Annotated in this window: 113 protein-coding genes (2 of these 113 running past the window's edge); 51 read left to right on the top strand and 62 right to left on the bottom strand. The window is 61.4% G+C overall.

From position 1 onward, the window contains the following. Nucleotides 1–43, bottom strand: the 5' end (the start) of a protein-coding gene (locus tag QEO92_RS12995) for a hypothetical protein (protein WP_037148169.1). Its footprint begins 173 nt before the window's first position; 43 of the gene's 216 nt are visible here — the first part of the coding sequence; it begins with the start codon at nt 41–43; its stop codon lies beyond the left edge, outside the window. 197 nt (nt 44–240) lie between these two features. On the opposite strand from QEO92_RS12995, the gene QEO92_RS12990 reads away from it, so the two are divergent. Further along, nucleotides 241–1,416 carry a YbfB/YjiJ family MFS transporter gene (locus tag QEO92_RS12990; RefSeq protein WP_052182734.1) on the top strand — a complete coding sequence of 392 codons (1,176 nt, stop codon included), beginning with the start codon at nt 241–243 and terminating at the stop codon, nt 1,414–1,416. Between the two features lie 170 nt (nt 1,417–1,586). Then, nucleotides 1,587–2,858 carry a peptide antibiotic transporter SbmA gene (sbmA, locus tag QEO92_RS12985; RefSeq protein ID WP_227703311.1) on the top strand — a complete coding sequence of 424 codons (1,272 nt, stop codon included), beginning with the start codon at nt 1,587–1,589 and terminating at the stop codon, nt 2,856–2,858. Nucleotides 2,859–3,249: 391 nt separating this feature from the next. Here the strand turns inward: sbmA and QEO92_RS12980 are convergent, their stop codons facing one another. Then, a complete protein-coding gene (locus QEO92_RS12980; RefSeq protein ID WP_227705158.1) occupies nt 3,250–4,230 on the bottom strand; it encodes a polysaccharide deacetylase family protein in 981 nt (326 codons plus the stop codon). A 200-nt stretch (nt 4,231–4,430) separates the two neighbouring features. Between QEO92_RS12980 and QEO92_RS12975 the strand changes: the two genes are divergently transcribed. From QEO92_RS12975 to QEO92_RS12965, 3 genes are all read left to right on the top strand, one after another. Then, nucleotides 4,431–5,105, top strand: coding sequence for a tetratricopeptide repeat protein (locus QEO92_RS12975; RefSeq protein ID WP_227703310.1), 675 nt, complete (start codon nt 4,431–4,433; stop codon nt 5,103–5,105). Between the two features lie 31 nt (nt 5,106–5,136). Continuing rightward, entirely contained in the window at nt 5,137–6,567 is a 1,431-nt protein-coding gene (gene der, locus QEO92_RS12970; RefSeq protein ID WP_227703309.1) for a ribosome biogenesis GTPase Der, read from the top strand. 106 nt (nt 6,568–6,673) lie between these two features. Then, nucleotides 6,674–6,991 carry a hypothetical protein gene (locus QEO92_RS12965; RefSeq protein ID WP_227703308.1) on the top strand — a complete coding sequence of 106 codons (318 nt, stop codon included), beginning with the start codon at nt 6,674–6,676 and terminating at the stop codon, nt 6,989–6,991. Nucleotides 6,992–7,257: 266 nt separating this feature from the next. Here the strand turns inward: QEO92_RS12965 and QEO92_RS12960 are convergent, their stop codons facing one another. Beyond that, complete coding sequence (locus tag QEO92_RS12960; RefSeq protein WP_227703307.1) at nt 7,258–8,322, bottom strand: glycosyltransferase family 4 protein; 1,065 nt, start codon at nt 8,320–8,322, stop codon at nt 7,258–7,260. 166 nt (nt 8,323–8,488) lie between these two features. Between QEO92_RS12960 and QEO92_RS12955 the strand changes: the two genes are divergently transcribed. Continuing rightward, a complete protein-coding gene (locus QEO92_RS12955) occupies nt 8,489–8,911 on the top strand; it encodes an OsmC family protein (RefSeq protein WP_227703306.1) in 423 nt (140 codons plus the stop codon). Here QEO92_RS12955 and QEO92_RS12950 read toward each other — a convergent pair. Then, on the bottom strand, nt 8,897–9,811 hold the full coding sequence (locus tag QEO92_RS12950) for a sugar kinase (RefSeq protein WP_227703305.1): 915 nt from the start codon (nt 9,809–9,811) through the stop codon (nt 8,897–8,899). The genes QEO92_RS12955 and QEO92_RS12950 overlap by 15 nt on opposite strands. Nucleotides 9,812–9,955: 144 nt before the next feature. On the opposite strand from QEO92_RS12950, the gene bglA reads away from it, so the two are divergent. Beyond that, on the top strand, nt 9,956–11,605 hold the full coding sequence (gene bglA / locus QEO92_RS12945; protein WP_227703304.1) for a beta-galactosidase BglA: 1,650 nt from the start codon (nt 9,956–9,958) through the stop codon (nt 11,603–11,605). A 58-nt stretch (nt 11,606–11,663) separates the two neighbouring features. Here bglA and QEO92_RS12940 read toward each other — a convergent pair whose 3' ends face one another. Further along, complete coding sequence (locus QEO92_RS12940; RefSeq protein ID WP_227703303.1) at nt 11,664–12,566, bottom strand: AraC family transcriptional regulator; 903 nt, start codon at nt 12,564–12,566, stop codon at nt 11,664–11,666. A gap of 210 nt (nt 12,567–12,776) precedes the next feature. Here QEO92_RS12940 and QEO92_RS12935 point away from each other — a divergent pair, with 210 nt between their 5' ends. Continuing rightward, nucleotides 12,777–12,914 carry a hypothetical protein gene (locus QEO92_RS12935; protein ID WP_161784744.1) on the top strand — a complete coding sequence of 46 codons (138 nt, stop codon included), beginning with the start codon at nt 12,777–12,779 and terminating at the stop codon, nt 12,912–12,914. Next, on the top strand, nt 12,907–13,266 hold the full coding sequence (locus tag QEO92_RS12930) for an Atu4866 domain-containing protein (RefSeq protein ID WP_227703302.1): 360 nt from the start codon (nt 12,907–12,909) through the stop codon (nt 13,264–13,266). Before QEO92_RS12935 ends, QEO92_RS12930 begins: the two co-directional genes overlap by 8 nt. 1 nt (nt 13,267) lies before the next feature. Here the strand turns inward: QEO92_RS12930 and QEO92_RS12925 are convergent, their stop codons facing one another. From QEO92_RS12925 to QEO92_RS12915, 3 genes are all read right to left on the bottom strand, one after another. Next, entirely contained in the window at nt 13,268–13,477 is a 210-nt protein-coding gene (locus tag QEO92_RS12925; RefSeq protein WP_227703301.1) for a hypothetical protein, read from the bottom strand. Nucleotides 13,478–13,534: 57 nt separating this feature from the next. Then, nucleotides 13,535–15,229: an adenine deaminase gene (gene ade, locus QEO92_RS12920; protein WP_227703300.1), complete on the bottom strand. Its 1,695-nt coding sequence runs from the start codon at nt 15,227–15,229 to the stop codon at nt 13,535–13,537. Nucleotides 15,230–15,321: 92 nt separating this feature from the next. Further along, the gene (locus tag QEO92_RS12915; RefSeq protein WP_320443020.1) at nt 15,322–16,281 is read right to left on the bottom strand and encodes a threonine ammonia-lyase; all 960 of its coding nucleotides are present in this window, start codon (nt 16,279–16,281) and stop codon (nt 15,322–15,324) included. A 99-nt stretch (nt 16,282–16,380) separates the two neighbouring features. Between QEO92_RS12915 and QEO92_RS12910 the strand changes: the two genes are divergently transcribed. Further along, nucleotides 16,381–16,842 (top strand): Lrp/AsnC family transcriptional regulator, encoded by a 462-nt coding sequence (locus QEO92_RS12910; RefSeq protein WP_227703299.1) that lies wholly within the window; start codon nt 16,381–16,383, stop codon nt 16,840–16,842. 77 nt (nt 16,843–16,919) lie between these two features. Here the strand turns inward: QEO92_RS12910 and QEO92_RS12905 are convergent, their stop codons facing one another. Continuing rightward, complete coding sequence (locus tag QEO92_RS12905) at nt 16,920–18,026, bottom strand: branched-chain amino acid ABC transporter substrate-binding protein (RefSeq protein ID WP_037148137.1); 1,107 nt, start codon at nt 18,024–18,026, stop codon at nt 16,920–16,922. Nucleotides 18,027–18,301: 275 nt separating this feature from the next. Then, a complete protein-coding gene (locus QEO92_RS12900; protein WP_037148135.1) occupies nt 18,302–18,742 on the bottom strand; it encodes a MarR family winged helix-turn-helix transcriptional regulator in 441 nt (146 codons plus the stop codon). Nucleotides 18,743–19,033: 291 nt separating this feature from the next. Here QEO92_RS12900 and QEO92_RS12895 point away from each other — a divergent pair, with 291 nt between their 5' ends. Next, complete coding sequence (locus tag QEO92_RS12895; protein WP_227703298.1) at nt 19,034–19,873, top strand: alpha/beta fold hydrolase; 840 nt, start codon at nt 19,034–19,036, stop codon at nt 19,871–19,873. A gap of 65 nt (nt 19,874–19,938) precedes the next feature. Here QEO92_RS12895 and aptA read toward each other — a convergent pair whose 3' ends face one another. The 7 genes from aptA to QEO92_RS12860 form a co-directional block, all read right to left on the bottom strand. Next, entirely contained in the window at nt 19,939–21,267 is a 1,329-nt protein-coding gene (aptA, locus tag QEO92_RS12890; RefSeq protein WP_037148697.1) for an omega-aminotransferase AptA, read from the bottom strand. Between the two features lie 281 nt (nt 21,268–21,548). Then, complete coding sequence (locus tag QEO92_RS12885; RefSeq protein WP_037148133.1) at nt 21,549–21,869, bottom strand: ArsR/SmtB family transcription factor; 321 nt, start codon at nt 21,867–21,869, stop codon at nt 21,549–21,551. A gap of 120 nt (nt 21,870–21,989) precedes the next feature. Further along, complete coding sequence (locus QEO92_RS12880) at nt 21,990–22,739, bottom strand: HugZ family pyridoxamine 5'-phosphate oxidase (protein WP_227703297.1); 750 nt, start codon at nt 22,737–22,739, stop codon at nt 21,990–21,992. Between the two features lie 100 nt (nt 22,740–22,839). Next, entirely contained in the window at nt 22,840–23,904 is a 1,065-nt protein-coding gene (gene choV / locus QEO92_RS12875; protein WP_037148128.1) for a choline ABC transporter ATP-binding protein, read from the bottom strand. Next, nucleotides 23,901–24,719, bottom strand: coding sequence for a choline ABC transporter permease subunit (choW, locus tag QEO92_RS12870; RefSeq protein WP_037148695.1), 819 nt, complete (start codon nt 24,717–24,719; stop codon nt 23,901–23,903). The genes choV and choW overlap by 4 nt, the downstream gene beginning before the upstream one ends. A gap of 114 nt (nt 24,720–24,833) precedes the next feature. Beyond that, a complete protein-coding gene (locus QEO92_RS12865; RefSeq protein WP_037148127.1) occupies nt 24,834–25,787 on the bottom strand; it encodes a choline ABC transporter substrate-binding protein in 954 nt (317 codons plus the stop codon). Between the two features lie 297 nt (nt 25,788–26,084). After that, nucleotides 26,085–26,543 (bottom strand): carboxymuconolactone decarboxylase family protein, encoded by a 459-nt coding sequence (locus tag QEO92_RS12860; RefSeq protein WP_227703296.1) that lies wholly within the window; start codon nt 26,541–26,543, stop codon nt 26,085–26,087. A 212-nt stretch (nt 26,544–26,755) separates the two neighbouring features. Here QEO92_RS12860 and QEO92_RS12855 point away from each other — a divergent pair, with 212 nt between their 5' ends. The 4 genes from QEO92_RS12855 (at nt 26,756) to QEO92_RS12840 (ending at nt 30,269) form a co-directional block, all read left to right on the top strand. Further along, complete coding sequence (locus QEO92_RS12855; RefSeq protein ID WP_227703295.1) at nt 26,756–27,337, top strand: thymidine kinase; 582 nt, start codon at nt 26,756–26,758, stop codon at nt 27,335–27,337. Nucleotides 27,338–27,476: 139 nt separating this feature from the next. Beyond that, the gene (locus QEO92_RS12850; RefSeq protein WP_227703294.1) at nt 27,477–27,926 is read left to right on the top strand and encodes a pseudoazurin; all 450 of its coding nucleotides are present in this window, start codon (nt 27,477–27,479) and stop codon (nt 27,924–27,926) included. Nucleotides 27,927–28,059: 133 nt separating this feature from the next. Continuing rightward, entirely contained in the window at nt 28,060–29,001 is a 942-nt protein-coding gene (locus tag QEO92_RS12845; protein ID WP_227703293.1) for a hypothetical protein, read from the top strand. A 119-nt stretch (nt 29,002–29,120) separates the two neighbouring features. Further along, nucleotides 29,121–30,269 (top strand): DUF2333 family protein, encoded by a 1,149-nt coding sequence (locus QEO92_RS12840; protein WP_227703292.1) that lies wholly within the window; start codon nt 29,121–29,123, stop codon nt 30,267–30,269. A 16-nt stretch (nt 30,270–30,285) separates the two neighbouring features. Here the strand turns inward: QEO92_RS12840 and QEO92_RS12835 are convergent, their stop codons facing one another. From QEO92_RS12835 to QEO92_RS12825, 3 genes are all read right to left on the bottom strand, one after another. Continuing rightward, complete coding sequence (locus QEO92_RS12835) at nt 30,286–30,747, bottom strand: PAS domain-containing protein (RefSeq protein WP_227703291.1); 462 nt, start codon at nt 30,745–30,747, stop codon at nt 30,286–30,288. 36 nt (nt 30,748–30,783) lie between these two features. After that, nucleotides 30,784–31,509, bottom strand: a complete 726-nt coding sequence (locus tag QEO92_RS12830) for a helix-turn-helix transcriptional regulator (RefSeq protein WP_227703290.1) — start codon at nt 31,507–31,509, stop codon at nt 30,784–30,786. A gap of 158 nt (nt 31,510–31,667) precedes the next feature. Further along, nucleotides 31,668–32,129 (bottom strand): Lrp/AsnC ligand binding domain-containing protein, encoded by a 462-nt coding sequence (locus tag QEO92_RS12825; RefSeq protein WP_037148112.1) that lies wholly within the window; start codon nt 32,127–32,129, stop codon nt 31,668–31,670. Between the two features lie 104 nt (nt 32,130–32,233). Here QEO92_RS12825 and putA point away from each other — a divergent pair, with 104 nt between their 5' ends. Beyond that, entirely contained in the window at nt 32,234–35,362 is a 3,129-nt protein-coding gene (putA, locus tag QEO92_RS12820; protein ID WP_407721259.1) for a bifunctional proline dehydrogenase/L-glutamate gamma-semialdehyde dehydrogenase PutA, read from the top strand. Between the two features lie 198 nt (nt 35,363–35,560). Here putA and QEO92_RS12815 read toward each other — a convergent pair whose 3' ends face one another. Next, nucleotides 35,561–37,840 carry a TonB-dependent hemoglobin/transferrin/lactoferrin family receptor gene (locus QEO92_RS12815; protein ID WP_227703288.1) on the bottom strand — a complete coding sequence of 760 codons (2,280 nt, stop codon included), beginning with the start codon at nt 37,838–37,840 and terminating at the stop codon, nt 35,561–35,563. A gap of 303 nt (nt 37,841–38,143) precedes the next feature. Here QEO92_RS12815 and QEO92_RS12810 point away from each other — a divergent pair, with 303 nt between their 5' ends. Further along, the gene (locus tag QEO92_RS12810) at nt 38,144–39,823 is read left to right on the top strand and encodes a formate--tetrahydrofolate ligase (RefSeq protein ID WP_227703287.1); all 1,680 of its coding nucleotides are present in this window, start codon (nt 38,144–38,146) and stop codon (nt 39,821–39,823) included. A 27-nt stretch (nt 39,824–39,850) separates the two neighbouring features. On the opposite strand, the gene QEO92_RS12805 is transcribed toward QEO92_RS12810, so the two are convergent. Then, nucleotides 39,851–40,750, bottom strand: coding sequence for an extensin-like domain-containing protein (locus QEO92_RS12805; RefSeq protein ID WP_227703286.1), 900 nt, complete (start codon nt 40,748–40,750; stop codon nt 39,851–39,853). Nucleotides 40,751–41,027: 277 nt separating this feature from the next. Here QEO92_RS12805 and QEO92_RS12800 point away from each other — a divergent pair, with 277 nt between their 5' ends. The 8 genes from QEO92_RS12800 to QEO92_RS12765 all read left to right on the top strand — a co-directional run bounded on the left by QEO92_RS12800 (nt 41,028) and on the right by QEO92_RS12765 (nt 46,863). Continuing rightward, a complete protein-coding gene (locus QEO92_RS12800; RefSeq protein WP_037148103.1) occupies nt 41,028–43,217 on the top strand; it encodes an anthranilate synthase in 2,190 nt (729 codons plus the stop codon). Nucleotides 43,218–43,219: 2 nt separating this feature from the next. Further along, nucleotides 43,220–43,723, top strand: coding sequence for a GNAT family N-acetyltransferase (locus QEO92_RS12795; protein ID WP_227703285.1), 504 nt, complete (start codon nt 43,220–43,222; stop codon nt 43,721–43,723). A 56-nt stretch (nt 43,724–43,779) separates the two neighbouring features. Further along, nucleotides 43,780–44,388 (top strand): LysE family translocator, encoded by a 609-nt coding sequence (locus QEO92_RS12790; RefSeq protein WP_227703284.1) that lies wholly within the window; start codon nt 43,780–43,782, stop codon nt 44,386–44,388. Nucleotides 44,389–44,469: 81 nt separating this feature from the next. After that, on the top strand, nt 44,470–44,751 hold the full coding sequence (locus QEO92_RS12785; RefSeq protein WP_227703283.1) for a type II toxin-antitoxin system RelE/ParE family toxin: 282 nt from the start codon (nt 44,470–44,472) through the stop codon (nt 44,749–44,751). A 27-nt stretch (nt 44,752–44,778) separates the two neighbouring features. Beyond that, nucleotides 44,779–45,081, top strand: coding sequence for a HigA family addiction module antitoxin (locus tag QEO92_RS12780; protein WP_037148097.1), 303 nt, complete (start codon nt 44,779–44,781; stop codon nt 45,079–45,081). A 181-nt stretch (nt 45,082–45,262) separates the two neighbouring features. After that, complete coding sequence (locus QEO92_RS12775; RefSeq protein WP_227703282.1) at nt 45,263–46,183, top strand: cation diffusion facilitator family transporter; 921 nt, start codon at nt 45,263–45,265, stop codon at nt 46,181–46,183. Then, entirely contained in the window at nt 46,180–46,644 is a 465-nt protein-coding gene (queF, locus tag QEO92_RS12770; protein ID WP_210054088.1) for a preQ(1) synthase, read from the top strand. The genes QEO92_RS12775 and queF overlap by 4 nt, the downstream gene beginning before the upstream one ends. 21 nt (nt 46,645–46,665) lie before the next feature. Then, on the top strand, nt 46,666–46,863 hold the full coding sequence (locus QEO92_RS12765; protein ID WP_227703281.1) for a hypothetical protein: 198 nt from the start codon (nt 46,666–46,668) through the stop codon (nt 46,861–46,863). Nucleotides 46,864–46,953: 90 nt separating this feature from the next. Here the strand turns inward: QEO92_RS12765 and QEO92_RS12760 are convergent, their stop codons facing one another. Both QEO92_RS12760 and QEO92_RS12755 read right to left on the bottom strand, forming a co-directional pair. Then, the gene (locus tag QEO92_RS12760; RefSeq protein WP_227703280.1) at nt 46,954–47,769 is read right to left on the bottom strand and encodes a DUF2076 domain-containing protein; all 816 of its coding nucleotides are present in this window, start codon (nt 47,767–47,769) and stop codon (nt 46,954–46,956) included. A gap of 96 nt (nt 47,770–47,865) precedes the next feature. Then, complete coding sequence (locus QEO92_RS12755; RefSeq protein WP_227703279.1) at nt 47,866–48,453, bottom strand: HupE/UreJ family protein; 588 nt, start codon at nt 48,451–48,453, stop codon at nt 47,866–47,868. Nucleotides 48,454–48,672: 219 nt separating this feature from the next. Here QEO92_RS12755 and QEO92_RS12750 point away from each other — a divergent pair, with 219 nt between their 5' ends. Then, nucleotides 48,673–49,260, top strand: a complete 588-nt coding sequence (locus QEO92_RS12750) for an ATP-dependent Clp protease proteolytic subunit (protein WP_227703278.1) — start codon at nt 48,673–48,675, stop codon at nt 49,258–49,260. 64 nt (nt 49,261–49,324) lie between these two features. On the opposite strand, the gene QEO92_RS12745 is transcribed toward QEO92_RS12750, so the two are convergent. Next, complete coding sequence (locus QEO92_RS12745) at nt 49,325–50,359, bottom strand: MerR family transcriptional regulator (RefSeq protein WP_227703277.1); 1,035 nt, start codon at nt 50,357–50,359, stop codon at nt 49,325–49,327. A gap of 218 nt (nt 50,360–50,577) precedes the next feature. Here QEO92_RS12745 and QEO92_RS12740 point away from each other — a divergent pair, with 218 nt between their 5' ends. Next, nucleotides 50,578–51,762, top strand: coding sequence for a benzoate/H(+) symporter BenE family transporter (locus QEO92_RS12740; protein ID WP_227703276.1), 1,185 nt, complete (start codon nt 50,578–50,580; stop codon nt 51,760–51,762). Between the two features lie 325 nt (nt 51,763–52,087). Further along, nucleotides 52,088–53,812 (top strand): 2-isopropylmalate synthase, encoded by a 1,725-nt coding sequence (gene leuA / locus QEO92_RS12735; RefSeq protein WP_227703275.1) that lies wholly within the window; start codon nt 52,088–52,090, stop codon nt 53,810–53,812. Between the two features lie 12 nt (nt 53,813–53,824). On the opposite strand, the gene QEO92_RS12730 is transcribed toward leuA, so the two are convergent. After that, nucleotides 53,825–54,214, bottom strand: a complete 390-nt coding sequence (locus tag QEO92_RS12730; protein WP_227703274.1) for a winged helix-turn-helix transcriptional regulator — start codon at nt 54,212–54,214, stop codon at nt 53,825–53,827. Between the two features lie 97 nt (nt 54,215–54,311). Here QEO92_RS12730 and QEO92_RS12725 point away from each other — a divergent pair, with 97 nt between their 5' ends. Then, a complete protein-coding gene (locus QEO92_RS12725) occupies nt 54,312–55,271 on the top strand; it encodes a quinone oxidoreductase family protein (RefSeq protein WP_227703273.1) in 960 nt (319 codons plus the stop codon). On the opposite strand, the gene QEO92_RS12720 is transcribed toward QEO92_RS12725, so the two are convergent. From QEO92_RS12720 to QEO92_RS12710, 3 genes are all read right to left on the bottom strand, one after another. Next, a complete protein-coding gene (locus QEO92_RS12720; protein WP_227703272.1) occupies nt 55,268–56,113 on the bottom strand; it encodes an anti-sigma factor family protein in 846 nt (281 codons plus the stop codon). The two genes, QEO92_RS12725 and QEO92_RS12720, sit on opposite strands and share 4 nt — an antisense overlap. 2 nt (nt 56,114–56,115) lie before the next feature. Next, nucleotides 56,116–56,595, bottom strand: coding sequence for an RNA polymerase sigma factor (locus QEO92_RS12715; RefSeq protein ID WP_037148077.1), 480 nt, complete (start codon nt 56,593–56,595; stop codon nt 56,116–56,118). Between the two features lie 96 nt (nt 56,596–56,691). Further along, nucleotides 56,692–57,645 (bottom strand): metallophosphoesterase family protein, encoded by a 954-nt coding sequence (locus QEO92_RS12710; protein ID WP_037148683.1) that lies wholly within the window; start codon nt 57,643–57,645, stop codon nt 56,692–56,694. A 66-nt stretch (nt 57,646–57,711) separates the two neighbouring features. On the opposite strand from QEO92_RS12710, the gene QEO92_RS12705 reads away from it, so the two are divergent. After that, nucleotides 57,712–58,200 carry an NUDIX domain-containing protein gene (locus QEO92_RS12705; RefSeq protein WP_227703271.1) on the top strand — a complete coding sequence of 163 codons (489 nt, stop codon included), beginning with the start codon at nt 57,712–57,714 and terminating at the stop codon, nt 58,198–58,200. A gap of 12 nt (nt 58,201–58,212) precedes the next feature. On the opposite strand, the gene QEO92_RS12700 is transcribed toward QEO92_RS12705, so the two are convergent. Beyond that, entirely contained in the window at nt 58,213–59,202 is a 990-nt protein-coding gene (locus QEO92_RS12700; protein WP_227703270.1) for a glutathione S-transferase family protein, read from the bottom strand. Between the two features lie 264 nt (nt 59,203–59,466). Here QEO92_RS12700 and QEO92_RS12695 point away from each other — a divergent pair, with 264 nt between their 5' ends. Together QEO92_RS12695 and QEO92_RS12690 are read left to right on the top strand one after the other, a co-directional pair. Beyond that, nucleotides 59,467–59,985, top strand: a complete 519-nt coding sequence (locus tag QEO92_RS12695; RefSeq protein WP_200883927.1) for a GNAT family N-acetyltransferase — start codon at nt 59,467–59,469, stop codon at nt 59,983–59,985. 122 nt (nt 59,986–60,107) lie between these two features. Continuing rightward, nucleotides 60,108–61,421, top strand: coding sequence for an MFS transporter (locus QEO92_RS12690; protein ID WP_227703269.1), 1,314 nt, complete (start codon nt 60,108–60,110; stop codon nt 61,419–61,421). Between the two features lie 17 nt (nt 61,422–61,438). Here QEO92_RS12690 and QEO92_RS12685 read toward each other — a convergent pair whose 3' ends face one another. The 6 genes from QEO92_RS12685 to QEO92_RS12660 are packed head-to-tail and all read right to left on the bottom strand — an operon-like array spanning nt 61,439 to nt 69,215. After that, a complete protein-coding gene (locus QEO92_RS12685) occupies nt 61,439–61,858 on the bottom strand; it encodes a GNAT family N-acetyltransferase (protein WP_227703268.1) in 420 nt (139 codons plus the stop codon). Between the two features lie 37 nt (nt 61,859–61,895). Then, nucleotides 61,896–62,312 carry a GNAT family N-acetyltransferase gene (locus QEO92_RS12680; protein WP_227703267.1) on the bottom strand — a complete coding sequence of 139 codons (417 nt, stop codon included), beginning with the start codon at nt 62,310–62,312 and terminating at the stop codon, nt 61,896–61,898. A 4-nt stretch (nt 62,313–62,316) separates the two neighbouring features. Next, complete coding sequence (locus QEO92_RS12675; protein WP_227703266.1) at nt 62,317–64,383, bottom strand: hypothetical protein; 2,067 nt, start codon at nt 64,381–64,383, stop codon at nt 62,317–62,319. Between the two features lie 12 nt (nt 64,384–64,395). Next, nucleotides 64,396–67,239: a DUF4159 domain-containing protein gene (locus tag QEO92_RS12670; RefSeq protein ID WP_227705156.1), complete on the bottom strand. Its 2,844-nt coding sequence runs from the start codon at nt 67,237–67,239 to the stop codon at nt 64,396–64,398. Then, on the bottom strand, nt 67,239–68,174 hold the full coding sequence (locus QEO92_RS12665) for a DUF58 domain-containing protein (RefSeq protein WP_037148065.1): 936 nt from the start codon (nt 68,172–68,174) through the stop codon (nt 67,239–67,241). Before QEO92_RS12665 ends, QEO92_RS12670 begins: the two co-directional genes overlap by 1 nt. Before the next feature lie 27 nt (nt 68,175–68,201). Next, entirely contained in the window at nt 68,202–69,215 is a 1,014-nt protein-coding gene (locus QEO92_RS12660; RefSeq protein ID WP_037148063.1) for an AAA family ATPase, read from the bottom strand. Between the two features lie 199 nt (nt 69,216–69,414). On the opposite strand from QEO92_RS12660, the gene QEO92_RS12655 reads away from it, so the two are divergent. The 3 genes from QEO92_RS12655 to QEO92_RS12645 are packed head-to-tail and all read left to right on the top strand — an operon-like array spanning nt 69,415 to nt 71,941. Further along, nucleotides 69,415–70,038, top strand: coding sequence for a DUF1285 domain-containing protein (locus tag QEO92_RS12655; protein WP_227703265.1), 624 nt, complete (start codon nt 69,415–69,417; stop codon nt 70,036–70,038). Next, nucleotides 70,035–70,670 (top strand): CoA pyrophosphatase, encoded by a 636-nt coding sequence (locus QEO92_RS12650; protein ID WP_037148058.1) that lies wholly within the window; start codon nt 70,035–70,037, stop codon nt 70,668–70,670. The genes QEO92_RS12655 and QEO92_RS12650 overlap by 4 nt, the downstream gene beginning before the upstream one ends. Nucleotides 70,671–70,678: 8 nt before the next feature. Beyond that, on the top strand, nt 70,679–71,941 hold the full coding sequence (locus tag QEO92_RS12645; RefSeq protein ID WP_227705155.1) for a CCA tRNA nucleotidyltransferase: 1,263 nt from the start codon (nt 70,679–70,681) through the stop codon (nt 71,939–71,941). A gap of 17 nt (nt 71,942–71,958) precedes the next feature. Here QEO92_RS12645 and QEO92_RS12640 read toward each other — a convergent pair whose 3' ends face one another. From QEO92_RS12640 to hemF, 3 genes are all read right to left on the bottom strand, one after another. Beyond that, a complete protein-coding gene (locus QEO92_RS12640; RefSeq protein WP_227703264.1) occupies nt 71,959–72,150 on the bottom strand; it encodes a DUF1059 domain-containing protein in 192 nt (63 codons plus the stop codon). A gap of 105 nt (nt 72,151–72,255) precedes the next feature. Next, nucleotides 72,256–72,525 (bottom strand): hypothetical protein, encoded by a 270-nt coding sequence (locus QEO92_RS12635; protein WP_227703263.1) that lies wholly within the window; start codon nt 72,523–72,525, stop codon nt 72,256–72,258. Between the two features lie 137 nt (nt 72,526–72,662). Then, nucleotides 72,663–73,577 (bottom strand): oxygen-dependent coproporphyrinogen oxidase, encoded by a 915-nt coding sequence (hemF, locus tag QEO92_RS12630; RefSeq protein WP_227703262.1) that lies wholly within the window; start codon nt 73,575–73,577, stop codon nt 72,663–72,665. A 176-nt stretch (nt 73,578–73,753) separates the two neighbouring features. Here hemF and QEO92_RS12625 point away from each other — a divergent pair, with 176 nt between their 5' ends. After that, nucleotides 73,754–74,011, top strand: coding sequence for a hypothetical protein (locus tag QEO92_RS12625; protein WP_037148052.1), 258 nt, complete (start codon nt 73,754–73,756; stop codon nt 74,009–74,011). An 80-nt stretch (nt 74,012–74,091) separates the two neighbouring features. Here QEO92_RS12625 and QEO92_RS12620 read toward each other — a convergent pair whose 3' ends face one another. Further along, nucleotides 74,092–75,285, bottom strand: coding sequence for a hypothetical protein (locus QEO92_RS12620; protein WP_280107515.1), 1,194 nt, complete (start codon nt 75,283–75,285; stop codon nt 74,092–74,094). Between the two features lie 78 nt (nt 75,286–75,363). Continuing rightward, a complete protein-coding gene (gene soxR, locus QEO92_RS12615) occupies nt 75,364–75,822 on the bottom strand; it encodes a redox-sensitive transcriptional activator SoxR (protein ID WP_265105689.1) in 459 nt (152 codons plus the stop codon). 78 nt (nt 75,823–75,900) lie between these two features. On the opposite strand from soxR, the gene QEO92_RS12610 reads away from it, so the two are divergent. After that, nucleotides 75,901–76,470 (top strand): NADPH-dependent FMN reductase, encoded by a 570-nt coding sequence (locus tag QEO92_RS12610; protein ID WP_227703259.1) that lies wholly within the window; start codon nt 75,901–75,903, stop codon nt 76,468–76,470. Then, a complete protein-coding gene (locus tag QEO92_RS12605; RefSeq protein WP_227703258.1) occupies nt 76,470–77,696 on the top strand; it encodes an MFS transporter in 1,227 nt (408 codons plus the stop codon). The genes QEO92_RS12610 and QEO92_RS12605 overlap by 1 nt, the downstream gene beginning before the upstream one ends. An 11-nt stretch (nt 77,697–77,707) precedes the next feature. Here the strand turns inward: QEO92_RS12605 and QEO92_RS12600 are convergent, their stop codons facing one another. Then, nucleotides 77,708–79,360, bottom strand: coding sequence for a Na/Pi cotransporter family protein (locus QEO92_RS12600; RefSeq protein ID WP_037148657.1), 1,653 nt, complete (start codon nt 79,358–79,360; stop codon nt 77,708–77,710). Between the two features lie 124 nt (nt 79,361–79,484). Continuing rightward, complete coding sequence (locus tag QEO92_RS12595; RefSeq protein ID WP_227703257.1) at nt 79,485–79,970, bottom strand: tRNA (cytidine(34)-2'-O)-methyltransferase; 486 nt, start codon at nt 79,968–79,970, stop codon at nt 79,485–79,487. Nucleotides 79,971–80,354: 384 nt separating this feature from the next. On the opposite strand from QEO92_RS12595, the gene QEO92_RS12590 reads away from it, so the two are divergent. Together QEO92_RS12590 and QEO92_RS12585 are read left to right on the top strand one after the other, a co-directional pair. Further along, on the top strand, nt 80,355–82,208 hold the full coding sequence (locus QEO92_RS12590; RefSeq protein ID WP_037148042.1) for an ABC transporter ATP-binding protein: 1,854 nt from the start codon (nt 80,355–80,357) through the stop codon (nt 82,206–82,208). A gap of 113 nt (nt 82,209–82,321) precedes the next feature. Continuing rightward, nucleotides 82,322–84,184, top strand: a complete 1,863-nt coding sequence (locus QEO92_RS12585; RefSeq protein ID WP_227703256.1) for an ABC transporter ATP-binding protein — start codon at nt 82,322–82,324, stop codon at nt 84,182–84,184. A gap of 2 nt (nt 84,185–84,186) precedes the next feature. On the opposite strand, the gene QEO92_RS12580 is transcribed toward QEO92_RS12585, so the two are convergent. Continuing rightward, nucleotides 84,187–85,137: an endonuclease/exonuclease/phosphatase family protein gene (locus QEO92_RS12580; RefSeq protein WP_227703255.1), complete on the bottom strand. Its 951-nt coding sequence runs from the start codon at nt 85,135–85,137 to the stop codon at nt 84,187–84,189. 387 nt (nt 85,138–85,524) lie between these two features. Between QEO92_RS12580 and petA the strand changes: the two genes are divergently transcribed. From petA to QEO92_RS12560, 4 genes are all read left to right on the top strand, one after another. Continuing rightward, nucleotides 85,525–86,103: a ubiquinol-cytochrome c reductase iron-sulfur subunit gene (petA, locus tag QEO92_RS12575; protein WP_227703254.1), complete on the top strand. Its 579-nt coding sequence runs from the start codon at nt 85,525–85,527 to the stop codon at nt 86,101–86,103. Nucleotides 86,104–86,117: 14 nt separating this feature from the next. Continuing rightward, the gene (locus tag QEO92_RS12570) at nt 86,118–87,398 is read left to right on the top strand and encodes a cytochrome b (protein WP_037148034.1); all 1,281 of its coding nucleotides are present in this window, start codon (nt 86,118–86,120) and stop codon (nt 87,396–87,398) included. Nucleotides 87,399–87,426: 28 nt separating this feature from the next. Then, nucleotides 87,427–88,305, top strand: coding sequence for a cytochrome c1 (locus tag QEO92_RS12565; protein WP_227703253.1), 879 nt, complete (start codon nt 87,427–87,429; stop codon nt 88,303–88,305). A 115-nt stretch (nt 88,306–88,420) separates the two neighbouring features. Further along, nucleotides 88,421–88,960 (top strand): adenine phosphoribosyltransferase, encoded by a 540-nt coding sequence (locus QEO92_RS12560; RefSeq protein WP_227703252.1) that lies wholly within the window; start codon nt 88,421–88,423, stop codon nt 88,958–88,960. Nucleotides 88,961–88,997: 37 nt separating this feature from the next. Here the strand turns inward: QEO92_RS12560 and QEO92_RS12555 are convergent, their stop codons facing one another. The 3 genes from QEO92_RS12555 to ychF are packed head-to-tail and all read right to left on the bottom strand — an operon-like array spanning nt 88,998 to nt 91,056. After that, complete coding sequence (locus QEO92_RS12555) at nt 88,998–89,465, bottom strand: MaoC family dehydratase (RefSeq protein ID WP_227703251.1); 468 nt, start codon at nt 89,463–89,465, stop codon at nt 88,998–89,000. Then, nucleotides 89,462–89,932 carry a MaoC family dehydratase gene (locus QEO92_RS12550; protein ID WP_227703250.1) on the bottom strand — a complete coding sequence of 157 codons (471 nt, stop codon included), beginning with the start codon at nt 89,930–89,932 and terminating at the stop codon, nt 89,462–89,464. The genes QEO92_RS12555 and QEO92_RS12550 overlap by 4 nt, the downstream gene beginning before the upstream one ends. Nucleotides 89,933–89,952: 20 nt before the next feature. Next, complete coding sequence (gene ychF, locus QEO92_RS12545) at nt 89,953–91,056, bottom strand: redox-regulated ATPase YchF (protein ID WP_037148025.1); 1,104 nt, start codon at nt 91,054–91,056, stop codon at nt 89,953–89,955. Nucleotides 91,057–91,236: 180 nt separating this feature from the next. Between ychF and clpS the strand changes: the two genes are divergently transcribed. Beyond that, nucleotides 91,237–91,545, top strand: a complete 309-nt coding sequence (clpS, locus tag QEO92_RS12540; RefSeq protein ID WP_037148023.1) for an ATP-dependent Clp protease adapter ClpS — start codon at nt 91,237–91,239, stop codon at nt 91,543–91,545. A 31-nt stretch (nt 91,546–91,576) separates the two neighbouring features. Here the strand turns inward: clpS and prmB are convergent, their stop codons facing one another. The 5 genes from prmB to QEO92_RS12515 all read right to left on the bottom strand — a co-directional run bounded on the left by prmB (nt 91,577) and on the right by QEO92_RS12515 (nt 97,378). After that, nucleotides 91,577–92,518, bottom strand: a complete 942-nt coding sequence (prmB, locus tag QEO92_RS12535; protein ID WP_227703249.1) for a 50S ribosomal protein L3 N(5)-glutamine methyltransferase — start codon at nt 92,516–92,518, stop codon at nt 91,577–91,579. 45 nt (nt 92,519–92,563) lie between these two features. Beyond that, nucleotides 92,564–93,292 carry an aminoacyl-tRNA hydrolase gene (gene pth, locus QEO92_RS12530; RefSeq protein WP_227703248.1) on the bottom strand — a complete coding sequence of 243 codons (729 nt, stop codon included), beginning with the start codon at nt 93,290–93,292 and terminating at the stop codon, nt 92,564–92,566. 80 nt (nt 93,293–93,372) lie between these two features. Beyond that, a complete protein-coding gene (locus QEO92_RS12525) occupies nt 93,373–94,098 on the bottom strand; it encodes a substrate-binding periplasmic protein (RefSeq protein ID WP_227703247.1) in 726 nt (241 codons plus the stop codon). Nucleotides 94,099–94,163: 65 nt separating this feature from the next. Further along, nucleotides 94,164–96,542 carry an EAL domain-containing protein gene (locus QEO92_RS12520; RefSeq protein WP_227703246.1) on the bottom strand — a complete coding sequence of 793 codons (2,379 nt, stop codon included), beginning with the start codon at nt 96,540–96,542 and terminating at the stop codon, nt 94,164–94,166. A gap of 221 nt (nt 96,543–96,763) precedes the next feature. Further along, nucleotides 96,764–97,378 carry a 50S ribosomal protein L25/general stress protein Ctc gene (locus QEO92_RS12515; protein WP_037148015.1) on the bottom strand — a complete coding sequence of 205 codons (615 nt, stop codon included), beginning with the start codon at nt 97,376–97,378 and terminating at the stop codon, nt 96,764–96,766. Between the two features lie 239 nt (nt 97,379–97,617). Between QEO92_RS12515 and QEO92_RS12510 the strand changes: the two genes are divergently transcribed. Then, nucleotides 97,618–99,063 (top strand): hypothetical protein, encoded by a 1,446-nt coding sequence (locus tag QEO92_RS12510; RefSeq protein WP_227703245.1) that lies wholly within the window; start codon nt 97,618–97,620, stop codon nt 99,061–99,063. Between the two features lie 31 nt (nt 99,064–99,094). On the opposite strand, the gene QEO92_RS12505 is transcribed toward QEO92_RS12510, so the two are convergent. From QEO92_RS12505 to lgt, 8 genes are all read right to left on the bottom strand, one after another. Continuing rightward, nucleotides 99,095–99,352: a hypothetical protein gene (locus QEO92_RS12505; protein WP_037148011.1), complete on the bottom strand. Its 258-nt coding sequence runs from the start codon at nt 99,350–99,352 to the stop codon at nt 99,095–99,097. A gap of 114 nt (nt 99,353–99,466) precedes the next feature. Next, nucleotides 99,467–99,970, bottom strand: a complete 504-nt coding sequence (locus QEO92_RS12500; RefSeq protein ID WP_407721243.1) for a Kazal-type serine protease inhibitor family protein — start codon at nt 99,968–99,970, stop codon at nt 99,467–99,469. A gap of 61 nt (nt 99,971–100,031) precedes the next feature. After that, nucleotides 100,032–100,964: a ribose-phosphate pyrophosphokinase gene (locus QEO92_RS12495; RefSeq protein ID WP_037148006.1), complete on the bottom strand. Its 933-nt coding sequence runs from the start codon at nt 100,962–100,964 to the stop codon at nt 100,032–100,034. Nucleotides 100,965–101,103: 139 nt separating this feature from the next. Then, entirely contained in the window at nt 101,104–101,865 is a 762-nt protein-coding gene (locus QEO92_RS12490; RefSeq protein ID WP_227703243.1) for a hypothetical protein, read from the bottom strand. 84 nt (nt 101,866–101,949) lie between these two features. Beyond that, on the bottom strand, nt 101,950–103,101 hold the full coding sequence (locus QEO92_RS12485) for a M24 family metallopeptidase (protein WP_227703242.1): 1,152 nt from the start codon (nt 103,099–103,101) through the stop codon (nt 101,950–101,952). 1 nt (nt 103,102) lies between these two features. Continuing rightward, nucleotides 103,103–103,897, bottom strand: a complete 795-nt coding sequence (gene pgeF, locus QEO92_RS12480) for a peptidoglycan editing factor PgeF (RefSeq protein WP_227703241.1) — start codon at nt 103,895–103,897, stop codon at nt 103,103–103,105. A 102-nt stretch (nt 103,898–103,999) separates the two neighbouring features. Further along, nucleotides 104,000–105,100 (bottom strand): class I SAM-dependent methyltransferase, encoded by a 1,101-nt coding sequence (locus tag QEO92_RS12475; RefSeq protein WP_227703240.1) that lies wholly within the window; start codon nt 105,098–105,100, stop codon nt 104,000–104,002. A 17-nt stretch (nt 105,101–105,117) separates the two neighbouring features. Next, nucleotides 105,118–105,945 (bottom strand): prolipoprotein diacylglyceryl transferase, encoded by an 828-nt coding sequence (gene lgt / locus QEO92_RS12470; protein WP_407722083.1) that lies wholly within the window; start codon nt 105,943–105,945, stop codon nt 105,118–105,120. Nucleotides 105,946–106,175: 230 nt separating this feature from the next. Here lgt and QEO92_RS12465 point away from each other — a divergent pair, with 230 nt between their 5' ends. The 5 genes from QEO92_RS12465 to QEO92_RS12445 all read left to right on the top strand — a co-directional run bounded on the left by QEO92_RS12465 (nt 106,176) and on the right by QEO92_RS12445 (nt 109,267). After that, entirely contained in the window at nt 106,176–106,430 is a 255-nt protein-coding gene (locus tag QEO92_RS12465) for an accessory factor UbiK family protein (protein WP_037148646.1), read from the top strand. 34 nt (nt 106,431–106,464) lie between these two features. Then, the gene (locus QEO92_RS12460; protein WP_227703238.1) at nt 106,465–107,265 is read left to right on the top strand and encodes a hypothetical protein; all 801 of its coding nucleotides are present in this window, start codon (nt 106,465–106,467) and stop codon (nt 107,263–107,265) included. A 330-nt stretch (nt 107,266–107,595) separates the two neighbouring features. Next, entirely contained in the window at nt 107,596–108,096 is a 501-nt protein-coding gene (locus tag QEO92_RS12455; RefSeq protein ID WP_227703237.1) for a type III secretion system chaperone family protein, read from the top strand. Next, a complete protein-coding gene (gene proC / locus QEO92_RS12450; RefSeq protein WP_227703236.1) occupies nt 108,096–108,914 on the top strand; it encodes a pyrroline-5-carboxylate reductase in 819 nt (272 codons plus the stop codon). Before QEO92_RS12455 ends, proC begins: the two co-directional genes overlap by 1 nt. An 11-nt stretch (nt 108,915–108,925) precedes the next feature. Then, on the top strand, nt 108,926–109,267 hold the full coding sequence (locus tag QEO92_RS12445) for a tRNA-binding protein (protein ID WP_227703235.1): 342 nt from the start codon (nt 108,926–108,928) through the stop codon (nt 109,265–109,267). A 23-nt stretch (nt 109,268–109,290) separates the two neighbouring features. On the opposite strand, the gene QEO92_RS12440 is transcribed toward QEO92_RS12445, so the two are convergent. Then, nucleotides 109,291–109,872: a DUF1349 domain-containing protein gene (locus QEO92_RS12440; RefSeq protein WP_227703234.1), complete on the bottom strand. Its 582-nt coding sequence runs from the start codon at nt 109,870–109,872 to the stop codon at nt 109,291–109,293. Nucleotides 109,873–109,885: 13 nt separating this feature from the next. After that, a protein-coding gene (locus tag QEO92_RS12435) for an ATP-binding protein (protein WP_227703233.1) crosses the window boundary here: on the bottom strand, nt 109,886–111,249 show its 3' portion. Its footprint extends 16 nt past the window's final position; 1,364 of the gene's 1,380 nt are visible here — the last part of the coding sequence; its start codon lies beyond the right edge, outside the window; the stop codon is at nt 109,886–109,888.

Below are 111,249 nucleotides of genomic sequence, written 5' to 3'. Positions count from 1 at the left end.
GCGGATCGACAAGCACTTCCGATAGGGTCAGATCCTGTTCCATGGCTCAACCTCCACGGCCCCGATGGTAACTATGGGCAGGAGAGTGTGCTTCATTCATGTCAGCAACAAGACAAAAGTCGCATTGCACCGCATCAAATCGTTGCGGCAACTGCGTGATAATTCGTTATCAGCGTTCTTCATCGCAGCGATGACAATTCCTCATTTGTCTGTTTATGCTGCGGCTGCGATAAGAGCACCATGCTGCAGATGAACACGAGCTATTCCGGCAGGCCTCTGCTGATCGGCTTTGCCGGCGCCCTTGCGATGGCCGCGGCCATGGGGTTCGGGCGCTTCTTCTACACGCCGATCCTGCCGGGCATGATGACGGGCATTCCGCTTTCGGCAGCCGATGCGGGTACTATCGCCGCCGGCAATTTCGCCGGTTATCTGGCGGGCGCGATCATGTCGGCCTACGGATGGGCGACCGGGCGCGAGCGGCAGGTCGCGCTTGGCGGCTTGCTCGCGACGGCGATCCTGCTGGCGGCCATGGCCGCGACGACATCGGTCTTCGCCTTCACCGTGATTCGGTTCCTGGCAGGCGTCGCGAGCGCGTTCTCGATGATTTTTTCCTCGTCGATCGTGCTGCCTTATGCCGCCGGTCGTGACAATGTGAATGTGCTGCATTTCGGAGGTGTCGGCCTGGGTATTGCGCTCTCGTCGGCATTGGTACTCGCCGTCAACACGATGGCCGGAGACGGCGCGCATGGCTGGCGTCTGAACTGGATTGCCGGTGCCGCCATCGTGCTCGTCGCGCTCGCCGTTGTCTTCTGGCTCCTGCCGCGGCCGACCTTCGGCAAAGCCCCGGTCGTCGAGCCGCCACTTGAATGGCGCATGCCGCTCACGCTGCTTACCGCCTCTTACGGGCTGTTCGGCTTTGGCTACGTGATCACCGCGACCTTTCTTGTCGCCATTGCGCGGATGGGGGCGGCGGGGCCGATCGTCGAATTCCTCGCCTGGTTCCTGACGGGCACGGCGGCAGCGGTTTCGCTCATTCTCTGGCGGCCGGTGGTCAAACGGCGCGGGCTCGGCAAGGCCTATGTCGCCGCGCTTGCGGTCCAGGCGGTCGGCGTGGCGGGCTCCGTCTTGCTGCCGCCCACGGCCGGCGCGCTTGTCGGCGGGCTGCTGCTCGGCGCGACCTTCATGGTCGTCACGGCTTACGGGCTGCAGATTGCCCGGACGTTGTCTCCTGAAAGCCCTCGGCGGGCGCTCGCCTTCATGACGGCCGCCTTCGGCACCGGTCAGATCATCGGCCCGCTGGTGGCGGGCTGGGTAGCGGAACGGACCGGCAGTTTTGCCGCTGCGACCATGCTTGCCGCAGCAGCCCTTGGCATCTGTATCCTGCTCGCCCTGCCGGTCGCGCGGCGGCCGGAATGAAAACCGGATTACGGTTTTCCGAGCGCGCAATTACCGTTGCCTGAACACGCGGTTACAATTGTGTAACGATGGGGTGCGGCCATTGCCGCTCCCTTGGAACTGCCTTAGTTTCGCGCTCTACAGTCGTTCCCGACCTTCAGAGATCTCGAACTCAGGAAAGCCAAAGCTCCGTGTTCCACTCCTTCTTCCCCCGACCGAAACTGTTTTTCATCTCGGCCTTGTTATGGGCCATCGTAGCCATAGGGTCCTGGTATGCAGGTGGAAGCGCAGTCGGGCCAGCCATCGGTTTCGCTCCGCGTGATGCCAATGCAGCCGTGGACGTCTCGCTTTTCTGGTCGGGGCCGTTCCTTTGGTTCTATTTATATTACGCCGTGGCCAGTGCGATCTTTGCTGCCTTCTGGTTTTTGTACGCGCCTCATCGGTGGCAGTATTGGTCGGTGCTGGGAAGCGCACTGATCGTATTCGTTACCTATTTTTCTGTGCAGGTGAGCGTGGCGTTCAATGCCTGGTATGGCCCTTACTACGACCTGGTTCAGCAGGCGCTTGCGAAAACCGCGCCGGTTACGGCAGAGCAGCTTTATACCGGGCTTCTAGGTATCACCGGTATTGCCTTTGTTTCCATCACCGTCAGTGTGCTGAACCTTTTCTTTGTCAGCCATTACATCTTTCGTTGGCGCACGGCGATGAACGACTTTTACATGGCGAACTGGTCCAAACTGCGCCACATCGAGGGCGCCTCGCAGCGCGTGCAGGAAGACACGATGCGCTTTTCCTTGACTGTCGAGGGGCTGGGCGTTGGTTTCGTCAGGGCGATTATGACGCTGATCGCCTTCATGCCGGTGCTGTTTTCCTTCTCAAATACGATCAATGAACTGCCGATTGTTGGCGAAATCCCACATGCGCTGGTCTGGGCGGCGATCCTGTGGTCGCTGTTTGGTACTCTTTTCCTGGCGTTGGTGGGAATCAAGCTGCCTGGCCTGGAGTTCCGCAATCAGCGCGTCGAGGCCGCGTACCGTAAGGAACTGGTGTACGGTGAAGATCATGAGGATCGCGCCCAACCGGCGACCGTGGCGGAGCTTTTCGCGAATGTGCGGAAAAACTATTTCCGTCTTTATTTTCACTATCTCTATTTCAATATTGCCCGCTTCTTCTACCTGCGTGCGGACGATCTCTACAGCCTGCTCGTGCTGATCCCGTCCATCGCGGCCGGGAAAGTTACGCTGGGCATCTTTACCCAGGTAGGCAATGTCTTCGATCAGGTGCGTACATCATTCCAATACCTCATCAATTCCTGGACGACGATCGTCGAGCTGATGTCGATCTACAAGCGTCTCAAGGCCTTCGAAGCGGCGATTTATGATGAGCCGCTGCCGGAGATCGACAAGCATTATCTGGAGCGCGAGGCCGAAGTCGGCGAGCTTGCGGCCGACCGGCCGTACTGACCCTTTCTCAACGCAGCACGTTTGGCCGCGCCGGATGTCATGTCCGGTGCGGTTTGGGTGGGAAAAGGGCAGGCGGGCATTTCAAAGGCATTGGGCATTCAGGCTTTCCGCCTGCCCCGATCGCGTTTTGCGGTTTTGAAAGAGGTGTCAGTTCTTCCGCTGCCGCCTGGCACGACCATCACCGGAAACCGGACCCTTCGAGCCAGATGAGGAGGCCGGTTCTAGAACCCGGTTTCCCATCCGATGACGGGAGTGATTATGGCGCAGGTCCGAAGCGCGGGGATAAGGCGGGGAAATGAAAGCCGCTAAGTGGTTGAGGGATTGAGGGAAGATCTTTCGCAGTGATGAAATCCATCCTCTTTCCCGGCAGGCAGGGAGGGGCGTCCTGAGATCAAAGCCCCGATGTCTCCTGTCGCTTGCCGCGTTCCTTGAGCATCCTGATTGCCTCCGAATAGCTGACGCAGGCGACGTCGTCCCTTCCGCAGACGTCCGTCACCAGCCGCTCCATGGCGCGCCAATAGGCACCGCCGTTCATCTCCACGAAATGCAGGCCGATCTGGAGCGGGATGCGATTGCCTTCATATTGCCGGTCGAAGGCGGCCCTGAAGGCCGAATAGGCGCGTTCCTCGAACTCCCCCGAACGGCTCGGGTTCTCGATGCCGGCCGAATGACGAATGAAGAGATTGTAGTCCATCGCAATGATCGGCCGGTTCGATGGTCCTTCGGGGATGAGCGGCAGGCCGAAACGGATGTGGCCATCCTTTTCCTCCGGCATGGCAGGGCCTTTGGTGGCGAGGCTCGCGTCATATCGGAAACCCGCCTTCCTCTCGGCCTCGACCAGGCCGGGGCTGACGGAGAAATAGGGCGCGCGGAAGCCGGGGACGTCGTTCTTGACGAAATCCTTCCAGCCGGCCGGTTCCTCGGCCTCCGCGCCGGCCATCTTCCAGGCATCGGTCAGAACATTGTGAAAGGTCGTGAACTCGGTCTCCCAATCGGCCGCCGTCCAATCCTTGCCATCGAAATGGCCGCAGGTATGGCTCGATATGTCATGGCCTTCGAGATGCGCTTGCCAGACGTGAGCAAGCCTGCCGCGTGCCTCCTCCGCGGTTTGAGCGAAACCGATATTGGACTTGCCGGGCCTCTGGTGCGGCCCCTGATAGCTCTTCGCATTGGCACGCTCGATCACCAGCGTACAGGAGAGAAAATAGGTGAAATGCGCGTTGGTGCGTTTGGCGAGATCGCGGCTCCTCTGCCAGAGATCGTTCGCCCCCGCTCCATCGAATGATATCATCACCAGTTGCTTCGGTTTTTCCGTCGCGTCGGCGCCCCAGGAGGGTAGCGAAAGGCAGAGGGCGAGGGGAAGGGCGGACAAACGCATCAATGAAACCTGAATCACACGGAGAGGAAGCTTGCTTCATGAAGACCGAATGAGGCGAAGCTTTGAACAGGCCATTCCGGGACATCACCGTTAACAAGCTTTCCGAGATTTGTGAGAAGGGCCTTACATCTTCGGGAAAATAGGCTAGAAGGCGCTTTCTTCTTGAGATTGAGGCCGCCGGGCCGGAGACTTTGATGACGCAGCACGACGACAGCTTTATCCGCGAGGTGAACGAGGAGCTTCGCTCCGATCAGGTGAAATATGCCTGGAAGCGCTTCCGGCCTCTGGTGATCGCGATTGTTGTGCTGATCGTCGGGGGCGCCATTGCCAAGGAGAGCTACGAGTGGTGGGATACGCACAGTTCCTCCCAGTCCGGCGACAAATTCCTGGCGGCGCTGAAACTCGCGTCGGAGAACAAGCAAGACGAGGCGCTTGCGGCTTTCGAGGCACTGGAGAAGGACGGTACCGGTGCCTATCCGGTGCTCGCCAAGATGCGCGCCGCCTCCGTTCAGCAGGCCAAGGGCGACACGGCGGCTGCCATCGCAGCTTTCTCCGAGGTCGGCAAGGACGGGCAGGCGCCGCCGGCGATGCGAGACCTTGCCAAGATGCGCGCCGCCTGGCTGCTCATCGATACCGGCACCTATGAACAGGTTGCGGCGGAAGTGGAATCCATGGCCGTCCCGGCCAACCCGCTCGCCAATTCCGCCCGCGAGGCGCTCGGGCTTTCCGCCTACAAGGCCGGCGACATGAAAAAAGCCAAGGAATGGTTCCAGCAGATCGCCAACGATGCTGCAGCGCCGCGCAATATTGCAAACCGCGCGCAGATCATGCTCGACAACATCACCGCCTCCGGCAAGGCATCGTCTTAATTCTTTGCCTGCAGGTCTTTAAGGAAACAGGATGAGCTTTACCGTCGCCATCGTCGGACGCCCGAATGTCGGCAAGTCCACGCTTTTCAACCGGCTGGTCGGAAAGAAGCTGGCGCTTGTCGACGATACGCCGGGCGTGACCCGCGATCGCCGGCCTGGCGACGCGAAGCTCGTGGACCTGCGCTTCTGCATCGTCGATACGGCCGGTCTCGAAGAGGCGGGCCCCGAGACACTCCAGGGCCGCATGCGGGCGCAGACCGAAGCGGCGATCGACGAGGCGGACCTTTCGCTTTTCGTGGTCGATGCCAAGATGGGGCTGACGCCGGTCGACCAGGCGCTTGCCGAGATGCTGAGAAAGCACGGCAAGCCGGTGGTGCTGGTCGCCAACAAGGCGGAAGCACGCGGGTCCGATGCTGGTTTCTACGACGCGTTCACGCTTGGCCTCGGCGAGCCAGTGCCGATCTCTGCCGAACATGGCGAAGGCATGCTCGATCTGCGCGACGCCATCGTGGAGGCGATCGGCGAGGACAAGGCCTTTCCGGAACCGGACGAGGAGGCCGAGACGAATGTCGATCTGCCCGTGGCGGGTGCGGAAGGCGGCTCCGACGAGGAGGAGGTCGAACCTGCCTATGACGAGACGAAGCCGCTCAGGGTGGCGATCGTCGGGCGGCCGAATGCCGGCAAGTCGACGCTGATCAACCGCTTTCTCGGCGAGGACCGGCTTTTGACGGGGCCGGAAGCCGGCATCACCCGCGACTCGATCTCGGTTGAATGGGACTGGCGCGGCCGCACCATCAAGATGTTCGATACGGCCGGCATGCGCCGCAAGGCGAGGGTGCAGGAGAAGCTCGAAAAGCTCTCCGTCGCCGATGCGCTGCGCGCCATCCGCTTCGCCGAGACGGTGGTGATCGTTTTCGACGCGACCATACCTTTTGAGAAACAGGACCTGCAGATCGTCGATCTCGTCATCCGCGAGGGCCGTGCGGCCGTGCTCGCCTTCAACAAATGGGACCTTGTCGAGGATGTGCAGGCGACGCTCGCCGACCTGCGGGAAAAGACCGAGCGGCTGCTGCCGCAGGCGCGGGGCATCCGCGCCGTGCCGATCTCCGGTCAGACGGGCTACGGCCTCGACAAGCTGATGCAGAACATCATCGAGACCGACCGGGTGTGGAACAAGCGCATCTCGACCGCGAAGCTCAACCGCTGGCTCGACAGCGTGCAGGTGCAGCACCCGCCGCCGGCGGTTTCCGGCCGCCGTGTCAGGCTGAAATACATGACGCAGGTGAAGACCCGCCCGCCGGCCTTCATGATCTCCTGCACACGCCCGGAGGCGCTTCCGGAAAGCTACGTGCGCTATCTGGTGAACGGCCTGCGCAACGATTTCCAGATGCCGGGTGTGCCGATCCGGGTGCATTTCAGGGCCGGCGAGAACCCGTTCGAGGGACGGAAGAGGAAGCGGTAGGCCCTTCGCCAACGGCGGCACCCCCAAGGTCAAAACGGGGGCGTGCCGTTCATGTCTGGTTAAACGAATCGTGCTGCTATGACGCCATGTTTTGAAGGGATTTCACATGGTCAGCGCTGTTTCATCCTCTACCGCCTCCACAGTTCTCAGTTCCTCCTCGTCCTCTTCCGTGAATGTCTCGGAAATCGAGGCTCAGATCGCGGCGAAAAAAGCCGAGCTCGCCGAGGCGAAGGACGAAGATACGAAACAGTCGGTCCAGAGCGAGATCAACGCGCTGGAAGCTCAGCTCGAAAGTCTGCAGGCCAGCACTTCCAACGAGCAGGCGTCGAGCGCCGGAAACCAGCTTTCCGGTGAAAGCGGCCGTATCGGTTCCGCCAATTTCGACGAAGATACCGAATTCGGCGATCGCATACTCTACGCATGATATCCCAAGGCTTGCCGGAAACCCGTGCAAGCCGCAAGGAACGAAAGTTGCCGCCCGATGGGCGGTGGTGGGCACTTCAGCGTGCAGGGATTGCATTCACGGGCACGACGTGATCGACTGCGACATTATTTCGCGGCAGGGGAGTCGCCGCGCTGGAGGAGAAATTCATGATCGTCGCCGGCCTTCTGGCATCCGTCTGCCTTGCAATCGGCAGTATCGCTTTTTTTGTCTGGCGCGACAGACGGGCCGGCTGACTGCCGGACGGCTCAGGCCGTTGACGGTCTGGCGCCGGTCGATGGGCCTTTGAGCATTGGCCGTTGCCCCTGAGCGATCATCACGTTGTTGAGGAACTGCTTTGATGCCGCTTCCCAGGTGAAGTTGCGGGCAAGCTTTCGAGCATTCTCGCGGGAGCATTTCAGCGCAGCGAGGCAGGCCTCGCGCAGATCCTCGTTCAGCGCTCCGGCGCCTGATCCTTCCTCGATGATATCGATCGGCCCGGTGACGGGATAAGCGGCGACCGGAACGCCGCTTGCAAGCGCCTCCAGGATCGTGTTGCCGAATGTATCGGTCTTCGATGGGAAGACGAAAACATCGGCCTGCGCATAGGCGTGGGCAAGCTCGTCACCTGTCTTCATGCCGGTGAAGAGCACGTTCGGATACCGTTTCTGAAGATCGGCGCGGGCAGGGCCGTCGCCGACCACGACCTTCGAGCCGGGCAGGTCGATGTCGAGAAAGGCCGGCAGGTTCTTTTCCACCGCCACCCGGCCGACCGTCAGGAAGATCGGGCGCGGCAGATTGAACGGGCGCTCATCGAGCTCCATCGGATGGAACACGGTCTGATCGATGCCGCGGCTCCAGCGTAAGAGGTTCTTGATGCCGAGTTTGGAAAGTTCGCGTTCCAGGCTGGCGGTCGCCACCATGCAGCCGTTGCCGGCATTGTGGAACCAGCGCACGAAGGCATGCAGCCAGCGCAGCGGAACCGGGAAACGGGCGGCCACATATTCCGGGAACCGCGTATGGTAGCTGGTCGAGAAGGGCACGTGCTTCTTCAGGCACCAGCGGCGGGCAAGAAGCCCGAGCGGACCTTCCGTGGCGATATGGACGGCGGTCGGCTGCGTCGCCTCGATCGCGGCCGCCACGCGGCCATAGGTAGCGATGGAGAGCCTGATTTCCGGGTAGGTGGGGCAGGGGACGCTGGCGAAATCCTGCGGCGTCACCATCATCACCTCGACACCCATGCGATCGAGTTCCCGATTGGTATTCTCGATGGAGCGAACGACGCCGTTCACCTGAGGATACCAGGCATCCGTCACGATGGTGATTCTGGTCATGCAAGGCCCAGCCCGGTTGCCGGTCCGCACACGACTCAGGCGTGCTGCGGACATGTCTCGCCCTCTATCGTAAAGGATTGTTACAGGAGGATGAAGGGGGGCGGAGGCTCTCCGATTGAACGGCGACCTGATTGGTGGGATGCTCGGAACGCAAGGAGGGCGTATCATGGTGTCTTCGATCATCGAGCTTCGCAATGTAGCAGGTACGGAAGCGGCAATGGGTTGGGCCGGCAGCCATACGCTTGTCGTCGATCGCCCTGAGGGAAAGGCGGGAGGACTGGGCCTCGGTTTCAACGGGGCACAGCTTCTGGCATTGGCGATCGGTGGCTGTTTCTGCAACGACCTGCGTTATGTGGCGCACGACATGGGCATCGAGATCGACGCGATCGCCGTCCGTGTCACTCTGGAGTTGGACGGCTCGCCGCTTATCACGACCCGGGCTGACCTTGATGTCACCTGCACGTCCCGAGACCGCATCGATACGAGTGCGCTGATCGACCGTGCGCGGCGAGTTTGCACCGTCGCCAACTCCGTCATGCGCGGCTTTCCGGTTTCGTTCCGGACGGCGGACCAGTCACCCCGGCAGTAACGCCGGGCTGATCAGCGCGCCATGGTGGCCGATAACGACGGAAGCGATGCTCGCGCCATAGGTCGCGGCTTCCGCAGGCGAGACGCCCCGCACGAGGCGCGACAGAAACGCGCCGTTGAAACTGTCCCCGGCGCTGGTCGTGTCGACGATCTGCAGGGTCGGTACAGCCGGAACGTGGATTGCCGTGGAACCGCTAAAGCTCAAGGTAATGCCCTCAGCGCCATTCTTCACGACGACGTTTTCGACGCCCAGCGCATGATAGCGGGCGATGGTATCGGTGACGGTCGCATCGCCGAAATGGGTCGCCTCGTCGTCGAAGCTCGGCAGCACCAGATTGGCGGCACGGGCGCCGGCCTCGATCGTCTTCAGCATTGTGTCCCTGTCCGTCCAGAGGCGCGGTCGGATGTTCGGATCGAAAGCCACCTGTTTGCCCGCCGCCTTGGCGCGGCGCAGCTCTGCAAGCAGCGTCTCGACCGCTTCCGGCGCAAGGATGCCGAGCGTGATGCCCGAGAAATAGATGATGTCGGCAGCCTCGATTGCTGCCCGGAGATCGTCTGGATCATCGGCGAGCTTCCTTGCCGCCGCCGTATCGCGCCAGTAGCTGAAGGTGCGTTCGCCGTTCTTCAGCGTGATAAGGTAAAGGCCTGGCGTCTTGCCTTCGATACGGCGGATATGGCCGGTGCCGATGCCGGCCTCCTTCATGAAGACGAGCATTTCCGACGAGAGCGGATCGTCACCAAGCGCGGTGAAATATTCCACCGTCCACTCTGCCGGAAGGCAGGCACGCGCATACCAGGCGGTGTTGAACGTGTCACCGGCAAAACCCTTGCGCAGCAGTCCTTCGCCTGCCTGCGACAGTTCCACCATGCATTCGCCGATCGAAAGAAGCCGCCCGCCCATTTTCGTTCCCTCCGGTATCTCGACCAAGTCGCATAGGCCGAAGTGCCGAAGATGGCAAGAGCGGTCAGGGCCTTGCTTTTGCGTTGTCTTTTGTTCCGGGGGCACTAGGTTGGGCGGGAACAAAGGAGAAAGGAGAGTCGAGACATGGCGACTGAAGCGGTGAGCAGAACCGACGCGAATTGGTGGCGCGGCGCAGTGATCTACCAGATCTATCCGCGTTCCTTCCAGGACACGAGCGGCGATGGACTCGGCGACATCAAGGGGATCACCGCCCGTCTGCCGCATATCGCCTCCCTCGGCGTCGACGCCATCTGGCTGTCGCCGTTCTTCACCTCGCCGATGGCGGACATGGGATACGACGTTTCCGATTACTGCAATGTCGATCCGATGTTCGGCACGCTGGCGGACTTCGACGAGATGATGATCGAAGCCCATCGGCTGGGGCTGAAAGTGATCATCGACCAGGTCATCAGTCATACGTCCGACCGGCATCCCTGGTTTGTCGAAAGCCGCTCAAGCCGCACCAATCCCAAGGCGGACTGGTATGTCTGGGCCGACCCCAAGGCGGATGGAACGGTGCCCAACAACTGGCTTTCGATCTTCGGAGGCCCCGGCTGGGAATGGGACGGAGTGCGCAAGCAATATTACATGCACAACTTCCTGATCTCCCAACCGGACCTCAATTACCACAACCCGGAGGTCCAGGAGGCGGTGCTGGACACGGTGAAGTTCTGGCTGGACCGCGGCGTGGACGGGTTCAGGCTCGATACCGTCAACTACTATTTCCACGACAAGCAACTTCGCAACAATCCGCCGATGGTCTATGACACCGAAGGGGCGGGCATGGAGACGGACACCAATCCCTATTCCATGCAGAATCACCTCTACGACAAGAGCCAGCCGGAAAACATCGGGTTCCTGAAGCGGTTGAGGGCGTTGCTCGACAGCTACGAGGGGCGGGCGACCGTGGGCGAAGTGGGCGATGGACCGCGTTCACTGACGACGCTGGCGATCTATACGAGCGGCAACGACAAGCTGCACATGTGCTACACGTTCGATCTGCTCGGTCCGGCCTTCTCCGCGGCCTATATCCGCAAGGTGATGACGACCGTGCAGGACACGGTCACCAACGGCTGGGTCTGCTGGGCCTTTTCCAACCACGACGTGGTGCGGCATGTCACCCGCTTCACCGAGGTGCCGGAAGAACAGGACCGCGTCGCAAAGCTGTCGATCACGCTTCTTTCGGTGCTGCGCGGTTCGATCTGCCTTTATCAGGGAGAGGAGCTGGGGCTGACAGAGGCTGAACTTTCCTACGAGGATCTGCGCGACCCCTATGGCATCCGCTTCTGGCCGGCCTTCAAGGGACGCGACGGATGCCGTACGCCGATGGTATGGGAGGCGGGTGCGCCGCATGCCGGTTTTACGGAGGGAGCCAAGACCTGGCTGCCGGTACCGCGCGAACATGCCGCGCGCGCCGTCGACGTGCAGGAGGCCGATCCGGCTTCCGTGCTGCACCACTACCGGGCGACGCTTGCCTTCCGAAAGGCGCATCCGCCGCTCACTGACGGTGACATGACTTTCCTCGACACCAATCAGGACCTGCTCGCCTTTGTGAGGGAGAAGGGTGGTGAAAGCCTGCTCTTCGTCTTCAATCTGACACGCATGCCGCAGGATTACACGCTGCCCAAGCGGCTCGGCGATTGCCTGCCGGTATCGCCACCTGGCTTTGCGTCGCGGCTTGAAAAGGGCGTGGTGAGGCTCGATGCCCTGGACATGTTCTGCGCGCGGGTGTGATCAATCTTTATGTGAATGTCGTCATACCAAAACGGGCGGCCGCCTTTGACGGCATGCATCAAGCCTGCGCGTAATGTGCAGGCTCGCTTCTCAGCCGCGCTATGTCCTTGATCGGCGGGGCGCCGAAGAGGCGGCGGTATTCGCGGCTGAACTGCGAAGGGCTGTCATAACCGACGCTGTGGGCGGCAGTCGCGGCATCCATCGCGTTGCCGAGGATCAGCCGGCGGGCCTCCTGCAGGCGAAGCTGCTTCTGGTATTGCAGCGGGCTCATAGCCGTCACCTCGCGGAAATGCTGGTGCAGCGAGGACGTGCTCATGCGCGCCTCCGTGGCGACCTGCTCGATCGAGAAGGGAGCGGCGAAATTCTGGCGGATCCAGGCGATCGCACGGTTGACCTGCTGCAGCCGGCTTTCGGGCGCCAGCATCTGGCGGATCATCTCCGCCTGACCACCGCGCAGCATGCGGAACATCAACTCGCGCTCGATGAGCGGCGCAAGAAAGGCGATCTCGTCAGGCCGGTCGAGGAGCTGCGCCATCCGGATCGCGGCGTCCAGGAATTCCTGCGTGGTTTCGCAAACGCCCACACATTTGCAGGGGGACGCGGATGAGCCGAAGGCATGCGGCATCTCGACCAGCATGTCGCTCAGGAGCTTCATGTCGAGATCGAGCCGGAAGCAGAGATAGGGCTTGTCCTCGCTCGCTTCGATGACCTGTCCGGTGACAGGCATATCGGCCGAGACGACCAGATACCGGCCGGGGCTGTAACGGAAGATCTGATCCGACAGCATGACCTGCTTTGCACCTTGCGCGATGATGCAGACCGATGGCTGATGGATGGCATGCAACGGCTCGGTCGGCTTCGATATGCGGATGACCGAAAGGCGCGGGATGGCGGTTTCGAGAACGCCATCGCTTTCGGTGTTTTGTGCAATCAGTTCGGCAAGTTTGGCGATCTTGTCCATCCGGTGGCTCTCTCTTGTTCTGGAAATACCTGAATCGGCGGCCCTGCTTGTCGGGCGCAAAATCCATATGGGTGGCGTGCACGGCCATTTCAAATCATCTTCGGAGGATTGTGCAATCATGCCGGAGGACTGGTCTACCACCTCGACCTCGGTTTCCGCCATATTCCATCTCGTCCGATTGACAGAACCCGGACGGAAAAGGAGACGGTGATGAGCAACTTCCAGCGCTTACTCGAAAGCCCATTTCATTGGGCCGCCGGTTTCGCCGGCACCTTCTTCAAGCGGTTGGGCCTAGCAGACCGCGGCCGCCGCGAACGGTGGCTGAGACGGGAATATCTCAATGGTTGACGGGGCTGACCGGTGTTTCCGGCGGCTGTTCGCGTTTGCCGCCTGTGCTGCGGCATTCGCCTTCATCGCGACCTTTGCGGCGTTCGCGCATGAGATCAAAGACGAGGAGAAGACCATGAGCGACCACCCTTACGTCGGCATGTGGGTGACCGAGGACAATCATATCCGCCACGAACTTCTGCCGAACGGTCGTTATGTCGAGGCGCGCGGCAATCGCGAGCGGGCGTATGAGGGCCAATATTGGGTGACCGGCGACCATATCGACTACAAGGATTACACCGGCTTTACCGCCGACGGCGATTTCCGCGACGGCGTACTCTATCACGCGGGGATGGTGCTGAGGCGGAGGTAGGTCAACTGGTCAGTCTGTCATAATCGGCATGCGAGCGGAAATCTGCGAGCGCCCTGTCAGCTAGAGCATCGAGCTTGCCGGCTGCGGAGTCGGCGTCGATCTGTTCATCCCAGCGTGCAGCTTGAAACTCCTCGAACCATGTCGAAAAGCTCTCGAGTTCCTTCGGGTCGAGTTCGGATACGGATTTTTCGATCTGTTCGAGTTTGGTCATTGTAGATGCCTCTTTCGATTGAAAAATAGTTGTTCGCTGCGGATTTGAAAAGCACATTCAAATCAACGCAAACCGATCGACATCCACCAGGCCCATGTCGGAGATCTTCAGGTGCGGGATGACCGGCAGGGGCAGGAAGGCTACCTGCAGGAACGGTTCCTGGAGCGTCGTGCCGAGTGCGTAGGCCGCTTTTCTGAGATCATGCAGCGTGTCGCGCACGGTCTCATAGGGTTCGAGGCTCATGAGGCCGGCTATGGGAAGCGCAATCTCGCCGGTTACGCGACCATCTTCCACCACGACAAACCCCCCGTGGATTTCGCCGAGACGATTGGCGGCCAGCGCCATATCCTCCTCGTCGACGCCGACAACGCAGATATTGTGGCTGTCGTGCCCAACCGTCGAGGCGATCGCGCCCTTCTTCAGCCCGAAACCCTGCACGAAGCCGTTGGCGTGGTTGCCGTTCTTGCCGTGCCGCTCGATGACAGCGACCTTGATGATGTCGCGGTCTAGGTCGATGCCAGTCTCGTTGCCGAACGACGGGAGTTCGTAGCGGCGATGCTCGGTGATGATCTTGCCCGGCAGGACGCCGATGACCGATGTTTCGCCCTGGGTGGCAGGTACGACAAAATGGGCAGCTTCGACCGGCCTAGCCTTGACGCTGTCGAGGCCGACCGCCGCCACCGGCTTACGGGTCGCAAAAAGCTCGTCGGTGACCTTGCGGCCAGCCGAGAAGACCATTTCCGCCTTGCAGTTCCTGAGGCTGTCGATGACGACGAGATCGGCACGCCAGCCGGGCGCCACGAGGCCGCGGTCGCGAAGTCCAAAGGCGCGCGCGGCTGAGATCGAGGCGGCGCGATAGATGGCGAGCGGTTCGATGCCATTGGCGATCGCCGTGCGGATCATGTAGTCCAGATGGCCCTGTTCGGCGATGTCGAGGGGGTTGCGGTCGTCGGTGCAGAGCGCGAGGAAGGGCGACAGACGCTCGGTGATGATCGGCATCAGCGCGTGCAGGTCCTTCGAGACCGAGCCTTCGCGCACGAGGATGTGCATGCCCTTGCGGATCTTTTCGAGAGCCTCCTCGGCGGTGGTGCATTCATGCTCGGTGCGGATGCCGGCAGAAAGGTAGCCGTTCAGGTCGTTGCCGCGCAAGAGCGGGGCGTGGCCGTCGATATGGTCGCCGTAAAAGGCGTCGAGCTTGGCGAGGCAGACCGGGTCCTTGTGGATGACGCCCGGGAAATTCATGAATTCGGCGAGCCCGATGACCTTCGGGTGATCCCGGAAGGGCAAGAGCTCTTCGATCGGCAGGTCGGCTCCGGCGGTTTCCAGATGCGTCGCCGGCACGCAGGAGGAAAGCTGGACGCGGATGTCCATGATGGTTTCGAGCGAGGAATCCAGGAAAAACCGGATGCCTTCCGTGCCGATGACATTGGCGATCTCATGGGGATCGCAGATCGCCGTCGTCACCCCATAGGGCAGCACGCAGCGGTCGAATTCGTGCGGGGTGACCAGCGAGCTTTCGATGTGGAGATGCGTGTCGATGAAGCCCGGCACGACGAGCCTTCCCGAGATGTCGATCTCTTCCTTGCCCTTGTAGGAACCGCAGGTGCCGACGATGCGATCCCGGCAGATGGCGATGTCGGAGGCGACGATTTCGCCGGTGACGAGGTCGAAGAACCTTCCGCCCTTCAGGACGATATCGGCGGGCTCGCGGCCTGTGCCCTGGTCGATCAAGGTTTCGAGGCGGCTGGTCATGGCAGGCTCCTGGCGCTGAATCGGTCCTGACCAGCTTAACTTGATGCCGGCCGGACGCAAAAGAGCCAAGAGAGGCACAAGCCCGCTAATCTCTACGCGATATCGGTCCTGACATTGGCGCCGCAGAGAATGGTGGCGACGTTGGCGCCGGCAAGCGCCTTTCCATGCTCCAGAAGCCCCGCAATGCCGGCTGCGCCTGCTTCCTCCACGACGAGGCCGTAATGGAGGCGGCAGAAATCCCGCGCCTGCCGGATCGCTGTTTCTCCAGCCTTCCAGACGTCGTCGACGGTCGTCTTCATGCAGTCGAGCGCATAGGGAACGCATTCGCGCACGGCGATGCCGTCGGCCGCAGTCGCTGCGGTTTCGGTCGAGATGATCCTGCCGCTCTCCCAGGAACGTTTCATCGCGGGGGCATTTGCGGCGACCACACCGATGACCTTGCATTCCGGCGCATTCGCCCTGATCCAGGTGCCGATGCCTGTCAGCAGGGCACCATTGCCGAGCGGCACGACGATGGCTTGCAGCGAAACGCCATCGCGGCCAAGCCGTTCGGTGATTTCAAGCGCGATCGTGCCGGCGCCTTCGGCGATTTCCTTCAGCGCGCCGTCTTCCACGAAGGAATAGCCATGGGTTTCCGCATAGGCGCGCGCGGCGGCCTTTGCCTGGTCGAAATCGTCACCCTCCAGAAATACCTCCGCGCCGAGGCGGCGCATCGCCGCGATCTTGGCGGGATTGGCCGTTCTTGCGGAAAAGATCACCACCCTGCGGCCCTGAGCGCGGCCGACATAGGCCAGTCCCTGGCCGAAATTACCGGCGGATGCCGAAACGATTGCGCCGTCACCTGCCGGCTGGCTTTTGAGCCACCAGTCGGTGCCGCGGCCCTTGAAGGAGCGGATCGGGTTCAGCGTTTCGACTTTGGCGAACAGGCGAAGGCCGAGTGCCGTATTGGCGGTCTGCTGCTCGACCAGCGGACTGTTGGTGAAAAGCCCGTCGATGCGGGCGGAAGCGGCAAGGATGCCGTGGGCGGAGGGGGATGGCTGGTTTGTCATCATGCAGCTAAACTGCATCTAAAATTCGGGCAGAGTTTCCGAATTTTACAGGAATATCGGGTAAATTTTGCATTATCGCCCAAGACGGCGGGAGTTTTCATCATGCCATTGACGAAGATGGATCGCGAAATCCTCAAGCTGATGCAACAGGACGCGACCATTACGCTCGGTGAGCTCGCGCATCGCACGGGCCAGTCTGCGTCATCGGCGCAGAGACGGCTCCAGAAACTCAGGGAAGACAAGGTGATCCTGCGGGACGTCTCGGTCGTCGATCCCAAGAAGGTCGGCGCCAACGTCTCCATGCTGGTGGAAGTCGAACTGGAGCGCGACCGGCCGGAGCTTCTTCCGCCTTTCATGCGCTGGTTGGTCGAAACGCCGGAAGTCCAGGAGGCCTGGGTGACATCCGGGCGGGGCGATTACACGCTCGTCGTTCTCGCGCGGTCGGTCGAGCATTTCGACGAACTTGCCGACCGGATGATGGAGCTCAACCCGAATATCCGCAAATTCACCACCAGCGTCGTGTTGAAGACGCTCAAACGGACGCTGGCGGTCCATGTCGAGTGAACCGGACGCCATTGGCGCATGCGCCCGAAACAGAACGGGCGCCGGAAGGCGCCCGTCAGACCGCTATCTGAAACGCCTCATTCGGCGGCGACGATCTTGCCGTCTTCCCACTTGAAGAGCGAGAAGCTTTGCGACGTGAGGTCGCCGGTCTCGCCATAGGTGAGCTTGCCGATGGCGGTTGCGATCGGTTCGCCGGACTTGATGGCTGCGGCGACCGCTTCCACATCTTCGGCACTGCCCGCTTTTTCGATGCCGGCCTTGAGAACTTCGACGGCGGCATAGGCATTCAGGGTGAAGGCTTCCGCCGGGATGTTACGGGCGGCGAGCGCGTCGGCCGCAGCCTTGGAATCCGGGTTCTTCGTAGCGTCGGAAGCATTCGTGAAGACGGTCCCTGCGGCGGCGCTGGTGCCGATGTTCCAGAATTCGCTGTTCGAGAGGCCGTCGCCGCCGATGATCGTCGCCTTGACACCGAGATCGGAAAGCTGGCGGGCGAGAAGGCCGCCTTCGGGATGATAGCCGCCGAAATAGATGAGATCGACGTTTTCAGCCTTGAGGCGCGTGGTCAGCGCGCTGAAATCCTTGTCGCCCGGGGTGACGGCATCGTCGATCACTTCCTTCATGCCGCCGGCGTTCAGCGTGGCCTTGAAGGCATCCGCCAAGCCTTTGCCATAGGCGCCCTTGTCGTTGATGATGGCGACCTTGCTATCCTTGAAATGTTCCAGCACATATTTCGCGGCGACTTCCGCCTGCTGGTCGTCGCGGCCGCAGGTGCGAAGCACGTTGGTGAGGCCGCGGGTGGTGAGTTCCGGTGTGGTCGCGGTCGGGGTGACCATCAGCACGCCGTTTTCGGCCAGAACGTCCGAGGCGGGCATGGCGACGCCCGACGTCACCGGACCGACAACGAAGCGAATGCCTTCACCGACGATCTGGTTTGCGGCGGAGACACCCTGCTTGGGTTCGCCGGCGTCGTCAGCAGCCTTCAGGACGACCTGCTCACCAAGAATGCCACCATTCTTGTTGATCTCCGCGACAGCCGTTTCGGCGCCGTTCTTGACCTGGTCGCCATAGGCGGCAACGGGACCGGTGAGCGGCGCGATCAGACCGATGACGATTTCGGCATGGGCAAGCGGTGCGAAAGTGAGGGAGGCGAGGGCCGTCGCTCCCAGAAGCGTCTTGAGGTTCATTTCGGTTCTCCTTGGATGGGGCTCAACGAGCCCGCGGTCAACGCCGCATCTCACTCCTGCCGTCTCCAATGCCGTTCGGACATATCGTGCCAAGTTGACGGTAAGGCGATGCGGTCGGTGCCGTGCCGAGCCATATTTGGCTTTCAGCAGCCAGCAGGCAATTCTGTAGGAATTTGCCTGAGATTCCGCAAGAAGATAACAAAACCGGTGCAGTTTTTGTCGATTTTACGAAAGAATAGGCCCGAAGCCGCAAGCGGGGGCCTTTGTGGCGGATTCTACTCTCTGCCCGCCAGCGCATCGAGAAAGGTATGGACCTTTCGATTGAAAGCCTGAAACTCTTCCAGCGTCATTCCGGAGCGCTCGATCAGCGTATCGCCGAGACATTTTGCCTGTTGGACCAGGTCGCTACCGGCCTCGGTCAGCCAGACATGCACCTGCCGTTCGTCCGTGGTGCTGCGCCGCCGCTCGACCAGTCCCGCCTGTTCGAGACGCTTTACCGGCGGGGTGATGGTGCTGGATTCCAGCGACAGCCGTTCGGCAATCGCGCCGACCGTCAGGCCGTCCCGTTCGGCCAGCGCGCTCAGGACGAGATACTGCGGATAGGTGATGCCCATGGCGTCGAGCATCGGCTTATAGGTCCGGTTGATGGCGATATTGGCCATATAAAGTGAAAAACAGAGCTGGCTGTCCAAGGGGACGGGCGGGTGATGCGACATGGCAGACTTCCCAAGTGGTCGAGTTGAACCTGTATACCACGAAAAATGATGTCGCGATAATTTTTCTGTAGACAGGGCTTTCGATAATGTTTAAGCATATAGATATCGCGATAATAAATGTCGCGATAGTTAATGGAGAGCACGGTGAACGACCAGGCTAACAAAACGACACGCAGACGTATTATGATCGCGGGGCTGGGTCTTGCCGCTACGGCTGCGGTCCCGCCCTTCTTTCCAATCAGACAGGCATCCGCACAATCCGCAAACTCTGTTCAGAAGGAAAAGAGCACCATGACCAGCAATACCATCACTACCAAGGACGGCACGCAGATTTTCCACAAGGATTGGGGCCCGAAAGATGCGCAGGCCATCGTCTTCCATCACGGCTGGCCGCTTAGCGCCGATGACTGGGACGCCCAGATGCTGTTCTTCCTTGCGCAGGGTTACCGTGTGGTCGCTCATGACCGCCGCGGCCATGGCCGGTCCAGCCAGACCGATACCGGCAATGAAATGGACACCTATGCGGCCGATGTCGCGGAACTTGCCGCGCATCTCGATCTGAAAGGCGCGATCCATGTCGGGCACTCCACCGGCGGCGGCGAAGTTACCCGCTATGTGGCGCAATATGGCGGCGGCGGCCGGGTTGCCAAGGCCGTGCTGATCGGCGCCGTGCCACCGATCATGCTCAAGACGGAAAATAATCCGGGCGGCCTGCCGATCGAAGTGTTCGACGGCTTTCGTGCGGCGCTTGTCGCCAACCGGGCGCAGTTCTTCCGCGATATTCCGGCCGGCCCGTTCTACGGCTTCAACCGGGCAGGCGCCAAGGTTTCCGAGGGCGTGATCGACAACTGGTGGCGTCAGGGCATGATGGGCGGCGCCAAGGCGCATTACGACTGCATCAAAGCCTTCTCGGAAACCGACTTCACCGAAGACCTCAAGAAGATTGAGGTGCCGGTGCTCGTCATGCATGGCGACGACGACCAGATCGTGCCGATCGCCGACTCGGCGCTGCTTTCCCACAAGCTTTTGAAGAACGGGACGCTGAAGGTCTATGAAGGATTGCCGCACGGCATGGCGACCACCCATGCGGATGTGATCAACGCCGATCTGCTAGCCTTCTTCAAGGCCTGAGGTCTTCTGCCTGAAAAAGAAAAGGCGGCCGTGCAGACCGCCTTTTTTCATGTCCGGACTGATTTTCAGATATTGTTCTTCAAGATCTCGCGCAGCTTGCCGAAGATCTCGTCGATGTGATGCTTCTCGACGATCAGCGGCGGCGACATGGCGATGATGTCGCCGGTCGTGCGGATCAGAAGGCCATTCTCATAGGCCTTCAGGAAGGCGGAGAAGGCACGCCTGGTCGGTTCGCCGGCGATCGGGTCGAGCTCGATCGCGCCGATCAGGCCGATATTGCGGATATCGATGACGTTCGGCAGGTCCTTCAGCGAGTGGAGACCTTCCTCCCAGTAGGGGGCGATCTCCCGGGCCCGCTCGAACAGGCCTTCCTCCCTGTAGGTTTCCAGCGTCGCGAGGCCGGCAGCCGAGGCGATCGGATTGCCGGAATAGGTATAGCCGTGCATGAACTCGATCAGGTGCTCCGGACCGTTCATGAACGCATCGTGGATTTCGGACGTCACCAGCACCGCCCCCATCGGGATGACACCGTTGGTGAGGCCTTTGGCAGTGGTCATAATGTCCGGAGTGACGCCGTAATATTGGGCGGCAAAGGGTGTGCCCATGCGGCCGAAGCCGGTGATGACCTCATCGAAGATAAGAAGGATACCGTGTTTGGTGCAGATCTCGCGCAGCTTCTGCAGATAGCCCTTCGGCGGGATGAGTACGCCGGTGGAGCCGGCCACGGGTTCTACGATCACAGCGGCGATGGTCGAGGCGTCGTGCAGCGTGACGATGCGCTCCAGCTCGGAGGCGATGTCGCCGCCGTGCTCAGGCTCGCCACGGGTAAAGGCATTTTTGCCGGGCAGGTGGGTGTGCGGCATATGGTCGACGCCGGTGAGCAGCGTGCCGAACATCTTGCGGTTGGCGACGATGCCGCCGACCGAGATGCCGCCGAAATTGACGCCGTGATAGCCACGCTCGCGGCCGATCAGCCGGAAGCGAGAGCCGTTGCCCTTGGCGCGGTGGTAGGCGAGGGCGACTTTCAGTGCCGTTTCGACCGATTCCGAACCGGAATTGGTGTAGAGGACGTGATTCATGCCCTCCGGCGCGATGTCGACCAGGCGGTTGGCGAGTTCGAAGGCCTTCGGATGGCCAAGCTGGAAGGCGGGTGCGTAATCCAGCTCGCCGGCCTGCTCGCGGATCGCCTCGGTGATCTTCGGCCGGCAGTGGCCGGCATTGACGCACCAAAGGCCAGCGGTGGCGTCGAGCACCTGGCGGCCGTCATGGGTCGTGTAGTGCATATCCTTGGCACTCACGAAAAGACGGGGTTCCTTCTTGAACTGGCGATTGGCCGTAAACGGCATCCAGAACGCCCTCAGATCGTTGGGCGTGGTATTCAGGCGGTTGGACATGAGGCTCTCCATGGCCATTCGGATCATCGGGTGGCCATTTCCCGGTCGGCGTTTCGCGCCAAGTTTTGACTGCATGGTCAAATTATCAGGGGGAGCGGGGCCGTCAACCGCCTTTGCAGGCGCGAGGTAAGTCCATGACGGCATCAAACGCCGCCGGCAACGACGGCACCGCGGTTCGGATTTGGCAATGATGCGACAAGTCAACAGACAACCTTACCTCCGGCCATGGGCGCCGGAAGCTAAGTCAAGGCAGTAAAGACACTATGTCTGCGTCGTCAGACCTAAGCGGCGGCGGACTTCTTTTGAGCCGGCGCGCAATAAATCTCTTCCAGCGTCTCCAGTATTTTGATCACCGATTCTGATGAACTGGAATAATAAATCGTCTGTGCATCGCGGCGAGTCTTCACCAGTTTCTGAGCGCGCAGCTTGGAAAGATGCTGCGACAGCGCCGACTGGCTGAGACCGACCTGCGAAGCGAGCGCACCGACAGCGACCTCACCTCTTACCAAGCAGCACAGGATCATCAACCGCTTCGGATTGGCCATTGCAGACAACAAGCCTGCCGCTGCGGTGGAATGCTCGGATAGTGCCATCGTGTCCATAAGTTAAAACCCCTCGTCTTTCAAAGCGGCCCCCCGCTCTAAAATTCACCCTTCGTCGTACATGCGAAAATTAACAAGCAGCAAAAGGGATTGTATATCCCTAAATTTCGGGTAACCCGATTAATGAACTTTAGACATGGTAAAAAGATAATCAAGCACGGCCTCCGGCGAGGCTGCAAGTTCATCGAATTCGTGTCTGAGTTGAAGATCGCCACCGACAAGGTCGATTCCGGCTCGATCGACACCTGCGAAACGCCAGTTCTTCCCGTTTTCCGCGCCAAGGCGGGCAGCAAGGCTCTCTGCAGCATCGGTCATATTTTTTAAACTCTTTGAGAGTTCGAGCCATTCCGGAGCGGCTCCCGGCTCGGGAATGATGAGATCGGCTCCTGTCAGGACATAGGCCCGGCCGAATCCCCCGTTGAGCGAAGCGCTTTGCGGAACGATTCGGAAGAAGCGGAAATCGGCAAAATCTGCATACAATGCGGCTTTCGGATGCCGATCGAGAAAGCGGCTCCGGATACGGGCGTGGTCGGGCGTATCCCGGGCAATGCTTTCGGCAAGTGCCTGTAGTGTGATCCTTGGATGGGCGAGCGGATCGCCCTTGCCCGGCTCGCCGGCCAGAAGCGAGCAGCGGGGATCGGCAACAAGCCCTTTGGTATGACCGGAAAGGGCCGAGACGAGGATGACCGGCACGCCGTCGACATCGGTGCCGGTCAGTGCCCGGCTGACGGAGGGGAAGCCGGTTTCCGGATCGAGGACGGCGAGCGCCATATAGCGCGCGCCGCGCACCAGCATGCGGGCGAGGCGGCGAGCTTCGTCGTCTGTCTCGCGCAGCACATTGGGCTTATCGGTCTGGGATTCGTCAGCCATCTCGTCCCTCTGCTTCCATTGGCCGTCGTTTCCCGGCATCGGCAGGACATACCATCTCCGGTGACCGGACGAAAGCCGACTGAATGTCTCAGGTTAGGCTTCAGCCAGCCCGGCGGCGGTGGCGGGTGAGCCCGGCGACCACGTCCTCAGCCGAAATGGTGCCGATGATCGTTCCGTTATCGACCACGCCGACCGCGCCCGGCTGGCGGGAAAGGGCGTCGAGGATATCGATCAGCGGCGTGTCGGAACGGGCGGTTGCGGAGACCGGGGTCGCGCCGGCCGCGGCGGTGACGCCCGGACGCATCACGTCGCCCGCCGTCAGCATGGCGATCGGGTTCATGTGCTGCACGAAATCGGCGACATATTGGTCGGCCGGCGCACGGACGATCTCCTGCGGCGTACCGCACTGGATAATGCGTCCGCCTTCCATGATGGCGATGCGGTTGCCGATGCGGAAGGCCTCGTCGAGATCGTGGCTGACGAAGAGGATGGTCTTCTTGAGCCGCCGCTGGAATTCCAGAAGCTCGTCCTGCAGACGGGTACGGATCAGCGGGTCAAGCGCCGAGAAGGGTTCGTCCATCAGGAGGATCGGCGCGCCGGTCGCAAAGGCGCGCGCCAGGCCGACACGCTGCTGCATGCCGCCGGAAAGCTCGCCCACCTTGCGGTCGGCCCATTGCGTCAGATTGACCAGGTCGAGCTGTTCGCCGACACGCTTCCTGCGTTCCGCCTCCGCGACACCTGCGAGCTCCAGGCCGAAGCCGACATTTTCCGAGACGGTGCGCCAGGGAAGCAGGCCGAATTGCTGAAAGACCATGGAGACCGTATGCATGCGCAGATCACGCAGGACCTTTGTGCCTGCCCTGTAGGGATCGACCGGTCCCGACGGCGTGGCGACGCTGACCGAGCCTCGCACGACCGGGGCAAGCCCGTTGACGGCGCGCAGAAGCGTCGACTTGCCGGAGCCGGACAGGCCCATCAGCACCAGGATTTCCCCCTCGTGAATCGTCAGCGAGGCATCCGCGACGCCGAGCACGATGCCGGTTGCGGCGCTGATCTCGTCGCGGCTCTTGCCCTGGTCCATCAGCGGCAGTGCGCGTTCCGGATCATCGCCGAAGATGATGTCGACATGGTCGAAGACGACGCAATCTGTCTTCCGGGCGGTCATGCGCCATCTCCCTTGGATGTCCGGAACATGCGGTCGAGGATGATCGCCAGGATGACGATGCACAAGCCTGCCTCGAAACCGCGGGCGATGTTGACGGTGTTGAGCGCACGTACGACGGGCACGCCCAGGCCATTGGCGCCGACGAGGGCTGCGATCACCACCATGGAAAGCGACAGCATGATCGTCTGGGTGAGACCGGCCATGATCTGCGGCATGGCGAAGGGCAGTTCCACCTTGCGCAGCACCTGGCCGCGTGTCGCGCCGAAGGCAACGGCCGCTTCGGTCAAGGCACCGGGCGTCGAGACGATGCCGAGGCGGGTGAGCCGGATCGGCGCCGGAATGGCGAAGATGACGGTGGCGATGAGGCCGGGCACCATGCCGAGGCCGAAGAGAATGAGCGCCGGGATCAGGTACACGAAGGTCGGGATGGTCTGCATCAGGTCGAGGATCGGCCGCATGATCTCGTAGACCCAGGCGCGGCGGGCCGCGGCAATGCCGAGCGGTACGCCCACCGCCATGCTGACGGCAGTCGAGGCAAGCACCAGCGCCAGCGTTTCGGTCGTTTCCTTCCAGTAACCCTGATTATAGATGAGGAGCAGCCCGAGACAGGTGAAGAGCGTGATACCCGCCGAACGGCGCAGCCACCAGGCGAGCGCGGTGATAAGAGCGACCAGCACATAGGCGTTCGGCCATTGCAGGACAAAAAGCAGGGCATCGATGACGCTCGACAGCACGGCCGACAGCCAGTCGAAGAACCAGTCGGCATTGGCGGTCAGCCAGTCAACGAAATCCTTCGCCCAGTTGCCGAGGCGCATCTTTCCGCCGGAATCCACCAGCCATTCGGGAAGCCAATTCACGTCTATGCCTGCCTGCTCCGGAGGGAACTATCGGTGAGGGCATGCGGGCCGGGAGACCGGCCCGTCCGATGGTCAGAGGCCGAGTTCGGACTTGACAGCTTCGAGGCCAGGCTTGCCGTCCTTGGTGGTGACGCCGGCGAGCCATGGTTCGATTGCCGCGCCGTTCGCCTTCAGCCATTTGGTAGCGGCGTCTTCCGGCTCATCACCGTCATTCAAGATGCCGCCCATGATCTCGTTTTCCATGGCCAGCGAGAATTTCAGGTTCTTGATGAAAGCGCCGACGTTCGGGCACTCTTCCGCGAAGCCGGCGCGCACATTGGTGAACACCTCGGCGCCGCCGAAATTCGGCCCGAAGATATCGTCGCCGCCGGAGAGATAGGTCAGCTTGAAATTACTGTTCATCGGATGCGGTTCCCAGCCGAGGAAGACGACCGGCTGACCGGCCTTGTCGGCGCGGGCGACCTGGGCGAGCATGCCTTGTTCGGAGGATTCCACCACTTCGAAACCCTTGAGCTCAAAGGTGTTGCTCTCCACCATGTCGAGGATGAGACGATTGCCGTCATTGCCCGGCTCGATGCCGTAGATCTTGCCTTCGAGCGCATCCTTTTGCTTGGCAATATCCTTGAAATCCTTGATGCCGAGCTCGGCGCCCTTGGCGTTTGTGGCTAGCGTATATTTGGCGCCCGTCAGGTTAGGCCCAAACGATTCGACCGATTTGTCGTTCAAATAGGGGCGAACGTCCGCCTCCTGGGTCGGCATCCAATTGCCCAGGAAGACGTCGATATCCTTGTTCTTCAGCGAGCTGTAGGTGACCGGCACGGAAAGGACCTTTACATCGGTCTCGTAGCCGAGTGCCTTGAGGAGGACACTTGCGGTGGCCGTCGTGGCGGTGATGTCGGTCCAGCCGACATCGGAGAATCGGACCGTGCCGCAGGCTTCCGGCTCGGCGGCGGAGGCGCCCGTCGCAAGCACCAGCACGGAGGCGGCGGCTGCGAGCGTGATCTTCAGCGAGGTGGTGATGCGCATGACTTGCTCCCCTGTCTTTCTGGTTCCCGCCATTATCAATATCTGTTGGGGCGAGGCAAGCGCGTGCATTCGCGGCGGGACAAGGGGGCCATTTGCGACATTTTCGATGATCCTTCGGCCATTTTCCCGTGCCGCAGGCGGTATCCGATTTGTTCGCGAGCCGGGGCGGATCCCCGGAGGGTTTCAAACTCGCGTCTTCCGTATGCGCGGACGGTCGAGCATTCGGCAGACTGTACCGGGTGAGTTCGGACGCAAGCACAGTGCGTGCGTCCGAGTGCCGGCTCGGTGTGACGGCTCTCAGGCCGCCGTTTTCCGTTCGGCAGGATGAAACCTGCGGAAGCCGATGTTGATCCGGTTCCAGGCGTTGGTTTGCGCGATCAGCAGAGTGAGGTTTACCTGCTCGTCCGCAGTAAAGTGTTCGTTCAAGGCCTCGTAGACATCATCCGGAGCATGGGTTTCGGAAACCAGCGTCAGGGCTTCGGTCCAGGCGAGGGCGGCTCGCTCGCGGTTGGAATAAAGCGTGGATTCGCGCCATGCGCTGAGAAGGTGAAGTCGGTCTTCCGTCTCTCCATGCTTGCGGGCATCCGCAATGTGGTGATGGAGGCAAAAGGTGCAGCCGTTTATCTGCGCCGCCCGCGTCATCACGAGCTCTCTCAACAGCGGCTCAAGGCCATTGGTCTGAATCGTCTTTCCCAGCTCGATCCACGGCTGCATTGCATCGGGGCTTGTGGTGAAGGGGTTCAATCTCTGTGTCATCGTCGGCTCCTTTCGACACTTCCGAACACATGACGACTGGAAACTGCCGGATGTGACATGACGCTAATTTCTGCCGCCAGACAGGAGCCGGGCTGTGCGGGATTTCTTCTGGCCGATTCTCCCGGGATGCTGCCGCGGCCGCGTTCGAGTTTCCTGTGGTTATCGGCTTCCCCCGCTTTCCTCGAATCCCGATCGCGAGCAGAAGCGGGGGCATGGCCAAGCTCTATTTCCACTACGCGACGATGAATGCCGGCAAGTCGACCATGCTCTTGCAGGCCTCCTACAACTATCAGGAGCGCGGCATGCGCACGGCGATCTTCATCGCCGCGCTCGACGACAGAGCGGGCGAGGGGCGGGTCGCGTCCAGGATCGGCCTTTCCTCCGATGCAATCCCTTTTGGGTCGTCCGACGATCTCCTTTCGGCGATCGAAGCCATGCATGCGCAAGAGCAGATCGCCTGCGTCTTCGTGGACGAGGCACAATTCCTGTCCGTCGAGCAGGTGTGGCAGCTCGCGCGTGTCTGCGACCGGATCGGAATTCCGGTCATGGCTTACGGACTGAGGACCGATTTCCAGGGCAAGCTCTTTCCCGGCTCGCTGGAGCTCCTGGCGATCGCCGACGAGCTGCGGGAAGTGCGCACTATCTGCTTCTGCGGCCGCAAGGCAACCATGGTGGTGCGGCTCGACGCGGAGGGCAATCTGGTGCGCGAGGGCGCACAGGTCGAAGTCGGCGGAAACGAGAAATATGTGTCGCTTTGCCGCCGGCATTGGGAAGACAGGATGCGCTGCGACTGATCGCGGTTTGGTCTTCGTTGACTATCTGAGACGGAAAGCCGCGGCAATGCGACGAGATTGACTCTGGTCAAAGCCGGCAATGGGGATGATGAGTAGGCATTCTGGCCATTAAAAGTCAGGCTTTTCCAGGAGTGCTTACATGCGCAGAAACGCGACAAAGACCTTCACCCTTGCTGCAACGCTTGCTCTTCTCACCCTTCCGGCCTTTGGTGCTGAGATCGAAGTGAAGATGCTCAACAAGGGGAGCGATGGTCAGGCCATGGTGTTCGAACCGGCGGCGGTGAAGGTGCAGCCCGGCGACACGATCAAATTCGTCGCGGTGGACAAAGGGCACGATGTCGTCTCGATGCCGGGCCTCGTGCCGGAGGGCGTCGCCCCGATCAAGGGTAAGATCAGCGAGGACGTTTCGTTCACCGCCGACAAGCCGGGCGCCTACGTGTTCAAATGCACGCCGCATTACGGCATGGGCATGGTGGCTCTGGTCGTGGTGGGCGACGCGCCTGCCAATATCGACGCCGTGAAGGCAACGAAGATGCCGAAGAAGGCGAAGGAAAGGCTGGAAGCGGAAATCGCCAAGCTCGGCTTGTGACCAGCGCCGCGCTACCCGCGGCATAGTTCCACTGCCTCTCTAACTTTTTGTTTGAGCACCGGATTTTCGGAAAACCGCTTCACACTTTCCGGTCCGATGCTCTATCCTGTCTGCGATCGGCAGGAGAGGTGGCGTGGCGGAGGCCCAGGTTTTCGACAGCGAGATGGAGCGCATCGGCGACGCGTTGGTGGCAACGCGCGAAGCGTTTGAGCCGCCGGCGTCGATGCTTGCCGAAGCGGCTGAGAGCCTCACTCTTCCCGAGGAAGCGAAGCTTGCGATCGAAGCGGAACGCTTCAAGGCGAGCGCGCCGGGGCGGCAGGCGGCCGAAGCCGCCTTGGCAAATCTCTTGGCGGGGCTTGCGGCCGAGACTGCGTTCCGGGCCCGCGAATTCGACATGCGTGAGGTGCCGACGCGATTCGAGAAGCTGATCGGCCTCGTATCGAGGAGCGCGATGCGCCGCCGCCGGCTGGCGCGTTCGCGCAGGTCTGTGTCGCTTGATCATCTTGCCGAGCTGCTGAGGCGCGCCGACCGGCTTGCTGCGCTCGTGCGGGCAGAGCGCGTAACTCTCCTTGCACGGCGCAGCAAGGGCGAAGCCGATCTGAAGGCCTTCATCGACCACCGGCCGGACATCATTGAAAAACTGCACGGGGAGAACGGAGAGGCGATGACAGGCGTCGAGGCTGCGCGCCGGACGGAAGATTTCGTCGCGGTGTTCCAGACCTTCATCGATGGGCTTAATGCCGGCGTCGGCACTTGCAACGTGCTGATGCACAAGCTCCTGATCGACGTGGAGGACCTGCTCATCCTCTACCAGGTCTTTTCCGAGGTCGTGTCGCGGCACGGCGACGAAGACCTAAGGCCTGAAGACTTTCCGAGCCTGTCTCCTGAAATCGAGCGTTTCTCCAAGGGTATGCTGAGCGTCCACGGTCTCGACCGGCGCAGGGACCGCGCCAACGAGGCCTTTGCCGAACGGTTTCCGGCCGAAGCTGTCAAACAGGCGGCTGCCGAGGCACATCCGGCAGGGGCGGGCTGGCGGCTGCCCGCGATCTCCGATTTCAAATTCATGCGGCCCTGACCGCGACGAAACGCCCCTTCCGATCCAAAACATCCCACAGTTGATTTTTGTCCTTGTCTTCGGCAGCCGAGCCAATATGTGTTGAGCAAATCCGATGCCCCGCCCGACAGGAGACTGCGATGCTCGACGGAATTACCGCCTTCTTCCAACGGATCGGCCAGGCCGTCGGTAGAGGTATCGGGCTTCTGGTCGCCTGGCTCATCTGGCCGTTCATGGCGGCGCATGGCTGGTACGGCCGGCGTCACTGGATGGTGAAGGGGCCGATCCTCGCGGTTCTCGCGCTTCTCATCGGCTTCTACGGCTACTTCTTCTGGCAGACGCAGATCTGGAGCGGCTTCAACCCGAATTTCGTCGACAGTTACCGCTGGTCGGAACGCACCACGCCGGCCGGACAGGAACTACCGGCCGCAGCCTCCGCCGGCGGCGGCGCGACCGCAGCCGCCACGAACGCCAGACAGTGCCAGTCGTCGGCGATCGTCGATGCTGTGGCCGATCTCACCGACATGAACGTCAACCAGAACGCCTGGATATCCTCGATGCTGCTCTATCGGCTCGGCTTCTTCGGCGTCGACTGGGATCACACGCCCTTCCTCGACAACAAGGCCTCGTTCCAGCGCGGCGTGAACCAGGCGGTGCGGCGCACCTCGAGCGAACTCGTCGACACGCTGGGGCGGGTTCGTGGCACGTCCGGCATCAACAGCAACCTGCAGGACGCGCGCGGCAACCTGCAGTTCGACGAATATTCCTGGTATTTCGGGCTCGATCCCTTCGGCTTCAAGACACCGACGCCGGCCTATTATCGGACTGCGATCGAGAAGCTGAGGACCTTCAACAGGGATCTTTCCGCCTGCAACGCGACCTTCGACACTCGGGCCGACAACCTGATCCAGTTCATCGACCGGATCGCCAACGACCTCGGGGGAACGGCGGCGATCCTGCGCGATCGTTCGGAAAATCACGGAGGCGGCTGGTTCGACACGCGTGCGGACGACAGGTTCTGGTTCGCCTACGGTCAGCTTTACGGTTATTACGCCGTGCTTTCGGGTGCCGGCGCCGACTTTTCCCAGGTGATCCGCGAGCGCAATCTCGGGCAGATATGGAATGAAACGCTCAACCGGTTCCGTGCCGCGTTGCGCATCCAGCCATCGATCGTCTCCAATGGGCGCGAGGACGGCCTGATCATGCCGAGCCATCTCGCCGTCATGGGCTTTCATACCCTGATGGTCCGCTCAAACCTCGTGGAAGTGCGCTCGGTGCTGGATCGGTAGGTTTGGAAACCACCAATCAGGGGTCAGGCTCGTCGAGAAAAAACGTAGCGCCGGGGTGTTGAGCGAAGAATTCGTAGGTGAGTCCGACGACTTCGCCGCCGGTGCCTGGCCTGTCGCGAAACTTGCCGACGGTGCGGACATATTTGTAATCCTCGGCGTCGGCCCTCACTCGATAGATATTGTGGTAGATCAGTTTCTCGGCGCTGGCTCGCTCGAAGGTTTCCATCAATTGCGGCATGTCGTCGGGGTGGATACGGGCGGTGATGGCCATCAGGTTCACAGGTCCATCCTGCGGCTCCAGACCGAAGAGGCGACAGAGGTCCTCGGTCGCGAAGAAATGGCCAGTGTCCAGATCGATCCGCCAGAAGCCGTAGAGACGGAATGCCGAGGCGAGTTCAACCACCTCGGCAGGCGAGAGGCCAACTTCCTGATATTGAGTATTGACGCGTTTTTCGGTGTGCTGAACCCAAAACGGCAATCTCTTCCTCCCGGGGCCGGGAAGGTGTTCCCGAGCTTACATTATCAGTCGCAGCCTGAGTGCCTTAGCTACCAACTGGGTGCGGTTGACGCAATCCAGTTTCTTGATGGCATTGGTCATGTAGGCGTTCACCGTATGATCCGATAACGAAAGAATGCGGCCAATTTCAGCAGAGGTCTTGCCCTGCGCCGTCCAGCGGACAACCTCCAGTTCACGACTGGAAAGCGGGCCGGCGCCCACCGTTTTGGCGCTCCGGCGGATCTTGTCGAAGACATCGAAGGCATGCAGCACGATCATGCCGATCTCGTTGAGTTCCACCTGGGTCAGCCGCGGCCGAGTGCCATCGAAACGCAGCAGGAAACGGTCGCCATCGATGGAATTCAGGGCCATGGCGACGCTGGTGATCAACTTGTAGCGGCGCTGCAATTCCTCCATGGCTGCAGGGATCGCAAAACCGCGCACGTTCTCGGATTCATCGAGAGACCAGCAATAGGGCAGAACCGATTTGGAGATGATCGGCGCGACCGGGCAGAGACGCAGGAGGCGGCGGCGATCGAACTCCTGGATATAGGCGGAAGGCAGCGTCGTCTCGACGATCATCCGCGATACCAGATTCTCATCCGGCGAGCCTGCGGCAAAAAGCGTGACGTGCCGGAACCCGAACTCATGGGCGACGCGCTTCATCGCCGCAAAGATTTCCCCTGGCGAATCCGCGGTGGAAATCTCGCTGTTCAAGATCGACTGCCGTTCCAGAGTGATCATACGAGCAAAGCTGACAGGTGTTTATGTTATAGTTAACAAATATCTAAAACTGTTTGAATGGCCAACAAAATTTCGTGCAATGCAGCAAATATTCGCCTATTTTGTGATAGTCAATCAGTTTCTTTTTGCTATTTCAGGAGCTTAGCAGGAAGGATTTTTTAGACCGGGATATATCCGGTTCCCTTAATCTCCTCCATCACCGCATAGGTGTGGGTTTCCCGGACGCCCGGAAGCGGGAGAATCACCTCCGAGAGGAATTGTCGGTAAGCTTCCATTCCCGCCACCCGCGCCTTCACCAGATAGTCGAAACCGCCGGCCACCATATGACATTCCATCACATCGTCGCTGCGTTTGACGGCGGCTGCGAATGCGTCAAAAACGTCAGGAGTCGTGCGATCGAGCTTGACCTGGACGAAGACGAGCAGGTTGCGGCCGAGCTTCTCCGGTGAGAGCTGCGCGCTATAACCGAGGATATACCCCTCGCGGGTCAACCGCTTGACGCGCTCGGCCGTCGCGGTCGGCGAAAGGCTGACGCGATCTGCGAGTTCTATATTGCTCAGACGCCCCTCTTTCTGGAGCGCCCGGAGGATTTTGCGGTCGAGACGGTCGAGTTCCTTCATATTCCGCTACAAATCAAGAAAAATGATGTCCTATTTCCAGTTATTATCATGAAAATCCGCTGAAACCACCAGAGAATTCCCGCTATGTGGAGAATGAAACGGAGATGCCCATGAGCGACTATGCCACTGTCGAACCCTTCATTCCCTTTAGCGCGCCCTATGCCGGAGATGACGACCGGCTGATCCGACAGTTTGCGGCCCGTACAAGCTTTTCGCCCGCGCAGGATGCGGCAATCGACCAGCGGGCCAGGCGGATGATCAATGCCATCCGCGATGGCGGGGGCAAGGTCGGCGGCGTCGAGGATTTTTTGCGGGAATACGGTCTTTCGACGCGGGAAGGGCTGGCGCTGATGGTCCTTGCGGAGGCGCTTCTGCGCGTGCCGGACGCGCTGACGCAGGACCGCCTCATCGAGGACAAGTTGCGCGAGGGCGGCTGGAGCACCCATGAAGCCTCCGGCGAAAGCTGGTTCGTATCGGCTTCCGCCTGGGCGCTTGCCGTTTCGGCCCGTGTCATCGGCCCCGGTGAGACGCCGGAAGGAATCTTGCGCGGTCTCGTCAAGCGTGTCGGCCTGCCGACGGTGCGCAGCGCGACCAAGCAGGCGATGCGTTTCCTCGGCCATCATTTCGTGCTGGGCGAAACGATGAAGGATGCACTTTCCCGCGCCGCCAAAAGCGAGGAAAAGGGATACCGCCATTCCTTCGACATGCTGGGCGAGGGGGCTCGCACGGCCGAGGATGCCGGGCGCTATTTCCGATCCTATGCGGATGCGATCCAGGCGATCGGTGCGCATATGGCGAAGCGCGGCAAGGGCAAGCAGCTTCCCGACCGGATGGGCATTTCGGTCAAGCTCTCGGCGCTGCATCCGCGCTATCTCGCCACCCATCGCGACCGGGTGATGAAGGAACTCGTTCCCGCGCTCACCGACCTTGCCCGCATGGCCAAGGAGCATCAGCTCAATTTCACCGTCGATGCGGAAGAGGCCGACCGGCTGGAACTGTCGCTCGACGTCATCGCTGCCGTCTTCTCGGACTCGTCGCTTTCCGGCTGGGACGGCTTCGGTCTGGCGATCCAGGCCTATCAGAAGCGTGCGGCTGCGGTGATCGATTATGTCGATCAGCTCTGCGCGATGCTTGGCCGGCGCATGATGGTGCGGCTCGTGAAGGGCGCCTATTGGGATACGGAGGTGAAGCGGGCGCAGGAACGCGGGCTCGAGGACTATCCGGTCTGGACGCGCAAGCCGGCGACCGATCTTTCCTATCTCGCCTGCGCACAGCAGCTTCTTTCCAAGCGTGCACGCATCTTCCCGCAGTTTGCCACCCACAATGCGTTGACCGTCTCGACCATTCTGGAACTTGCAGGCCCGGATCGCACCGGGTTCGAATTCCAGCGGCTGCATGGCATGGGCGAGGCGCTCTATGACGACCTGCTCGAAAGCAACGACCGGATCGCCTGCCGCATCTATGCGCCGGTCGGCGGCTATCGCGACCTGCTCGCCTATCTGGTGCGGCGGCTGCTGGAGAATGGTGCGAATTCCTCCTTCGTGGCGGTTGCGGGCGACAAGCAGGTTCCGGTCGAAAAATTGCTGGAAAGGCCGGCCGCCCGGCTGGGTCTCGACGATGGTGCAAGCGCGCGGCACAAGCAGATTCCGCTGCCCTCCGACATCTATGGCCGCCGCAAGAACAGCGCTGGTTTCGAGTTCGGCCATCGCGAAAGTCTCGACCGGCTGATGGGGGATTTGTCGAAGCCGTTGCCGGAGGTAAAGGCCGGGCCGCTCGTCGCCGGTGTGACCTCCAGGGCGGAGGAAAAGCGGGTCACGTCGCCGGCCGACCGGTCGAAGACCGTCGGTACGGTGAAGGAGGCCACGCCTGCGGATGTGGATGCCGCATTCACCGCAGCCGACAAGGCGTTCAAGGCCTGGTCGCGCCAGCCGGTGGATACGCGCGCCGCGTGCCTGGAACGCATGGCCGGTCTGCTCGAAGAAAACCGCAACCGGCTGCTGGCATTGCTCGCTGCGGAAGCCGGCAAGACGCTGGACGACGGTATCGCGGAAATCCGCGAGGCGGTGGATTTTTGCCGCTACTATGCCGACAAGGCGCGCGAGCTTTTCGGTGCGCCGGTACAGATGCCGGGACCGACGGGGGAGGACAACCGCCACCTCTGGCGCGGCCGCGGCGTATTCGGCTGCATCTCGCCGTGGAATTTCCCTCTCGCCATCTTCCTGGGCCAGATATCGGCGGCGCTGGTCGCCGGCAACACGGTCATCGCCAAGCCCGCGCCGCAGACGCCGCTGATCGCCTATGAAGCCGTCAAGCTCTTTCACCAGGCGGGCGTACCGGCAGAAGCGCTGGCGCTCTTGCCGGGCGGGCCGGATGTCGGTTCTGCGATCACGGCGCATCCGAGGCTCGCCGGCGTCGCCTTCACCGGTTCCACGAAGACGGCGTGGGCAATCAACCGGACGCTGGCCGCGAAGGACGGTCCGATCGTGCCGCTGATCGCAGAAACCGGCGGCATCAACGCGATGATCGTCGATGCGACAGCGCTTTCCGAACAGGTCGCGGACGATGTGGTCGTGTCGGCTTTCCGTTCGGCAGGCCAGCGCTGCTCGGCGCTTCGCATCCTGTTCCTGCAGGAGGACGTGGCGGACGGGATGTTGAAGATGATCGAGGGCGCGGCGGCCGAACTCAATCTCGGGGATCCTTCGAAGCAGAATACCGATGTCGGGCCGATCATCGACGAGAACCAGCGGCAGATGCTCGCCGACCACGTGGCCGAGATGCGCGTGAAGCAGAAGGTGTGCTATGCCGGCAACGTGCCGGAGACGGGCAACTTCTTCGCGCCTCACATCATCGAGCTCGACAGTCCGGCGGCACTCACCAGGGAGGTGTTCGGTCCCGTGCTGCACGTGGTGCGCTGGAAGGCGAAGGAACTCGACAAGGTGCTCGCCGCAGTCGATGCGACGGGCTACGGGCTGACGCTTGGCGTCCATAGCCGCATCGAATCCACCATTCGCAAGGTGACCGAAGCGCTCGATACCGGCAATGTCTACATCAACCGCAACATGATCGGCGCCGTGGTGGGCACGCAGCCCTTCGGCGGCTCCAAGCTTTCCGGCACCGGCTTCAAGGCAGGCGGCCCGGCCTATCTGATGCGGTTTGCGGAGGAACAGGTGATTTCGGTCAACACTGCGGCGGCGGGCGGCAATGCCAGCCTGATCGCGATCGGCGAGGGGTGAGGAACGGTCCGGCGGAGCCAGAGCAATCGATCCAGTGAATCGATTGCAGTGACGAACGCGCTGAGCGAAAGCGAAGCGCCGGGAGACGGTGAGGAGCTCAGGCCGCTCCGGGGCCTTCCTGGTTGCAGAGAAGTCTTGGCAAACGAAGAAACGCCGCGCCCTGGCGGCGCGGCGTTTCCGGTCTCGGACAAGAAGTGATCAGAACTTCTTGCTGATGGAGACTTTGAAGGTTCGGCCCGGCTCGCTGTAATAGTCGCGGCTGGCGATGGTCGTGCCGTCCGGTACGCTGACGGCGTCCCAATATTTCTTGTCGAAAACGTTGAAGACACCTGCCTGCACCTTCAGGCCCTTGACATCCACCTCACCGATCTGTTCGGGAGCCCACCAGGCGGACAGATCGACAATGCCGTAGCCCGGAGCTTCGAAGCCGCTGCCGCTGACCTTGTCGCGGTCCGCCGCCATGGTGAGCGAGACGTCCGTTCCCCAGGTTTCCTGCGCATATCCGAGGCCGACGATGGCGCGCAGCGGAGCGACGGAGTTCAGATATGCGCCCGTTTCGCTATCGCGGCCGTTGGTCCAGGCAAACGAACCCCAGGTGCGCCAATGCGGATGGAACCGCCATTCGCCGGCGAGTTCGATACCGTAGATGCGGACCTTATTGATGTTGTCGTAACCGGTGATGCCGCCGATCGGATATTCTCCGCCGGGCGGTGCAATCGTGACGGTGTCGATGAAGTTGCGGTAGTAGTTGTTGAACACGGTTGCCGAAACGGAATAGTCGGTCCCCGCATATTTGGCGCCGATCTCGAAGCCGTTGCTGGTTTCGGTTTCGAGGTCGGGATTGCCTATGCGGGCATAGGAACCCGGTGCGCCGTAATTCTGGTAGAGTTCCGTCACCGTCGGCGCGCGGAAGCCTCTCGCATATTGCGCGAAGAGTTCGAGTTCGGGAGTCGCCTGCCATGCGAAGCGCAGCTTCGGCGAGATACCGAAGTCGTCGTTCGAGTTCAGATAGGACGGATCGTAGTTCGGGCTTCGTTCGAAGGCCGCGGTGGATTTCGGATCGTGGCTGTACCAGTCGAAGCGCACACCCGGAGTGATGGTGAGGCGATTGTCCATCAGTTTGATGTCGTCTTCCACGAAGGCGCCGAACACGACGCTATCCACATCGGGCATGTCCGAGGCGTTGGAATGCAGAAGGCGGCAGGACTGCGGGCCATAGGGTTGAGGAACGGTCGTCCAGTCGACATCCGGGCAATTATCGACCCCGGAGGAGTATTGGTGGGTCTTTTGCCAGTAGAGTTCGCCGCCGAACCGGAATTCATGCGCCACTCCGCCGATCTCAAGTTCTTTCTCGGCATTGCCGGTGATGCCGTAGGAGGTTTGCTCGATCATGTTGTCGCGCTTGTAGACGCCGTAGGGGGGGCCATAGTGCCAGCCGGCACCGCCCGGTGCGAAGGCGCGAGGATCAATCAGCCGGATCGCATCCGTCGTATTGTTCAGCTTTTCCTTCTGCCAATAGATGTTGACGCTCGCCTGGTCGACAATATCGGTGCCATCGGGGGAGATGAAGTCGTAGGAGCCGGAGAAGCGCTTGCGATCGACTTCCTCGCCGGACTTGAAGCCGCCCTGCTCATAGCTGGACGTTGTGCCGCGCATGTTGTCGAAGTCCTCGTCGCGGTTGAAGAGGTCCGCCGTCAGCCCGAAGCGGTGACCGCCTTCCAGATACTGATGGAACTTCACGAGGAGGTTCTTTTGAACGAAGTCGGCCGGATTGGCTTCCGTTCGGGTCGTACCATAACCGCCGATGTGTCCCTGGTTCTCGGTCTCGTGGCCCTTCTTGTAACCGCCCTGGACGAGCAGCCAGCTATCGTTGAACCTGCCGGCGATGGCGGCATTGCCGCCCGCGCTCTGGTCCGCGCTGTCATAGGTGGTTTTGGTGAGCGCGCCGAAATTCTTGCCTTCCTCGATCAGGTCCTCCGGATTGAGGGTGCGCAGTTCCACGACGCCGCCCAGTGTGCCGGAGCCGTAGCGACTGGAATCGGCACCCTTGGTGATATCGACTGAAGACAAGCTGTCGAAATCGAAGGAATTGACACCGCCCTGGGCGCTGTCGCGCGGGTCAGTGAGCCAGGGCAGACGAATGCCGTCGATCGTCGTCAGGACACGCTGGTCCTGCAGACCGCGGATATTGACGCTTTTGGTGTTGCTGTTGAAATTCACGCCGGCATCGATGCGGCGGGCGAAATCCTTGAAATCGGTGACCATGCGCTCCTGGATTTTTGCGCGCTCAGTGGTCTGTGTCTGCGGGGAATCTGCAACCCGACCGCCTTTCTCCGTCGTCAGCACAATCGGTTTCAGCTCTGTCGACTGGTCGTCCGTCGTCGCCTCCTGCGCATAAGCCGTGGAGGTGATACCCAGTGCCATGACCATGGCAGTTCCAGCCCAAAGATGCTGGTGTCGTAAAAAGCGTGAACCCATGAAAGCCCCCTTTAAAAAGCATGCGGCAACGTCGCGCGCCGTTCATTGCCCAACGCGCGGAAAAGAATTCGGATTTGTCGATTTCCGCTCAGCGGAAGCCCCGGCGGCGAGAATTAAAAATCTAAACAAAAGGAGTCAAGTTTGAATCTGACTTTTTTAGTCAAGTTATCGTGTGATGCGTAAAAGCCACACTTCTGGGGGCGTCCCTTTCCATCACTGCCATTCCCACATTACGTTTCCTTCGCTATTCATAACCGCACGGGCATATTCGAACTCCACAGAACGAACGGGAGCGGGGAACGCATGGCAGCCGTCAAATCGGATATCGAGATTGCGCGCGCCGCGAAGAAAAAGCCGATCGCCGAAATCGGCGCGCGGCTGGGGATACCGGCGGATGCGCTGGCGCCCTATGGTTACGACAAGGCGAAGGTCGGGGCCGATTTTATCACCTCGCTTTCAGATCGTCCGGACGGCAAGCTTATCCTCGTCACGGCGATCAATCCGACGCCGGCGGGCGAGGGCAAGACCACGACGACCGTGGGTTTGGGCGACGGGCTCAACCGCATCGGCAAAAAGGCCGTGATCTGCGTCCGCGAGCCGTCGCTCGGGCCCTGCTTCGGAACGAAAGGCGGAGCGGCCGGCGGCGGTTATGCCCAGGTCGTGCCGATGGAAGATATCAACCTGCACTTCACCGGCGATTTCCACGCCATCACGGCGGCGCACAACCTGCTCGCCGCGATGATCGACAACCACGTCTATTGGGGGAACGCCGAGAACATCGACGTGCGGCGCATCACCTGGCGGCGGGTGATGGACATGAACGACCGGGCTCTGCGCCAGATGGTTGCCTCACTCGGTGGTGTGGCCAACGGTTTCCCACGGGAGAGCGGGTTCGATATCACCGTCGCCTCGGAAGTCATGGCGATCCTCTGCCTGGCGTCGGACCTCAACGACCTCGAACGGCGGCTCGGCGACATTGTCGTCGGATACCGGTTCGACAGGACGCCGGTGTTTGCGCGCGACATCAAGGCCCATCGGGCGATGACGGTTCTGCTCAAGGATGCCATGCAGCCGAACCTCGTGCAGACGCTGGAAAACAATCCGGCCTTTGTGCATGGCGGGCCTTTCGCCAATATCGCGCATGGCTGCAATTCGGTGATCGCCACCAGGACGGCGCTGAAGCTCGGTGACTACGTGGTGACGGAAGCGGGTTTCGGGGCAGATCTCGGGGCGGAGAAATTCTTCGACATCAAGTGCCGCAAGGCTGGACTGAAGCCTCACGCGGCGGTGATCGTCGCAACCGTCAGGGCGCTCAAGATGAACGGCGGAGTGAGGAAGGACGATCTTTCCGCTGAAAATGTCGAGGCGCTGCAGCGCGGATGCGCCAATCTCGGCCGTCACATCGCAAATGTGCGGAAATTCGGCGTGCCGGTGGTCGTCGCCATCAACCATTTCACGTCGGATACCGATGCCGAAATCTCTGCCGTGAAAGACTATGCGGCGCGGCACGGATCCGACGCCATTCTCTGCCGTCACTGGGCGGAGGGTTCGGCGGGCATCGAGGAACTGGCGGAAAAGGTGGTCGAGCTTGCCGAGGGCGGTCAGGCGAAATTCCAGCCGCTCTATCCCGACCATCTGCCACTGATGGAGAAGATCGAGATCATCGCTTCGAAAATCTATCATGCCGGCGAGGTGACGTCCGACAGGGGCGTGCAGGACCAGTTGAAGACCTGGGAGGAACAGGGCTACGGCGACCTGCCGATCTGCGTCGCCAAGACGCAATATTCCTTCTCCACCGATCCCAACCTGCGCGGCGCGCCGGAAGGGCATGTCGTGCATGTGCGCGAGGTCAGGCTTTCGGCCGGCGCCGGCTTCGTCGTCGCCATCACCGGCGAGATCATGACCATGCCGGGCCTGCCGCGCGTACCTTCGGCCGAGCGGATTTTCCTGAATGACGAGGGGTTTGTGGAAGGGTTGTTCTGATAGATTTCAGGCAGTGCCCAATCTGATTCACCGGCAATACCTGTACCCGTTCCTCCTCTCCATGATGTCGAGATGCAGGTGAGTCTGGTGTGCGGCATCGCTGCCGGGTGACAGGACGGTGGTGAAGTGCAGGCAGGCGCCGGCGGTCGCGGTGCGCTGGAATGCTCCTTCGAGTGTGGAATCCTCGTCGCGTGGCTTCATCTCCATCGTCTCGCCATTGTCGAGCCTGAAGGCGGCGACATCGATGGCGTTGCCGCGGGCGTGCTCGGAAATCTTGCCGGTCGACGCGCCGTTTCGCAGACGGCAGGCATAGGTGGAGCCGGGCGCAATGCCGACGATCTTCCGCCCCGGCATCGCGATGTTCATCGCGGGCTGGACGGTGTCCTTCAGCCAGTGCGCAATGGTCACCGCGGTTTTGCATCGCATGGTGGCGCCGCCGAGCTCGACGCCGGGCAGGACTTCCGCGACCTCGACCGGATGTTCGATGCCGCAGCCATTGCCGTCGTCGATCGGATCGCCCGGCTCGAATTTCGCGCCGAGTGCGGAAAGTTCAGCCAGGCAAGCTTTCAGTTCTTCCGGATCTTCCTTGACGAGCGGGGGCGGAGGCGGTGGAGCTTCGGCCTCGTCTTCCTCCTTTTCCTTACCGTCGGGCTTTGGTCCATCGTCCGGGGTAGTCGCGGAAGGAGCTTGCCGCGGCGGTTTTTCTTCAGGCTTTGGCAAGGGTGCGGGAACTTCGGCGGCCCTGGGCTGTTCGGATTTCATTGCCGGGACTTCGGGTTCCTCGCTCCGAACTTCGGGCGCCGCAGCCTCCGGTGCCGACTCGGTCCTTTCGGCCGGCTTTGCGGATGGAACAGGGCCGTGCTTCGGCAGGGTGGCGGCGAGCAAAAGCGGTACGCTCATCGCAAGCAGGCAAAGGGATCGCTTCATGCTTCTGGCTTCCTCCGGCAGGTTGGCGGAGGAGCAACGCATTTCCCTTCCGTTTGGTCGCATCGTGAGCCGAAGAAATTCGCTTGCGCGTAGCCGCGAGCCAAGCTAACAATTCCGCCCATGACGATTTCGATGAACATTGGTAACTGGTGGCCGGCACGCATTACGCGGCCTTGACCAGTCATGTCCATCGACAAGACCAAAGCCGCCCGAGAACCGAGGCGGCTTTTTTATTGGCCGCACGGGGATCGGCGAACCAGATCGGAGAGGCAGGACAATGGTAACGATCATTCGGGATGACGGTTCGGAAGTCTACGAGACCCGCGGAGGGATCACCGTCAGCCGGCAGCGGCGCGCGGCCGACTATGCGACGGCGATTTCCTCCTATGTCGACCGGCTCGACGAGCGGCGGGGCGCCGTCTTCTCCTCCAACTACGAATATCCGGGCCGCTATACCCGCTGGGATACGGCGATCGCCGATCCGCCGCTCGGGATTTCCTGCAACGGCCGCAGGGTGTGGATCGAAGCCTATAACGAGCGGGGCGAGGTGCTGCTCGGTTTCGTCGCCGACAAGCTGAAGACGGTCGCCGACCTGACGCTGGGTGAACGGACCGCCGGCCGGCTGGACCTTACTGTCAATGAGCCGACGCGCGTCTTCACCGAGGAAGAGCGCTCCAAGATGCCGACGGTCTTCTCCGTGCTGCGGGCGATCGTCGATCTCTTTTATTCGGAAGCGGACTCGGCGATCGGCCTGTTCGGCGCCTTCGGCTACGACCTTGCCTTCCAGTTCGATGCCATCAAGCTCTCCATGGCGCGACCGGAAGACCAGCGCGACATGGTGCTTTTCCTGCCCGACGAGATCCTGGTCGTCGACCATCACGCGGCCAAGGCCTGGATCGACCGCTATGATTTTTCAAAGGATGGCGCCACGACCGAAGGCAAGTCGGCCGATATCGCGCCGGAACCTTTCCAGCGGACGACCACGACGCCGCCGAAGGGCGACCATAAGCCGGGCGAATATGCCGAGCTTGTGGTGAAGGCGAAGGAGAGTTTCCGGCGCGGCGACCTGTTCGAGGTCGTGCCCGGCCAGAAATTCATGGAGCGGTGCGACTCGAAGCCGTCGGAGATTTCCAACCGGTTGAAGGCGATCAATCCGTCGCCCTATTCCTTCTTCATCAATCTCGGAAACCAGGAATATCTGATCGGCGCCTCGCCGGAAATGTTCGTGCGGGTCTCCGGCCGGCGCATCGAGACCTGCCCGATCTCCGGCACGATCAAGCGCGGAGAGGATGCGATCTCGGATTCGGAGCAGATCCTGAAGCTGCTCAATTCCAAGAAGGACGAGTCCGAACTCACCATGTGCTCGGATGTCGACCGGAACGACAAGTCGCGCGTCTGCGAACCGGGGTCGGTGAAGGTGATCGGCCGGCGGCAGATCGAGATGTATTCGCGGCTCATCCATACCGTCGACCATATCGAAGGACGCTTGCGGGAGGACATGGACGCCTTCGACGGTTTTCTCTCCCACGCCTGGGCCGTTACGGTCACCGGCGCGCCGAAGCTGTGGGCGATGCGCTTCATCGAGAACCACGAGAAGAGCCCGCGCGCCTGGTATGGCGGGGCGATCGGCATGGTCGGCTTCAACGGCGACATGAACACCGGGCTGACGCTCAGGACCATCCGTGTGAAAGACGGTATCGCGGAAGTGCGGGCCGGCGCGACGCTGCTCAATGATTCCGATCCGCATGAAGAGGAGGCCGAGACCGAGCTCAAGGCATCCGCCATGATCGCTGCGATCCGCGATGCCCGCACCGGCAATACGGCGAAGATCGGTCGCGACGTGGCGCGGGTCGGGCAAGGGGTCAAGATCCTGCTCGTCGATCATGAGGACAGTTTCGTCCATACGCTCGCCAACTATTTCCGCCAGACGGGTGCCACCGTGTCGACGGTGCGCTCCCCGGTGGCGGAAGAGGTGTTCGACCGCTTCGATCCGGACCTCGTGGTGCTGTCGCCGGGTCCTGGCAATCCGAAGGATTTCGACTGCAAGGCGACGATCAAAAAGGCGAGGGCAAGAAACTTGCCGATCTTCGGCGTCTGCCTCGGCTTGCAGGCGCTGGCGGAAGCCTATGGCGGGGAACTCCGGCATCTGGCGCTGCCGATGCACGGCAAGCCGTCGCGCATCCGGGTGCTGGAGCCGGGTATCGTCTTTTCCGGCCTTGCGAAGGAAGTGACGGTCGGTCGTTACCACTCGATCTTCGCCGATCCGAAGACATTGCATCCGGATTTCATCATCACGGCGGAAAGCGAGGACGGCACGATCATGGGCATCGAGCACGCCAAGGAACCGGTGGCGGCGGTGCAGTTCCATCCGGAATCGATCATGACGCTTGGCGGCGATGCCGGCATGCGGATGATCGAGAACGTCGTGGCGCATTTGTCGCGCAAGGCCAAGATCAAGGCGGCGTGAGAATGCTGTCCGAAACCATCGCGATCGAATCCATCCGCGAAGACCATATCGAGAGCTTCCACACGGCGCTCGATACGGTCTCGCGCGAGCGGAAATATTTGAGCTTCCTGGAGGCGCCGCCGCTGGAATCGACGCGCACCTTTGTGCTCGGCATGATCGAGGACGGCCATCCGCAATTCGTGGCGGTGGCTGATGACGGGGTGGTCGGCTGGTGCGATATCCGCCGCCACGACCGGCCGAGCCACGCCCATCGCGGAACTCTCGGCATGGGGATCATCCCCGGTTACCGGGACAAAGGGCTCGGGACGCGGCTGATCTCGGCGACGCTTGAGGCGGCGCGCGAAATCGGCCTGCATCGTGTCGAGCTGGACGTTCACGCGGATAACCCGCGGGCCATAGCGCTTTACGAAAAGGTCGGCTTCGTGCGGGAAGGTATGGCGCGCGATGCGGTCAAGATCGACGGGCGGTTTATCGATGCGATCCAGATGGCGGTGGTTTTCGGCTAGGCTTTCGCGAGCGTAGATATTGGAAGCCGCGCCGGAGGCATTTCGAGGAGGAGCCAATGACAGGTTGGGATGCGGTCTGGTTTTTCATCATATCCTTCACGATCGCGGCTGCCCTTCCAGGGGCGGGCCAGGGTGCGCTGATCGCTCAGGTCATGTCCCGCGGCGGCCGCAATGCTGTTCCGTTCGCGATCGGTATGGTGTCCGGCAATTTCCTGTGGTTGACGGCCGCCGTGCTGGGCCTTTCGCAATTGGCGTTGCGCTTCGAGCCGGTGTTTATTGCGGTGAAATGGCTTGGTGTCGCTTATCTGATTTTCCTCGCCTTCAGGCTCTGGAATGCCGGGGCAATGCCCTCGGTTCCGCGCGAGACCGACAAGGCGCAAGGCTTTCTTTCCGGTGCCTTCCTGACGATCGGAAATCCGAAAGCAGTGGTCTTTTTCGGTGCCATCCTGCCGCACGCCTTCGATATGGGCGCGCTGTCCCTCCAGCAGTTGAGCTTCATCCTGATCGGCGGCGTGTCCATCGATCTTGCCGTTCAGACCGTCTATGTCCTGGTGGCCGAGCGAGCCCGCCGGCTGGTGCAATCAGAGCGCCACATGAGGATCGTCAATCGCTGCTCTGCCGGAATCATCACGGGCTCGGCCGTGATGATCGCTTCGAGAACGTGAGGGAAAATGGTATCGCTGCCTGATACTTTTCGATTGATTTCTGGTGGTATCTCTCTATGATACGTTCATTGGAGGCTGGCCGTGATTCGATCGTTCAGGGACAAGCTCACTCAATCGATCGATGACGGCACGGTCAGGAAAGGTTTCCCTTCCGATCTGGTTCGTCGCGCCCAACAATTGCTGACTGTCTTAAATGCGGCAACATCTTTGGAAGACCTTCGCTCTCCACCGGGTAACCGGTTGGAAAAGCTCTCCGGAGATCGAGAAGGCCAGCATTCAATCCGCATCAACAAGCAGTGGCGGATTTGCTTCGTCTGGACTGAAGCCGGGCCGGGAGAGGTGGAAATCACTGATTACCATTAGCCGATCGTGGCACAAAGGAGATTGATCATGAGTGTCAGCAAACTGCCGCCTATTCATCCCGGTGAGATTCTATGCGACCTCTATCTCAGGCCTTTGGAGATGACCCCATATGCGTTGGCCAAGAAGCTGAACGTACCGCGCACGCGTATTGAACGCATTGTTGCCCAGAAGACCGGCATCACGTCGGATACCGCTCTGCGCCTGGCCAGATTCTTCAGGACTTCGCCGGAATTCTGGATGAATCTTCAAAACAGCTTCGATCTGAAGATCGAGGCGCAGGCTCTGAAAGATGAACTGAAGCGCATTCCGGAATACGAGGCTGCTGCTTGATGCCGTTGTGATCAAGGGATGTTCCGTCGCGGTTGTCGATATCGCCTTTGACAAACCTTTCCGCCTGATCCATATACCCGGCCATTCGAAACCGCCGGAGCGAGATGTCCTCGCTCCGGCGGTTTCGGCGTTTTGGACTTCAGGTCCTGCAAATCGTTCGCATGCGCATGAGGAACTGGTGATGGTATCGGTAAGGGTTGATCCCATAGTCGAGCGGCTTGCCTTCTGGGGCATTCCCGTGTCCTTCGGCGTCATGGGGCTCAAGCTTCTGGCCTGGTGGGTGACGGGTTCGGTGGCGCTCCTGTCGGACGGGCTGGAGTCGACCGTCAATGTGGTCGCCGCCTTCATTGCCTATTTCGTCATCCGCTATGCACAACGCCCAGCGGACGAGGATCACCAGTTCGGGCATTACAAGGCGGAATATATTTCGGCGGTCATCGAGGGCGTGCTGATCGTCGTCGCGGCGCTGCTGATCATCCAGGAGGCATGGGGCGCGTTGTTTTCGCCGAAGCTTCTGGATGCGCCGGTGCTCGGTCTGGCGATCAATGGGTTGGCGGCGCTCGTCAACTCCGGCTGGGCAACACTGCTGATCCGGGTCGGCAAGGCGCATCGTTCGCCGGCGCTGACGGCGGACGGCCATCACGTCATGTCGGACGTGGTGACGTCCGCAGGCGTGTTTGCCGGCCTCATCCTCGCCGTCATGACGGGCTATGCGATTCTCGATCCGGTGCTCGCCATCCTGGTTGCCTGTAACATCCTGTTCCAGGGTTACAGGGTGATTTCGCAGTCGGTCGGCGGGCTGATGGACCGGGCGCTCGAGCCTGACGAAGAGGCGGCGGTGCGCGAGGCGATCACGACCCATTCGGAAGGCGCACTCGGCGTGCATGATCTCAAATCGCGGCGCGCCGGGGCGGCCGCCTTCATCGATTTCCATCTGGTCGTGCCGGCCGGCATGAGCGTCGATCAGGCACATCGGATCTGCGACCGCTTGGAAGATGCGATCAAAACGATTATTCCCGAGGCCACATTGGCGATCCATGTGGAGCCCGAAGGCGAGCGCGCTCATGGACAGAAGGTAGACGTCGAAGGAACTGACAAATGACGATGACGGATGTGAGCGGGCTTTCGCAGCTCGGATCGAAGGTCGAGGCGCCGCAGAGCCCGGAAGCCGCGGTTCTCGAAAAGGTGCCGAACGGCAACCAGGGCACCGACTATGTGGTGCGCTTCACCGCGCCGGAATTCACCTCGCTCTGCCCGATGACTGGCCAGCCGGATTTCGCGCATATCGTGATCGACTACATTCCGGACGGATATCTGGTGGAATCGAAGTCGCTCAAGCTCTTCCTGCATTCCTTCCGCAACCACGGCGCCTTCCACGAGGATTGCTCGATCTATATCGCCAGGCGAATCGTCGACCTCCTCCAGCCGAAATGGCTGAGGATCGGCGCCTACTGGTATCCGCGCGGCGGTATTCCGATCGACGTTTTCTGGCAGACCGGCGAGGCGCCGGCCGGCGTCTGGCTGCCGGAGCAGGGCGTGCCGACATATCGGGGGCGTGGATGAATGATTTAGGTAAAAGGGCCAATGTCTGACAATTATGAAGATACTGAGGTATTGGCCTTGCTAAGGCAGACAGCTCAATCGAGAGTCAAGCTGGCCAGAGCCATGTTGGCTGTTTATGCGGCAGACGCATTCGATCATCCCGCCACGCCTGAAGACATCACGCGATGGACTGAGGAACTGGCAGACGCCGAAAAAGAACTTCGGCGTCTGAGCAACTAACCTGCTTTATTTTAAAGTTCGCCCTGCAGATAAAGTTTTAGGACCGCATCGACGGTCACGTCGCCACAAGAACATCCCCTATTCAGAGGCTCACACGTCCATCGAGTCGTCGCTGTCGAAATCGCCGTCGTCGAAGTCCTGCTGGTCGTCGGCCAAGTCATCGCTGCCGTAATCGGCCTGCTGCCATCCGTCGTTTGAATCGGCGTCGTTCGCGTCGCGGTCACCGGCATTTGCATTATCGTTGTCAGAAGCTTCCCGGATCGCATCATCACCGTAATTGTTGTTGATCACGGTTTCCCCAGTCGGGGTGTTGCCGAAGGGGTTGGCGCCTTCCGAAGGCGAACCCCAGCCAAGCGACGACATGTGGCTGCCGAAGATGCCTGAAAGCGAGTTGGCGAGCAGCATGCCGCCCGCAACGCCGGCTGCAGTGCCGAGCGCGCCGCGCAGAAAGCCGCCGCCGGCGGAAGATGCAAGGGCCTGGCTTCCCCAGGGGCCGGAAGATGGCGGCGGGACGCGATAGCCATCGTCGTGATCCCGGTTCGTCCGGTAGCTCTGGCGTGGGGCATGGCTCCACGGGCCGGAGGAGGGGCCGGGCGTCGGATGCTGGGATTGGCTCGAACCGAAGACGGAACTCAGGAAACCGCCGCCCTGTTCGGCGCGATGATGTTCGCTCTCGCCGGCTTCGAGCTCATGGATCCGTTCTTCGAGTTCCTTGATGCGGTTGGCTGCGGCTTCCAGGCCCTTTTCCTGCACGATGACGGCCTGGGCCAGATAATAGGTGGCATAGGGCTGTTCACGGGTTGCCTGATCGATGAAGCCTTCCGCTTCGCGATCGCGTAGTGTTGCAGATGCCGTCCGCACACGATCGAAAAGGGTGGTGAGAAGCTGGCGTTCTTCCGGTGACATATCTGCCTCCTTGAGGGCGGTTGCCATGATCAGGGAGGTAGAAAGCGATTTCGGCTTTTCCAAGCCGGAATCGCTTAAATCCTTGTAATCTTCCGCTCAGCCGAAGACCAGCGAGAGGCCGGCAAGCGCGGTGAGGCCACCCAGCATGCGGGTGAGGTTCGGCGCGAAACGGGAGATGCCAAGGCCGAGTGCGATGCCTGCCATGTGCAGCAGCGTCGTGGCGGCGACGAAGCCCAGACCGAACTGCAGCGCACCAGCCGAGCCGAGCTCTCCGCCATGCGCATGGCCGTGGAAGAGTGCGAACAGGCCGACGATCACGGCGCCGACCACGGTCGGCAGGTGCACCGCCATGGCGACCAGCAGGCCAAGCGCGATGACGGATGCCAGGATGGCCGGCTCGACAAAGGGAAGCGCCACGCCTGCAAGGGCGAGCACAAAGCCGACGGCCATGGTGCCGACGAAGGCCGAGGGGACGGCCCAGAGCGCCTTGTTGTTCCGGTCTTCCCTGGCGATCTGCGCCGCCCAGAGGCCCACCGCGACCATGACCAGAATATGATCCATGCCGAACAGCGGATGGGAAACGCCCGCCATGAAGGAGCCGTGCTCCACAGGATCGAGATGGGCGAAGGCGGGTGCAGTGGCGGCGGTGAAAATGGCGGCGGTGAGTGAAAGGCGTTTCAGCATCGTGATCCCCTTGAAATTATGAGCATGCGAAATGACATCGGAGGATAGGCAAGCCTCTTCCGCGTGTCTATCGCCAATTGGCTATCCCGGAGCGCTCGGGGTACGTCATTCACCCTAGCTATCAGAAGGTGGGAGTCTTAGACTTCCCCTCCATTGTCTTACGGCGGCGAACACATTATGTCCCGTATCATGAATCCCATGCAGGAGACTGTGACCGTGATGAACGACGAAGACGAAAACGACGAGAAGACGAAAGAATTGCCGCTCGGCAAGGAGACGGAGGCGAATCTTTTCAAGTCGCGTTCGATCTTCATCTATGGGCCGATCACCCAGGAACTGGCTCAGAAGGTCTGCACGCAGCTCGTGGCACTCTCCGCCGCCAGCGACGATGACATCCGCATCTATGTGAACTCGCCCGGCGGGCATGTGGAATCGGGCGATTCGATCCATGACATGATCAAGTTCATCAAGCCGAAGGTCTGGATGATCGGCACGGGTTGGGTGGCATCGGCCGGTGCACTGATCTATGTCGCCGCGCCGAAGGAGCGGCGTATCGCGCTTCCGAATACCCGTTTCCTGCTGCACCAACCGTCCGGCGGCACGCGCGGCATGGCATCCGATATCGAGATCCAGGCGCGCGAGATCATCAAGATGAACGAGCGGCTGATCAAGATCTTCTCCAAGGCCACAGGCCAGTCGGAGGACAAGATCGCCAAGGATATCGACCGCGACTACTGGCTCGGCGCGGAAGAGGCCAAGGACTACGGCCTTGTGTCTCGGATCATCACCTCACAGAACGAAATCTGACGAGTTCGAATTCCTAAAGACGGAGCCCCGCCGGCATTGCCGGCGGGGCTTTTTGTCTCAGGGGTTAGGCCACCTGCGGCCGCCAGGCGATGACGCCTTCGGTGCGGGCTCGAATCTCAGGTGAAGCAAGGCAGGTCGCGACGGCTTCAAAGCCCGGCGCGCCCGGATAGGGCATCACCCGGACCGGCGGATTGTGGTTGGCCGGGCAGTGGATGATCGCCTCGTCAGGGCCGACGGCGGCGAGATCGAGGATAGCCGACGAGCGCGTCAGCATGAAGAGCGGGCATGCATCGGATCTGCGACTGCGCAGATGCGCGATGACGGCCTCCTGCGTGGCCTGATCCAGTCCCTGTTCGATCATATCAATGACCAGGATGGCCGCATCGTCGGCTTCCAATGCGGCGACGAGCTCGATCAAGGCCGGCGATATCGTTGCGCCGTCCTCGACAAGCCAGGCAAGCGCTTGCTCGACCTGGGCTTTCAGCGCAGGATCGGCTTCCATTCGAACTCCTGCTTCGGCGGCATCGTCCTTTACGCGATCGAGGCCGACGAAAGCCGCGCCCGGCAGATGGTCGGCGATCGCCTTGGCGAGCCGCGTCTTGCCGCTGCCGAGCGGGCCGATGATGTAGTTCAGCGGCTTGATGTCCGTGAGCTCGAACCGTTCCCCGCCCCAGGGCCAGGGCAGGTCGAAGGCGGCGACCACCTCGGCTGCCGGTTTGGTCAGCCGCACGAGTTCGTTGAGCTTTGGCGGATGGCCTTCGGCCAGATCGGTGCGGAGTGTGCGAACCGTCCGGACCGTCTCGGCGATACGGCGGGCTTCGGTTTCAAGTCGTATCTGGTGCGCGGCAAGCACCGGTTCGAGGCCTTGCGGATCGCCCTTCAGAATCCGCGCCACCTGGGTGAGGCTGAGGCCGAGCGCTCTCAGTGCTGCGATCTCGGCGGCACGAGCCAATTCGGCAGGGCTATAGGTCCGCCAGCCGGCTGACGTGCGGACCGGCGAAACCAGGCCGCGCTGTTCGTAAAGGCGGAGCGCCTTTGGAGATATGCCGAGCCGCTCGGCGGCCTTGGACGCATTCAGGTATTGTGCGGTAGACGTCAAGGAATCACCTCGTAGGTTGTTGACCGCTTCTCTATCGGGGCAGCCCCAAGGGCCGGGTCAACCCTGTTTGTGAGGACACGGCGGATTATCGATCGCCGCCATTCATTTCGCCCATGACTTTTCGCCGACTGCCGTACCCTTATGCCGCAAACGCGCCTTGCCTTTCCCGCAGGGCTTATGCTCGATAGCGATTTTCGTGTTCACGAGTCCCGCCCCAGATGCTCAAGGATTTCTCCGTCTCCGCCCTGATGATGGGCCTGCTTACCGCCTTCGTCGGTTTCGTCAGTTCCTTTGCCGTCATCATGCAGGGATTGCAGGCGATGGGCGCGACCGCACCGGAGATCGCTTCGGCGCTGCTTGCGCAATCCGTCTCGATGGGCCTGCTGGCGATCGTCTTCTCAGCCTGGTTCCGTATGCCGATCAGCATCGCCTGGTCGACGCCGGGTGCCGCGCTGCTTGCCGGCATCAGCGTGATCGAGGGCGGATTTCCCGCAGTCGTTGGCGCTTTCGTCGTCTGCGGTGCGTTGATCGTGCTCTCGGGCCTCTTCCGGCCGCTTGGCCGGGTGATCCGCATGATCCCGGCGCCGCTCGCCAACGCCATGCTTGCCGGGATTCTGCTGAGCCTTTGTCTCGCGCCGGTGAAGGCGGTGGCGTTCAATGCCGCGCTCGGCCTGCCGATCGTGCTCACATGGATGGTGGTGGTTTCGCGCTGGCGGCTCTGGGCCGTGCCGGCGGCACTCGTTGCACTCGTGCTGGTGCTGATCTTTGGGGTCGAACTGCCGGCGGATACGATGGAACAGATCGGTGCGGCGATCCATCCGGACCTCACTTTCATCGAGCCTGTCTTCACCTGGAGCGGGATCGTTTCCGTCGCAGTGCCGCTTTTCATCGTCACCATGGCGTCCCAGAACATTCCGGGCATCGCGATCCTCAAGGTGCATCATTACGAGCCGCCGCCGGGTTTGCTGTTTGCCGGCACGGGCATCTTCTCGATCCTCGGCGGGCTCACCGGCGGCGTGCCGGTCAACATGGCGGCGATCACCGCTGCCATGTGCGCCAGCGAGGATGCCCATCCCGATCCCGCAAAACGATACTGGGCGGCGATCGTCGGCGGCTTCGGCTATATCGGACTCGGTCTTGTCGCCGGCGGCATCATAGCCTTCGTGTCGCTGGCGCCGCCGATCCTCTTGCAGGCGGTAGCAGGGCTAGGTCTTGTCAATGCCTTCTCCAGCGCGGCCTTCGCAGCCTATCGGGAACCGGAAACGCGGGAGGCGGCGGCGATCACCTTCCTCGTCACCGCCTCGGGAGCCTCGTTTGCCGGCATTTCCGGCGCCTTCTGGGGGCTGGTCGCCGGCGGCGCGATGATGGCGCTCAGGCATTTCATGCAATCGCCGAAAAAATAATCGGGCACTTGCCTCAAAATCCGGTCGCGGCTATACATCCGCCCATGACCATGACAGGCGCAATCATGTCCGACCGTTTGCCGACCAGCCGCATCGCGGCCGGGGCACCGGTTCTTGCGCTTTCCTCGCTTCTTAGCCTCGACCTTACGCGCGGTTGCCGGGTCCGTTGAGGAGCGCCCGGCGGCCGATCAAGCCTGCCGGCGTAAGAGCTCCTCTCACAAACGTTCAAGACCGATCCACATCAGACCGTTAAAGGTCCGCATCGGCAATGGCTTTGCCCCGAAGGGCGCCAAGCGATGCGTGAAGCGAGAAGAGACTCCAGATCATGGACGCCAAGACCCAATCTCCTGAAATGCCGACCGTGAAACACGGCATGCCGGAAGCGGCGATGAAATACCGCGCCTATCCGACGATCAACATTCCCGACCGCACCTGGCCGTCGAAGACCATCACGAAGGCGCCGATCTGGTGCTCCGTCGATCTCCGCGACGGCAACCAGTCGCTGGTCAATCCGATGGGCCACGACCGCAAGGCCCGCATGTTCAAACTCCTGCTCGACATGGGCTTCAAGGAGATCGAGGTCGGCTTTCCCTCCGCTTCGCAGACCGATTTCGACTTCGCCCGCTGGTGTGTGGAACAGGGCGGTGTGCCGGAAGACGTTTCCATGCAGGTGCTGGTGCAGTGCCGGCCGGAGCTGATCACCCGTACCTTCGAGGCACTGGAAGGCGCACACCAGCCGATCATCCATTTCTACAATTCCACCAGTGAACTGCAGCGCCGCGTGGTGTTCGCCAAGGACGTCGCCGGCATCAAGCAGATCGCCGTCGATGCGGCGAAGATGATCACCGACATGGCGGCAAAGGCAGGCGGCGGCTATCGCTTCCAGTATTCGCCGGAGAGTTTTACCGGCACCGAGCTGGACGTGGCGCTGGAGATCTGCAACGCGGTGATCGAGGTGATGAAGCCGACCGCCGACAAAAAACTGATTATCAACCTGCCCTCGACCGTCGAGATGGCGACGCCGAACATCTATGCCGACCAGATCGAATGGATGTGCCGCAACATCGACAACCGCGAGAACATCATCATCTCGCTGCATCCGCATAACGACCGCGGCACCGGCATCGCGGCGACGGAACTGGGATTGATGGCAGGCGCCGACCGCGTCGAGGGCACGCTGTTCGGCAATGGCGAGCGCACCGGCAATGTCGATATCGTCACGCTGGCGCTCAACATGTTTACCCAGGGCGTCGATCCGGAACTGGATTGCTCGGATATCGAGCGGATCAAGGCGGTCTACGAATATTCAAACGAGATGAAGATCCCGGAGCGCCACCCTTACGTCGGCGAACTGGTCTACACGGCCTTTTCCGGCTCGCACCAGGATGCGATCAACAAGGGCATGAAGGCGATCAGGCAGGCCAACGACCCCCATTGGGAAGTGCCTTACCTGCCGATCGACCCGCGCGATGTCGGCCGCTCCTACGAGGCGATCATCCGCATCAACTCGCAGTCCGGCAAGGGGGGCATCGCCTATATCCTGCAGGAGGATTACGGGCTGAACCTGCCGCGCAACCTGCAGGTCGAATTCCGCGAGGACATCCAGCGGATCACCGACGAAGAAGGCGTGGAGCTTCCTTCCAAGCGCATCTACGACCGTTTCATCGAGCGCTACGTGGAACAGCCCGGCGCGCGGCTGAAATTCGTCGACCATCACACCTATCCGGCAGGTAGCGATCACAAGGGGGTTCGGATCGTGGCAGCCGAGATCACCGATCGCGGCGAGGTGAAGCGCATCGAGGGGAAGGGGACGGGGCCGATCGACGGATTCATCAACGCGCTCTCGACCTATCTTGGCATCGACATGTCGGTCGCCGATTATTCCGAGCACTCGCTGCAGCACGGCTCCAACGCTTCGGCCATCGCCTATGTGGAAATTGAGTATCCAGGCGGAAAGCTGTTCGGTGCCGGCATCAACACCAACATCGTCGCGGCTTCGCTGGAGGCGATCGTCTCGGCGGCAAACCGGGTGCTGGCGACGAAGGGGTGAGAGCGATCGAGATCAGGCCGCGGCGGCTTCCACGCCGCGCGGCCTGACGATGCAATCGAGAAGCGCGTGGTTTTCTCCTTGCGCTTCTGCGTGGCGCTGGCCCCACCGGCAGAGTGCGTAGAGAATTGGCTCCAGACCGAGGCCGAGTTCGGTCGCGGTATATTCGACGCGCGCCGGCACTTCCGCGAAGATTTCGCGAGACACGAGGCCGTGCTCCTCCATCTCCCGCAACTGCTGGATCAGAACCTTCTGGGTGATGTCCGGCATCATCCGCTTGAGCTCCGAAAGCCGCTTCGGACCTGAAAAGACATGGTAGAGAATGACCGGTTTCCAGCGGCCGGAAATCACCTTCAGGGCGCGTTCGACCGGCAGTTTCGGCAGGTTTTTCAACGGATCCGCCATGGTCACCTCCTGGTGGGTACGGCACGAAAGAGTGTGTATTCGGGCCGGCCTTCGCGCTGCTAAGCCCGCCTCATGTTTCCTATAGATGAGGTTTCCGATGAAAGCCGTCCAGTTCTCCCGCTTCGGCTCTCCCGAGGTTTTCGAGTTTGTCGATATGCCGGCGCCCGAGCCGGCAGCGGGCGAGGTGCTGATCCGGGTGAAGGCCGCGGGTATCAACTTCTTCGAGGTGTTGATGCGCGCCGACAGATATGCGGTAACGCCGAGCCTGCCGATGGTGCCCGGCGTCGAGGTGGCTGGCGTGGTTGAGGCGGTCGGCGCGGGTGCCGGTGCACAATGGCTCGGCGCGCGTGTCGCAGTACCGCTGTTTGCGATCGGGCGAGGGGCGGGTGGTTATGCGGAGTATATCGCCGTCGAGGCGGATGGGTTGGCGCCGGTGCCGGACGGGCTCGCTTTCGAGGATGCCGTGGCACTGATGGTGCAGGGACTGACGGCGCTTCACCTCCTCCGCCAGAACCCGGTTACGGGCAAGCCTGTGCTGGTTACGGCAGCGGCCGGCGGTGTCGGGTCGCTGCTGATCCAGCTTGCGCGACGTGAGGGAGCCGAGACGATCATCGCGGCGGCGGGGAGTGACAGCAAGCGGTCGCTCGCACAGTCGCTCGGCGCGGATATCGCGGTCGACTACACGCGGCCCGGCTGGGGGGAGCAGGCAGGCGTCGGCATCGTCTTCGATCTCGTTGGCGGCGATATGTCCAAAGCATGCGTGGCGGCACTGCGACCCGAAGGCCGGCTGGTGCTCGCTGCCATGGGTCGGTTTTCGCTGGGAGGCGCCGATATCGAGGCGATGCTTGCGGCGAACCAATCGCTGCAGGGATTTTCGCTCCTGCCTCTGCTGGACGGGAGGACGCTCCGTAGCGATCTAACCTCTCTTTTCCGGCTTGCGGAAAGAGGTGAGTTGACGGTGCTGCGGGGAGGCGCGTTTCCGCTTGCCGCAGCCGCCGATGCGCATCGGGCGATCGAGAGCCGCGACACGGCCGGCAAGGTGGTTCTGCTGCCTTAAATCAGTCCCGCCGCCTTGGCCGCGATGTCGTCCAGATCGGCGGCGGAGGAGGGGCCGACGACCATGTAGGTCGCGAGCGGGGTCACCCAGGAAACGAGGCCCGTGTCATTGCGGATCTCCTCGATCGAGCGGTTTCCCTCCAGCCGGGTCTTGGTGAAAGAAATGGCGACCACGTCGCCGTCCCCGTCGCCATCGGTGCGCCGGTAGAGAAGCTGGCCGACCGGCACGTCGCCGGCGGGGAACAGACGTGCCCCCTGAAAGGTCAAGCCGCTGTCGCTGAGATCGGGAATACGGAAGCCGACGCCGGTATTGGTCGTCAGCCATTCGAGAATATCTGCGGGCCTTTCAGCGGGTATCTCCGCAAGATGATTGGTCTGCCGTGCATAGAGCCGATAATGGGCGATGACGTCGTCAACCCAGTCGCGGCTGTTCGCAGCAGTCGCTGAAATCAGTGCAGTCTCCGATGCGACGGGGCGGGCGCCAACGAGGTACCCGATCCCGCCACCAAGGAGGAAAAGGACAAGGCAGGCGGCGGCGATCTGGGGGCCGGAGGGCTTGAACGAAAGTGTCGGATGGGGCGCGTGCGGCAGGCGGATGGCCTTGCGCGGCAGCGCCGCATTCCTGATGGCGCGGACGAGATCGAGCGGCACCGGTTCCTTCAGCATGTCTTCGAAGGCGCGCCGGCCGGTTTCGGCCCCATGCTTCAGCGCGTCGTGCAGCGCCCGGGCCTGCGGGTCGTTGACCAGCAATTCCTCGACATCCTGCCGGTCGCGTTCGGTGGCCTGCCCGTCGATATAGGCAGAGAGCTGCAGCTCAAGCGGCGATGGTTTGAAGGCTCCCATGATCAGGCTCGACGCTCGCTTGTTGCGGTGCCGACGGAGGAAAGCTTCAGACGGGCGGCGCAGAGCCGGGCCACGAACTGATCGGCCGGGATGCCGAGGATCGCAGCCGCTTCGGCATAGGTAAAACCCTCCACGTCCGCCAGCAGCAGGGCGCTCGCGAGCCCTTCCGGCATGGACAGAAGCGCATTCGATGATTTGCGATTTCCGGGGGCGTTGCCGCTATCGGCGGCATCCGGATTTACCCGTTTGCGCTTGCGTGATTCGTCCGCACGGGTGCTGCGCATCATGCTGAAGAGCCAGTTCTCCAGCCGGTCTTCGCCTTTCCAATGATGGCTCTTCTGGATCGCCCGGTCGGCGACCTCGCGCACCAGAGCGTCCGCTTCCGGCGCATTTCCCGTCAGCGTCAGCGCGAAACGGCGCAGGCGCGGCAGGAGGGCGACGAGGTCGCGCCGAATATCGGTCGATAAGCTCGCTGGGTTCATGGACGAGGATGCTCTCGCGGTTGCGTTACAATGACGGCTGCAAGCTACTAGCTATGACCGGATTGTGGCGATTCCGCAACAATCACGGTATTGATTCTACAACATTCTGGCCGCTTCGGGAATCGATGCCGTAGCCGGGAGTTCACCGTAGAGAAGCCGGCTGTTGTCGAGTGCGACGCCATCGCCGTTCTCCGTTAGGCTGTGGCGCTCGCACAGAAGGTTCCAGGCGCCCGGTTCTCCCGACAGCGTGAAGAGGTTGTAGGCGGCGCGCGGCTTGTGGCCCCCCGGGCCTTGCGAGGCGGAGGCTATACCGACGACCGGTACCTGGCCGTGATGGCTCGTCAGCCAGTAGAGCGTGTTGAGATGTGTGTGGCCGTGCAGGACCAGTTCGGCCCCGCCGGTGGAGATGGCGGCAGCGAAGCGGCGGATACCGATCATGCGCTTGTGCGAGGACGTGGCGCGGTGGATCGGCGGGTGATGGATCAGCACGACGCGGAACAGCCCTTCCTCGCCGGCCTTCTTCAGAAGGTTTACCGTCTCGCGCGCCTGCCGGGGGCTGTAGTATCCCGAAGCGGAAAAGGGGGGCGTGGCGTTCGAGGTGGAGCAGCCGATGATCGCGACCGGCCCACGCCGGCGGAAGGTGGGGAAGACGTGGTCGTCCTGTGGCCAATCCGCCGGCCCATCGTCGCTCCTGATGAAGGGATACCAGGCGTTGACCGACTTGTCGTGCGCGCCCGGCACATAGGCGTCGTGATTGCCAGGCACGACAGTGGTCTCGATCGGGTCGCCGATCGTCTCCAGCCATTCGCCGGCAAGCCTGATTTCGATACCGGTTGCAAGATTGACAAGGTCGCCAGTTACGACCAGATGGTCCGGTTCATGCGTCTTCAAATCGCTCAAAAGCAGGTCGAGGGTGTTGACGAAAAGATGCTTGCGCCGGTTGCGATGCCAGTTCACAAAACCTGTGATGCGCTTCGAGAAAAGCTCGCGGAGCGAAAGTCTTGGAAGCGGTCCCAAATGGATATCGGAAATATGCGCGAATTTGAACATGGCGCACACATAACGCATCGTCGGGGAAATCGTTATCGATTTCTCCGGCTGCTCTCGGAGTTATGAATGAGTGAAGAGGGCATTCCGGAGATCCGTGGATTTCGGAGCAGCGCGATGGTCTGGCTGGCGCATCGGTTCTTCATCCTGAAGCGCGGCATGACGCTCGGCGTGCGCGCCGCCTGCTTCGATGCGGAAGGCCGTATCTTCCTCGTCCGCCACACCTATGTCGCGGGATGGTATATGCCGGGCGGCGGCATGGAACGGCATGAGACCGCGCTCGCGGCACTTCGCAAGGAATTGCGCGAAGAAGGCAATCTTGAAATCTGCGGAGAGCCCGAGCTTTTCCATGTCTACTACAATCGCAACACCAGCCGGCGCGACCATGTCCTGTTCTATCGAGTGACCGTGGAACAGATCGCCCCACGCATGCCGGATATCGAAATCGCCGAGAGCGGCTTCTTCGCACTGGACGCATTGCCAAAGGATGCGACGGTTGCGACGCGAAGCCGAATCAAGGAGTTAAGCGGAGAATCTGAGAAATCGGATTATTGGTGAGAGGCAGGTTACTCACGCCGCTTTCATCAATTTCTCTCGCCCGTGCGGCGTATCGAGGTCGATCGCCGGACCGACGGGCACGATGCCGGTTGGATTGATGGTGCGGTGGCTGCCATAATAGTGGTTCTTGATGTGGAACAGGTTGCAGGTCTCCGCCACGCCCGGATGCTGGTAGAGGTCGCGCAGGTAGCCTGAGAGGTTCGGGTAGTCGGCGATGCGGCGGATGTTGCACTTGAAGTGGCCGACATAGACGGGGTCGAAGCGCAACAGGGTGGTGAACAGTCGCCAATCGGCCTCGGTCAGGCGATTGCCGAAGAGATAGCGACTCTCGGCAAGCCGCTTTTCCAGAATGTCGAGCGTCTCGAACAGGCGATTGACGGCCTGTTCATAGGCGTCCTGAGCGGTGGCGAAGCCGGCCTTGTAGACGCCGTTATTGACCGTGTCGTAGACGAGGGCGTTCAGCTTGTCGATCTCGTCGCGCAGGTTTTCCGGGTAGAAGTCCGCCGTTGAGCCGGTGAGGGCGTCAAAGGCGCTGTTGAACATTCGGATGATCTCCGAACTCTCGTTCGAAACGATCGTCTGCTGCTGCTTGTCCCACAGGACCGGCACGGTGACACGACCGGAATAGTTCGGATCGGCTTTCAGATAGACCTGATAGAGATAATCCGAGCCGAAGAGATCATCGCCCGTGGCGCCTTCGCGTTTCTTGAACTCCCAGCCGTTCTCCAGCATCAGGTAATCGACGACAGAAACGGAGATCAGGTCTTCCAGTTCTTTCAGCTTGCGGAAGATCAGCGTGCGGTGCGCCCACGGACAGGCATAGGATACATAGAGGTGGTAGCGTCCTGCTTCCGCCTTGAAGCCGCTCCGGCCGGAGGGACCGGCGGAACCATCGGCCGTTAGCCAGTTGCGGAACTGCGACGCGGCGCGTTTGAAATGGCCCTTGCTTCCTTTCGTATCGTACCAGACGTCCTGCCATTTTCCATCGACGAGCATGCCCATGGCGGTCTCCTTCGGTTCCTTTGTGGCAATAGATACGGAGACGGCGGAAGATTGCGAGGCATGAATTTATGAACGCTGCGTTTTTGCATTGGACGAGCGGAAAATTTCCTGATACGTGCGTTTCCGCAAATTTGGAGACTGTTTTTCCCAATGACTGAAGCACGGGCACTGCGACGACGTTGATCTTTTGACAAGGCGCCTTTGAAGGGCGTCATCGAGATTGCCTGTCCTGTCCGCTCCTTTTTCTACGGCTTCGGTCCATCCATGTCCCAGCACGAACTTCTGCATAAACACGAACTTGTCTATCTCACAGAGGACGCATCCCACGATGACGTCATCGAGCTGATCAATGCCGAGGCCTTCGGCCCGGGGCGGCATGCCCGCGCTGCCGCACGTATCCGCGAGCAGGGGCCGCATGACCGTTCACTTTCCTTCGTCTGCACCGACGACGGTGAGACGATCGCGTCGGTGCGGATGACGCCGGTCCTTGCGGGCGACGTGAAGGGCCATCTCCTGGGGCCGCTCGCGGTTCGCCCATCGCACAAGAACCGCGGCATCGGACGGGAACTGGTGCGAATTGCCATCGAAGCAGCCAAGCGCAAGGGGTCGGAAGCGGTGATCCTGGTCGGCGACCCTCCTTACTATGGCCCGCTCGGCTTCGAAAAGGTCGCGTACAACGCACTCGAATTCCCGGGACCTGTCGATCCGGGCCGCGTTCTGGTCGTTCCCATTTCAGGAGATGTGCATGCGCGTCTCAGGGGAACGATCGGCTGGCGTCCATAGGACAATTCCATTAAGCCTCTACCGGTGCGCCGGCTGTGACTGCCGGCGAGATTCGGCAGAACGCATTCCGTGTCCTGAAACTGCTGCGTGTTTCGGGACATGCCGGGCTAGGGGGCAAATGCATGACGGCTATCACGATGGATGAGGCGCTCGACCGTGCGGGTGCGGGGACCTACCAGCGACGGCTGATGGCAATCTTCGGCCTTGTCTGGACCGCGGATGCGATGCAGGTCCTGGCGGTCGGTTTCACCGCGGCATCGATCGCAGCGACCTTCGGTCTCACCGTGCCGCAGGCGCTGCAGACCGGTACGGTCTTTTTCCTTGGCATGCTGCTTGGCGCCATGGGCTTCGGCAGGCTTGCCGACCGGATCGGCCGTCGCCGGGTGCTGATCGCCACTGTTGCCTGCGACGCCTTGTTCGGCACGCTTTCCGTCTTCGCGCCCGATTTCACCATCCTGCTCGTGCTTCGCTTCCTGACCGGGGCGGCCGTCGGCGGCACGCTGCCGGTCGATTACGCAATGATGGCGGAATTTTTGCCCGCCAGGAACCGCGGCCGCTGGCTGGTTCTGCTGGAAGGCTTCTGGGCGATCGGAACGCTGATCGTAGCACTCGCCGCCTGGGCGGCCAGCCTTGCCGGTGTTGCGGATGCCTGGCGCTATATCTTCGCGGTGACGGCCATTCCTGCGCTCGCCGGTGTCGGCCTTCGTTTCCTCGTGCCGGAATCTCCGCTCTACCTGGTGCGTTCCGGCCGCAGCGACGAAGCCAAAGCGATCGTCGATCGGATGCTCGTCGTCAATGGTCATCCGCGGCTTGCTTCTGGCACCAGTCTCGTTCAGCCGCCTCCTGTCGCGGCGACCGGTATCTTTTCCCCGGAACTGCGCCAGCGCAGCATCATGATCCTGGCGATCTGGTTCCTCGTTTCGGTTTCCTATTACGGCGTCTTCACCTGGATGCCGGCCAGGCTCGCCAGCGAAGGGTTCGGCTTTGTGCGCGGCTATGGATTCCTCGTGCTGGTCGCGTTGGCGCAACTGCCGGGATACGCACTCGCCGCCCACGGTGTCGAAAAATGGGGGCGCAAGCCGACGCTGATCGGTTTCTGTCTGCTTTCAGCGCTCGGCTGCCTGCTTTTCGTCATGGCACCCTTCGCCCTCCTGATCGGGATCGCGCTGTTGCTGATGAGTTTCGCGCTGCTCGGCACCTGGGGTGCGCTCTACGCCTATACGCCGGAACTCTATCCGACGACCTCGCGAGCGACCGGTATGGGGGCGGCGGGCGCCATGGCGCGGCTCGGCGGCCTGCTTGCCCCGTCGCTGGTGGGTTATGTCGTCGCACAGGGGCTTGGGCTGACGATCGGCATATTCGCCGGCCTCCTGGTGATCGCCGCCGTAGCGGCCCAGCTGATCGATACGGAAACGCGTCATGCATCGCTCGCCTGACGCCTTTCCGGATCCAGTCAGAACCGCTTTTCCAGCCACGTCACCGAATGGCCTCCCGTGAGGCCCTTCAGACTGCCGATCTCGGTATAGCCCTGCTTCCGATACAACTTGAGCGCCTGAGGGTTCATGGTGTCGATATAGACGCCGACGCAGCCACGGGCGTGGGCTTCGGCTTCCGCCATTTCCAGCATCCGACCGGCAAGGCCTCGGCCGCGCAACTCCTCGGGGATATAAAGCATCGAAATGTAGAGCCAGCCGCGACCGGTATAGCCCGTCAACCCTCCGACGAGATTACCATCCGGATTGTAAAGCGGCACGGCGAGTTCCCGCCGCCCGCTTCCTCCGAAGGTGTCGACATTATACTCCTTGAGCCGGTCGAGGATGATCTCCTCGTCCTCCGGCGTGACACCTTCGATGAGTTTCAGTTCGATATCCATGGGCAACGCCTGCTCGTCCTAGGCGCGAATGGATAACTTAAAGCTCCTTCTTTAGGAAGATGCGCGTGCGACCCTTTGGAAAATCGGGCAACTCACCGAAAATCTCGTAACCCTGGCGCATATAGGCCTTACGGGCGACCGGGCTGAACGTGTCGATCCAGGCGCCGTGACAACCGCGGGCACGGGCCTCCCGTTCGGCTTCCGTCAAGAGCTTGCCGGCCATGCCGCCACCGCGCAACGCGTCGGGAATGAAGAGCCACTGGGTGAAGAGCCAGCCCCAGGCGGTATAGCCAGAAAGGCCGCCGATCACCTTGCCCTCGATATCGCGGATCAGAACAGCGAGCGGCTTGCGCTCGGACGGGCCGACCTCAGCATCGTTGAAGGCGGCAAGTCCTTCACCGATCGCAGCCAAATCCTCGGCGCAAGGCGAGGCGGTCACTTCGAACTGAGACATCCGTCTATCGACCCTCGCGCCACCACATGGCCGAAACCGCAAGGAGCAGGGCGGCAAGGCCGGCGAACCCGGCAAACAGCGGCAGCGTGTTGATCCCCCGCAGCACGGTCTCGTCCGTCAGGCGGATCACCAGACGGTCGGGGTCATTGACGCGCACCTCGCCGCGGACGGGCAGGATGTCCGGCAACGACACACCGGATCCCGACGCGACACGGGTGACGAGGCCATGGGTCTTGTCGGCATAGGGTTTCAGAGTCTCCTCGGTCGAAATCATCGCCTTGAATTCCGGGGCGTCGACCGCACCGACATGGACAAGGGTCGAAAACTGGCCGTTGGTCACCTCGAAAAGGCCGGTTTCCTCCATGCGGCGCTCCAGCCGGTACTCACCGGGACCGGCAGCCGTCATCGGCACGGTTTCGGTTCGGCCTGACGGATATCTGATCGTCGCAGGTCCCGGGTCGTCTCTGATCGTCTGGCGCGTTGCTTCCAACGTGCGACCGACGGCCCGGGCGGTCAGCGCCTCTTCCTCCAGCTCCGGCTCCTTCATCAGCCAGTGGGCGATGCGGCGGTAGAGCGAGACGTGCGGACCGCCGCCTTCGAAGCCGCGCGCCCACAGCCATCCCTGGTCGGAGAGCAGCATGGCGACACGGCCTTCGCCCTGGCGGTTCAGGACGAGAAGCGGACGGTTGCCGTCGCCTTCCATCACTGTCTGGCCCTGCGGCGTATCGACATCGATGGTCCGGAACCAGCGACCCCAGGAGGGCGGGGTCTGGTTCGAACCGTCGAGCCCTCGGGTGACCGGATGCTTCTGTCCCGCTTCAGATAGATGCGGATAGAAGCCGGCGTTGTGGACCTCACCGGTGGGGGCGGCAGGCAGGACCTGTTCCAAGGGCGTCGAAGCGATCGAATCCTCGCCGGCATGCTCGGGGCCGGCGGCAATCAGCAGCGCACCGCCGTTCTGCACATACTGCGCGATGTAATCGTAATAGAGGATCGGCAACACGCCGCGATGCTTGTAACGGTCGAAGATGATCAGGTCGAAATCCTTGATCTTTTCGACGAAGAGCTCGCGGGTCGGGAAGGCGATCAGCGACAGTTCGTTGATCGGCGTACCGTCCTGCTTTTCTGGCGGACGCAGGATGGTGAAGTGGACGAGGTCAACCGAAGCGTCGGATTTCAGGAGGTTGCGCCAGGCGCGCTCGCCCGCATGCGGTTCGCCGGAGACAAGCAGGACGCGGAGATTCTGGCGGATGCCGTCGATGACGTGGACGGCACGGTTGTTGGCGGTCGTCACTTCGCCGGGAAGCTCGGCGACCGAGAATTCCATGACGTTGTTGCCGCCGCGCGGGACAGTGAAGGAGAAGGGCGTTTCCGCACCGGGCGTTGCCTGCAGCGTGGCGATCTGCTGGCCGTTCATCCGCACCGTCACCTGCGCCGTGCCGCCATTGGAGCGGCCGTCATCGAAGACGCGGAGCGTGAGTTCCTGTTCCTCGCCGACAATGCCGAAACGCGGCGCCCGCACCACTTCGACGCGGCGGTCGAACTCGTCCGGCTGGCCGGTGATCAGGCCGTGGACAGGGGCGTTGAAGCCGAGATCCTGATTGATGCCGGGAAGATCGTGGATCTGGCCATCGGTGAGGAAAACCGTGCCGCCGATGCGAGCCGGGGGGACATCGGAAATCGCGGAGCGCAGAGCGGTGAAGAGCTTTGTCGACGGCGTGTCGGAATCGCCGTCATCGGCGACTTCGACGACACGGGTCTCGATGCGCGGGTAACGGGAGAAGCGGTCCTGCAGGCTCGCAAGCGCTTCATCGGTCTGCTCTTTGCGCCCAGCGGTATCCTGGCTTTGGGAGCGGTCGACGATGATCGGCACGACGGTCGAGAGCTGCTCCCGGTCTTCCTGCATCAGCGTCGGATTGGCAAGCGCCAGAAGCAGGGCGGCGAGCGCCAGCGTCCGCAGCGTCGCGCCGCGCACGCCGCGCCAGAAGGCAAGCGCGGCGAGGATGAGGGCAAGTACGCCGAGACCGGCAAGGATCGGCCAGGGGAAGAAGGGGGCGAATTCGATGGTCATCGTCACCTCTCCTTATTGGCCGAGCCGTTCGAGGAGCGCCGGCACGTGCACCTGGTCGGCTTTGTAGTTGCCGGTCAGCATATACATCATGATGTTGACGCCGGCGCGGTAAGCGTACTCGCGCTGCATCTCGTCCGGCGGTACGGTCGGCATGACGGGTGCCCCTTGTGTGTCGATCGCCCAGGCACCGGCGAAATCATTGCCGGTGATGAGGAGGGGCGTCACGCCATCACCGCTGGAGGAAAGCTGCGCGCCGGTATTCCTGGCCTCCTGCCGCGCCTCGACCCAGAGCGGGCTGCCGGTATAGCGGCCGGGGAAATTGGTGAGCAGGTAGAAGGAACGAGTCAGCACGTGGTCGTTCGGCGTCGGCTCCAGCGGCGGAATATCGATATTGGCGAGGATCGCCTGAAGTCGCTCGCCGTTGGGTGTCGTGCCTCCGCCATCGAGCGCCGAATACTGGTCACGTGTATCGAAAAGCACCGTGCCGCCGTTGCGCATATAGGCGTCGATGCGGGAGATCGTGGCTTGAGACGGCATCGGCGCATTGGCGGAAATCGGCCAGTAGATGATCGGATAGAAGGAAAGCTCGTCTTTGGAGATGTCGAGGCCGACCGGTGCGCCGGGCTCCAGCGTCGTGCGATAGGTGAGGAACTGGCTCAAGCCCTCCATGCCCTGTTCGGAGAGACGGTCGACATCCGCCTCGCCGGTGACGACGTAGGCGAGATGGGTGGTGTCGAGCCGTTCGAGGATCTGTTCGTCGCCAGGCTTGGCGCCCGAACCGGGCGGCATTTCCTGCGCCAGGGTCTGGCCGGGCGCAAAGGCGAAAAGGCCGAAGGCGAGGGCAGCGATCGCAGCGGCGGCAGCCCCGCGGCTCGGTCGTGGGCCGCGCGGAACGCGGGAGAAGACACCGTTCATGAAGAGCACGACGAGACTATCCAGTACCAGCAGTGCAAAGGCGGCGGCAAAGAGTGCCGGACGAAGTGACACGGCCTCTCCGCCAGCCAGACCCTCGAGGACGACCGGCCTGCCGGCGGCAGCCGTATCGAAGGGGGCAATCACGGTTTTCGGCGCAAGCAGGTTGACGGCAGTGAATCCGTCCTCCGTGCCATAGAGGCCCGGTGGATGATCGAAGCTTGCGACCGGTGTCTCACCGGCTGCGATCGGGATCGGCCGTGCCGTGCCGGTTTCCGTCGTCAGGATGCCGTCGGCGGTCAGCAGCCGGTAGGGCGGCAGCGTCACGGTCGCGCCATCGGTGCCGGTTCCTGAAGACGCCGCACCTCCGGCACGGGCAAGCTGGACGAGGCGGCGCAGCATCTCAACGAAATTACCGGAGAGCGGCAGGTTCGACCAGGTCGCCTCCGCGCTCGTGTGGAAGAGCACGATGCGGCCGGCTTCGACCTCCTTCTCCGTAATCAGCGGCGTGCCGTCCGCGAGGCTTGCCCAGGTGCGTTCGGCAAGGTCCGGGGTCGGTTCGGCCAGAACCTGACGGGTCACGGTGATATCGGCGGCACGTGGCATGCCGGCAAAGGGGCCGAAGCTCGGGAAGTCTGCAAGCGACTGGGGTTCGGACCACGACATGGCACCACCAAGCGCTCGTTCGCCCTGGCGAAGGATGACCGGTACCAGCGGATCGTCGGCGGGAGCGGCGGCGAGGCGCGGGCCGGCGAAACGGATCAGCGTGCCGCCACGGGAAATCCATTGCTGCAGTGGTGCATAGGTTTCGGCCGGCAAGCGGCCGATATCGGCCATGATGATGGCGGAGGGATTGCCCTCGAGGATTTGCGGAATGGAGACGGACAGGTCGGCCGTGTTCGGCTGAATGATGTCCGCATAAGGCTGCAGCGCGCGGCTGATGTAATAGAGCGGCTGAAGAAGCGGCTGGAAATCGCTGCCGCTTTCGCCAGCCAGCAGCGCAATCCGCCGGCGCTTGAAACCGTCATCGAGCAGGTGTGCCGAGCCGGCCGTGGCAAGGCCCTCGATGTTCAGCCGCGCGAAATCGTTGCGCAATTCAAAGGGGGAGGCGATCTCGGCGGTGGCGGTCGCCGCACCGGCGGCAAATTCGAGCATGCCAGAGGCAAGCGCGCGGCCCTGCGTGTCGAGCGCATTGACGGTCAACAGCTGCTGCGCCGAGGTCGAAAGGCGTGTCGCGGTGACAGACATGGCGCCGGCATTGTTGACTGCATCGGTCAGCGCGACGGCGCTGTGGCCGTCGCCCTCGATCAGGCGCATATCGGTAGGAGAGAGGGCGGCAAGTGCCGACAGGGCCTCATTGTCCCCTGCGGCTGCCATGCCGTCGGAAAGGATGACAAGCGTACCGGGGCGGGTGCCGTTCATGGCCTCGCTGACGGCTTCAGCGGCGCGGGCGCGATCCGGCACCAGCGGTTTGGGGCTTGCGGCAGCAAGCTTGTCACGGGCTGCCGCAGCCGTGCCGGGCACAGGTTCGTGACTCGCATCGGCGGTAAAGGCGATCGAAACGGGTACATCGGCGCTTTCCGCATCGTCGATCAGGAGGTCGGCGGTCTCGACGCGGCGCTCCCAATCGGCAGCGGTCGCCCAGCCGTTGTCGATGACGAGCACCAGCGGCCCGCCGGCGTTCAACGAGTTGGCACGCGGATTCATGACCGGATCGGCGATCGCCAGGATGACCGCGGCCGCGAGCAGCATCCTGAGAAGCGTCAGCCACCAGGGGCTCTTTGAGGGCGTCTCCTCGCGTTTCAGCACGCTTGCCAGGATCCTCAGCGGCGGAAAAACCTCCGTCTTCGGGCGGGGCGGGGTCAGCCGCAGCAGCCACCAGATAATCGGCAGTGCGATCAGGCCGAAGAGAATGGCCGGGTTTGCAAAGGCGAGTGCGCTCATCATGGCATGCCTCCGCCAGATTGCAGCCCGCCTGGCTTCTGGGCCGGCATGCCGGAGAGATAGCCATGCACGGCAGCCAGCGCCTCGGATGCGAGATGGTCGGTCCGGTGGAAGACGAAGCTCCAGCCGAGGCGGCGCAGTGCTTCACCCAGAGCCTCGCGACGGGCGAGATAGGCGCGCTGATAATCCTCTCGGATCATCTCGGCGCGGCCGGAGACGAGTTTCTCACCGGTCTCCGGATCGGTGAATTCCGTGCGGCCGGCATAAGGGAAGGTTTCCTCGGCCGGATCGGCGATCTCGACGACATGGCCGCGCAGGCCGCGGCGGCCAAGCGGCGCGATGCGTTCCATGACCTTGTCGGCGTCATCGAGGAAATCGCCTATCAGGACGATATCGCTCTGGCCCCGGATCATGCTTGTTTCCGGCAGTCCGGTTGTCAGCGGTGCGTGCATGATGGCGGCGGCCAGCCGCTCGGCGGCATTTCGTGCAGAAACAGGTTCCATGATGCCAGGACACCCGATACGCTCGCCGGAGCGGGCGAGGATTTCGGCAAGCGCCAGCATCAGCACCAATGCGCGGCTTTCCTTGGAGACGTGCGCGAACGTCGATTTATACATCATTGACGGCGACATGTCGGCCCAGAGCCACACGGTATGGGCAGCTTCCCATTCGCGATCCCGGACATAGGTATGGTCGTCGCGAGCAGAGCGGCGCCAGTCGATGCGCGACAGGCTCTCACCCTCAGCATAGGGCCGGAACTGCCAGAAATTCTCGCCCATGCCGCGCTTGCGGCGGCCATGCCAGCCGGCGATCACCGTGTTGGCTATGCGCTTTGCCTCCACCATGCAGTCCGGAACCAGTGCGGCACGCGCCTGGGCGCGGGAGAGAACTTCGCTACTCGGTGTCTGCTCTACGATCTGGCCGATGGATGCCACGCATTGTCCTTTCTGAGCCGCCGGACGTTACCCACGGGCCTGCTTTACCAGGCCGGCGATGACGTCGCGCACCGACATTCCTTCGGCACGCGCCGCAAAGGTCAGCGCCATGCGGTGTTCGAGCACCGGTTCGGCAAGCGCGTAGATATCGTCGAGCGAGGGGGCCAGGCGGCCTTCATAAAGCGCGCGGGCGCGGGCCGTCAGCATCAGCGACTGGCCGGCACGCGGGCCAGGACCCCAGGCTACGTTCTTGTCCGTCGTCGCATTGCCGTGGCCGGGGCGAGCGGAGCGTACCAGCGAGAGGATGGCGTCGACCACCTTGTCGCTTACGGGCATCTGGCGGACGAGCATCTGGATTTCCTGAAGGCGGGCCGCATCGATAATGCCGCGCGGCTTGGCTTCCGAAAGGCCGGTGGTTTCAAGCAGAATCTGCCGCTCGGCGGCGAGTTCCGGATAGAGAACGTCGACCTGCAGCAGGAAGCGGTCAAGCTGGGCTTCCGGCAAGGGATAGGTGCCTTCCTGCTCCAGCGGGTTCTGGGTCGCGAGCACGTGGAAGGGGGCCGGCAGGTCGTAGCGCTGGCCGGCGACCGTGATGTGATATTCCTGCATGGACTGCAGCAGCGCCGACTGCGTGCGCGGCGAGGCGCGGTTGATCTCGTCGGCCATCAGGAGTTGGGCGAAGACCGGGCCCTTGACGAAGCGGAAGGAGCGGCGGCCGGTATCGTCGGTATCCATGACTTCCGAGCCAAGAATGTCGGAAGGCATCAGGTCCGGCGTGAACTGGATACGGTTGGAGCCGAGGCCGAGGACCGCGCCGAGCGTCGCCACAAGCTTTGTCTTGGCGAGGCCGGGTACGCCGACGAGCAGCGCATGGCCGCCGGAGAGCACGGCGAGCAGCGTGTTTTCGACCACTTTTTCCTGGCCGAAAATCACTTTTGCGACTTCGGCACGGATAGCGGCGATATCGGAGAGGGCATTTTCGGCAGCGGCGATGACGGCTTTCTCATCGAGAACGGTTTCGGTGGAATTCATCATGCCCATATCGCTCTCCATCAAATCAGGACTGGCAGGCCTTTCAAGACCGGGTTTCATCTCCCGGGGGCGAATCGCTGCGCCGCAGCACGCACCTCATCCGATCAAACTTATTCCCCGAAATATGGCTGACAAGCACGTTTCGAATGACTATCTCGTGAGGGACGATTGCTTCCTTGAATGATTACGGTCGAACCGGGACTGAAAGATGGCGGCGCAGACGATAAATTCGGCACCCGATGCTGCGGGGCTCGCAGCCCTGATTTCGCGTGCTTCCGAGCAGGCCGGTGCGGAAAAGCGCGGCCTGCCGCCGGTGGAGAAATGGAATCCACCCTTTTGCGGCGATATCGACATGGAAATCCGGGCCGATGGCACGTGGTTTTACATGGGAACCCCGATCGGCCGGGCACCGCTCGTCAGGCTGTTTTCGACCGTCCTGCGCAAGGACGAGGATGGCAAAACCTACCTCGTAACACCTGTGGAAAAAGTCGGCATCAGGGTCGCGGACGCGCCCTTCCTGGCCGTCGAGATGCAGGTCACGCAGCGTGAGGGAGACCGGATCCTCACGTTCCGAACAAATGTCGGTGACGTGGTGGAGGCTGGCGCGGAGCATCCGCTGCGCTTTGCGATCGCCGGCGAGAACCGCGAGCTCAAACCGTACCTCCTGGTGCGCGGCCGGCTGGAGGCACTCGTCTCGCGGCCGGTGATGTACGATCTCGTGGAACTTGGTGAGACGATCGTGGTAGACGGTGAGCCGATGTTTTCCGTCCGCTCGGGAGGGGAGGTTTTTCCCGTCATGCCCGAGGCTGAACTGGACGCGTTATCACGATGAAGGAATACCCTCTTTATTCCGCCGGTGAGTTCCGTCGCCGGGCGCTGAACCAGAATGGCGGTCCGATCGACCATGCCTGGCGCGACCATGGCGATCATCTGCTCAATCCAACACTGGTCGATCTTGCGGCAGAGCTGAAGCTGAAGGATGCAGCCGTGCTGGTGCCGGTCGTCGACGATGGCGATGAGGCTCACGTGATCCTCACGCAGCGGACATCGAACCTCAGGAAACATTCCGGCCAGATTGCCTTTCCCGGCGGAGCCATCGATCCGGAAGACATTTCTCCGGAACAGGCAGCTTTGCGTGAGGCGGAGGAGGAGATCGGCCTCGATCGGTCCTTCGTCGAACCGCTGTCGAGGCTCCCTACCTATTATGCGGCGACCGGCTTTCGTATCACGCCGGTGCTCTCGGTGGTGAGGCGCGGCTTCGAGCTGAAGCCCAATCCGGCCGAGGTGGACGACGTTTTCGAAGTGCCGCTTTCCTTCCTGATGAACGAGGCGAACCATCAGCGTGGCAGCCGCGAATGGAACGGTACGGAACGGCATTTCTATCTCATGCCCTATGAGGAGCGGAACATCTGGGGTATTACCGCCGGCATTCTGCGCACGCTATATGAAAGGCTGTATGCATGACCCTGGGCATGACCTCCGTCGCGGGCGAGGCCTGGTTCCACGATCAGGCTCTGCAGCGCGTTCTCGCGATGCTTAACGCCGATGGCGAGGCCCGCGTTGCAGGCGGCGCGGTGCGCAACGCGTTGATGGGCCTGCCGGTCGCCGATATCGACATCGCGACCACGCTTCTGCCGGAAAACGTTGTAGAGCGCGCAAAAAAAGCCGGTATCAAAACGGTGCCGACCGGCATCGAGCACGGCACGGTGACGCTGGTGATCGACCACCACGCCTTCGAGGTGACGACGCTGCGCCGGGACGTGGAGACCGATGGCCGGCATGCCAAGGTCGCCTTCGGCACCGGCTGGCAGGAGGACGCCGAGCGCCGGGACCTGACGATCAATGCACTTTACGCGACCGCGGACGGTACGGTGATTGACCTCGTCGGTGGCCTGCCGGACATCGAGACGCGGACGATAAGGTTCATCGGTGATGCGGGTCAGCGGATCGCGGAGGATTACCTTCGCATTCTGCGCTTCTTCCGATTTTTCGCCCATTACGGTTCCGGCCGGCCGGATGCGGATGGCTTACGTGCCTGCGCGCGTGCCAAGGACAAGCTCTCGACGCTGTCGGCCGAACGCATCTGGTCGGAGACGAAGAAACTGCTTTCGGCCGCCGATCCTTCCCGGGCGCTTCTGTGGATGCGGCAGGTCGGCGTACTCACCGAAATCCTTCCCGAGACGGAGAAATGGGGCATCGACAATATTCACGGTCTCGTTTCGGTCGAGCAGGCGCTCGGCTGGGCGCCTGACCCGATGCTCAGGCTTGCGGCGATCGTGCCGCCCGATGCCGAGCGGCTGGAGGCCATGGCAAAGCGGCTCAGGATGTCGAATGCGGAGGGCGCGCGCTTGACGAACTGGGCCAGCACGCCCATGCCGCCGGACGAGATAGCCGATGTGGCGTTCGACCGGCTGCTTTACCGCCATGGCGCGGAAGGCGTGATCATGCGGCTGAAGCTGGGGCTTTCGGTCGAGCGGGCAGGGGCGAAGAGCGGCGACCCGGCGGCAATGCGCCGATCGGCGCGGCTTTCGACCCTCCTGAAACGGGCCGAGAAATACGAAAAGCCAGCCTTTCCTCTCAGCGGTTCCGATATCGTCGCGACCGGAGTACCGCCGGGCAAACGGGTCGGGGAATTCCTGAAGAACCTGGAAGATTTCTGGGTCGAGCGCAACTTCACGCCCGACCGGGCGGCGCTTGCCGCCCGGCTCGACGAGATGATCCGCAATTCGCCTTAAGTCAGCTTCGCTGTCCGTCAGGCTGCCGCAGCACCGCCTTCATCACGGATGCGTGCCTTGATATTCTCGACCATGTTTTCGCGAATGATCTCCTCGCCATGGGCCATGCGCATGTGCTCCACAGCGCGGCGGACCACTTCGGCGTCCTCATCGGCGCGGGTATGCCACTGGCAACCGGGCACAAGCGTGCCGCATTCGAACAGTCGCATCTTATTTCCTCCTGCTGTCGTTGGACCTGGAGACGGCAGGAACTCCTCTTTTCCTCCCGCCTCTGCCCTCATAACTCCACAAGGGGACCGACCGTTCCCTCCCTTCTATTCGGAGAGCGCCCAGGCGTGAAAGACGGAGGGCTGTTCCGCTGGCTTCATCTGTGCCGGCTCGTCATTGGCGGCCGAAGCTTTGGGGAACTTGCCCGAGAGCTGGCGTTTCACCTGCTCGATACAGAAGGATTGGGGCAGTTCACCGCCGCTTTTCACTCGCATTTCGGTGGCGAGCCGATCGATCATTTCAGGGGTATCGAGGGGACGGGACATATCCCTGGCGATGGACATATCTGGAATTGGCATGCTGTTCGGCGTGGTCATGGCGATCCTCCTCCGTGCAACCGCAAAGAAGGTAACACCTGCGAACCAATTCGGATATCGCATTTATCAATTGTGAGATGTTTGGGCGGCTTGAATATCCGAAAGTTGATCCTCTGTGATTTCCCGACCAGGGGCGTCTAAGGCCACCTTACAACCGGAGGCAGCGAAGAGAGGATGGACTCCACGTTGCCGCCGGTCTTCAATCCGAAGATCGTGCCGCGGTCATAAAGCAGGTTGAATTCCACGTAGCGGCCGCGGCGGATGAGCTGCTCGTCGCGATCCTCTTCGGTCCAGGGTTGGTTGAAATTGGAACGCACGATCCTTGGATAGACGAGATTGAAGGCCCGGCCGACATCCTGCACGAAAGCGAAATCCGCGCTCCAACCGCCTTTTTCCTCTTCCGAATGAAGCCAGTCGAAGAAGATGCCGCCGATGCCGCGCGGCTCATTGCGGTGCTTCAGGAAGAAATAGTCGTCGCACCACGCCTTGTAGCGGCCGTAATCGGCGACATCCGCATGGCGGCTGCAGGTGATTTCCATCACCCGATGGAAGAGAGCGCTGTCCGGGTCCGTCTGAGTGCGGCGACGGTCGAGCACCGGCGTCAGGTCCGCGCCGCCGCCGAACCACTGGCTGGACGTCACCACCATGCGGGTATTCATATGCACGGCAGGAACATTGGGATTGACCGGATGGGCGATCAGCGAGATGCCGGAAGCCCAGAAACTCGGGTCCTCTTCCGCGCCGGGGATCTGGGTGCGGAAGTCGGGCGAGAATTCGCCATGGACGGTGGATGTATGGACGCCGACCTTTTCGAAGACGCGGCCTTCCATCATCGACATCCGGCCGCCGCCACCAGCACCGCCTTCGCGCAGCCAGTCCTTTTTCGTGAAGCGGCCGGGCTCCAGATCCGAAAGGGGGCCGGCGAGTTCATCCTCCAGCGTTTCAAAGGATGCGCAGATCGTGTCGCGCAGGCTCTCGAACCAAGCTTTGGCTGTCGCCTTCTTCTCCTCGATGTCTTCAGGCAACCCCTTGGGAAGTACCGGCCGTTCCATGTCGTCGATTCCTTTCGCCATCCCCTTGGCGATTCGCGCTTTTCCTTCGTCAGGCATTAGCAGTTATGGCTTTCGCAAACCATTCCATTGCTTATCGCGGATGGAAAATCAGACTCGCAAAGCATGTTCTTAAACACTATCCTAACTCTCTGGATAGGTGCGGATCAGAGGCTTTTATGGCGAAATTCACACCCCCGCCGCTCGACGGGCTGAAACGCAGGATCGAACGACACCGGAAGGAGAAGGCCGGCGAGCGTTCGGGGATGTTCGTGCGGGAAACCTTCCTGCTGTCGCGGGAGGAAGCGCGCCAAAAGGCACGTGAGTGGTTCGATGCATTTCCGAAAGCTGCCTATTGGACCGAGGTGGAAAGCTGGCGCCAGGTCGATGGCGACCGCATTGAATTCACAATGCGGCGTCTGCCGAGCGCGGATTGATATCACCACCTGGAAATCGGTCACCGGCGTGTGCCGGTTGCTCGCGATATTTCCCTGACAGATCTGACTAAACCAGTTTCTCAGCTCGGCTTGGAACGGGTCCGCCGGTTCTGCCGTGATGTCCGGTGCAGCGTTGAAACCGGACGCCGCGCTGTTGAGTTCATGGCCGGAGTTGCCGGCGGGGGCTCTTCCGGCGTTTCTTCGGCAGCGGACGGCTGGACCGCGCCGGCTCGTTCTTCGATCGACACCGCTTGTTCCGGCGGAGCGGGTTCGACGGTTTTCTTCCTGTCCGCCGCCGCCATTCGAGCCAAAATCTCTCGAAGGACAGCCGTGACCGGCAGATGGTTCGGCAGATCCGTATTGGTGTGATGCCAGGCCTGCGGGATCACTTCGTCGTTGGCGATGAAAGCACGGGAATTGATCTCGCCGAACCAGTCCCATTCGCCCATCACGTCGATAACGTCGGAAAACAGTGGCGGCATGGCGATCCGGGCGCTGAAGGTGACGATCTTTGCCTGACGCGCGAGCTTTTCCGCCGCCGGCCGATCGGTTTTCTGAAGATCGTACAGCGCTTCGGAAAGCACCAGGTTGCCCTTCGAATGGCCGGTCAGCAGGCGGAAGGAGAGACGGGGATCGCCCAGCATGGCTCTGACCGTTTGCGTGTCGAGACTACTGCCGGTCAGTCGCTCACCGCTGAGATACGGCGCGGCCCCGAATTTAGGCCTTCCTGAGAATTCGTCCAGTATTTCAAATGAATGGCGGATGTTGTTCAAGTAACCAAACAGGAAATGGCCGCCGAGCGCTTCCGTCACCACATCGGCTAAACCGTAGCCTGACACGACGACGGCTGCAGACCGGCCCGCGGCATCTGCAATATTGCGGGCAAAGGCAGCCGAACCGAGGGCGGAACTGCCGACGCCCGCGACGGCGAGGATGTCGATTTCCAGCCCGCCATCGAGGATGAATTCGTCGAGCGTGTCATAGAGTTTCAAGGGCGCGTCGCCCGACGGCGGTACGATCAGGATCGCCCCCTCGGCCGCAAGCGAGTCGCTGATGTAGAAAGCTTCCTCCGGCGTCACGGTCTTGACGTCATAGAAGAGGGAGTCGAGCGTCGTGTTTCGCTGCCGCAGCGTCTCCAGCGACAAATTGCGAAGCGGCGTCTTCTGCAGACGCTCGGGAAAGCTTAAAGTTCGCGCAAACTGCGTCAGGTTGTGGGTGAATGCGGTAGGGAACATGGTGGCCTCGCCCGGTTGCCGTTCGTTCGTGATATGCATTCAAAGTAGAGCTTCTCACAAACATGCTGCAGTGCCAACCGCAATTTCAGGCTGCGACAAAAGGTTCTCGAGCTCCATTTACGGTTCCAGCAGGACCGGACCTGCCCCTTTCTCGCTGAGCTCATCATGGGGATTCCTAAGCGGACAGTCCTGCATCGACAGGCAGCCGCAGCCGACGCAGCCGGTCAGTTGGTCGCGCAGCGCGGTGAGGCTGGCGATCCGGGCGTCGAGCTGCTGCTTCCAGGTTTCCGAAAGGCGCTGCCAGTCCTTCGCGGTCAGCGGTCGGTCATGCGGCAGGACGGCCAGCGCCTCGGCGATGTCGGCAAGCGGGATACCTGTACGCTGCGCCACCTTGATGACGGCGACCCGGCGCAGCACCACGCGGGGATAGCGCCGCTGGTTGCCGCGGTTGCGCCAGCTTTTGATCAGTCCCTTGGTTTCGTAGAAATGCAGCGTGGAGACTGCCACACCGCTGCGTTCGGCGACTTCGCCGACCGTCAGCTCAAGGGGAATGCGTCCGTCCGGATTTTTCTTCATCACCGCTATTGACCTCAATATTACTTGAGGTTTTATAGCAGATGCTCCCTCGAACCGAAACCCGGGAGCAATTGTCTGATGAAGACAAAATTCACCCTGGCGCTGATCTATGGCAGCGCCCGCGAAGGCCGTTTCTGCGATACGGTCGTCGACTGGATCCTCGCCCGCCTGCCGGACATGGTTGCCGCCGATATCGTCCTCGTCGATCCAGCTGATCTCATCGCGGAATCGCGCATCGTCAGAGCCGAAGCAGAAAGCCGGATCGCGCGCGATCTTGCCCGTGCCGATGCCTTCCTCATCGTGACGCCGGAATACAACCACGGTTATACGGCTGCACTGAAGGAACTGATCGACAGCTTTTATCGGCCGTGGTGGGGAAAGCCGGTCGCCTTCGTCTCCTATGGCGGTATCTCCGGAGGCTTGCGTGCGATCGAGCAGTTGCGGCAGGTCTTTGCCGAGCTCGGTGCCGCTACCATCCGCGAGACCCTCAGTTTCCCGCATGCCGTCGAGCGTTTTGACGAAAACGGCGACGTCCGCGATCCCGAGCGGACGATCCGTCAGCTTGAGCGCCTGGCAAAGCAGCTTTCCTGGTGGGCGGTGACACTCAAGGCCGGCCGGGAAACGGTGGTTCTGGAGGAGGTCGCGTGATGCCCGCCCGTAAGAATGCGTCCTTGGTAGTGCGGCCTGCGTCAGAATTCGGCCGTAACGCGACCCTGCTTTCGGTCAGTACGCTGACGATCATGTCGGGTGCGACGATTTCCGCCTCTCTGCCCGGCATTGCCGCACGCTTTTCCGATATACCGAATGTCGAACTGCTGAGCCGGCTGGTGCTGACCCTGCCGGCACTGTTCATCGCCGTCTTCTCGCCGATCGCAGGTCTTGTTATCGACCGTCACGGCCGCAAGCCGATGTTGGTCGCTGCCCTTGTGTTCTTTGCGCTTGCCGGCTGCTCCGGGCTTGTCGCCGACAGCCTGACAGGCCTGCTGATCGGCCGGGCAATCCTCGGCATCGCGGTCGGAGGGATCATGACGACGGGCACGGCGCTGGTCGGTGATTACTTCGCGGGCCCCGCCCGAGACCGCTACATGGGCCTGCAGCAGGCCTTTGTCGGCATCGGCGGCACGATCTTCCTGACCGGGGGCGGATTTCTCGCCGAGCTTCATTGGCGGGCGCCATTCCTGATCTATGCGCTGGCCTTCCTGCTCCTGCCGGCAGCACTCCTCTTCATCCGTGAACCAGTGCGCACGGTCGCGGGACAGGCGGCGATGCCGCGGGATGGGCTCGGACCGCGTCGGGTCATGCTGCTTGCGATCCTGCTTGCCGGGGCGATCTTCAACATGATCTGCTTTTACATGATCCCGACACAGCTTCCCTTCTATCTGAAATCGATGGGGCTCGAAGCTCCCAGTCTTGCCGGCATGGCGATCGGCCTCGGGCAACTGGTCGGCATCGTCGCTTCGCTGGTCTTTGCCCGGTTCCGGCAGGCTTTCGGCGTGATGGGCGTTTTCGCGCTCGCCTTCGGATCGATGGGGTCCGCCTTCGTCCTGCTGTCCTTTGCGGAAGCTTATAACGGCATCCTGTTCGCAATGGCGGTCTCGGGGATAGGCATGGGCACGATCATGCCGAATTTTGCCGGCGCCGCGATGATGATCGCGCCGCCGCACCTGAGAGGCCGGATATCGGGCCTGCTCGTCGCAGGCATTTTCAGCGGCCAATTCCTGTCGCCGATCCTTTCGCAGCCGGCCATCGGCTCGAACGGCTTTGCAGCCACCTATGCTTTGGCGGGCGTCGCGATGCTGGTTGCTGCTTTCGCTTCCTTGGCGGCGAGGCTTACGCCGCGGATCCCACTGAGAGCCGAAGGAGGCCGCTCATGACTTCTAAAACCTCAATTGTGTGGCTCGGCGTAGCGCAGCCGGCTTTCGATCAGCACGCCGCTGTCATCGAGGATCGGGTGGGCGACCGAGACGATATGGGCGTTGATGCGCTTCAGGTCGCGCAGCATGTCGAGATGCAAGGAACTGGTCTGGAGACTTTCCATCTTCCCGTCCCGCAGACGCTCCAGATGCCGCTCGGAGGAGCGCTTCTCCAGCCGGCGGACGTCCACCTTGATCTCCATGAGCTGGCGGGCGAGATTGAAGTCGCCCGTCACGATGATGGTCTGGGCGGTGCGCAGGTTGTCGATCGTCAGGTTGAACAGGCTCTCCAGCTCCTGGTACCCGTCGTCGGAAAATTTCAGGCCACTCGTGACCTTCTTGCTCACCTGCTCGCACACTCCCTTCTCGATGATGTCGCCGATATGTTCGAGATTGATGGCATAGTCGATAATGGCGATGGACCGGCGCGCACTCTCATCGTCGAGGCCCTGGCGACCGAGCTTCGAGAGGTAGATCTTCACCTCCTGCTGGAGGCGATCGACACGCTTCTCCAGGACGGCAATCTCGGCAAGCGGGGCAAGGTCGTTGTGCTTGAAGGCGTTTTCCGCCCGGATCAGCATGCGTTCGATCACGTCGCCGACGCCGAGCACTTCGCGCGTGGCATTGGCGAGCGCCATGACGGGATTTTCGAGTGCCTGCGGATCGAGGAAGCGCGGGCCGTTTTCGACTTCCGGATCGGCCGGGACGAGACGTGTGGTCATGTCCGACAGCAGGCCTGAGAAAGGCCAGGCAATCAGCGCCAGCAGGATATTGAAGGCGAGGTGGGCGTCGACCGGCAGTTTTTGCGGCGAAAGCGGCAGGGATTGCAGGATGTCGGCGCCAAAGCCGGCAAGCGGCAGAGCGATCGCACAGCCTATGGCCCGAACGATCAGGTTCCCGAGCGTGATGCGCCTTGCTGCTGCGGGACCGGAAAGCGTGGCAATGACCGGCGGGACGGCGCCGCCGAGATTGGCGCCGAGAACCAGTACGATGACGAGACCGGTCGAGAGGATTCCCGTCGAGGCGAGCGACAGGATCAACACGATCGTTGCGAGGCTGGACGAGGAGACGAAGGCAAGAGCTGCGGAGACGATGAGTGCGACGGGCCAGGCATTGTCGAGGAGGCCGATGAAGGCGGCAAGCGCCGGCGACTGGCGCATGGGCTCGGTCGCAAGCCCAAGCAGGTGCAGCGACAGCAGCATGAGGCCGACACCGATGAGCGCCGTACCGGCGCCCTGCCGCGTGCCGGAGTTGCCGCGACGGAGAACGAGGCCGATGAGGATGATCAGCGGCGAAAGCCATTCGATGCCGGTCGCGACCAGCCAGGCGGTAATTGCGGTTCCGACATTGGCACCGAGCAGCACGATTTGCGCCATGCGCGGGCGGATCAGGTCGCGCTCGGCGAAAGAAGCGACGGTGAGTGCGGTGGCAGTGGAACTTTGCAGGGCAATCGTGGCCGCAAGACCCGAGACGAAGGAGCGCAAACCGCTGCGGGTGCCGGTGGCGAGACTGCTCCTCAGCCGGGCGCCGAAAGCCCGCGTCACGCCATCCTTCACTTGTGCAAGACCGAAGAGCAGCAAGGCGACTGCACCCAGGAGATTGATGATGACGATGGTGGACTCCACGCGAATGCTCCTCATTCAAAGGCGAACGGGTGGCGATTTTCAATTGCCGGCTAATGAATATAAGCCGCTTGCACGCCCGTGCACAGGGCCGCTCGCGACAGTTTCTTACCGGAAATCGGCCGTTTTAGTTCCAGCACGTTTGCTTGAGCGCTTCACCGGCAATCATTGCCGCGGACATGGCGACGTTGATGGAGCGCTGTCCTGCCATCATCGGGATCAGGATCCGGGCATCGGCCGTTTCGTGTACGTGGTCCGGCACGCCGGCGCTTTCGCGGCCGAAGAGCAGGATGTCGTCAGCGCGGAATTCGAAGCGCGTATAGGGCAGGGCTGCTTTCGTGGAGGCAAGCACGAGACGCCGGCCGTCTTCGCGGCGCCATTCATCGAAGCGCTGCCAGTTGACGTGGCGGGTGAGGGCGACGCTTGCCAGATAGTCCATCCCGGAGCGCTTCAGGTTGCGGTCGGAAATATCGAAGCCGGCTGGCTCGATGATATCGACGCTGAGGCCCAGGCAGGCGGCAAGCCTGAGGATCGTACCCGTATTGCCGGGGATGTCGGGCTGGTAGAGGGCGATCCGAAGCCTGGGAGGTATAGCGTTGGAAGTGTCGTTCATGGCCGGTCTTTACGGGAAAGACGAGGGCTGCCTCAAGCTTTTTCGATACGCGCCATGGCTGTGACGATCGGGCAACAGGAAAGCCTCAAGCATGTTTTCGCGTCGATTTGGCCTTTTCAATTCGCCCGCAAACAGTTAGAAAGGCGGCGCATCTTAACGCCAATCCCAGGAGGCCTACATGGATATGACCGTGCTCTCGCGCCTCCGCTGCCAGAACATTTCTCATCTGGCTTAGGCGTTTCGCGGTTTCACGCAAACTCTTCCCTTTCTGATCCATTACGTGGCCGACACGCGGCCATGCTGTCTTGAATTTTCGCCGTCCGGCCCAAGGTTCGCATTGTGCGCACAGGGCAGGCCGGTCATCCGATTTACGGAGCTATTTCCATGTTCTCGTGGTTCGAACGGCGTATCAATCCCTATCCGGACGAAACGCCCGCGCTGCCGCCCTCCGGCCTTGTCGCCTTTCTCTGGCACTACACAAAGCCGGTCTGGCCGTGGCTGGTCCTGATGTCCATCCTCACGACGTTGATTGCCGTCGGGGAAGTGGCGCTCTTCCAGTTCCTCGGCGATATCGTCGACTGGCTGTCAACTGCCGATCGCGAGACCTTCCTCGCGACCGAATGGCCGCGGCTGCTGATGATGGGGCTCGTCGTGCTGATCGGTCTGCCGGTCGTGGCGGGTCTCAACGCGCTCATCATGCACCAGATTCTGATGGGCAATTTTCCGATGATCGCCCGCTGGCAGATGCATCGCTTCCTGCTGCGGCATTCGATGACGTTCTTCGCCAACGAGTTTGCAGGCCGCGTCTCCACCAAGGTGATGCAGACGTCGCTCGCTATTCGCGAGACGGTGATGAAGGTGCTCGACGTCTTTGTGTACGTCGCGGTCTACTTCATCTCAATGATCGTGGTCGTTGCCAATGCCGACTGGCGGCTCGTCATCCCGCTGGTCGTCTGGATGATCCTCTATGCCGCGATCGTGGCCTATTACGTGCCGCGGCTGAGGACGATTTCGGCCGAGCAGGCGGATGCCCGCTCGCTCATGACCGGCCGCGTGGTCGACAGCTACACCAATATCGCCACGGTCAAGCTGTTTTCCCATGCCGGTCGCGAGGAGGGCTACGCTAAGGATGCGATGAACAGCTTTCTGGAGACGGTGCACCGGCAGATGCGCAAGGTCACCAATTTCCAGGTGCTGGTCTACCTCATCAACTGCGTGGCGCTCTTTGTTGTCGCGGGCATGTCCATCTGGTTCTGGTTGGCGAGTGCGATTTCGACCGGCGCCATCGCGATCGCCATCGGCCTCACGATGCGCATCAACGGCATGTCGCAGTGGATCATGTGGGAAGTCTCGGCCTTGTTCGAGAATATCGGCACGGTCTATGACGGCATGGCGATGATGACCAAGCCGCATGATGTGGTGGATCGGCCGGATGCTGCGGGCCTCGCCGCGAAGAAGGGGCATATCCGCTACGAGAACATCCGCTTCCACTACGGCAAGACGAAGGGCGTTATCGACGACCTCAGTCTCGACATCCCCGCTGGTCAGAAGGTCGGTCTTGTCGGGCGCTCCGGCGCTGGAAAGACGACACTGATGAACCTTCTCCTGCGCTTCTACGATCTGGAGGGCGGCCGCATCACCATCGACGGCCGGGATATTTCGACAGTGACGCAGGACAGCCTGCGCGCGCTGATCGGGGTGGTCACGCAGGATACTTCGCTCCTGCACCGGTCGATCCGTGACAACATTGCCTATGGCAAGCCGGAGGCGAGCGATGCGGAGGTGATCGAGGCGGCAAAGCGGGCGAATGCCTGGGACTTCATCGAAGGGCTCGTGGACATGCAGGGACGCAAGGGTCTCGACGCGCATGTCGGCGAACGCGGCGTGAAGCTCTCTGGCGGCCAGCGGCAGCGCATCGCGATTGCCCGCGTCTTCCTGAAGGACGCGCCGATCCTGGTGCTCGACGAGGCGACTTCGGCGCTCGACAGCGAAGTGGAAGCGGCGATCCAAGAAAACCTCTTCGCTCTGATGCAGGGCAAGACGGTGATCGCGATCGCCCACCGGCTGTCGACGCTCACCGAGATGGACCGGCTTATCGTGCTTGATCGGGGCCGGATCATCGAGACCGGCACGCATCAGGAGCTGGTCGCGTCCGGCGGCATCTATGCCGACCTCTGGAATCGGCAGTCGGGTGGGTTCATCGGCCATGAGGTGCCGGAAGAAGAGGCGGCGGAGTAATCCGCCGCCGTTTCGATTGTTCATCTCAAAGGGGCAGCCGACATTAAAAAAATGTAAGCCACCGTCTCCCCCTTTTGCTTTGCCGGTTGCGGGAATCCGCCTATATCCGAGCTATGACAAGCTGGCTGTTCCGCACGTTCGAGAACTGGATCAAACCATTTGACAGGCGGGACGATCTCAAGCCGCCTGAAGACGTATTCGCCTTCATCTGGTTCTACATCTCGCAGGCCAAGGCTCCATTCCTGGTGATGCTCGTCCTGGGCGGGCTCACGGCTGCGATCGAGGCTGCGTTGTTCTGGTTCGTGGGCCGTCTCGTCGATATTCTCGCGACAGTGAAGCCCGGCGACGGATGGCATGGATTGCTTGCACAGCACGGAGCCGAACTGTTCGGCATGCTTGTGCTGATCGGCGTCGTCCGTTTCCTGGTCACGCTTCTGACGGCGTTGATGGATCAGCAGATCATAACGCCCGGGTTTTACAACCTCGTGCGTTGGCAGTCCTATCTGCATGTCGCGCGACAATCGCTGACGTTCTTCCAGAACGATTTTTCCGGGCGGATCGTCACCAAGGTCTGGTCCGGCGGTCAGGCGGTGGGCGATCTGGTGACGTCGCTGATGGAAAGTGTCTGGTTCGTCTGCATCTATTCGGTTTCCATGCTGTTGCTCGTCGGCGGCCTGGACTGGCGGCTGGCCGTGGTCGTTTGCCTCTGGGTGTTCATCTTTTCGCTGCTCGCCCGCTATTTCGTTCCGCGCATCCGTTATCATTCCCGCGAAACGGCCGAAGCGGCCTCGATGCTGAATGGGCGCATGGTCGACGCCTATAGCAATATCCAGACGCTGCGTCTCTTCGGTCGCGACGAAGCCAATGACCGCTATATGCGCGAGGGCTTCGATATCTATCAGCGCACGCTGATCATGTTCACGCGCTTCATCACCGGAGTGCGGGCCTCGATGGCGCTTCTGTCCGGCGTGATGATTACCAGCATGGCCGCGCTCTGCATTCACCTGTGGCTTTCAGGCAAAATCAGCGCGGGCGCCGTGGCCTTCACTTTGGCGCTAGTGCTGCGTCTCAACTTCCTGCTCGGAAGACTCATGACGCAATTCAACGGCATCATGCGCAATTTCGGAACGGTGCAAAACGCCGCCGAGCTTATTTCGCAGCCGATCGGGCTTGTGGATGCGCCGAACGCGGCCGAACTTGTCGTCAAGCGGCCGGAGATCCGTTTCGAAAACGTCAGCTTCCACTATGGCAGGAAGGGGGGCGTGATCGACAATCTCTCCCTCACCATCCGGCCGGGCGAGAAAATCGGCATCATCGGGCGCTCGGGGGCTGGCAAGTCGACGCTCGTCAACCTGCTGTTGCGCTTCTACGACCTTGAAGGCGGGCGCATCCTGATCGACGGTCAGGATATTTCAGAGGTCACACAGGAATCCCTGCGCGCCCGGATCGGCATGGTGACGCAGGATACATCGCTGCTGCATCGCTCAATCCGCGACAATATCCTGTTCGGTCGACCGGATGCGACGGAAGCGCAATTGCTCGACGCCGCAAGCAAGGCAGAAGCCGATAAATTCATCGCTGCGCTTGAAGATCAGCGTGGCCGCAAGGGTTTCGATGCACATGTGGGCGAGCGGGGTGTCAAGTTGTCGGGCGGCCAGCGTCAGCGCATCGCAATCGCCCGCGTCATGCTCAAGGATGCGCCCATCCTGGTGCTGGACGAGGCGACCTCGGCGCTCGATTCCGAAGTGGAAGCTGCGATCCAGTCCAATCTCGAACGGTTGATGCAGGGCAAGACCGTCATGGCGATCGCCCACAGGCTCTCCACCATCGCCGCCCTCGACCGACTCATCGTCATGGACGAAGGCCGGATCATCGAGGAAGGCAGCCATGACGAACTGATTGCGCGAGGCGGGCTCTATGCCGAGCTCTGGGCGAGGCAGTCCGGCGGTTTCCTTGCCGCCGACGCGGCGCAATAGGTCTAATCCCCGCTGCCGGCGCCGGTGATGGCGATTTCGGCTATGAGCCCGTAATGGTTCGAGCCATGTGCATCGGGAATCTGTGTCACCGACTTTATCTTCAACGGCGCCCGAACATAGACGTGGTCGATCGGCACGCCGAGCCTGCCGGCTCTGATCGGCCAGGTGGGCGGTTCCCATCCCCCGGTCTTGAGTTTCGTGATGCGCAGAAAACGGCGCATGTTCGGCGCCAGGCTCGATGCATTGAAATCACCCGAAAGAAGCAGGGGACCGGTCGTTTCGGCAATTGCCAGGGCGGCCCGGTTCAGTTCGAGCGAGTGGAAATTGTCGAAATAGGGCTTGGTCGTATGGATGCCGACAAAATTGATCGTCCGGCCCGCGACGGTGACCTTCGCCAGGATGAAACGTTCCGGGAAGATATCGCTGAGCGTCCGCACCTGAGGCGACTCAATCGGCACCTTGGACAGCATCAGCTGGTCGCAATCCTGGATGAGGATGCCGCATCCGATCCGGTAGGGATAGGTTTGCGCCAGTTCATTCATATGAACGCGCAGCGGCGCCGCCTCCATGATATTCACCAGATCAGCACCCGACGACAGGATCGTGCGGGTGATATTTTCCGCATTTTCATAATTGTCGTTGAGGATGTTGAAGGACATTAGCCGGAAGGTCGGCGCAGCGGCGTCGGACGCGGTCATCGGCTCTGCGAACTCGCGACTGATCAGCACGGCATGGCCCGTGAAGAGCAATGCTGCAGCAAAAAGCAGCCAGACGAGGAAGTGCCGTTTCACGACAAGGGCAATAAGCATCGCGAGGACACACATTGCCGCCGCGTGCAGCTGCAGGCTGTAAAGCGTGGCCAGAATCCAATGGGGATGGATGTAACGGGTGCCGATCGCGGCAAGCACAAGCGACACGATGACGCAGATGGCAACCGATATTGCTTGTCTCATTCAGGTCTGTCCGGAACGGCCGCCTCTTGTCGTGCGCCCGACCTATCACGAGGCCTGGTTTGTTGCAATGCGGCATCCCGCGATGCGGTTAACGCTGGACGCTGGATTTCCGCGTTTTTTATGTTGCCGCCTGCCTTCGCGGGGCCAAGTGCCGGATTTTCGTCTCGCTTGCGAGGCTCTCCACAGCCACGTTTCTTGCGGATTGGAAAGCCCCAGGTTTTCCTGCGATAAACTGGCCTCAGGCCCTTGCCAAGGCTGGACATATTTTGCGATCAAGCATAGAAGGCGCCGGATTGCCGGGGAATCTGTGTTGGAATTGTGTTCAGATGAGATTCGCCGGCCAGGGCTATGCGATTTCGCGAATTGCGTGAGAAGGAAGATTGAGCCGTGAGCGAGCACGACACACATAGCGAAACACTGGGCGAGCCCACTCGCCGTGATTTCCTTTACCTGACGACTGGCATGGCCGGCGTCGTCGGTGCGGTTTCGGTTGCCTGGCCGTTCATCGATCAGATGCGGCCGGACGCTTCCACGCTGGCGCTCGCCTCGATCGAAGTGAATGTCGGAGCTCTGGAGCCCGGCATGTCGCTGACCGTCAAGTGGCGGGGCAAGCCGGTCTTCATTCGCAACCGGACGCAGCAGGAAGTGGAAGAGGCGAATGCGGTTCCGCTCTCCGACCTCAAGGACCCGGTCGCCCGCAATGCCAACCTTCCGGCTGATGCCGAAGCGAAAGACATCGACCGGTCGGCCGGCGAGGGCAAGGAGAACTGGATCGTCATGATCGGTTCCTGCACGCATCTCGGCTGCGTGCCGCTCGGCCAGGCCGGCGATTTCGGCGGATGGTTCTGTCCTTGCCATGGCTCGCATTACGATACGGCCGGCCGTATCCGTAAGGGCCCGGCGCCACAGAACCTCGCCATTCCGACTTTCACATTTACGTCCGACACAGTGATTACGATCGGGTGAGGGGATTCATACCTATGAGCGGTCATTCCACATACCAGCCATCGACCGGCATCGAGAAGTGGATCGATTCGCGGCTTCCGCTGCCGCGCATGGTCCATGATAGCTTTGTCTCCTATCCCGTTCCCCGGAACCTGAATTACGCCTACACCTTCGGCGCCATGCTGTCGGTCATGCTCGTGGTGCAGATCCTCACCGGCGTGGTGCTTGCCATGCATTACGCCGCGTCGACCGGCGTCGCCTTCGACTCCGTCGAAAAGATCATGCGCGACGTGAATCACGGCTGGCTGCTGCGCTACATGCACGCGAACGGCGCGTCGTTCTTCTTTATCGCCGTCTACCTCCATATTGCCCGCGGCCTCTATTACGGCTCCTACAAGGCGCCTCGCGAAATCCTCTGGATCCTCGGCGTGGTGATCTACCTCCTGATGATGGCGACCGGCTTCATGGGCTATGTGCTTCCCTGGGGTCAGATGTCCTTCTGGGGCGCCACCGTCATCACCGGCTTCTTCTCGGCCTTTCCGCTGGTGGGCGAGTGGATTCAGACATTCCTGCTCGGCGGCTTCGCCGTCGACCAGCCGACGCTCAACCGCTTCTTCTCGCTGCACTATCTCTTGCCCTTCATGATCGCCGGCGTCGTCGTCCTGCACGTATGGGCCCTGCATGTCACCGGCCAGACCAACCCGACCGGCGTCGAGGTGAAATCCAAGACGGATACCGTCGCCTTCACGCCCTATGCGACGCTGAAGGACGCGCTCGGCGTATCGGTATTCCTGATCGTCTATGCCTGGTTCATCTTCTACATGCCGAACTATCTCGGCCACCCGGACAACTATATCCCGGCCAATCCGCTGAAGACGCCTGCTCATATCGTCCCGGAATGGTACTACCTGCCGTTCTACGCGATGTTGCGCGCCATCACCTTCAATGTCGGCCCGATCGACTCGAAGCTCGGCGGTGTTCTGGTGATGTTCGGTTCGATCATCGTCCTGTTCTTCCTGCCCTGGCTCGACACCTCGAAGGTTCGCTCTGCCGTCTACCGCCCATGGTACAAGCTGTTCTTCTGGCTGTTCGTCGCCGACTGCATCATGCTCGGCTGGCTCGGCGCTCAACCCGCCGAGGGCATCTTCGTCGTCATGTCGCAGCTCGGCACGCTCTACTACTTCGGCTTCTTCCTTGTGATCATGCCGCTGCTCGGCCTGTTCGAGACCCCGCGACGGATTCCGAACTCCATCACGGAAGCCGTGTTGGAAAAGAACGGCAAGTCCGCCGCTGCCACAGCCACAGCTAGCGTCTGACAGCTCGCGACCGAGAGGGATTAAAAAAATGAAAAAGCTTGTTGCAAGCCTCGTGTCGCTGGCCTTCATGGCAGGTCTCGGCGTCGCTTCGGCAGTGGCGCAGGAAAGCGGTGGCGAAGCCGGTGCGGAGCATGCGGAAGGCGGTACGCCGCATTATCCGATCAATCATCCGAAGCATGTCGACTGGAGCTTTGCAGGCCCGTTCGGTCACTACGACAAGGGCCAGCTTCAGCGGGGCCTGAAGGTCTACACCGAGGTCTGTTCCGCCTGCCATTCGATGAAGCTCGTCTCCTTCCGTACGCTCGAGGACCTCGGCTATTCGGAGGCGCAGGTGAAGGCCTTCGCCGGAAATTACGAGGTGCAGGACGGGCCGAACGACGATGGCGAGATGTTCGCCCGCAAGGCGCTGCCTTCGGACAATTTCCCGCCGCCCTATCCGAACGAGCAGGCCGCAGCAGCTTCCAACAACGGTGCCGCTCCGCCGGACATGTCGCTGCTTGCAAAGGCGCGCGGTATCACCCGCGGCTTCCCGCAGTTCATCTTCGACATCTTCACCCAGTACCAGGAAGGCGGGCCCGATTATATCTACTCGCTGATCACCGGCTACCAGGACCCGCCGGCAGGTGTCGAGGTTCCGGAAGGTACGCATTACAACCCGTATTTCGTTGCCTCGGCCTCTCTCGCCATGGCTCCGCCTATCAGCGACGACCAGGTGAGCTATGACGACGGGACGCCGCAGACGGTCGACCAGTATGCCAAGGATGTTTCCGCTTTCCTGATGTGGGCAGCCGAGCCGCATCTCGAAGAGCGCAAGCGGACCGGTTTCATGGTCATGGTTTTCCTGGTGATCTTCACCGGCCTGATCTACCTGACGAAAAAGTCGGTCTACGCCAACAAGGAACACTGAAACTTCGGCTTCAGAAGCCAATAGGAAGGCGACTTCGGTCGCCTTTTTTGTTGGGTGAATGGGCGCGACTTGATAGGCTCATTCCTCGTGGTCTCACCAATCCTTCCGGGCTCCCATGTCTTTCAAAACCGATCTCGCTCTCTCCATCCGGTCTATTCCGGATTATCCGAAACCCGGTATCATTTTCCGCGATATCACCACGCTGCTGGGGGATGCCATTGCTTTCCGCCAGGCAGTCGATGAGCTTGTGAAACCCTATGTCGGCCTGGGCGTCGACAAGATCGCCGGCATCGAGGCGCGCGGCTTCATCCTGGGCGGCGCGCTGGCGCATCAACTCTCAGCGGGCTTCGTGCCGATCCGCAAGAAGGGCAAGCTGCCGCATGAGACCGTGCGGATGGCCTACAGTCTCGAATACGGCACGGACGAAATGGAGATGCATGTCGATGCGCTGAAGCCCGGCGAGAAGGTGATCCTGACCGACGATCTGATTGCCACAGGCGGTACGGCAGAAGGCGCAGTCAGGCTGCTCAGGCAGCTGGGCGCGGAGATCGTCTCGGCTTGTTTCGTCATCGACCTGCCGGATCTTGGCGGCCGCAAGAAACTCGAAGCGCTTGGGGTTGAGGTCCGGACGCTGGTGGAATTCGCCGGCCATTGAGAATTGGGCGGGCGAAGACGCCTGCCGGCATAAGCGCCTAGTCGAATTCCAGTACAGTGCCTTCATACCGCATCACGACGTCGCCATGCTGGTTCACGCCGTCATTGACAGTCATGTTGATCCAGGTGCCGGGGCGCGAGGCGAGCGGGCGGCTTTCCGTCACGGAAATGGAATAGGTGATGCTGTCGCCGGCATAGACGGGCTTTAGCCACTGCAGCTTCTTGAAACCGGCAGAGGGGCCGAGTTTGGGCGGAGAGATCCCCTCGCTTTCGAGGCGCGCTGCTTCCTTCGTCCAATAGGCGATGTAGGTCTTCATCCAGCCGGCGCAGGTATGCCACCCGGATGCACAGAGACCGCCGAAGACGTAATCCCTTGCCGCGTCCGCATCGACGTGGAAGGGTTGCGGATCGAATTTCTTCGCAAAGCGGATGATATCCTCGGCGGTGAAGGCGAGGGTGCCGGTGATGATCTTGCGGCCCGGCGGGGAGAGTTCGATCAGTCTCACGCCGCGTTCTCCTGTGCCTCGCGGAGCCGCATCATGATCGGGTTTTCGCCGCGCATCGCTACCTCGCCGTGCTGGTTCTCCACCTCGTGCAGGAATTTCACAAGGCCGATGCCGGGGCGGGAGCGGAGAGGGCGGGATTCGAGCACCGTGGAACGGCCGGAAAGTGTGTCGCCGGCCAGTACCGGCTTCTTCCATTGCATGAATTCGATGCCGGGCGACCCTTCCGACGACGAGCGCGACAGCCAGCCGTCGAACATCATGCGCATGAACATGCTCGCCGTATGCCAGCCGGAGGCCGACAGACCGCCGAGGATGCTGGCCTTGCCCGCCGCCTCGTCGAGATGCATGGGCTGAGGATCGAACTCGGCTGCGAATTCGATGATCTCTTCGGCCGTCACCAGTTTCGTCGCGAGCGGGAAAACGCGGCCCTCAGCGAAATCCTCGAAGAAATACCGTTCCTCCATCATCTGCGCCTCCGCCTCCCAGGTCAGGTGTTGAAGCGGAAGTGGATGACGTCGCCATCCTGCACGACGTATTCCTTGCCTTCGTCGCGCGCCTTGCCGGCCTCCTTGGCGCCCACCTCGCCACCATAGGCGATATAGTCGTCATAGGCGATGGTGAAGGCGCGGATGAAGCCACGCTCGAAGTCGGTATGGATAACACCGGCGGCGGCAGGTGCCTTGGTGCCGCGTACGATCGTCCAGGCGCGGGTTTCCTTTGGGCCGACGGTGAAATAGGTGATCAGGTCGAGGAGGTGGTACCCGGCGCGGATGAGGCGGTCGAGGCCCGCTTCTTCAAGCCCAAGAGCAGACAGGAACTCCTTCGCCTCGTCTTCCGGAAGCTGCGCGACCTCGGACTCGATCGCAGCCGAGATGATCACGCATTCGGCGCCCTGTTCCTTTGCCATGGCGGCGACGGCTTCGGTGTGCTTGTTGCCCGTCGAGGCGTCTGCCTCCGCGACGTTGCAGACGTAAAGAACCGGATGCGAGGTCAGAAGGTTGAGATCCTTCAGGATGCCGACCTCCTCGGTTGAAAGGGACTTCAGGAGCAGCCGGGCGGGCTTGCCGTCGTTCAGAAGCTTGATCACGGCTTCCATTACCGGCAGTTGCGCCATGGAATCCTTGTCCTTGCCGGTGGCGCGCTTGCGGGTCTGCTCGACGCGACGCTCAAGGCTCTCCAGATCGGCGAGCATCAGTTCGGTCTCGATCGTGTCGGCATCTCCGACCGGATTTATGCGTCCTTCGACATGGGTGATGTCGTCGTCCTCGAAGCAGCGCAGCACATGCACCACCGCATCGACTTCGCGGATATTGGCCAGGAACTTGTTGCCGAGGCCCTCACCCTTGGACGCGCCGCGCACCAGGCCGGCGATGTCCACGAAGGAGATGCGGGTCGGGATGATTTCCTTGGAGCCTGCGACCGCCGCAAGCTTCTGCATGCGCGGATCGGGAACCGCCACTTCGCCGGTATTCGGTTCGATCGTGCAGAAGGGATAATTGGCCGCCTGTGCCGCCGCCGTCTTGGTGAGCGCATTGAAAAGCGTGGACTTGCCGACATTCGGCAGGCCCACGATACCGCATTTGAAACCCATGGGTCCGGACCCTGTATCTTTGAAATTTTCGTTGCTGTGGCTATGGGGGAATGGGCGTGCCGGGTCAAGGGTTCGGCGGCAATAGAACATTCGATCACGCCGCGGTTGCTTGAAATATTCCGGGTGCGGTGCAATATAGCCGTATGCCTTGGCAGAGGCCCGTGTCATCAGGAGAAGCCGATGGCCGAAGACATCATCCTCAAACCAAAGACGATCACCAAGCCCAAGCTGGAGCGGCCGAAGCTCTACAAGGTCATTCTGGTGAACGACGACTATACGCCGCGCGAATTCGTCATCATGGTGCTGAAGGCCGTGTTCCGCATGAGCGAGGAGACCGGCTACCGCGTGATGCTGACCGCCCACCGCCTGGGCACATCCGTGGTCGTGGTCTGCGCCAGGGATATTGCCGAGACCAAGTCCAAGGAAGCGATGGATCTCGCCAAGGAGGCCGGCTTTCCGCTGATGTTCACGACCGAGCCCGAAGAATAAACGGGCTTGCGACGGCGAGGCGCGTGCTTGCCTATTTCTTCTTCGCCCTGACGCCGAGCGATTCGGCCGTGATCCAGAAAACCGCATCCTGGGATTCGGCGGTTTCCAGCCACAGGAAGTCGAGATCGGGAAATTCCTCTTCCAGGATTTCACGACCGGAGCCGATCTCGCAGATCATGCCGCCATCGGGATTGAGGTGTTTCGGCGCTTCCGCCAGCAGGCTGCGGACGATGTCGAGCCCGTCTTCACCGCCGTCGAAGGCCATGGCCGGCTCGGCCTGAAACTCCTCCGGAAATGCCGCCATCGCCTCGTGATCGACATAGGGCGGGTTGGTGATGATCAGGTCGTATTTCTTCTTTCCGAGCGGTGCGAAGAGGTCGCCCTGATGAAGGGTCACCTGATCCTCGACATTGTGTTCCGCGAGATTGAGCGCGGCGACTTGCAGCGCATCGAAGGAGAGGTCGACGGCATCCACTTCCGCATTCGGAAAAAATTTTGCGGCAAGCACCGCGAGGCATCCAGACCCCGTGCAGATGTCGACGGCGCTTTCGACGCTCAGCGGATCGGGCAGGAAGGAGGAGCCGTTCTCGCCGAGATATTCAGTGAACAGGATTTCGCCGATATGGGAGCGGGGCACGATGACCCGTTCATCGACATGAAAGCGAACGCCCTGGATGTAGGCGCGACCGGTCAGATAGGAAGAGGGCTTTCTGGTGGTTACGCGCATCTCGATGCGTTCGGCCAGCAGCTTGCGCTCCGACGGCAGCAGACGCGCATCGAGAAAAGGATCGAGCGCATCGATCGGCAGGTCGAGGGAGTCGAGGATCAGGAAAGCGGCGTCGTCGCCGGCTGTCGTCGTGCCGTGGCCGAAGCTCAGGTTCGCCGCGTTGAAGCGGGAGATCGCATAGCGCCAGTAGTCGCGCAGCATGACCAGTTCGGCAGCTATGTTATCCGTGTCGAGAGCGTTATTCATCTGGTGCTTTTCAGTTTCCGTCTTGCATTGGGGGCTCATAACCCCTCACTCACCCTTGCTGCCGAACATCTTCTTCAGCATCTCGGCCATGGGGCCGGTGGTCGGGATATTCGGTTTTGCGCCGCCGCGTGCCTGGTGGATGTGCGATTTACCAACAGGTTTTGGTTGCGGCGATTTTTCAGCTTTCGGCTTTTCCTCGTCCGGCTTGCCGCCGATCGCGAGCGCCAGCTTGTTCATGAGCTGCGAATCCTCTTGCCTCACCAGCATCTCGACATTGTCGGCCACCGCGTCGAGGAGGGGGGTGACCCAGGTCTGGTCGACCTTGGCGAAATCGCCGAGCACGTGGTTGTGCACGAGCTCCTTGGCTCCGGGATGACCGATGCCGAGACGCAGGCGGCGATAATCCTTGCCCAGATGGGCATCCAGCGATTTGATGCCATTGTGGCCGCCATGGCCGCCGCCCGTCTTGATGCGGGCCTTGCCGGGCGGCAGGTCGAGTTCGTCATAGATGGCGACGACATTTTGCGGGCCGAGCTTGTAGAAGCGCATGGCTTCGCCGACCGCCTCGCCGGAGAGGTTCATGAAGGTCTGCGGCTTCATCAGCAAGACTTTCTCGCCACCCAGTTCGCCTTCGGAAATCTCCGCCTTGAATTTTTTCGACCAGGGCGAGAATCCGGGTCGCCGCTGGATCGCGTCGACGGCCATGAAGCCGATATTGTGGCGGTTGCCCGCATATCTGGAGCCGGGATTGCCGAGACCTGCGATGATAAGCATGGAGAAATCCGTTCTGCGCTGATCGCCTTCACCAACGCGAAACGCCGGCAAAGTCAACCTGTTTCCGTGAGCCACGTCGTCTATTGCGGTTCATCGATGCCGTAGCGCCTGAATATGGCGTCCTGAGCGCCGTTCCTGATCATCTCGTCGAGGTTTGCCTGCATCTTCGATATCAGCTCGTCCGGAACGTCCTTGTTGCAGGCTATGCCCAGACGCTGTTCGGAAAAGATCATGACCTTCTCGATCGGCGTTCCTTCCGCTTTCAGCTTCTCGTAGACGTCTTGCGACATCGGCATCATGTCGATGCGGTCACCGAGCAGTTTTCGGAGCGTGGTATCGAAGTCGGCACTCAGGTCGATCCGGGGAAAGCCGGAGTTCCTCAACAGAGCTTCCGTATAGTCTCCCCTATGGGTGCCGACCGCATATTGCCTGGCTTCCTCGATCGTGTTGGCATCGACCTTGGAGCCGATATGCCGGATGAGAATGTTGCGGTCGATGAAGAGCGGCATCACCCATTTGAAACGAGGCTCGCGCTCCGGCGTGCGGGCGGCAGCGAAGACACAGTGCATGGGCTGCGTCTCGGCAAGCATGATGGCGCGGGCCCAGGGCATGATCTCCATCACGAAAGGCGTTTCGACGCCATGCATGATGATCTCGATCTGGTCGACGCCGGCGCCACGATAAGTGCCGTCCGGCTCCCGATAGCCGAACGGCGGATAGGATTCGGTCGAAAACATGATCGGTTGTTGGGCAATGGCAGCCGGCGCGAGGCTGAGACCTGCAAGAAGCAGCGATGCAGTCTTCATCTTTTCCCTCCAGGCAAGCATGTAGCCATTTCTGACCCAGCATCTCGTCCGGAAGGCGCTGGCCGCTAACCTGCCATGAACCTTGCGTCGGACTGCCGGGCTGATAGGGCCGAGAGCAGTTCGGAAATTTCCCGGGGCTTCGAAAAGAGATAGCCCTGGGCATAATCGATGCCCATCTGTCTGAGCAAGGCGCGCTGTTCTTCGGTTTCGACGCCTTCGGCGACGACCTTGCAGTTCATCTTATGGGAAATGGCGCTGATGCCTTCGATCAGCATCCGGTTCTTGCTGCCGATATCATCCGCCTTGTCGGTGAGCGAACGGACGAAAGACTGGTCGATCTTGACGATATCGACCGGGAAACGGCTCATATAGCTCAGTGACGAATAGCCGGTGCCAAAATCGTCAAGTGCAATAAGGCAGCCGAATTGATGAAGCTCGTTGAGTATGGTGCGGATTTCGGGGTTGTCGTGCATCAACACCGCTTCGGTGATCTCTATCACAAGGCGCGACGGTTGCATGCCGTAATGACCAAGCAGGCCTGTCAGTCGCGCCAGCAAACCGGGCTCGAATTGCAGCGGCGAGAAATTCACGGCGACATATGCTTCTTCCATGCCGGGGAGACGAGAGACGCGCGCGAGGTTGGCCATCGCGTCTTCAAGGATGAGGTTGCCGATCTGACTGATCGAGCCGGTTTCCTCGGCAACGCTGATGATGCCGGCCGGTGACATCAGCCCCTTGCGCGGATGGCGCATGCGCATGAGGGCCTCGAAGCCGGAAGGAATGCCGGTGTCGATATCGACGATCGGCTGGAAATGTGCCTCGAACCAGCTTGCGGCGATGGCGACCTCAATGTCGCTCTCGATCTCCGCCCGTTCACGCGTCTGGTCGAGGATTGCGGGGTCGTAGACCTGTGCCCCGTTCTTGCCGTCGCGTTTGCGGGCATACATGGCCATGTCCGATTTTTGCAGAAGTTCGGCGGCGCTGGCGGCGTGGCTGGGGTAGAAGGCGAGGCCGATGCTGGCGCTGAGCCGCACGCCGGTGCCCTGGATGCGGAAAGGCACCTCGAACGTGTCGACGATCTTCTGGGCAAGCTCGGTCGCGCGGCGCTCGGTGCTTTCGCCAGCGATCAGTATGGCGAACTCGTCACCCCCGAGGCGCGAGGCGCTGTCCGTATGGCGCAGCAGGGGGCGCGTCCGCTCGACGAACTGGCAAAGAACGCTGTCTCCGGCTGCATGTCCGAGGTTGTCGTTGATTGCTTTAAAGCGGTCGAGGTCGACAAAGAGGCAGGCGACTTCCGTCCTGGTCCTGTCCGCTTCGCTGATCTTCCGGTCGAGCATGGCTTCGAAACCCTGGCGGTTCAGAAGCCCGGTCAGATGGTCGGAGATCGCCTGCTGATGATTGCGCAGTTCCGACTGCTTGAGTTCGGTAACATCGGTCATGACGCTGAGCGAACCGGGCATGCTGGCTCCCGCAGCGCCCAGTTCCGTTTCGACAATCAGCACGTCCATCAGGCGGCCGTCGGCGCAAAGGAAGCGGACGGTGACTTCCATCGCCGGACCGTTTGATTTCCCCTGTGCCTTCCGCTGCCGATAGGTCTCCCGATCTGCAAAATCGACGAGATCCGAGAACGGGCGGCCGATGACGTCCTCGCGGCTATAGCCGGTGGCAAGAAGCCAGTAGTCGCTGACCGCCGCGATCTGATCGCGGGGAGTGAGCGAAAACAGCATGGCCGGCGTCAGGTTATAGATTTCCGTCGTCTGCTGATGTGCCCGCTTGAGCTCGCGTTCCTCGCGTTCCAGCAGCGTCTGCATCTCGTTGAAACTTTTCGCCAGGCGCCCCATCTCGTCGTTCGAGCGCCAGTCGACGTGGTGGCGCGAGCCTAGCCGCCGTGTCGCCTCGATCGCGGCCGTCAGCCGCAGTAGGGGCTTGATCACCATTACGCGGTTGCCGAGGATCGCCACGCCGAAAACCGTCAGAATGGCGATGATGAAGATGGAGATGAAGGCCATTTCCATCTGGTGTAGTGCCGAGAACCATCCGAGTTCGGGCACATAGACGGTAATATTGCCGACATCCCGCATGCCCTGCGGCGACTTGTAGACGATAGGCTCGGAGATCGATTTCAGACCGCGGAAATCAGCGGGATTCACATCCACTTCGGAAATATTCAGCTTGCCCGTGCTGTCGTTGATCTGCACCCCCTGAATGGCAGGGTCGGCCACCAGCATGGATGCGATCTGGTGGATGCTATCCGTATCGAGCTCCCAGAGCGGCTTGCCGAGCGCCTGGGAATTGGTGACCAGCACGAGATTGACGTGCTCGCTGAGGTTTACGGCAGCCTGTTGCGAGGAAAGCGCCAGGAACAGCGTGAACAGCGGTGCGACGACGACCAGAAGCGCGCCAGAAATGATCGCGATAAAACGGCTCTCAACGGAACGACTCATCCGTCTTCCCTGCAATATATCTTCCGGTTGATGCCGGATTGTCCCCTCATGCTGAAGCAGTGAGCATAGTTTCACGCATTCATTAAACTTCACTGAAACGAATATGCCAAGATTTGAAAGAATTGCGGAAATAGCGTTGCGACATTGTGTTCTGTGGCCAATAGAAAACCCGCCTTCTCGCGAAGGCGGGTTTCGAGATCAAACATTCTGCTTTGATTTGCTTATTCAGCTTCGGAAGCAGGCGTTTCTTCCTGGGCTTCCTCAACGCCGCCGGCCGGAGCAACGATGGTCGCGATGGTGAAATCGCGATCGGCGATGACCGGGCGCACACCCTTCGGCAGGGTGACGGCGGAAATATGGATGCTGTCGCCGATCTTGGCGCCGGTGAGGTCAACCGTGATGAATTCCGGGATGGCGTTTGCCGGGCAATGGAATTCGACCGCGTGACGAACGATGTTGAGAACGCCGCCGATCTTGACTGCGGACTTCTCTTCGTTGACGAAGTGAACCGGCACTTCGACGGTGACGTCCGTGTCGCCGGAGACGCGCAGGAAATCCACGTGCATGGTGAAATCACGGACCGGATCGAGCTGGTAGTCTTTCGGCAGGACCTGGATCTTCTGGCCGTTGACATCGATCGTTGCAATGGTGGTCATGAAACCGCCGGCATGGATGCGCTTCGTCACTTCATTGGTCGAGAGTGCGATCGCGAGGGGGGCCTGCTTGTCACCATAGATGACAGCGGGAATGAAACCGTTGCGGCGAAGTTCACGGGAGGACCCCTTACCTACCCGTTCGCGCGCCTCGGCCTTGAGCTCGTAAGATGCGTGGCTCATGGCATGTCCTTTCGAGGTTGTTTGGAGAGTTTTCCGCAAGCGCTGGCCGCTGCGTCAAACCGAAGGCACGAGGTGCACTTCATCCGCGTTGCCTCCAAGGGTGTCTACGCGGACCGGCGGGCTATAATACAACAGGGTTTGGAGTGCAAGCTTTTCAGCCCGGAAAGGCGCTGGTTCAACTTGACTTCCCGAACCCATCTTCCAAATTGGCCTGTGATTGAACACGGGAAGGGCTGTGCATGAAAAGAACCTTGATCGCGACCGGTTTGGTAGCGGCATTTTCGATCTATTCCGTGCAAGCGGCGGAGATCGACGATCGGGGCGCCCGCATGCTCAAGGACAATCTGAGCCATTTCCTGCCGGATTCCGCGCGCAGCAGCGGCTTTCTGACTGTGAGGCCGGCCGGTGACCGTTACGAGGTCACCTACGACATCGCCAGGCTTATCGAGACGATCGACAAGAAGAATTTCACGGTCTCGGGCCTGACGCCGTTCACGCTCTTCGCGGCGCCACTCAATAATGGGCAGTGGAAGCTGAACAGCGACAGCAACATGAATTTCTCCGTGCAGGGCAGGGCGCCTGATGGGAAGCCGACCAGCCTGACCTATTCCGTCACGGACGCCGTGTTTTCCGGCATTTTCGATCCGGCAATCAGCTATCTGCGTTCGGGCGAGGCGACATCCGGTCCGATCCGCATGGTGTCGAAAAGCGGAACGGAAGAGATCGAAGCAAGCTTCGCGGGCATGAACTACTCCCTCGGAGCGACGAATAGCGCGACCGCCGGAGCTACGGATTTTCACGGCACAGGGTCGTTTTCGAGGTTCTACGAGCGGATCGCCACTCCACAGGCGTCTCCGGTGCAGATACGCGCCGAGAGCCTCGATTTCGACGTCGGCGTCGAAGGCGTGGTCGCGCAGAATATCCAGAAACTCGTCTCGTTCATGCTGGAACTGGTCAAGGATGAACGGCCCTCGGAAGCCGAGATCGCAGAGTTGAAGGAACTCATCCGCAGTGCGATGCCGTTCTTCACATCGCTTTCGGAGAAAATCGCGTTCAACAAGTTCACCGTGGCAAGTCAGGTCGGTGATATCGGGGTCGATAAGCTCAACTATACCCTGACGATGACGGAGCCCTCCGAGGCGACGCGCATCGGCGTCGGTCTCGGCGTGGAGAAGATTTCCACACCGTCCGGTCTTGTCCCGGAAGTCTATGCTCGGCTGGTGCCTGATATGGCCGAGATGGAAGTCGGGATCGCCGCTCTCAATTTCACGCGCTTTGTGGATACCTTGATGGAGATGGATCTGTCGAAGCCTGGACCATTGCCGGAGGCAGAAAGCGAGCGTCTGGGCAAGGCGATCCTCGATGACGGCCAGCTGACGATCGATTTTCCGAAAATCATTGCCAGATCGTCGCTCTACGATGTCGAGGCGTCAGGCGAGATCAGCGGCTACCCGGACCAGAAGGATCGCTACAATCTCGAAACCTCGATCCTCGCCCGCGATATCGACAGATTGATCCAGTATTTCCAGGGGGCTGCCAAGGTTGATCCGCAGTTCAACCAGGTTTCCTTCGCCATCATGATGGCAAAAGGCATGGCGAAAACGGAGCCGGACGGACGGCTGCGTTGGGATATCAGATTCGAGGACGGGAAGGCACTCAGCGTCAACGGGCAAGTGATCCAGTAAGGCCGATCCAGTAAAGCACCCGCCACTCGACCTAGCGCCGGGGCTCGCCACCCGGCGCATAGACGCTTTTCTGCTCGAAGCGGAACTTGTGGCCGCACTGGCCGCAACGCAGCATGTATTTGCGCGGATCGGTGGACGCGAACTCCGTGGAGAAGCCAAGCGGCAATTCATCGATATGGAAATCGCGATTGCTCTGCCGCTTGTCATCCGTTTCGGAGACTTCGGCAAAACCGGTGTTGCCGCATTGGGAACATTCGAGTTTTCGGGAATAGCGGTCGCGTGCGGCCATACGGAACTCCTTGGAAAGGCGCTTAACTAACCGAAGCCGCGCCGCAAAGCAAAACGCCGGAACAGCTGTCCCGACGTTTTGCTGATCATTTTTGCTGTTGTTCCTTGTCCGCTTTCAGCGGCGGCATTCGCCGGAAGCAACAACGCTAAACCCGGCATTGGCGGCTTCGCAGGCATTCGGAAAAGTCTGCGTCCGCGATCCACGCTGACCGCAGACCGGGCGGTATTCGCGCGTGCAGAAGCCGGACTGTTCAGGCCTTCCGGGACGATCCGGCCTGTCGGGACGACCAGGCTGGTTCCAATCCGGGCGATCGGGACGATCCGGACGGCCCTGCGGAGGAAGCGGTCCAGGCTGGCGACGGCATTCGCCGGAGCTTACGATACGGAAGCCGCGTCCGCGCGCCTGGCAGGCATTGCCGAAGGTTTCAAAGCGCCCGCCGCGCTCGCCGCAGACCGGCCGATATTCCATTGTGCACATTTGCGGTTGCGGCTCGGGTCGTGGAGGCCGCTGCGGAGGATAATAACCTCCGGGTCCCGGGCCGCCCTCGACGCAGCCTGAAAGCATCGGAATAAGCAGGAACAGGGCCAATCTCTTCGATTGTCCGGAAAAGGAAACCATAGCGACTCACTCCTCGTTGTACGCACGAGGAGCTTATCGGAACATGTTTTAACGAAAAAGGTCAGTCGAACAGGCTGGAGACGGACGATTCCATCGCCGTGCGGTTGATCGCTTCACCAAGCAGGCTGGCGGTGGTGATGACACGGATATTGGGAGCCGATTGCACCGCGGTCGTCGGCTGGATGGAGTCGGTGATTACCAGTTCGCGCAGCTTGGAAGCGGCGATACGGGCAACCGCGCCGCCCGACAGCACGCCATGGGTGATATAGGCCGTGACGCTGGTGGCGCCGTTCTTCAGCAGCGCCTCGGCAGCGTTGCAGAGCGTGCCGCCGGAATCGACGATGTCGTCGATCAGCAGACAGTCCTTGCCGGAGACGTCACCAATGACGTTCATGACTTCGGATTCACCGGCACGCTCGCGGCGCTTGTCGACGATGGCAAGCTGACATTCTATACGCTTGGCGAGCGCACGGGCGCGCACGACGCCGCCGACATCCGGCGAAACGACCATGACGTTGTTCAGGTCATAGTGTTCCTTGACGTCGCGGGCGAGGATCGGCACCGCGAAGAGATTGTCGGTCGGGATATCGAAGAAGCCCTGGATCTGGCCGGCATGCAGGTCGAGCGTCAGCACGCGGTCGGCACCGGCCTCGGTGATCAGGTTGGCGACGAGCTTGGCGGAAATCGGCGTGCGGGGGCCGGCCTTGCGGTCCTGGCGGGCATAGCCGAAATAGGGGAGGACGGCGGTGATGCGCTTGGCGGAAGACCGCCGGAACGCATCGATCATGATCAGCAGCTCCATCAGGTGGTCGTTGGTCGGAAAGGACGTGGACTGGATGACGAAAACGTCTTCCCCGCGTACATTCTCCTGGATTTCAACGAAGATTTCCTGGTCTGCAAATCGCCTTACACTGGCTTTTCCGACTGGAACATTGAGATAGCTGCAGATCGCGTCGGCGAGGTGCCGGTTCGAATTGCCTGCGAAAACCTTCATTGCGGTCCGCCTGTTTTGAAGCTGGATGCGGGCCTTTTACCGCCGCCGGCCCCGAATGCAATAGCGTTTTGCGCCTCACCACGGTTTTTTGTGAAGAAACTATGACCGGTTGCTTATGGAGCCACTAGAGCTTCAGGCCCTAGCCCCTCTGCGATTGCCGCCAGTTCAGATAGTCCTGAATGGTTTTGCTGGCGATCGCCTCCATGGTGGAAGCAGGTACCGCGGCCCATGGATCGGAGCCTTTGGCCGGCACGCTTTCCTGCCCTTGCATGCGATGCAACCGCGCGCCGGAATTGTCGAGGATATCCCAGACATAGACGATGGTGACCTTGCCGCCGTCGACGAAGGCGGAGAAGTAGCCCTTCAGGATATTCTCTGTGCCGGCATCGCCTGACGGGCGGATGGTCAGCCCGCTGGCGCGCGCCTCGGCGCCGAGCTGACGCGAAAGCGGTGTCACCGCCTGGACCGGCGCGCCGATGATCGGCAGGAAACGGATCGTGCTGGCGGAGGAACCTGGGGGCGGCAACGATGCCTGCCGGGGTGCCGCAGCCGTTGCTGGCTGTTGCGTCGCCTGCTCCTGTCCCTGTCCGTCCCATGGGGGCGGCGGGCCGGAGGAGGAGGGGGATACCGTATTGCCTGATTCCAGAGCGCGAGCCTGGGCTTCCAGCGTGTTCTGCGGTCCCGTTGCTCCGCCTTGGGCATAGGTGCTGCTACTATTATTATAGGTCTCCGGCTGCTGCGAGCGCGCCATCCGGTCCGCCTCGGCTTGTGTCACAGGCGTCGAAGCCCCGCCATTGCCCGTGCCCACGTTCGCCTGTGGCGTCAGGGCCTCCGTCGTGTTGCAAGAGGACAGAATTATGGCGAGCAGGGTGGCGGAAAATAATCTTCCGAAAAGCTGCATGCCCGCCTCCTGTCAAAGATTCCCTGTCACGAAAGCTTATTGGTCGCCTTCGGGACCTGTCAATTGCCAGATCAAAGCGGGAAATCAGCGCAAAATAAGGTCCAGACCGTGGCGCGAAAGCGGCTGCGGATCGGCACCCGTCGTCAGATAGGTGTGGCCGAGCGTCATGGCTGCACCGCTGTCGGAATCCATGATGATCATGTGCACGAAGAGGGTCATGTCGGGCAGGATCTCCTGCGGGTTGCCGACATGGAACATCTGGTGCTCCATCCACGAGGGCGAGAAACGGGCGCCGAGCGAATAGCCGCAGGCATTGAGGCGGTGGCGTGAGAGCCCGCGCTCGTCGAGGATCCGGGCATGCGTGTCGAAGACGTCGCCGAACGTGTGGCCGGGGCGCAGCACGCCCTCGATGGCCTGGATCGTCTCGAGGCAGGCTTTGTAAAGCTCCCGGTGGCGGAAGGACGGTTCGCCGACCATGATCGTGCGCATCATGGCAGCATGATAATGTGCCGCCGTACCGGCCCATTCAAGCGTCAATTGGTCGGTCGCGTCGAGTTTTCGACGGCCGGCTTTGTAGCGGCAGAGGAGCGCGTCGGCGCCCGACCCGATAATGAATTCGTTGGCCGGATAATCACCGCCGCCCAGGAAGATCGCGCCCTGCATCGCAGCGAGGATTTCCGCCTCGTCGCCGCCGGCCTTGATGAGAGGCAGCGCCGCATCGAGTGCATCATCCGCAAGTTCGGCGGCGCGCCTGGCGTAAGCGACCTCCGCCGGATTTTTGACGAGCCTGAGCGCGCTGACGAGATAGGAGGCATCGCTGATCTGGCCGAATGTGGAGAGTTGATTGTCAAGCAGGCGGGCGACCCTGCCGGTCATCCCGTGTGTGTCGTACTCGACGCCGATCTTCGCGCCGAGCAGATCCATGTCGCTCAACAGGTTCTTTAGGTCGAGCGTCGGATCAGCATTCACCCGGTCGACCCAGACGATGACATTCTCAATGATCGAGGTCTGACGCGCCTGGCGCAGGTCGGCCGAGCGGGTCAGCAGCGTCATCGTGCCATCGGCCTTGACCACCAGCGTCTGAAAGAAGCAGTAGCCGAAGGTATCGTAGCCGGTCAGCCAGTACATGCTTTCCTGGGCAAAAAGCAGCAGCGCATCGAGCTTTTCGGCGCGCATCTTCTCCGTCAGCCGCGCGAGGCGGTCAGCATATTCGCTTCTCTCGAAATGCAGAGCCATATCAATCCTCCCGAAGTGCAATGGCTGAAATCTGGCGGCCGTAATCCGGCTCTCTGGCGTGAGTCGTGCGGCGATAGGAAAAGAACCGTTCCGTATCCGGGTAAGTATCGAAGCCCAAATTTTCGGCGCGCACGCCTGCGGCCGTCAGCCGCCTGATCGTCAGCGACGGCAGGTCGAACATGGCATGTCCCGGCTTCGATGAGGGCATGAAGAATTCTTCGTATGCCGGGTCGAAGGCGAGGAAGCGCTCGACGAATTCGGGGCCGACTTCATAGCTCGTCGGGCCGATCGAGGGACCGAGCACCGCAGTGATCCTGTCGCGCATGGCGCCAAGGGAAACCATCGCTTCGATCGTGTTTTCAAGCACGCCGCCAAGCGCACCCTTCCAGCCGGCATGGGCCGCGCCGATCACGCCGCTCTCGCCGTCGGCAAACAGGATCGGCCCGCAATCGGCCGAAAGCACGCCGAGCGCCACGCCGGGGATCGACGTCACCATCGCATCCACCTGCGGCCGCTCGCCGGCATAGGTCTCGTCGACGATGAAGACGTCGGGTGAGTGGACCTGATGGACGGTTGCAAGCTTCTCGACCGGCAAACCGAACCAGGCGGCGACCCGCGCACGGTTCTCGATCACTCTCTCTCGGTGATCGTTCGAGCCGATGCCGACATTGAGGCCGGCATAAAGTCCTTCGGATACGCCGCCCTGACGGGTGAAGAAGCCATGGCGGATACGATTGCCGGCCATCTCGCTCAACAGGGGGCTCTCGATGGGCGTCGGCAAGGGGCTGTCCTGCATCGGCGTTGTCTATCCCGTTGATTTCAAGAGGTTTTCTGCAAGCGATGAAACTTGCGCGCTGCTTCGATTTAGGGCGAGAGTGGCGCAAGGAAAGGGCGGATGTCAATCCACCGGCCGGAACGGCATCAAATTCAAGGCCGGGCTGGAAACTGCGATCACCTTGAACAACTCTCCCATCTTGCCCGCACCTTCGCCCGCCAGCCGATCGACCGCGGCGGCAATCAGCCGCTGTTCGGATGGCGCCTTGTCCTTCGCAAGTGCCGTGGCGCGTTCGGCAAGGCCGAGGCCGTAGAGGAACTCGCCCTGGCGCAAGCCGCCGTTCAGGTGAACACCCATGGAAAGGGCGATCCTGGCCAGATCCTCGAAGTCCACGTGGCTCGTCAGGTCCGCCTCGCCCGGATGGGCGAGCGGTGGATCGAAATCGTGGTTGCGCACGGCCTGCAGCGTGTCTCCGAAGCCGGTGACCATATGGCCGTAGTCGATGATCAGCGCGGTTCCGCCAAACGTCTTCAGCCGGTCGCAGAGCGTCTGCATGACCGCCTGGCGTGCCGGCGCCAGTTCGAAGACCGTGCCGTCGGGAGCGGAGGCCATTGACGATGGCAGAAGATCGGGATCGAGCGTCGCGACGCCGGCGGCGAAGGTGAGTTCACCGTCGGCATTCAGGCCGACAAGACGCTCGCGGAAGCCGGTCGGTGTTTTGACGAACTGGCGGATCGGGATCGCGTCGAAGAGTTCATTCGCGGCGATCAGCGTAAAACCTTCCGGCACATCTTCGAAACTGTCGTGCCAGGTAACCTTGGTGGAATAGGCCTCCAGCGTCACGCGCTGCACGCCGCGAAGCCTTTCGCTGGTCTCGACCAGATGAACATTCAGGCCTTCGAAGAGCAGGGGGGCGATGCGTTTGATCACCCGCAGCATATCGGCCATCATCGTGCCGCGGCCGGGCCCGACCTCGACCAGCCGGACGGCTGCCGGGCTGCCATGGCGCTGCCAGGCATGCACGACGAAGATGCCGATCATCTCGCCGAAAAGCTGGCTGATCTCCGGTGCGGTGATGAAATCGCCATGCCGGCCGAAAGGCTCGCGGCTGCGGTAATAGCCATATTCCGGATCGGCGAGGCAGAGCGCGAAATAATCGGTGACGCTGATCGGGCCGCTCGCCCGGATGAGGTTCTTTATCTTGTCTGTAAGGGGCGTGCTCACGGCCGTGCGCCTCCGCCTCAAACCTGAGCAGACGCAGACGCGGCCGCCGCGCGTGCCCGGGCGACGGCCCAAAGGCCGACAGCGATCATCGGCAGCGACAGCACCATGCCCATCGTCAGCCAGTTCGTGCCGAGCAAGTAGCCGAGTTGGGCATCCGGCTCCCGGAAGAACTCCACGAAAATACGGCAGAGAGCATATCCGACGACGAAGGTGCCGCAGACCGTGCCAGGGGCCTTCAGCGCCTTGAAGCCGAAAATCATCAGCGCCAGCACCAGAACGAGCACGATTCCTTCGAGGCCCGCTTCGTAAAGCTGGCTTGGATGGCGCGCGAACGGCCCTCCGGTCGGGAAGACGACGGCCCAGGGCATGTCGCTCAATCGTCCCCAAAGCTCGCCGTTGATGAAGTTGGCGATGCGGCCGAAGAAGAGTCCGAAAGGCACGACGGCAGCCACCGTATCGAACATGCTCCAGACCGGAATGCCATTGCGGCGGGCAAAGAAGATCATGGCGATCGTCGCGCCAAGGAAACCGCCGTGGAAGGACATGCCACCGTTCCAGATCTCGATTGCCCGAATCGGATTCTGCAAAACGGCAGCGAAATCGTAGAAGAGCACGTAGCCGATGCGGCCGCCGAGCACGACGCCGACAGCGACCCAGACCAGGAAGTCGTCGAGGTGGGCAATGGTGATCGGAGACTGACCATCCTTCCAGAGCGAGCCGTTTGCCGCCAGACGGCGCGCATAGAGCCAGCCGAGCAGGATGCCGGCGACATAGGCCAGACCGTACCAATGAATGGCCAGCGGGCCGATGGAGAAGGCCACCGGATCGATGTTCGGGAACGGCATCAGGGCGAAAAGATGTAGTGCTTCGTACAAGTTATCGGGTTCTCAACCTGTTCATATCGTCGCGGAACATGGCGTTGCGGCCATCGCCGGTCAAGGCGAATCTCAGCAAGCGCCCGTGCCGGCGGTGGATGACGCTTGCAACGGGTCGCGGCAGGCCCTACTTCATCTTCATGGACATTTTCGGGCCGCGCTTTCGTAGAGTGGGCGGCCAGACATACGGGAGTAAGATCATGTCAACCGGCACGAACCGCATTCTCGACGATTTCGCGCGGCTGATGACCGATGCCGCGGGAGCCGCGCAAGGCGTGCGCAAGGAGTTCGAGACAGCCTTCCACGCGCAGGCCGAGCGCTTCCTGAACAATATGGACGTGGTCAAGCGTGAGGAATTCGAGGCCGTCCGCGAAATGGCCGCCCGCGCCCGCGACGAAAACGAGGCCTTGAAAGCCCGTATCGAGGCGCTGGAGGCGAAGCTTTCGGGGCAATGAGACCGGTACCGTTTATGAGGGCGGGGGCATTGGAATGGACAAAGCGGCCGTCATCAACGATATCGCTGCCGCCCTCAGAAACGAACCGACGATCACAGCGCTGTTCTTAAGCGGCAGCTACGGCGCCGGAATCGAGGACGCATATAGCGACATCGACTTCCTGGCGGTTTCCCACGATGGTCCCACGGATGAATTCGCCGCCCTCTGGCGCGAAGCCGTCGGCAAGACGGGCGAAATCGTCCTCTGGCGGGACCGGCAGGTCAAACCCACGCTGATCAACGCCATCACGGCCGATTGGCTGCGTATTGACGTTGACATCATCAATCCCGATCAAACGGCCCGGCGAAACGCCGGCGGGTTGAAGGTCGTGTTCGATCACGGCCGGATTTTGGAAACCTTGCAGCTGCCTCCATCAGGGACGGGTCCCAATCCGGCGCGCATGAAATGGCAGTTCGAGGAATTCATCCGGATTTTCGGGCTGCTGCCGCTCGCGATCGGCAGAGGGGAATATCTGAACGGGATCACCGGCATCTTCCATCTCAGGAATCTTCTCATCGAGCTTCTGATAGAAGAGACAGCCGCTCCCAATCGGGGAGGGGCTCTGCATCTGAACAGGCTGATCACCGAGGAGCAAAAGCAGGTCCTCGCCGGGTTGCCTCTGCCTTCCCCGACGAAAGAGGCGATCATTTCAGCCAATCTTGCCTATGCGGATGCGTATCTGCCGCGGGCACGCAGGGTGGCGACGAAGATCGGCGTGGAATGGCCCGAGCGGTTCGAAGCGGCAACATGGGCTCACCTCAAGCACACGTTGGGGATCGAGCTTTCCGACACCTGATCCAACCTCGCCATTGAAAAAATCCTCCCCTGTGGACACTGGCAAAAAAGTCAGTCGCCAGAGTCGGTTATGACTCCGTTCTGATCCCGGACGCGAAGAAGTTTCCAAGCGGAATTGAGTAAAATCGAGTGAAAGGGGCTGCCAGTCCGACTCCGTCTAGGTACACTGATTTTAAACGATGATTCGAAACGGGTTGGTAAGCTCCAGACAGGGTGACTGCGTTATTCTGGAGATGTCGGGCGATCATCGAACGTGTTGTTCCCGGTCATTGTTCGCGTGTTTTGGCGTTTTCGCACGAATCCGCAATCATCCCGGTCAAGAAGGTGCCGCATGAGCCTTATGGAATTGGAAATCGAACGTCAGTCGAATCCGGTCGACATGATCGAGTTCGTCGCAGCCTCGAACGACTGGACGTTCGAACGGTCGGGCGAAGATGAAATCGCCATGACCGTGGAAGGGCGCTGGGCCGACTACCACGTTTCCTTCTCCTGGATGGAAGAATTCGAGGCACTGCATCTGGCCTGCGCCTTCGATTTCAAGATTCCCGACATACGCGTCAATGAAGTCATTCGCCTGCTCTCGCATATCAACGGGCAGGTGCTGATGGGCCATTTCGACCTGTGGCGTCAGGAAGACGTCATCATCTTCCGGCAATCTTTGCTGCTGGCCGGCGGTGCGGAGCCGAACAATCAGCAGGTGGAAGTGCTGCTGTCGAGCGCGCTGGAAGCCTGCGAGGCCTATTATCAGGCCTTCCAGTTTGTCGTATGGTCGGGCATGGAAGCGAAAGCGGCCATGGATGCCGTTCTGTTTGAAACCGTAGGCGAAGCCTGATGACCTTGGTCCAGCTCGGATCGATCCTTCTCATCGGCGCCGGCAACATGGGCGGCGCGATGCTTTCCGGCTGGCTGAAGAACGGCGTGCCCGGCGCTTCCGTCACGGTTGTCGATCCGTCGCCGTCGGAGGCGATGAAGGCGATCATTTCCGATGCCGGCGCGCGTCATTTCACCGCCCTGCCGGAAAGGTTTTCGGCCGATATCCTGTTCCTTGCAGTCAAGCCGCAATTGATGGATGCGGTCCTGCCGCCGTTGAAGCCGGCTGTCGGTCCGGGGACAGTCGTGGTCTCCGTCGCTGCCGGCAAGACACTGTCCTATCTTCAAAGCCACCTTGGCGATGCGGCGATGGTGCGCGCCATGCCGAATACGCCGGCGATGATCGGCCGCGGCGTTACCGGTGCCTATGCCAATCCCAAGGTCAGCGATGCCCAGCGAGAGGCGGTGCAGTCTCTGCTCAAGGTCAGCGGGCCCGTGGAATGGGTGTCGAGCGAAGCGGATATCGATGCAGTGACCGCCGTTTCTGGCAGCGGTCCGGCCTATGTGTTCTATCTCGTGGAGTGCATGGCTGAGGCGGGCCGCAAAGCCGGCCTGCCGGCGGACCTCGCCATGCGGCTTGCGCGGGAGACTGTCTCGGGGGCTGGTGAGCTTCTGCACCAGTCCCCCGAAGACGCTTCGAAACTTCGTCAGAACGTCACATCGCCGGGCGGCACGACGGCGGCAGCGCTTGCAGTGCTGATGGCCGAAGACGGCATGCAGCCGCTGTTCGACAAGGCGATCGCCGCGGCCCGCAAGCGGGCCGAAGAACTCGGAAGCTGAGCGAAGGTGTCATGGCAGAAGAGATCACCTACGGCGATTTCGAGAAAGTCGATATCCGCGTCGGAACGATCATCGAGGCGGAGCCGTTTCCGGAAGCCCGCAAGCCGGCGTTCAAGCTGAAGATCGATTTTGGCCCCGAAATCGGCGTCAAGAAATCCTCGGCGCAGATCACGGTGCATTATACGCCGGAGATGCTGGTTGGCCGGCAGGTGCTCGGTGTCGTGAACTTTCCGCCGCGGCAGATCGGCCCGTTCCGCTCCGAGGTGCTGACCCTCGGTTTCGAGGACGAGAAGAGCGCGATCGTGCTTGCCGCCGTCGAACAGCCGGTGCCGAACGGCAAAAGGCTGATGTAGGACGGATCTCGCGCGGCGACCCTTCAGTGAATATCGCGGCTTTTGACGTCGGTCAGGCTGAAGGACCGGAATTCCACCTCGAAACCTTCCCGCTGCGGCGAGCAGAAGGTCATACCGACGGAAAGCTCCGAAAGAGTCGGGGGGAAATAAGCCAGCCGCGCCATCCGCCAATCCGGCCGGCTATCCGTGCGGTATTGGATGAAAAGCGCGTCGCCCATGCGGGTAACGCGGACGAAAATTTCTTCAAAATCCTCATCGAGACGGAAGGCGGACCAATCGGAATGACCGTTGGTGACGACTGTGCTGAAATGGCGGGCACCGTCGGTGAATTCGATGCCGCATTTCATCCAGTGCTTTTCGTCATGGCGGAGCATCAGGCCCGCCTGATCGTAGAGTGCTTCATAGCGCCCCACGAAGGATGTCTCTGCGGTGAAATCGCCAAGGCGGTGCCGGTAGAGAAAATGGCCATCGTCATGATGGAAACCGTAATAAGTCTCCTGCCAGAAATCGGTCTCCGGGCCGGAGCGGGCGATCAGCCGGTCGCCGTTTTTGCGGACTTCCGGCGGCGGGTTCAGCCATTGCATGTCGGAAAGATCGACTGGCATCCGTTTCTCCCGTTCAAGCCGGTATCCGCACGACGGCTCGCAGGCCGCCCTGTGGGCTTTCGGCAAGTGTGACGTTGCCGCCATGGGCACGGGCGATGTCGCGGGCGATGGCGAGACCCAGGCCCGTGCCGGAGGCGTTCAGGTTGCGCGCCTCGTCGAGCCGGTAGAAGGGCTTGAAGACGTCTTCGCGGGCTTCGGGCGGAACGCCGGGGCCGTCATCGTCGAGGGTGAGCGTCAGCCATTTGGCGCTATGCCTCGCGTCGACATGCAGATTGTCGGCGTAGCGTTCGCTGTTTGAGACGAGATTTCCGACGAGCCTGGCGAAGGCATTGGGGCGCACTGCGATCTCGTCCTCCCCCTCGATCTCATAGGTCATGGTCTTGCCCTGCAAAGCAAAGTCCGACTGCAGTTTTCCCAGGAGTTCGCTCAGCCGCAGTTCGCCGAAATCTTCCTCGGCCTGGCTTTTGGCGAAGGCCAGATAGCCTTCCAGCATCGACTGCATGTCCTCCACATCCTGGCTCATGCCGGCAAGCTCCGGCTTGTCGCCGGCAAGCGCCAACTGGAGCCGGAAGCGGGTCAGGATGGTCCGGAGATCATGGCTGATGCCGGCAAGCATGGTCGTGCGTTGCTCCATCTGCCGCTCGATCCGCTCGCGCATCTGGATGAAGGCGAGACCGGCGCGGCGGATCTCGTCGGCGCCGCGCGGTGAGAAACCCTCGGTGCTCTGGCCCTTGCCGAAACTTTCGGCAGCCTGCGCGAGCTTCAGGATCGGCCGGATCTGGCCGCGCAGGAAGAGAATGGAAATGCCCACCAGCACCAGGGCAGTGCCGATCATCCAGACCAGGAAGATATGCGTGTTCGAGGCATAGGTGGAGCCGCGGCGGGCAAAGACCCGCAATACGCGGCTGTCGAACTTGACGCGGATCTCGACGAGCCGGCTGTCGCCCACCGTATCGATCCAGAAGGGCATCTGGATCTGGCGATTGATCTGATCGGCAAGCACGTTGTCTAGCAGGGAGAAGAAGGGGCGCGGGCGTGGCGGCGGCAACTGGCCGTTTTCTTCCACCGCAATCGTGAGATTGAGAGCGTTGCCGGCAATGCCGGTGATCGCATCGTAATTGCTGTCCTGCGGATAACTCTTGATGACTTCGATAATGCTGGCGATGTCCCGGACGGTGCCTTCCGAAAGGCGTTCGGTGACCATGCGCCAGTGCCGTTCCATGAAGACGGCGGCGACTACCGTCTGCAGGAGCAGCATGGGCAGGATGACGATGAGCAGCGAGCGGGTGTAGAGACCGGTCGGCAGGCGCCGTCGCAGCCATCGGGTCAGCGGACGCCAGCCGGGAAGGGTGAACCGGTCCATGTCGCGCTTCAGGG

The organism is Neorhizobium petrolearium, from assembly GCF_029854435.1.
Lineage (GTDB): Bacteria > Pseudomonadota > Alphaproteobacteria > Rhizobiales > Rhizobiaceae > Neorhizobium > Neorhizobium petrolearium.
Note: the sequence above shows the minus strand (reverse complement) of the source record. Positions and strands in the feature narration are given on the sequence as shown.

What these genes read in the sequence shown, in the direction of transcription:
- QEO92_RS12990 (WP_052182734.1), top strand. Translation starts at nt 241, where the DNA reads ATGCTGCAGATGAACACGAGCTATTCCGGCAGGCCTCTGCTGATCGGC.
- QEO92_RS12975 (WP_227703310.1), top strand. Translation starts at nt 4,431, where the DNA reads ATGACGCAGCACGACGACAGCTTTATCCGCGAGGTGAACGAGGAGCTT.
- der (WP_227703309.1), top strand. Translation starts at nt 5,137, where the DNA reads ATGAGCTTTACCGTCGCCATCGTCGGACGCCCGAATGTCGGCAAGTCC.
- QEO92_RS12965 (WP_227703308.1), top strand. Translation starts at nt 6,674, where the DNA reads ATGGTCAGCGCTGTTTCATCCTCTACCGCCTCCACAGTTCTCAGTTCC.
- QEO92_RS12960 (WP_227703307.1), bottom strand. Translation starts at nt 8,322, where the DNA reads ATGACCAGAATCACCATCGTGACGGATGCCTGGTATCCTCAGGTGAAC.
- QEO92_RS12955 (WP_227703306.1), top strand. Translation starts at nt 8,489, where the DNA reads ATGGTGTCTTCGATCATCGAGCTTCGCAATGTAGCAGGTACGGAAGCG.
- QEO92_RS12950 (WP_227703305.1), bottom strand. Translation starts at nt 9,811, where the DNA reads ATGGGCGGGCGGCTTCTTTCGATCGGCGAATGCATGGTGGAACTGTCG.
- bglA (WP_227703304.1), top strand. Translation starts at nt 9,956, where the DNA reads ATGGCGACTGAAGCGGTGAGCAGAACCGACGCGAATTGGTGGCGCGGC.
- QEO92_RS12940 (WP_227703303.1), bottom strand. Translation starts at nt 12,566, where the DNA reads ATGGACAAGATCGCCAAACTTGCCGAACTGATTGCACAAAACACCGAA.
- QEO92_RS12935 (WP_161784744.1), top strand. Translation starts at nt 12,777, where the DNA reads ATGAGCAACTTCCAGCGCTTACTCGAAAGCCCATTTCATTGGGCCGCC.
- QEO92_RS12930 (WP_227703302.1), top strand. Translation starts at nt 12,907, where the DNA reads ATGGTTGACGGGGCTGACCGGTGTTTCCGGCGGCTGTTCGCGTTTGCC.
- QEO92_RS12925 (WP_227703301.1), bottom strand. Translation starts at nt 13,477, where the DNA reads ATGACCAAACTCGAACAGATCGAAAAATCCGTATCCGAACTCGACCCG.
- ade (WP_227703300.1), bottom strand. Translation starts at nt 15,229, where the DNA reads ATGACCAGCCGCCTCGAAACCTTGATCGACCAGGGCACAGGCCGCGAG.
- QEO92_RS12915 (WP_320443020.1), bottom strand. Translation starts at nt 16,281, where the DNA reads ATGATGACAAACCAGCCATCCCCCTCCGCCCACGGCATCCTTGCCGCT.
- QEO92_RS12910 (WP_227703299.1), top strand. Translation starts at nt 16,381, where the DNA reads ATGCCATTGACGAAGATGGATCGCGAAATCCTCAAGCTGATGCAACAG.
- QEO92_RS12905 (WP_037148137.1), bottom strand. Translation starts at nt 18,026, where the DNA reads ATGAACCTCAAGACGCTTCTGGGAGCGACGGCCCTCGCCTCCCTCACT.
- QEO92_RS12900 (WP_037148135.1), bottom strand. Translation starts at nt 18,742, where the DNA reads ATGTCGCATCACCCGCCCGTCCCCTTGGACAGCCAGCTCTGTTTTTCA.
- QEO92_RS12895 (WP_227703298.1), top strand. Translation starts at nt 19,034, where the DNA reads ATGACCAGCAATACCATCACTACCAAGGACGGCACGCAGATTTTCCAC.
- aptA (WP_037148697.1), bottom strand. Translation starts at nt 21,267, where the DNA reads ATGTCCAACCGCCTGAATACCACGCCCAACGATCTGAGGGCGTTCTGG.
- QEO92_RS12885 (WP_037148133.1), bottom strand. Translation starts at nt 21,869, where the DNA reads ATGGACACGATGGCACTATCCGAGCATTCCACCGCAGCGGCAGGCTTG.
- QEO92_RS12880 (WP_227703297.1), bottom strand. Translation starts at nt 22,739, where the DNA reads ATGGCTGACGAATCCCAGACCGATAAGCCCAATGTGCTGCGCGAGACA.
- choV (WP_037148128.1), bottom strand. Translation starts at nt 23,904, where the DNA reads ATGACCGCCCGGAAGACAGATTGCGTCGTCTTCGACCATGTCGACATC.
- choW (WP_037148695.1), bottom strand. Translation starts at nt 24,719, where the DNA reads ATGCGCCTCGGCAACTGGGCGAAGGATTTCGTTGACTGGCTGACCGCC.
- QEO92_RS12865 (WP_037148127.1), bottom strand. Translation starts at nt 25,787, where the DNA reads ATGCGCATCACCACCTCGCTGAAGATCACGCTCGCAGCCGCCGCCTCC.
- QEO92_RS12860 (WP_227703296.1), bottom strand. Translation starts at nt 26,543, where the DNA reads ATGACACAGAGATTGAACCCCTTCACCACAAGCCCCGATGCAATGCAG.
- QEO92_RS12855 (WP_227703295.1), top strand. Translation starts at nt 26,756, where the DNA reads ATGGCCAAGCTCTATTTCCACTACGCGACGATGAATGCCGGCAAGTCG.
- QEO92_RS12850 (WP_227703294.1), top strand. Translation starts at nt 27,477, where the DNA reads ATGCGCAGAAACGCGACAAAGACCTTCACCCTTGCTGCAACGCTTGCT.
- QEO92_RS12840 (WP_227703292.1), top strand. Translation starts at nt 29,121, where the DNA reads ATGCTCGACGGAATTACCGCCTTCTTCCAACGGATCGGCCAGGCCGTC.
- QEO92_RS12830 (WP_227703290.1), bottom strand. Translation starts at nt 31,509, where the DNA reads ATGATCACTCTGGAACGGCAGTCGATCTTGAACAGCGAGATTTCCACC.
- QEO92_RS12825 (WP_037148112.1), bottom strand. Translation starts at nt 32,129, where the DNA reads ATGAAGGAACTCGACCGTCTCGACCGCAAAATCCTCCGGGCGCTCCAG.
- putA (WP_407721259.1), top strand. Translation starts at nt 32,234, where the DNA reads ATGCCCATGAGCGACTATGCCACTGTCGAACCCTTCATTCCCTTTAGC.
- QEO92_RS12815 (WP_227703288.1), bottom strand. Translation starts at nt 37,840, where the DNA reads ATGGGTTCACGCTTTTTACGACACCAGCATCTTTGGGCTGGAACTGCC.
- QEO92_RS12810 (WP_227703287.1), top strand. Translation starts at nt 38,144, where the DNA reads ATGGCAGCCGTCAAATCGGATATCGAGATTGCGCGCGCCGCGAAGAAA.
- QEO92_RS12805 (WP_227703286.1), bottom strand. Translation starts at nt 40,750, where the DNA reads ATGAAGCGATCCCTTTGCCTGCTTGCGATGAGCGTACCGCTTTTGCTC.
- QEO92_RS12800 (WP_037148103.1), top strand. Translation starts at nt 41,028, where the DNA reads ATGGTAACGATCATTCGGGATGACGGTTCGGAAGTCTACGAGACCCGC.
- QEO92_RS12795 (WP_227703285.1), top strand. Translation starts at nt 43,220, where the DNA reads ATGCTGTCCGAAACCATCGCGATCGAATCCATCCGCGAAGACCATATC.
- QEO92_RS12790 (WP_227703284.1), top strand. Translation starts at nt 43,780, where the DNA reads ATGACAGGTTGGGATGCGGTCTGGTTTTTCATCATATCCTTCACGATC.
- QEO92_RS12780 (WP_037148097.1), top strand. Translation starts at nt 44,779, where the DNA reads ATGAGTGTCAGCAAACTGCCGCCTATTCATCCCGGTGAGATTCTATGC.
- QEO92_RS12775 (WP_227703282.1), top strand. Translation starts at nt 45,263, where the DNA reads ATGGTATCGGTAAGGGTTGATCCCATAGTCGAGCGGCTTGCCTTCTGG.
- queF (WP_210054088.1), top strand. Translation starts at nt 46,180, where the DNA reads ATGACGATGACGGATGTGAGCGGGCTTTCGCAGCTCGGATCGAAGGTC.
- QEO92_RS12765 (WP_227703281.1), top strand. Translation starts at nt 46,666, where the DNA reads ATGTCTGACAATTATGAAGATACTGAGGTATTGGCCTTGCTAAGGCAG.
- QEO92_RS12760 (WP_227703280.1), bottom strand. Translation starts at nt 47,769, where the DNA reads ATGTCACCGGAAGAACGCCAGCTTCTCACCACCCTTTTCGATCGTGTG.
- QEO92_RS12755 (WP_227703279.1), bottom strand. Translation starts at nt 48,453, where the DNA reads ATGCTGAAACGCCTTTCACTCACCGCCGCCATTTTCACCGCCGCCACT.
- QEO92_RS12750 (WP_227703278.1), top strand. Translation starts at nt 48,673, where the DNA reads ATGAACGACGAAGACGAAAACGACGAGAAGACGAAAGAATTGCCGCTC.
- QEO92_RS12740 (WP_227703276.1), top strand. Translation starts at nt 50,578, where the DNA reads ATGCTCAAGGATTTCTCCGTCTCCGCCCTGATGATGGGCCTGCTTACC.
- leuA (WP_227703275.1), top strand. Translation starts at nt 52,088, where the DNA reads ATGGACGCCAAGACCCAATCTCCTGAAATGCCGACCGTGAAACACGGC.
- QEO92_RS12730 (WP_227703274.1), bottom strand. Translation starts at nt 54,214, where the DNA reads ATGGCGGATCCGTTGAAAAACCTGCCGAAACTGCCGGTCGAACGCGCC.
- QEO92_RS12725 (WP_227703273.1), top strand. Translation starts at nt 54,312, where the DNA reads ATGAAAGCCGTCCAGTTCTCCCGCTTCGGCTCTCCCGAGGTTTTCGAG.
- QEO92_RS12720 (WP_227703272.1), bottom strand. Translation starts at nt 56,113, where the DNA reads ATGGGAGCCTTCAAACCATCGCCGCTTGAGCTGCAGCTCTCTGCCTAT.
- QEO92_RS12715 (WP_037148077.1), bottom strand. Translation starts at nt 56,595, where the DNA reads ATGAACCCAGCGAGCTTATCGACCGATATTCGGCGCGACCTCGTCGCC.
- QEO92_RS12710 (WP_037148683.1), bottom strand. Translation starts at nt 57,645, where the DNA reads ATGTTCAAATTCGCGCATATTTCCGATATCCATTTGGGACCGCTTCCA.
- QEO92_RS12705 (WP_227703271.1), top strand. Translation starts at nt 57,712, where the DNA reads ATGAGTGAAGAGGGCATTCCGGAGATCCGTGGATTTCGGAGCAGCGCG.
- QEO92_RS12700 (WP_227703270.1), bottom strand. Translation starts at nt 59,202, where the DNA reads ATGGGCATGCTCGTCGATGGAAAATGGCAGGACGTCTGGTACGATACG.
- QEO92_RS12695 (WP_200883927.1), top strand. Translation starts at nt 59,467, where the DNA reads ATGTCCCAGCACGAACTTCTGCATAAACACGAACTTGTCTATCTCACA.
- QEO92_RS12690 (WP_227703269.1), top strand. Translation starts at nt 60,108, where the DNA reads ATGACGGCTATCACGATGGATGAGGCGCTCGACCGTGCGGGTGCGGGG.
- QEO92_RS12685 (WP_227703268.1), bottom strand. Translation starts at nt 61,858, where the DNA reads ATGGATATCGAACTGAAACTCATCGAAGGTGTCACGCCGGAGGACGAG.
- QEO92_RS12680 (WP_227703267.1), bottom strand. Translation starts at nt 62,312, where the DNA reads ATGTCTCAGTTCGAAGTGACCGCCTCGCCTTGCGCCGAGGATTTGGCT.
- QEO92_RS12675 (WP_227703266.1), bottom strand. Translation starts at nt 64,383, where the DNA reads ATGACCATCGAATTCGCCCCCTTCTTCCCCTGGCCGATCCTTGCCGGT.
- QEO92_RS12670 (WP_227705156.1), bottom strand. Translation starts at nt 67,239, where the DNA reads ATGAGCGCACTCGCCTTTGCAAACCCGGCCATTCTCTTCGGCCTGATC.
- QEO92_RS12660 (WP_037148063.1), bottom strand. Translation starts at nt 69,215, where the DNA reads ATGGGCATGATGAATTCCACCGAAACCGTTCTCGATGAGAAAGCCGTC.
- QEO92_RS12655 (WP_227703265.1), top strand. Translation starts at nt 69,415, where the DNA reads ATGGCGGCGCAGACGATAAATTCGGCACCCGATGCTGCGGGGCTCGCA.
- QEO92_RS12650 (WP_037148058.1), top strand. Translation starts at nt 70,035, where the DNA reads ATGAAGGAATACCCTCTTTATTCCGCCGGTGAGTTCCGTCGCCGGGCG.
- QEO92_RS12645 (WP_227705155.1), top strand. Translation starts at nt 70,679, where the DNA reads ATGACCTCCGTCGCGGGCGAGGCCTGGTTCCACGATCAGGCTCTGCAG.
- QEO92_RS12640 (WP_227703264.1), bottom strand. Translation starts at nt 72,150, where the DNA reads ATGCGACTGTTCGAATGCGGCACGCTTGTGCCCGGTTGCCAGTGGCAT.
- QEO92_RS12635 (WP_227703263.1), bottom strand. Translation starts at nt 72,525, where the DNA reads ATGACCACGCCGAACAGCATGCCAATTCCAGATATGTCCATCGCCAGG.
- hemF (WP_227703262.1), bottom strand. Translation starts at nt 73,577, where the DNA reads ATGGAACGGCCGGTACTTCCCAAGGGGTTGCCTGAAGACATCGAGGAG.
- QEO92_RS12625 (WP_037148052.1), top strand. Translation starts at nt 73,754, where the DNA reads ATGGCGAAATTCACACCCCCGCCGCTCGACGGGCTGAAACGCAGGATC.
- QEO92_RS12620 (WP_280107515.1), bottom strand. Translation starts at nt 75,285, where the DNA reads ATGCATATCACGAACGAACGGCAACCGGGCGAGGCCACCATGTTCCCT.
- soxR (WP_265105689.1), bottom strand. Translation starts at nt 75,822, where the DNA reads ATGAAGAAAAATCCGGACGGACGCATTCCCCTTGAGCTGACGGTCGGC.
- QEO92_RS12610 (WP_227703259.1), top strand. Translation starts at nt 75,901, where the DNA reads ATGAAGACAAAATTCACCCTGGCGCTGATCTATGGCAGCGCCCGCGAA.
- QEO92_RS12605 (WP_227703258.1), top strand. Translation starts at nt 76,470, where the DNA reads ATGCCCGCCCGTAAGAATGCGTCCTTGGTAGTGCGGCCTGCGTCAGAA.
- QEO92_RS12595 (WP_227703257.1), bottom strand. Translation starts at nt 79,970, where the DNA reads ATGAACGACACTTCCAACGCTATACCTCCCAGGCTTCGGATCGCCCTC.
- QEO92_RS12590 (WP_037148042.1), top strand. Translation starts at nt 80,355, where the DNA reads ATGTTCTCGTGGTTCGAACGGCGTATCAATCCCTATCCGGACGAAACG.
- QEO92_RS12585 (WP_227703256.1), top strand. Translation starts at nt 82,322, where the DNA reads ATGACAAGCTGGCTGTTCCGCACGTTCGAGAACTGGATCAAACCATTT.
- QEO92_RS12580 (WP_227703255.1), bottom strand. Translation starts at nt 85,137, where the DNA reads ATGAGACAAGCAATATCGGTTGCCATCTGCGTCATCGTGTCGCTTGTG.
- QEO92_RS12570 (WP_037148034.1), top strand. Translation starts at nt 86,118, where the DNA reads ATGAGCGGTCATTCCACATACCAGCCATCGACCGGCATCGAGAAGTGG.
- QEO92_RS12565 (WP_227703253.1), top strand. Translation starts at nt 87,427, where the DNA reads ATGAAAAAGCTTGTTGCAAGCCTCGTGTCGCTGGCCTTCATGGCAGGT.
- QEO92_RS12560 (WP_227703252.1), top strand. Translation starts at nt 88,421, where the DNA reads ATGTCTTTCAAAACCGATCTCGCTCTCTCCATCCGGTCTATTCCGGAT.
- QEO92_RS12550 (WP_227703250.1), bottom strand. Translation starts at nt 89,932, where the DNA reads ATGATGGAGGAACGGTATTTCTTCGAGGATTTCGCTGAGGGCCGCGTT.
- ychF (WP_037148025.1), bottom strand. Translation starts at nt 91,056, where the DNA reads ATGGGTTTCAAATGCGGTATCGTGGGCCTGCCGAATGTCGGCAAGTCC.
- clpS (WP_037148023.1), top strand. Translation starts at nt 91,237, where the DNA reads ATGGCCGAAGACATCATCCTCAAACCAAAGACGATCACCAAGCCCAAG.
- prmB (WP_227703249.1), bottom strand. Translation starts at nt 92,518, where the DNA reads ATGAATAACGCTCTCGACACGGATAACATAGCTGCCGAACTGGTCATG.
- pth (WP_227703248.1), bottom strand. Translation starts at nt 93,292, where the DNA reads ATGCTTATCATCGCAGGTCTCGGCAATCCCGGCTCCAGATATGCGGGC.
- QEO92_RS12525 (WP_227703247.1), bottom strand. Translation starts at nt 94,098, where the DNA reads ATGAAGACTGCATCGCTGCTTCTTGCAGGTCTCAGCCTCGCGCCGGCT.
- QEO92_RS12520 (WP_227703246.1), bottom strand. Translation starts at nt 96,542, where the DNA reads ATGAGTCGTTCCGTTGAGAGCCGTTTTATCGCGATCATTTCTGGCGCG.
- QEO92_RS12515 (WP_037148015.1), bottom strand. Translation starts at nt 97,378, where the DNA reads ATGAGCCACGCATCTTACGAGCTCAAGGCCGAGGCGCGCGAACGGGTA.
- QEO92_RS12510 (WP_227703245.1), top strand. Translation starts at nt 97,618, where the DNA reads ATGAAAAGAACCTTGATCGCGACCGGTTTGGTAGCGGCATTTTCGATC.
- QEO92_RS12505 (WP_037148011.1), bottom strand. Translation starts at nt 99,352, where the DNA reads ATGGCCGCACGCGACCGCTATTCCCGAAAACTCGAATGTTCCCAATGC.
- QEO92_RS12500 (WP_407721243.1), bottom strand. Translation starts at nt 99,970, where the DNA reads ATGGTTTCCTTTTCCGGACAATCGAAGAGATTGGCCCTGTTCCTGCTT.
- QEO92_RS12495 (WP_037148006.1), bottom strand. Translation starts at nt 100,964, where the DNA reads ATGAAGGTTTTCGCAGGCAATTCGAACCGGCACCTCGCCGACGCGATC.
- QEO92_RS12490 (WP_227703243.1), bottom strand. Translation starts at nt 101,865, where the DNA reads ATGCAGCTTTTCGGAAGATTATTTTCCGCCACCCTGCTCGCCATAATT.
- QEO92_RS12485 (WP_227703242.1), bottom strand. Translation starts at nt 103,101, where the DNA reads ATGGCTCTGCATTTCGAGAGAAGCGAATATGCTGACCGCCTCGCGCGG.
- pgeF (WP_227703241.1), bottom strand. Translation starts at nt 103,897, where the DNA reads ATGCAGGACAGCCCCTTGCCGACGCCCATCGAGAGCCCCCTGTTGAGC.
- lgt (WP_407722083.1), bottom strand. Translation starts at nt 105,945, where the DNA reads ATGCCGTTCCCGAACATCGATCCGGTGGCCTTCTCCATCGGCCCGCTG.
- QEO92_RS12465 (WP_037148646.1), top strand. Translation starts at nt 106,176, where the DNA reads ATGTCAACCGGCACGAACCGCATTCTCGACGATTTCGCGCGGCTGATG.
- QEO92_RS12460 (WP_227703238.1), top strand. Translation starts at nt 106,465, where the DNA reads ATGGACAAAGCGGCCGTCATCAACGATATCGCTGCCGCCCTCAGAAAC.
- QEO92_RS12455 (WP_227703237.1), top strand. Translation starts at nt 107,596, where the DNA reads ATGAGCCTTATGGAATTGGAAATCGAACGTCAGTCGAATCCGGTCGAC.
- proC (WP_227703236.1), top strand. Translation starts at nt 108,096, where the DNA reads ATGACCTTGGTCCAGCTCGGATCGATCCTTCTCATCGGCGCCGGCAAC.
- QEO92_RS12445 (WP_227703235.1), top strand. Translation starts at nt 108,926, where the DNA reads ATGGCAGAAGAGATCACCTACGGCGATTTCGAGAAAGTCGATATCCGC.
- QEO92_RS12440 (WP_227703234.1), bottom strand. Translation starts at nt 109,872, where the DNA reads ATGCCAGTCGATCTTTCCGACATGCAATGGCTGAACCCGCCGCCGGAA.